Below are 96,677 nucleotides of genomic sequence, written 5' to 3'. Positions count from 1 at the left end.
CCGCACTGGCCGCCTGATCCCCCACCTGTCCAACTTCAGGGGGTCACTTCATGGAGGGGTTAACGGCGTCCCCGCAATCCGACACCGCCCCGCCCAAACACGGAATGCCCGCTTTTGACGTTGCTTCAGTCGAGCATGGCTCGACTCTACGGGGATGCAGGGCGCAGCCCTGCAGAAATACCTACCTCCCCGGCAACTGCGCGAACGCGCGCTGCATGCAGTCCTCCCGCGGGCACACCCGGCACCCCGGCCCGATCGACACCGAGTTCCCCGGGCTCTGCACATCCAGCCCCAGCGAATACACCAACCGTTCCGCATGCTGCAGATCACAGCCCAGCGCCACCGCAAACGTCTTGCGCGGCTGCCCATGCCCCACCGGCCCGCTGCTCACCTGCCGCGCCAGCCAGAAGTGGCGCCGCCCATCGGGCATGCGCGCGGTCTGCGTCAGTATCCGCCCTGGCTGGTTGAACGCCTCGTAGACGATCCACAGCGGGCACGACCCACCCACCTGCGAGAAATGGAAGTCGGTCGCCGAATGGCGCTTGGACACATTGCCCGCACGGTCCACGCGGATGAAGAAGAACGGCAGCCCCGGCGCACTGCGCCGCGCCAGCGTGCTCAATCGATGGCAGACCGCCTCGAAGCCTACGCCGAACTGGTGCGCCAGCAGTTCGATGTCGTAGCTGCTGGCTTCGGCCGCACGCAGGAAGCGCATGTACGGCATCACCAGCGCACCGGCGAAATAATTCGACAGACCAATGCGTGCCTGCGCGATGCGCGCGTCATCGTGGAAGCCGGCGCGTGCCACCACCGCATCGATCTGCGGCAGGTAGCCGCGCAGGGCCAGCTCGGCCGCCATCTGGAACGCCTGCTGGCCCGGCTCCAGATAATCCGGCAGCCACAGCGTGCGGCTGCCGGCGTCGTACTGGCGCTTCTCGCGCCCGGCCTGCAGCGCGGCCACTTCCACCAGCACACCGTGGCGGTCGGCCAGCAGCTGGCGCAGGCGCGGCGCCACGTGGCCCGGTGCCAGCCCCCATTCGGCGAACAGGCGCTCGGCCAGTTCGTCCAGTTCGGGAATGTGGTTGTGCATGCGGTTGAAGAACTCGCGCACCTGGTCACCGGCCGGCAGGGTGCTGCCGGCCCCCGGCTCGCCCAGCTGGAACTCGAGCGCGGCGGCATGCTCGCGCAGGGCCAGGTGGCGGCGGTGCAGGTCCAGCAGCGCGCGGCTGACCTGCGGCAGGTTGCCGGCCAGGGCCCGCAGTTCGGTGGCGCTCACGTCGGCCAGGCCCAGGTCGCGCAGGGTCTCGCCCAGCGACTCCTGCAGTGCAGCGGGCTCATCGTCGTCGAACAGGGCTGAAACATCGCCCAACACCTCGCCCAGTTTCTTCTGCACGGCCGGCGTCAGCGGGCGCTTGTTGCGCTCGATCTGGTTCAGGTAGCTGGCCGACAGGCCGAGGGCGCGGGCCAGGTCCACCTGGCTGTAGCCGCGCTGCTCGCGCAGTCGCAGCAGGCGCAGGCCCAGTTGGCGTTGTGAAGGCTGGAAATTCACAGAATTAACAGGAATCGTCTGGCGTGTTGGCCAGATTAAGCGGATTCAGGCCGGAAATCGAGGCGCCTGCTGTGAATAATGCCAAGCATCTTTCGAGCCCGTGGGATTGTCGTCATGACCGTTGCAGCGCCCCGTATCCGCATGCTGATCGATGGCCAGTTCATCGAATCGGCCACCTCCCACTGGCAGGACGTGGTCAACCCGGCCACCCAGGACGTGCTGGCGCAGGTGCCGTTCGCCACCACCAGCGAAGTGGATGCCGCCGTGGCCGCCGCCAAGGAAGCCTTCAAGACCTGGCGCAAGACCCCGATCGGCACCCGCGCGCGCATCTTCCTGAAGTACCAGCAGCTGATCCGCGAGAACATGAGCGAGCTGGCCCACATCCTCACCGCCGAACAGGGCAAGACCCTGCCCGACGCCGAAGGCGATGTGTTCCGCGGCCTGGAAGTGGTCGAGCACGCTGCCGCCATCGGCAACCTGCAGCTGGGCGAGCTGGCCAACAACGTGGCCAACGGCGTGGACACCTACAGCATTATGCAGCCGCTGGGCGTGTGCGCCGGCATCACCCCGTTCAATTTCCCCGCAATGATCCCGCTGTGGATGTTCCCGATGGCCATCGCCACGGGCAACACCTTCGTCCTCAAGCCGTCCGAGCAGGACCCGATGGTGACCATGCGCCTGGTCGAACTGGCGCTGGAAGCCGGCATTCCGAAGGGCGTGCTGAACGTCGTCCATGGTGGCGAGGAAGTGGTCAACGCGATCTGCGACCACCCGGACATCAAGGCCGTGTCGTTCGTCGGTTCCACCCGCGTCGGCACCCACGTCTACAACCGCGCCTCGCTGGCCGGCAAGCGCGTGCAGTGCATGATGGGCGCCAAGAACCACGCCGTGGTGCTGCCGGACGCGAACAAGGAACAGACCCTCAACGCGATGGTCGGCGCCGCCTTTGGTGCGGCCGGCCAGCGCTGCATGGCCGCCTCCACCCTGGTGCTGGTCGGCGAAGCGCGCGGTTGGGTGCAGGACCTGGTGGCCAAGGCCAAGACCCTCAAGGTCAGCGGCGGCACCGTCTCCGGCACCGACGTCGGCCCGGTCATTTCCTGCAGCGCCCGCGAGCGTGTGGAAGGCCTGATCGCCTCGGGCGTGGAGCAGGGCGCCAAGCTGGTGCTCGATGGCCGCAAGCCTCAGGTCGATGGCTTCGAGAAGGGCAACTTCGTCGGCCCGACCATCTTTGCCGGTGTCACCACCGACATGCGCATCTACCAGGAAGAAATCTTCGGGCCGGTGCTGGTCATCCTTGAAGCGGAAACGCTGGACGAGGCCATCGCCATGGTCAACAGCAACCCGAACGGCAACGGCACCGCGCTGTTCACCCAGTCCGGCGCTGCCGCCCGCAAGTTCCAGGAAGACATCGACGTCGGCCAGGTCGGCATCAACGTGCCGATTCCGGTGCCGGTGCCGCTGTTCTCGTTCACCGGTTCGCGCGCATCCAAGCTGGGCGACCTGGGCCCGTACGGCAAGCAGGTGGTGCTGTTCTACACCCAGACCAAGACCGTCACCGCACGCTGGTTCGATGACGAGACGCTGAGCCACGGCGTCAACACCACCATCAGCCTGAAGTAAGGGCGGGAGCAGCCATGAGCCACTCGATGACGACGGACCAGGAAGAAGCGCAGCAGGCGTACCGCGAAGCCGCGCGTGACTTCGCACAGGCCGAACTGGCACCGCACGCCGCGCGATGGGATGCGGAGGGCATCTTTCCGCGCGAGGCGATCGCCAAGGCCGGCGAACTGGGCTTCTGCGGTCTGTACATGGACCCGGAAGTCGGCGGCAGCGGCCTCAGCCGCCTGGACGCCGCCGTCGTCATCGAGGAGCTCGCCAACGTCGATCCGTCGACTGCGGCGTACATCAGCATCCACAACATGGCTTCGTGGATGGTGTCCAAGTGGGGCCAGGCCGAACTGCGTGATGCGTGGGGCACCGATCTGTCCTCGGGCAGCAAGCTGGCCTCGTACTGCCTGACCGAGCCTGGCGCCGGTTCCGATGCGGCCTCGCTGAAGACGACCGCCGCGCGCGATGGCGACTTCTATGTGCTGAACGGCTCCAAGGCCTTCATTTCCGGCGCTGGTGCCACCGAACTGCTGGTGGTGATGGCGCGTACCGGCGGTGCCGGTGCCGGCGGTGTCAGCGCCATCGCGGTGCCGGCCGACCTGCCAGGCATCAGCTATGGCCGCAAGGAAGAGAAGATGGGCTGGAACAGCCAGCCCACCCGCGGCATCACCTTCGAAAACGTGCGCGTGCCGGCCAGCCACCTTCTGGGAGAGGAAGGCGGCGGCTTCAAGCTGGCGATGAAGGGGCTGGACGGCGGCCGCATCAACATCGCTGCCTGCTCGCTGGGTGCCGCGCAGGGCGCGCTGGATGCCGCACGCCGCTACATGGGCGAGCGCCGCCAGTTCGGCAAGGCGCTGGCCGATTTCCAGGCGCTGCAGTTCAAGCTGGCCGACATGGCCATCGAATTGGTCGCCGCGCGGCAGATGGTGCACTCGGCCGCGCGCAAGCTCGACGCCGGTGCCAGCGATGCCAACGTGTGGTGCGCGATGGCCAAGCGCTTCGCCACCGATGCCGGTTTCAGGATCTGCAACGAAGCGCTGCAGATTCACGGCGGCTACGGCTATATCCGCGAATACCCGATCGAGCGCCTGCTGCGCGACAGCCGCGTGCACCAGATCCTGGAAGGCACCAACGAGATCATGCGGGTGATCGTGGCCCGCCACCTGCTCAACACCGAAGAGGAACTGCGATGAAGGATTGGCGTACCCAGGAGCACGTGGGCCTGAAGGTCGAGGCCGATGGCCACACCGCCGTGGTCACCCTGCACAACCCGCCGGCGCATACCTGGACCGTGCACAGCCTGTCCGCGCTGCGCGACCTGGTGGGCGCGCTCAACGCAGACCGCGACATCTACGCGCTGGTGATCACCGGTGACGGCGAGAAGTTCTTCTCCGCCGGTGCCGACCTCAACCAGTTCGCCTCGGGCGACAAGGCCGCCGCACGCGAGGCCGCACGCCGTTTCGGTGAAGCCTTCGAAGCGCTGTCCGGTTTCCGTGGCGTGTCCATCGCCGCCATCAACGGCTACGCCATGGGCGGTGGCCTGGAATGCGCGCTGGCCTGCGACCTGCGCATCATCGAAGACCACGCCCAGGTCGCGCTGCCGGAGGCCACCGTCGGCCTGCTGCCGTGCGCCGGTGGCACCCAGAACCTGCCGCGCCTGGTCGGCGAGGGCTGGGCCAAGCGCATGATCCTGCTGGGCGAGCGCATCAACGCTGAAACCGCCGTGCGCATTGGCCTGGCCGAAGAAAAGGTCGGCAAGGGCGAAGCCATGTCGCTGGCGCTGGAGTGGGCGAAGAAGGCCGGCAAGCAGAGCCCGACCAGCATCGCCGCCTGCAAGACCTTGGTGCAGTCCACCCGCACCAGCACCCACGCCTCGGCGCTGGTGGCCGAGCGCGAAGCCTTCGTCGATCTGTTCGACACGGCCGACCAGGTCGAGGGCGTGAGCGCCTTCCTGGAAAAGCGCGCCGCGCAGTGGAAGAACGCATGAGCACCGACACCGTTGCCGATGAAGCACCGGTGCTGTTCGAAGAGCGCGTGGCCGGCAACGGCACGCGCATCGGCATCGCCACGCTCAACGCGCCGCGCACGCTCAATGGGTTCTCGCTGCCGATGGCGCACCTGCTGCTGAAGCAGCTCACCATCTGGGCCGACGATGACGGCATCGCGCTGGTGGTGCTGCAGGGGGCCGGTGAAAAGGCGTTCTGCGCTGGCGGTGACCTGCACAGCCTGTACAAGAGCATGGTCGCCTTCCGCGAGGCCGGCCACAGCGACATCCGCGAAAACGACTACGCCGCCGAGTTCTTCGACGTCGAGTACCGCGTCGATTACCTCATCCACACCTACGCCAAGCCGATCCTGTGCTGGGGCCACGGCATCGTGATGGGCGGCGGCATCGGGCTGATGTCCGGCGCCAGCCACCGCGTGGTCAGCGAGCGTTCCAAGCTGGCCTTCCCGGAAATCACCGTCGGCCTGTTCCCCGATGTCGGCGGGAGCTGGCTGCTGCCGCGCGTGCCGGGCAAGGGCGGCCTGTTCCTGGCCCTGACCGGCGCGCTGCTGAACCCCGGTGATGCCATCTACGCCGGCCTGGCCGACGTGCACGTTGCCGAAGAACGCCGCAGCGCGGTGTTCGATGCGCTGCTGCAGGTGGCCTGGTCGGGCGATGCCGCGCACAACCACGAACGCCTGGATCATCTGCTGCAGTCGCATGCCAGCGACGCGGCCACCGGCCCGCTGCTGGCCAACGCCGCGCAGGTCGATGCGCTGTGCGAAGGTGATGACCTGGTGGCGATCATCGACCGCATCGCGCACCTGCAGAGTGACGATGCCTGGTTGCAGGCCGCACAGAAGACGCTCGCCGCCGGCGCTCCCGGTTCGGCGCGGCTCGCCTTCGAACTGCAGCGCCGCAGTGCCGGCCAGGATCTGGCCAGCGTGTACCGTCTGGAATACATCACCGCGCTGCATTGCGCCGCCCGTGGCGACTTCGCCGAAGGCATCCGCGCGCTGCTGATCGACAAGGACCGCACCCCGCAGTGGAACCCGGCCACCCTGGCCGAGGCCACCGCCGCGTGGGCCGACACCTTCTTTGTTTCCCCCTGGGCCGAGGCCGCGCACCCGCTGGCCGACCTGGGCACTCCGCTTGCTGAAAGGAGCCTTGCATGAGCCGCATTGCATTCATCGGGTTGGGCAACATGGGTGGCCCGATGGCCGCCAATCTGGTCAAGAACGGCCACACCGTGCGTGTGTTCGATCTGGTGCCGGCCGCGGTCCAGGCCGCCGTCGATGCCGGTGCCAGCGCCGCGCCGTCGGCGCGCGACACCCTGGCCGACGTCGAAGTGGTGATCTCGATGCTGCCGGCCAGCCGCCACGTCGAAGGCGTGTACCTGGGCGATGACGGCATCCTGGCCGCCATTCCGGCCGGTGCACTGGTCATCGACTGCAGCACCATTGCACCGGCCAGTGCGCGCAAGGTCTCTGAAGCCGCCGCTGCGCGCGGCCTGCAGATGTTGGACGCACCGGTGTCCGGCGGTACCGCCGGCGCACAGGCCGGCACGCTCACCTTCATCGTCGGTGGCGAAGAGGACGCGCTGGAACGTGCGCGCCCGGTGCTGCAGGCGATGGGCAGGAACATCTTCCACGTCGGTGCCAGCGGCGCCGGCCAGGTGGCCAAGCTGTGCAACAACATGGCGCTGGGCGTGATCATGGCCGTCACCGGCGAAGCCATCGCCCTGGGCGTGGCGCACGGTCTGGACCCGAAGGTGCTGTCGCAGATGATGGCGGTCAGCACCGGCCGCAGCTGGGCCACCGAAGTGTGCAACCCGTGGCCGGGCGTGCTGGAAAACGCCCCGGCCTCGCGCGGCTACAGCGGCGGCTTCGGCAGCGATCTGATGCTGAAGGACATGGGCCTGGCCGTGGAAGCGGCGATGAGCGTTGGCGCCTCGATCCCGCTGGGCGAAGTGGCCCGTAACCTGTATTCGATGAACCACCAGGCCGGCCGCGGCAAGCTGGATTTCTCCAGCGTGGTGCAGTTGATCACCAGCGACAAATAAGCGAATGCGTCCCCGGCCCTGTGCCGGGGCCCACCCGAGGTGGGATGGGCGGATGCCCGGTTTCGACCGGCATCCGCCCATTTTTTTGGGGTCAGGCAACGATCAGGGTCACGTCGATGTTGCCGCGGGTGGCATTGGAGTACGGGCAGACGATGTGCGCCTTCTGCACCAGTTCTTCCACCTGCTCGCGCGGCACGCCCGGCACGTTGATGGTCAGCTCGGCTTCAATGCCGAAACCGGTCGGGATCTGGCCGATGCCGACCTTGCCGGTCACGGTGGTGTCGGCGGGCAGGGCGACCTTGGCCTGGCCGGCCACGAACTTCAGTGCGCCCAGGAAGCAGGCCGAATAACCGGCGGCGAACAACTGTTCCGGGTTGGTGCCCGGGCCGCCGGCGCCGCCCAGCTCGCGCGGGGTCGAAAGCTGGATGTCCAGCACGTTGTCGGAGGAGACCGAACGGCCTTCACGGCCGCCGGTGGAGGTGGCCTGGGCGGTGTACAGAACCTTTTCGATGGACATGGGATGCTCCTGGTGAGTGGGTGGGTGTTGCGATGAAGCTACTTTGCCCGTTCCGCGTGGACGATGGGTGACAGTGAGTCCGCAAATATTGATAGATCGTCCGGCGGTGCTAGATCGTCCATTCGCGGTCGGTGGTGAACATGATGGTCAGCCAGCGGTCCGGCGAGGCCTCGCCCAGCGCATCGCCGATCTCGTCACGCAGCCGGTCCCATTCCAGCAGCGGCCGCGGCGGGTCGTCCTCGCGCACCACGAAGAACAGCTCGATCTGCTCGCCGCGCCCCACCTGGGCCACGTAGCTGCGGTGTTCGACGAAGCCATGCCGGGCCACCACATCGCGTGCCACCGTATCCACGTGTGCCTGCAGTTCCGGCGGGGTGACCAGCAGGATGCCGGCCAGCGCCCGCCGTACCGTGCCCAGCGGGGCAATCATCACCAGCACGCAGACGAAGGCCAGGATGGCCGGATCGATGTACGGCCCGACCCACGCCAACGACGTGCCGCGCACCAGCACGCCGCCCAGGAACGCGACCAGGTAGCAGGCCGACATGCTGGCCGCGATCACCCAGTTCTTCGCGTCCAGCGCGATGAACTCCGAGCCGATGCGGCGGTTGGCGCGCACGATGAACCACGCCAGGGCGCCTTCGGCCACGATGGACAGGCCGGCGAAGATGATGGCCGGGCCCAGTGCGATTTGCCGGCCGCCGGACATCAGCGCATCCACCGCGTTGACCAGCGCGTACAGCGCCGCGCCGATCATCAGCGTGCCACTGACCCCCAGCACGATCGGCTCCAGGTGCCAGAAGCCCATGGTGAAGCGCTGGTTCAACCGTGACTGCAGCGCATCGGTATTGGTGGACAGGGCGATCAGCCGGGTTACCAGCAGCGACAGCCAGGTCATCACCACGTCGATCAGGCCGTAGATGCCATCGAAGATGATCAGCGAGGAATTGGCCAGCAGCCCGAACACCACGGCCGCAGCGGCCAGCAGCAGCGAGGCGGCGATGGACAGGCGCAGCACGCCCTGTTCGCTGCTGGGATCGAAGAAATGCGGGCGGATGGTGGCCATGGTTCGATTGTAGGGCCGGGCCATGCTCGGCTGCGTTTCCGCCACGCCCGCGCTATCCCCGCCGCGCCGGTTCCCGTAGACTGCGCCCCTTCCCACGTACCGACCCCGCCTGCAGTGATCACGCCACCCTGACCCTTGCCGCACCTCGGCAGCCGGCCCGCCCGGCTCAGGAACCCGTGTCTTTCCACTGCAGCGCCACGTGGCCAAGCCCCCGTGCGCGCGGAGTTTTCCCATGCAAACGTCCTATCCCCTGCGCCAGCAATGGCTCGGCAACATCCGTGGTGACCTGCTGTCCGGCATGGTCGTCGCCCTGGCCCTGATTCCCGAGGCCATCGCTTTCTCGCTCATCGCCGGCGTCGACCCCAAGGTAGGCCTGTACGCGGCCTTCTCGATCGCCGTGGTCACCGCCATTGCCGGTGGCCGCCCGGGCATGATCTCCGCCGCCACCGGCGCCATGGCCCTGGTCATGGTCGATCTGGTGAAGGACCACGGTCTGCAGTACCTGTTCGCGGCCAGCATCCTGGCCGGGCTGCTGCAGGTGCTGGCCGGCGTGTTCAAGCTGGGCTCGCTGATGCGTTTCGTCTCGCGCTCGGTCATCACCGGCTTCGTCAACGCGCTGGCAATCCTGATCTTCCTGGCACAGATGCCGGAACTGATCGGCCGCGGCCCCACTGTGTACGTGCTGTGCGCGGCGGCGCTGGCGATCATCTACCTGCTGCCGCGCATCACCCGCGCGGTGCCGTCGCCGCTGGTGGCGATCGTGGTGCTTACCGCCGCGGTCATCGGCTTCGGCATCGACGTACGCAGCGTGGGCGACATGGGCCAGCTGCCCGACAGCCTGCCGCACTTCCTCATCCCCGATGTGCCCTTCAGTTGGGAGACCCTGCGCATCCTGCTGCCCGTGTCGGCCACGCTGGCCGTGGTGGGGCTGCTGGAATCGATGATGACCCTGCAGATCGTCGAAGACATCACCGAAACGCCCAGTGAGCGCAACCGCGAGTGCGTCGGCCAGGGCGTGGCCAATACGATCACCGGTTTCCTCGGCGGCATGGCCGGCTGCGCGATGATCGGCCAGTCGGTCATCAACGTGACCTCCGGTGGCCGCGGCCGCCTGTCCTGCCTGGTGGCCGGCGTGCTGCTGCTGGTACTGGTGGTGTACGGCAGCGATCTGGTGCGGCAGATTCCCATGGCCGCGCTGGTGGCGGTGATGATCATGGTCAGCATCGGCACCTTCAGCTGGCGCTCGCTGCGCGACCTGCGCACGCACCCGCGCAGTTCCTCGGCGGTGATGCTGCTGACCGTGGTGGTTACCGTGGCCACGCATGACCTGGCCAAGGGCGTGCTCAGTGGCGTGCTGCTGTCGGCGCTGTTCTTCGCCCGCAAGGTCGGCCGCATGCTGGACGTGCAGCGTGAAACCGTGGGCGACGAACAGGTCTACCGCGTGCGTGGCCAGGTGTTCTTCGCCTCGGCCGGCCAGCTGGGAGCCGCCTTTGACTACCAGCACGTGGCGCCGAAGGTGCAGATCGACCTGCGTGAGGCCCACCTGTGGGACCTGACCGCCGTGGCCGCGCTGGAGCGCGCGCAGGAAAAGCTGGCTGCGCACGGAGCACAGGTGACCGTGGTGGGTCTCAACGCCGCCAGCCATACCTTGATCGAACAGGTGGGCGGCCGCGGCGGCGGCCACTGACATGTGGCCGGCGTGGGCGATGCGCTGGCACCGGCGGCGCGTCGACGCCGGGCATCGCGCGGGACGCCCAGCCCTGCGCCGGCTCAGTCCAGCAGTTGCAGATACTTCTGCAGCTGGTCGGCGCGTGCGCTCAGGCGCATCACATCATCCAGTCCACTCTGCAGGTTGCCCACCTGCGAGTTGTCATACAGGGCGGTATCCAGCTCGCTGTCGCGGCTGCGCGACTGCAGCCATGCGCGCTGTGCATTCACCAGCTTGGTACGGCTGTCGCCGCTCAGGCGGGCGTGCAGCTGCGTGTAGACCCGGTTCAAGCGCTGGTCCTGAAGGGTGGTTTCCGCCGACAGGCAGGCCGCCTGTTCGATGGCGCCCTGCGCGTTGTCGCGGCAGGCGCTGAAGGTGGAACTCAGGCCGCTGGTGGCCGGCGCCGCGCTGGCGGTGCCAATGGCCAGCACCGCCATCGTCAGGGCGGTCAGGGTCATGCTCATCCGCGTGTGCTGTTTCATCGCTTTCACATATCCATTCCATGGCGAACGCAGGACTATACCCCGCAGCCCGGGGGCTGGGCCGTCAACGAGGGGAGACCGCCATGGCGGGAGGCCTTCGAAACAGGGTTCTGCGACCGCGTTCACGCAACATGAATCCAGTCAGGCACGTGCTGCGGGAGCTGCCTTAGCATGGCCGGGGTGATGGGGCCGATGGACGGCCCCGCCTGGAACGGCAGCTGCCGTCCACTCGCAGGGAGACGCAGGTGATGCAGGCAACAACACTCCGCATGGGCCACGAACGTGGGCTGCCGGGCCGACGCTGTGCAGTGCTGCTGCTATGCGCGACGCTGGTCGGCTGTCAGGCGTCTTCGTCCACCGCGTCGACCGACGCCACGCCCGCCGCGACGCACGAAGCGACCGCGCACGATGCGCCCCGGTATCCCGACGCCTCCTACAGCGAAGGGCGCGTGCGCCCGGCCTACGGCTACTGCGTGGATGGTGTAGACGACGCGGCCACCCTGCAGGCGTGCGGCCGGGAAGAACTGGCCTATCAGCAGCAGCGACTGCAGGACGCGACCCGCACGGTGGTGGCAGGCCTCGATGACGCGGCCAAGGCGGCGTTCCTGGCGACCGAGGCAGACTGGCGCCGCGATACCGACCGTTACTGCACCGCCGCGGCCCAAGCGGATGTCGGTGTCATGCAGCGGGCGCAGGAGTGCCGACTGATGCGCGTGGCCAACCGCGCCGACGCCCTGCTGGCGCAGAGTCGCCCGGCGGATACGTCCTTCACCCAGGCACCGCTGCGCGCGCAGTTCATCCGCTGCGTGCAGGATGCGCGGGGCATGAATGACAAGCTTATGGCGTGCGATGCCACCGAGTTCGCCTACCAGGAGAAACAGCTGGCCGCACAGGTGTCGCGGTTGATGGCCGGCCCGGACGGTCCGGCCAAGGACCGCTGGATGGATGAGCAGGCCTACTGGGGTGAAGACACCGAAAAACACTGCGCGCCCGCCAGTGACCATATCGGACCGACGCTGGATGCGATGTCGTGCCGCCTCAACCGTTATGCCAACCGTGCGGTCGAGCTGCAGGCGCTGACGCTGACGCCGGTTGCGGCAGCGGCCGGGGGCGATGCCGAGGATGACATGCCGGCCCGGCGTCCGGATGATTCGTACAACAAGGCCACGCTGCGCCCGCGCTACACCGCCTGCGTGGAAGCATCCGACGCCGTGACCCCCGCGCTGCAGGCCTGTGGCGATGAAGAACTGCGTTACCAGGAAGACCGGCTGGCGGCGATCGTCGCAACGCAGGTGGCCCGCCCGGACAGCAAGGCCAAGGATGACTGGATGGACGCGCAGGCCGCGTGGTGGGCCGACACTGACCGCTACTGCACCTGGGATCCGCGCACCGAAGGCCAGGGTCAGATGCTGGACGCGCAGTCCTGCCGCATCAACCGCGTGGCCAACCGTGTGGACCAGTTGAACGCTGCGACCGGTCAACGCTGAGCCGGACCCCTCCAGGTGCCTGCCGCCCGGGTCCGGGTTGCGCCGGCAGGGGGCGGCCGCGCCGTGCGCCCGACGCCATTCAGCCGTGCGGTGTAAACTATTGATCTCACTGGCAATGCCAGCCCCACGATCAATGCCCCGATGACGTCCGCTACTGCCCGTTACGCCGATTCCCTGCGCCTGTCCGTTGCCCCCATGATGGATTGGACTGACCGTCATTGCCGCGTGTTCCACCGCGCGCTGGCGCCCGGCGCCCGGCTGTACACGGAAATGGTGCACGCCAACGCGGTCATCCACGGTGACCGCGAGCGCCTGCTCGGCTTCGACGGCAGCGAGCACCCGCTCGCGCTCCAGCTGGGCGGCAGCGATCCGGCCCTGCTGGCGCAGGCCGCGCGCATTGCCGCCGACTGGGGCTACGACGAAGTGAACCTCAACTGCGGCTGCCCGTCCGACCGCGTACAGGCCGGCCGCTTTGGCGCGTGCCTGATGCGCGAACCGGCGCTGGTGGCCGAGTGCGTGGCGGCCATGGTCGCGGCGGTGGACATTCCGGTGACGGTGAAGTGCCGGCTGGGTGTGGACGACGACAGCGACTACGACGTCTTCGCTTCGTTCGTCGATCGCCAGGTGCAGGCCGGCGCGGACATGGTCGTGGTGCACGCGCGCAACGCCTGGTTGAAGGGCCTTTCGCCGAAGGAAAACCGCGAAGTGCCGCCGCTGAAGTACGACTGGGCGTACCGCCTCAAGCAGGAGCGCCCGGCGCTGCCGGTGGTCATCAACGGCGGCCTTGCGACGGTGGAGGCGGTGCAGGCCCAGGCCGCGCACGTCGATGGCGTGATGCTGGGCCGGGCGGCCTACCACGACCCCTACCTGCTGCATCAGCTGGAGGCGCTGCACACCGGCGCCCCGCTGCGCCCGCGTGGCGAACTGCTGCGCGCGCTGCGCCCCTACGTGCAGGCGCGCCTGGACGAAGGCCTGGCGCTGAAGCACATCACCCGCCACCTGCTGGGCCTGTTCCATGGGCAGCCCGGTGGCCGCGCGTTCCGCCAGGTGCTGAGCGAGGGCGCCCATCGCCCCGGCGCCGACTGGACGCTGATCGAGCAGGCGCTGGCGGTGACCGAACGCGAGGCCGACCGCGCCGCGGCGTGATATCAGTCACATTCCTGACTTGACAAGCGCAGTCGATTCGTCCCGAATGTTCACTTAGATGAATGAAGCCGAGGCGGGGCCGGAAAAGTTCAGACCGGATTCACTGCGCAAAACCAAGAATTTGCAAAAGATTTGTAAAGGTCAGGCTTGGCGCCCGATCCCCGGATTTACGACTTTTGAACAAATTGCCGCGCTCGGCTAGGATCGCTTCGATGTCTTCCGCTTCCCTCCATCGCCGTCTTGCCCTCGCCACCTGCGTGGCGCTGGCCGTTGCGCCGCTGTCGTCAGCGCTGGCACAGCAGCCGCCGCGCGGCGACCAGGGGCGCGCGGAGATGATGGAACGCAGTGATCGCGGCGGCCGCGGTGACGAACGTTCGCTGTCCGACGCGGTGCGTCGGGTGCAGCGCACCACCGGCGGCCACATCCTGGGCGCCGAGCGGGTCCCGTTCGATGGTCGTGACATCAACCGGGTGAAATACATGGACGACCGGGGACGGGTCCGCTACATGGACGACCCCGCCCCGGCACGTTCACAGCCGCGCACGCCGCGGTCGGATATGTCATCACTACGCGGCGATAACCCCTGAACAGGGATAGTTGCCGCATCACCCCGTACCCACAGGCCTGCGGGCCACACCCAGCACACTAGGGAGAGTTCATGCGTATCCTTCTGGTCGAAGACGAAGCCCCGCTGCGTGAGACCCTGGCAGCCCGGCTCAAGCGCGAAGGTTTTGCCGTCGATGCAGCACAGGACGGCGAAGAAGGCCTCTACATGGGCCGCGAAGTGCCGTTCGACGTCGGCATCATCGACCTGGGCCTGCCCAAGATGTCGGGCATGGAGCTGATCAAGGCCCTGCGCGATGAAGGCAAGAAGTTTCCGGTCCTGATCCTGACCGCCCGTTCCAGCTGGCAGGACAAGGTCGAAGGCCTGAAGCAGGGCGCCGACGATTACCTGGTCAAGCCGTTCCATGTGGAAGAGCTGCTGGCCCGCGTCAACGCGCTGCTGCGCCGCGCCGCTGGCTGGAGCAAGCCCACCCTGGAATGCGGCCCGGTGGCCCTGGATCTGGCCGCACAGACGGTCAGCGTGAGCGGCAGCAACGTGGACCTGACCAGCTACGAGTACAAGGTGCTGGAATACCTGATGATGCATGCCGGTGAACTGGTCTCCAAGGCCGACCTCACCGAGCACATCTACCAGCAGGATTTCGACCGCGACTCCAACGTGCTGGAAGTTTTCATCGGCCGCCTGCGCAAGAAGCTGGACCCGGACGGCGAACTGAAGCCGATCGAGACCGTGCGTGGCCGCGGCTACCGTTTCGCGATTCCGCGCAACGAGGGCTGAGCCGGCTTACCCTGGCGATTGAATGATGTCCGGCCGTCTGTGGTTCTTCCGACGCTGGCGGCCGCGCTCACTGCAGGCGCGCCAGACGTTTGCCGCGTCCGTGGGCCTGGTCGCGTTCCTGGCCCTGGCCGGTTACGCGCTCGACGCCGCCTTCGCCGATACGGCGAAGGCGAACCTGCGTGAGCGCCTGAAGAACTACGCCACCGCCTATGCGGCCGGCATCGACTTCACCCGCGACCGTTCGCTGTATATCCGCGAACAGCCGCCGGATCCGCGTTTCGACGTGCCCGGCAGCGGCCTCTACCTGCAGGTGGTGATGCCCGACGGCAAGGGTAATTCCATGTCCGCCGAAGGCCCCATGCTGCCCACCGTGGGCGGTGGCCTGCTGGCGCCGCGCCAGGAAGTGTTCGAAGGCCCGCTGCCGATGATCCAGATCGACGGCAGCCAGGGCTCGGTGTACCGCTATGGCCTGGGCCTGGTGTGGGACGCCGACGCCGACCCGGCCACCGAATTCCCGTACACCATCTACGTGATGGAAGACTCGCGCGCGCTGGGTGCGCAGCTGCGCGTGTTCCGCAGCCGCGTCTGGTTTTACCTGGGCGGCATCGGCCTGATCCTGCTGCTGCTGCAGACGGTCATCCTGCAGTGGAGCCTGCGCCCGTTGCGGCGGGTGATCACCGAGCTGACCAAGGTGCAGCGCGGCGAAACCGAGCGCATGAGCGAGCGCCACCCGCGCGAGCTTGAGCCGCTGACCGACAGCATCAACGCCTTCATTGAAAGCGAACGCGAGAACCTGGAGCGCCAGCGCAACACCCTGGCCGACCTGGCGCACAGCCTGAAGACGCCCATTGCCGTGCTGCGCACGCAGATGGACAGCGGTGCCGGTGACGGCGCGCTGCGCGAGGAGCTGGACGTACAGCTGCAGCGCATGAACAACCTGGTGTCGTACCAGCTGGCGCGTGCCGCCTCGTCAGGCCACAAGCTGTTCTCCGCGCCACTGCCGATCGAACCCAACGCCGAGGAAATCGTGCGTGGCCTGGAAAAGGTCTACGCGTCGAAGGGCGTGCTGTGCGAATTCGACATCGACCCGGCCGCGCGCTTCCACGGCGAGCCGGGCGACCTGCAGGAACTGTTGGGCAATCTGCTGGAAAACGCCTTCAAGTGGGCCAAGCGCCGCGTGCTGCTGACTGCCCAGCCGTTGCCGGCGCCGAACGCGCGCCGCGCCGGCCTGGTGCTGGCGGTGGACGATGATGGCCCGGGCATCGCCCCGGATGACATCGGCAAGGTGCTGCAGCGTGGCGTGCGCGGCGACGAGCGTGTGCAGGGCCATGGCATCGGCCTGTCGATCGTGCAGGACCTGATCAAGGACTACCGCGGCGAACTGCTGGTGGTCCGCTCCAGCGAACTGGGCGGCGCCCGCTTCGAAGTACGCCTGCCGCCGGGCCCGTAACGATCCGGCAATCCGATCTGCCGGGCACGGCCCGGCGCTACCGCTCGACGTGTCCCCCAGGTAGCGCCAGGCCATGCCCGGCGTACGGATGAATCAACCGACCATTGCCGGCGGCGGGCCATACAACCGCCGCAGATGCGCAGCGACCTCGGGCAATGCCTCGGCCAACAGATCCGGCGCGGAGAAATGGTACTCACTGGCCACCGCGAAGAACTCTTCCGGGGCCTCGGCCGCATACGGGTCGATCAACGTTTCCACACCCGCATCCACCTGCGCGCAGAAGGCGTCATAGGACTGCTGGAACGTGGCCGCCCATTCGCGCTGCCATGCACGCGGCAGCGGCGGGGTGCCATCCATCGCGCCATCCAATGCATCCAGCTTGTGCACCATCTCGTGCACGGCCACGCAGAAGCCATCGTGCGGCGCGGCCAGATCGGCCTGCACATCGGCCCACGACAGGATCAGCGGACCGCTGTCCCATGCTTCCCCAATCAGCTCGTCATCCCACTCGTGCAGCACGCCGGCCGCATCCATGTGGCTGCGGTGCACGCGGAACGCGTCGGGATAGATGATCAGCTGCGACCAGCCCTGCAGCCCCACTTCGCCGAATTCCAGCAGCGGCAGGCAGCACAGCGCCGCAAGCAGCACGCCGTCGGCCACCTGCAGCTGCAGGTCGCCCACCGGGGTCAGGGTCTTTTCGTGCAGGAAGCGCGTGGCCAGTACGCGCAGGCGCGCGCGGCGCCCCTCATCCAGGCCGCGCAGCCACGCCGCATGCTGGCAGGCATCATCCCAATGGATGTCTTCGATCGGCCGCGGCGTGGGCCGCAGCCACTGCAACAACGACCTGATCAGCGGAACATGCCCGGCAGGTAGCTGTGCCACTTCGGTGCGCGGATGCGCGGCAGCACATCGTCATCGCCGCCACCGCCGCTGGTGGTGCTGGCCGCAGGGCGTACCGGCGCCGGCTTGGCCGCTGCACTGGTGGGCGCGGCGCTGGGCGCGCGCTGCGAAGCGGCATCCCCGGCCGAATACACACAGGCGCCGCGGCTGTCATCGAGCGCTGCCGTGGCCGACGCCGCAAAGGGCATCGTCAGCAGGATCAGGCAATGGGCATAACGGCGCATTGACGACATCCACGTTAAGGGGAGGTGAGTTCCCGATCATAGCCCGAACCCGGCCCCGCCGTGGAAGCCCCCCGGCGGGCGCCTGCCCGGCCTTTCCCGCATAATTCCTGCCTGACCTGACGGAAACTGCCGTGGACGATCGCCAACTGCTGGCCAAACTCGCTGCCGGTCGCCTGTCCGGCGATGCCCTGGCCCGTGAGCTGGGCCAGACCCGGGCCGCCATTTGGAAGCGGATTCAAGGACTTAGGGCCGCTGGTGTGGATATCCAGGGCCGTGCGGGCGAGGGCTACGGCCTGACCCGGGCACTGGAGCTGCTTGACCCGCAGGCGATCCGCGGCAACCTGCCGGCCGATGCCCAGGCCCTGCTGCACGACCTGCAGGTGGCCTGGACCGTGGACTCCACCAATGCCGAATTGCTGCGGTGCAGCGCGCCGCAGCGCGGCGTTTGCGTTTTTCTGGCCGAGCGCCAGACCGGTGGCAGGGGTCGTCGCGGCCGCAGCTGGGCCTCGCCGTTGGCCGCCCATGTCTACCTGTCGGTGCTGCGCCTGTTCGAAGGTGGCCTGGGCCGTCTTGCCGGGCTGAGCCTGGTGGCCGGCGTGGCCGTGGCCGAGGCGCTGCACGATCTGGGCTTCACCCAGGCGCGGCTGAAATGGCCCAACGACGTGCTGGTGGACGGCCGCAAGCTGGTGGGCCTGCTGGCCGAGGGCGGCGGCGAGTATGCGGGCCCGGCGCGCGCGGTCATCGGCATCGGCATCAACGTGCATATGCCGCCCGCGTTCGGTGATCAGATCACCCAGCCGTGGGTGGACCTGGACACGCTGGCCGGCACGGCGGTGGACCGCAACCAGGTGGTGGCCGCCGTGCTGGCGCGCCTGCTGCCGGCGCTGGAAACCTTCGACCGCGACGGCCTGGCCCCGTTCCTGCCGCGTTACGCCGCGCTGGACATGCTGGCCGGCCAGGACGTGCGCGTGGAACTGGACGGCCAATGGCAGCACGGTACAGCGCTGGGCCTGGCCGATGACGGCGCGCTGCGCGTGCGCATCGATGGCCGCGAGCGCCTGCTGCACGCCGGCGAAGTAAGCGTGAGGGCGGCATGAGCGATTGGTTGTTCGATCTGGGAAATTCGCGTTTCAAATTCGCACCACTGCAGGGCAACCGTGCCGGCGATGTGCAGGCGTGGGCGCATGGTGCCGAAGGCATGGCCGCGCAGCCCGAGCACAGCCTGCCCAGCGGCCGCGTCGCCTTCGTTGCCAGCGTGGCCGCACCGTCGCTTACCGCCGCGATGCTGGACCAGTTGCAGCGCCGTTTCGAACAGGTGCGCGTGGTGCGTACCACGGGCGAATGTGCGGGCGTGCGCATTGCCTATGCGAAGCCGGAAAAGTTCGGCGTGGACCGCTTCCTGGCCCTGCTGGCAGCGGCCACCGCGCAGCGCCCGGTACTGGTGGTCGGCGTAGGCACCGCACTTACCCTGGATCTGCTGGATGGCAACGGCCAGCACCACGGTGGGCGTATTTCCGCATCGCCCACCACCATGCGCGAAGCCCTGCACACGCGTGCCGTGCAGTTGCCGGCCAGTGGTGGCGAGTACAGCGAATTCGCCAATGACACCGCCGATGCGCTGGCCTCGGGCTGCGATGGTGCGGCCGTGGCGCTGATAGAGCGAAGCGTGCAGCAGGCGCAGACGCTGCTGGGCGCGCCGCCAGCGCTGCTGGTGCATGGCGGCGGCGCACCAGCGTTGATGCCGTTGCTGCCGGGCGCCGACTACCACCCGTCGCTGGTGCTCGATGGCCTGGCCCGCTGGGCGGTGCACCCGGCTGCACGCTAGTATCGGCGCATGCTGACCCGTGCCCTGATTGTCGTACTGGCCATCCTCAACCTGGGGGTCGCCAGCTGGTGGCTGCTGCGAACCGAACCCACGCGCGCACCTGCGCCAACGCCGCCCAGCGGCGTGGCCGAACTGCGCTGGCTGCCCGGCGGTACGGATGCGTCCGCCCTGGCGCAGACCGCTGCCGCGCCGACCGAAGCGCTGGTAGCGCGCGAAACCGCGCCGGGCGCCGCGCTGGCGCCTGCCGACGCACCGGCTGCTGCGCCCACGCCCACCGCCGCGCCGCAGCCAACCGCTGCCGCGCCGCTGACCGCCGTGGCCAAGCCCGCCGCACCGACCCCGCCGGTCGCCGAAACCCCCGCGCCGGAAAAGCCTGCGCCTGAAAAGCCGGCCACGCCGCCGCGCTGCATCGCGCTGGGCCCGTTTGCCGACCGCGCCGCCGCCGTGGCCGCGCAGGGCCGCGCTGGTTCCCTGCTGGCATCCGCCCGCCTGCGTGAGCAGCCGGCCGCCAGCGGCAGTGCCCGTTACCGCGTGCTGCTGCCAGCCGCGGCAAGCCGCGATGACGCGCAGGCCACCGTCAAGCGCATTGTCGCGGCCGGATTGAGCGACTACTACATCATCAGCCAGGGCGAAGAGGCCAATGCGATTGCCCTGGGCCAGTACCGCAACCGTGAAGGCGCCGAACGCCGCATGGCCGCCGTGCAGGCCGCCGGCTTCCAGCCGCGCCTGGTGGCCAGTGGCGAAGCCGGGCAGTGGTGGCTGGAAGGGCAGTTGGCCAGCGGCAGCGAGCCGGGCCAGGTGCAGCAGCGCAGCGCCGCCGCACAGCAACGCTCGCTGGACTGCACGCGACTGCGCTAATCGGCCTGGCGCTGCTGGGCGAGGCGGTAGGACAGGAGCGCCTTCACCAGGAATGTCACCTGCGTGGCTGAGCGTGCATCCACGCGCAGTACCGGCAGGTGCATGCCCGCCGCGAACAGTGCATCGCGGAATTCCGGCAGCAGGAAGCCGGGATGATCATCGGTGCGGGTGACGCCCACGGCCAGGCTGGCCTGCGGTGCGATGCGCGCGAAATCCTGCAGCAGGCCAAGCGTGGTCTGCACCGCGTCGGGCGTTCCTGCACTGACCAGCACCACTACGCCCAGCGCGCCATCGGCCACCAGCGGCCACATGAAATCCAGGTAGCGCTGACCGGGCACGCCATAGACATGCAGCAGTTCGCCATCATCCAGTGCGATGGAACTGTAATCCATGGCAACGGTGGTTTCGGTCTTGTCGGCGCTGCTGTGTTCACTCAGCGGCATTTCCGTGCTGACCGGTTCCACATCGGAAATGGCGCGCACCGCGGTGGTCTTGCCTGCCCCCATCACGCCCACGAACACCAGCTTGTTGGCGGGCAGGTTCATGCGGCGTGTCCTCGCGACAGACCCAGCCCGAAACGACGCGCCAGGCGCAGCAGGAAGGGCGTTTCGCCAGCGGTGGCGCGGCCTGCGCCGGGGGCGCGCGAGCTGACAGAAGGCAAGGCAGACTCCGGGGACAACGCCAGTCCGCAGGCGGACGCGGCCGAGAAAAGGGAGACCATCGTGGCACGCGGCAGCCGACAATGCGGTGCCAGCGTATCCACTGTGTACGCCCCGGCATGCAGGCGGGCGATGGCCGGCAACCAGGCATTGGGCACCTCTGCGGCCGTCAGATCGGGCCAGTGGCGCAGCTGCAGCGAGGCCGGTGCTGACGGCAGCAGCGCCGGGCGGTGCTGGGCCAGGGCGAAGTACAGCGCTTCCAGCGATTGCCGCTGCGGCAGCCGGTAGGCGTACTGGTGCTGGAAATCGGCCGGATCCATCACCTGCGCCGACCACGAGGTGGCATCCAGTTGTGCGCAGACATCGGCCAGGGTGATGTGTGCTGGCAGCGCAATGCTGCGGGTGTGGGTATCCAGCAGCAGCCACATGGCACCGCGTTGCAGCAGGTGCAGCTGCGCCGGGCCGGAGGCGTCGGCCAGCTGCAGCAGCAGCGGCGTGGCCGCGGTGCCGGCGTCGCTGCGGGCTTCATGCATGGGCGTGGCAGCTGCCGCACCCAGAAGGTGGCGCACCTGCCGGTTGAAATCGCGCACGGTGGCGCCGTGCGGCAGCAGGCCATCCAGTGCCTGCTGCGCGCGCCGCGACACGCGCAGCGTGGCCATGCCGGCCGCGTTCGCATCGGCCAGCACGCTGCGGCTGTCGGCGTGGTCCACATGTACGACCACCACGTCGGCCGGGGTACCGTCCCACGCACGCACGGCAACGTCCATGCGCTCGGAGAGCAGCAATGAACAGGCCAGCTTCAGACGGGTGTGGTGCAGCAGATCCAGGCCTGCAACAGCCACCTGGAACGAGCGGATAGGAGTGTTCATGGGGAAGGGGCGCAGGGTGGGGCACTGCCGCGCAGCGCCCCACGGAGGGCAGCAATCAGCTGAAATCGAGGGTCTTTTCGACCGATTTCAGTTCGTGGCGGGCCATGGCCAGGTTGGACTTGCTGCGATCCAGAACCACGTACAGGAACAGCAGCGGGTTGCTTTCCAGCGGGCGGATCAGGTGGTACTGGCTGGTCAGGGTGATCAGCACGTCCTCGATGCTGTCGGACAGGCCCAACGACTCGGCCACGCGGCGCTTGGCACGCACCACTTCGGTGTTGCCGGCAGCGGCCAGCTCAAGATTGATGTTGCCGCCGCCAAGCATGGCCAGGGCCATGCCGCTGTCGCTGTCGACCAGTGCGGCGCCGACGAAACCGGCGATGCCGTTGAGTTTTTCCAGGGTGAAGCTGGGCATGAAAATCCTTTTGAGTTCCAGGGAAAGCACACGGAAACAGCGCAGGCTGGCCTGCGCAGACGAGGTCATACAGGGGCAGTCAGGCCGTGCGGGCGTCCAGCACCGGCAGCAGCCGCTGCGCACATTCGCGCGCGTGGAACAGCAGCACGGCCAGATTCAGTTCGGGGCGGCCAACGGCGGTCAGCGTCATCGGCCGGGCCGCACAGATGCGGATGAGCACCACATTGCCCATGCGGGTGCAGATGGTGGCGTAGTCGGCGTCGCTGAGCTTGAGCTCCCGCGAGACGGTCTCGCCGAGCGTCAGGAATGAATTGGCCATGGCCGCGATGCGGCGACCATCGGCATCCAGACTTGACGCCTCGGCAATGGCACGGCCATCGGCGGTGGACAACATCAGCAGGCTCAGGCTGCTTTCGCGCTCACGCGCCTGCGCGAATACCGCCTCGATGGCGGTCACGTCATACATCGAGCTGGCAGCAGGCGCTTCGCCCTGCGGGCGGACCAGCTGGTGGATCGTACTGCGCTGCACGGTCATCTCCCCTGCGGACCACCTGTGCGATCCATGCGAAACAACGAAGTCAAGCGGTTACGTCGTAAAGTGTGAAATCTAGCACGTAAACGCTTTCATCCGGCCAAACAGTGGCTTAATGGTTTCGCCTGTTACTACCGTCAAGTGTTTGACGGTGTTGAGGGTTTTTGCCGACTGAGACGCGTGGGCAAGATGGTCGCTGGCCGTCTTGAACCCCAATTCGCAGGCAAGGGCGCGACTGCGTTAGAATCCACCGCGCCCCACGGCACGCAGCACCCATGCCGCTTTAGCTCAGTTGGTAGAGCAACTGTCTTGTAAACAGTAGGTCATCCGTTCGATTCGGATAAGCGGCACCACTCCCGGCCTCATCAACGCTGCTGATCCCTCAGGAACAGCCAGGTAATCAGCGTCGCGTCCGGTCCCTGCGGGTCGGTGAACGGCAGGCCCGAGGTGCTGCCGCTCCACGCATGCCCCATGCCCTGCACCACGTAGTGCTGCACCAGGGTGCGGCCGCCGTACTGGTAGCTGTAGACCGTATAGGCATGCCCGCCCGGCACCTGCCCATTGAGGATGCTGGTCGGCGCGGTGCCCACCGAATCGTTGTCCAGGCCGTCGTCGGCCAGATCGTTGGTCTGCAGGAACTGGCGTACCGCCTGTTGGCCGTTCACCGGGTTCACCGTGGTATCGGCGCTGCCATGGAACACCAGCACCGGCAGCGGTCGTGGCGACGGCGATCCCGAACACTGCCACGCCAGTCGCCCGTTGCTGTCCGGGGAGTAGATGCTGCCGGCCAGCAGCGCATAGGCACTGCCCGATACCGTAGTCGCGCCCTTGTACATGCCACCGGCACGTACCGCACCGGCGGCGAACACATCCGAATAGCAGGCCAGCATGATCGAGGTCATCGCCCCGCCAGCGGAGATGCCGGTCACGTAGACCCGTCGCAGATCGACGCTGTAAGCGGATTTCACCGCGTCCACAATGCCGGCCAGGATCGACGCCTCGCCGCTGCCGCGTGCCTGGTGCACCGGCAACTGCCAGTTCCAGCAGCGCCCGCCGTTGGCGGTGATGTTCTGCCGCGGGTACACCACGATGAAGCCTTCGCTGTCAGCCACCTCGTTGAAACCCGACGCCTCGCCCATCAGGTTGGGCCCGGTCACGCAGCCGTGCAGCACCAGCAGCAGGGGCAGCGACTGGCCGGCCTGGTAGCCGGCAGGCACCCACACCTGGTACGCGCAGGCGCGCATCGGTCAACTGGCCGGCCTGCTGACGTCGCTGGGCGTGAAGCCGGGCGATACCGTGGCAGTGATGGACTGGGACAGCAACCGCTACCTGGAAAGTTACTTCGCCGTGCCGATGCTGGGCGCAGTGCTGATGATGGTGAACATCCGCCTGGCACCGGAACAGATTGCCTACACGCTGAACCACAGCGGGGCGCGGGTGATCCTGGCCAACCGCGATTTCCTGCCGTTGCTGGACGCGCTGCACGAACAACTGCCGGACCTGCACACGCGCATCCTGCTGGATGACGAGGACGGCGCGCTGCCGGCCGGGTTCGCCACCGAATATAAAGCCGGTCTACGCGCGGCCACGCCGGTCACCTGCTTCCCCGATTTCGACGAGAACACGCGCGCCACCGTGTTCTACACCACCGGCACCACCGGCCTTCCCAAGGGGTGTGCTTCAGCCACCGGCAACTGGTGCTGCATTCACTGGCGGCCATCGCCGCGCTGGGCAGTGCCGCCGGCCAGGGGCGCCTGCATCGTGACGATGTCTACATGCCGATCACGCCCATGTTCCATGTGCACGCCTGGGGCGTGCCCTATGTGGCCACCCTGATGGGCATCAAGCAGGTCTACCCGGGGCGCTACCTGTCGGCACGGCTGCTGCAGCTGATCGCCCGCGAACAGGTGACCTTCTCGCATTGCGTGCCGACCATCCTGCACATGCTGCTGGAGCACGCGGATGCAGCGCAGGCTGACCTGCGCGGCTGGAAGGTGATAATCGGCGGTGCGGCGCTGCCGCGTGCGCTGGCCCAGCAGGCGCTGGCGCGCGGCATCGATGTGTTCGGCGGCTACGGCATGTCCGAAACGTGTCCGCTGCTGACCCTGGCGCAGATCGACCCCGACGCAGTGGCCGATGCGGATCAGGAGCTGTCACTGCGCACCAAGGCGGGCATTCCCGTGCCGCTGGTCGAGCTGAGGATCGTGGATTCAAAGATGCAGGACGTTGTCCACGACGGCAACGCCACCGGCGAGGTGGTGGTGCGCGCGCCGTGGCTGACCCAGGGCTACCTGCACAACCCCGAGGCATCGGCGGCGCTGTGGGCGGGCGGCTACCTGCATACCGGTGACATCGGCAACATCGACAACGGTGGCTACCTGCGGGTGACCGACCGCATCAAGGATGTGATCAAGACCGGCGGTGAGTGGATCTCGTCGCTGGCGCTGGAAGACATCATCGCGCTGCGCCCGGCGGTGATCGAGGTGGCGGTGATCGGCATTGCCGATGCGAAGTGGGGTGAGCGGCCGCTGCCGTTGGTGGTGCGGCAGGCCGGCGGCGAGGTCAGCGAAGCGGAGATCATCGAACTGGTGGCCGCGCGCAGCCGCAGCGGCGACATTTCCCGCTATGCGATTCCCGAACGGGTGCGCTTCGTGGCAGCCCTGGAGCGCACCAGTGTGGGCAAGATCAACAAGAAGAAGCTGCGCAGCCTGCACGACCCGGATTCGGTGACGCCCCCGCAGTGAGTGCCGCATCCGGGCGGCGCTACGCCACTGCACGTTGCCGCCGGGCCGAAGAACAGCGTTCACGCACGCATCACGCCTGTGCCCCCGACCGAATTGCATACTCGCGCCATCTGCCCGCTCCGGGCCAACCCGGGAATCGACCATGCCTCGTAGGACGTTGCCTCTCGTTGTCGCTGTGCTGGGTACTGCGCTCACGACTCCTGCGCTGGCCGCCGTGCCGTTCCTCAATGCGCGCTGTCCGGGCGGCATCGACGTGCACGCCGACGCAGGCGGGCCGGTCTACGTGCAGGGGCGGCAGACCACCCTGAAGCACGTGAATGACCGCTACGCCGAAGCGCGTGATGCGCAGAGCGGGCTGACGGTGTCCATCAGCACCGGCGACGATGGCACGCCGCAGGTCAGCTACACCGGCCGCAATGGGGTCAACGGCATCTGCCAGGTCAGCGACAGCGCGGCAGCACCGCCGCCGTCGCCCGCGCACCGGCACGACACCGACGGCGATGCCGCATTGCCCAACGAGGTCACCTGCGAATCCACCGACCAGCGCCAGGTGTCGTGCGACATGAACACCCGTGGCGCCGTGGAAGTGAGCCGTCAGCTCAGCCGCACCCGCTGCGAGCAGGGCGTGAACTGGGGCCTGTCGCGGCAGTCGGTATGGGTAAGTGGCGGCTGCCGCGCCGTGTTCCGCAACACCTCCAGCGCGCCCCGCGCCGCACCCGCTGGCGATACTGCGCTGGAATCGTGCAATGCGCGCAAGGGCGACCAGGGCACGCTGGTCACCCAGGTGCCGGTGGGCAGCGATTACCAGGAACTGATCATCGATTATTCCGATGGCCGCTTCCTGTGCATGCTGCGCAACAACGGGCAGGTGCAGAGCCTGACGCCGGTGCGCCGTCGCTGATCAGCGAGCTCTGACCGAGAGCTGGAACCGTAACGTAGTGTGCTGTATGAAATTCGAGAGGCGGTGACAGTTATCTCCATTGATGAATACTGCCCTGACGAGCGGTGATTCTTGCCTATGGATCACCGCAAAAGTGCTGAGGGTCAATTCTCCCGGGTGGGGTTCTTGGTCTTCGGCGGATTGAGAGGGCCAACGGTGACGTTGCCACTGCCTCCGCCGCAGCTTCCATGGCAGCCGCCGCCGACGGGTGAGCCGCCCCTCCCGCCACCGCCTTGACCTGCTCCTGACCCACCTCCTGATCCTGTACCACCAGCTGCCGGGGACGTGTTCGCGATCGGCTCACGCGAGGTTCCATTCCAGTCGATGCTGTCCGTCATCTGGTACGTAACGCAGTACGAATTGCTGCATACAATGATCTTGGAGCCAGGTTGGACTGATTCTCTGAAGGTCCCCCGGTTGTTCCGGTTTGTTACTTGTGTGTACCTGATCAGAAACGCCTTCGTGGCGCCATCCGGGATGGGGGTTTGTCCGCCGCAGTCCGCGCAGGAAACGGGGCCGAACACACTTGATGACCCGCCGATTGGCCAAGTGGCATAGGCGAGCGGTAGCGCCGCCCCCACCACCACGACGGCTGCAAGCGTCAGGAGCGTCTTGCTCTTCACTCTGTTCATTCTGGAATCTCAACTGAAAGTTTGTGAGCTCAGCCGGTCAGTCACAGCACGAGCGGTAGATGGCTCTGGATAGCTCCTGTGAGCGACCAAACTGATCCACGTCCATACCCATGGACAATCTCTTTACCGACTCCCTGGAATAGTCATTGGGGTTCGCGCGATGCAAGGCCATCCAGTAGGCAAGGCTCTTCTCCCTGGATCTTGTGGCGACAATTCCCCTCTCGTAGATAGTGGCGAGGGCTTCAATGGAATCCACGTTGCCCTGCGACGCGGAATCCTTCAGGTAGTCCACTACGTTGCGGCGATACTCGACCAGCTTTTCCGGGTCTGAAAGGACGTCACGCAACGTGCCAATGGCGGCCTGTGGGTTCTGCGCGTACACGAGCCGAGCTTCAATCGACCCCTGTGCGGCGGCCAACGCGAGCCAGTTCACCGCAAGGATGTCCTGCCTCGCAGCGAGGGTCTGGCAGTTCTCGATTTCCTGTTCAATTCGCTTCGAGAAGTTCGCGCCGAGGCCAATTGACGCATATGCCCTGTACTCGCTGTCATCGCCCGGGTCGAGCGCCTGCTTGCAGCTGGAAACCCGCGAATGTATCAGGTAGCTCGCCTGCGCATCCCCTGCTTTCGAATTTTCCAACTGATCCTCGATGAACTGCACGGCATCGCCGTGGAAATCGGATTGCGTCATTTCAATTCGGAATGCCCTGCGGCCCAGCGCGATCTGAGACGCTGCTGCATTGTGCTTCGGGATCTCGCTGCCCTGCTGCTGGAGTTGGGGGGCGGGTGCCGGGGCGTTGTGCTGCACGTTGCCCGCCGATGTGCTCTTGTGGAACGGCTTTTAGACGATTGCCAACGTAACGACTGCGATGGACGCGGCGGCGACTACTGCGAGGTATGAGTAGGTGTTTGACAATAGAGACCTCCACGCCCTGAGCAGATTGAATGTTCCGGCGGGCGAGTGTTCCGCCGGTTGTATGGATGCATGTCCCACACAGGGCACACTGTGCGGGGACGGCGGGTGTACCGGCCTGGTGCCTGGTGAACCGGTAAATGGCGATAGCGAGGGGATTGTTCGCAGCGATTGCTGGGCGGGTATAGAGTCATATGCGTCATCGCCCCGTCACGCCTAAGGTCCCTGCAAACGCGTCAGGCCGAGAAAGTGATGCACGGCAGCAGTCGGTGGCACGTGCTCCTGCTGCACCGCCGCGAGTGGTGTCACACGCCTCTGGCTAGACTGGGCTTCTTTTTCGCTCGCAGGAGGCACCCATGGCCCATCCCATTTCCGTCACCCTCATCGGCGTACCCACCGACGTGGGCGCGGGTCATCGCGGGGCGCGGCTGGGGCCGGAAGCCCTGCGCGTGGCGGGCCTGCCGGAGGCGCTGGCCGCGCGTGGCGTGGACGTGCGCGACCTGGGCAACCTGGACGGTCCGCGCAATCCGTGGACCGCACCGGTGGCCGGCTACCGCCACCTGGATGAAGTGGTGGCCTGGAACCGCGCGCTGATGGACGCCAGCTACGCCGAACTGCAGGCCGGGCGCATGCCGATCATGCTGGGCGGCGACCACTGCCTGGGCATCGGTTCGATCACCGCCGTGGCGCGCTGGTGCCGCGAGCAGGGCAAGACCCTGCGCGTGCTGTGGCTGGATGCGCATTCGGATTTCAACACCAGCGATGTCACCCCGTCGGGCAACATCCACGGCATGCCGGTGGCCTGTCTTTGCGGTCTGGGCCCGGACGAACTGACCCGGCTGGGCGGCAGCGCCCCGGCCATCGCCCCCACCCAGGTGCACCAGATCGGCATCCGCTCGGTGGACCCGGACGAAAAGCGCCTGATCAAGACCCACCGCGTCGATGTGTACGACATGCGTTACATCGATGAGAACGGCATGAAGCGCACGGTGGAAGCGGCGCTGGCGGGTGTCGATGAAAACACCCATCTGCATGTCAGCTTCGACGTGGATTTCCTGGACCCCAGCATTGCCCCCGGCGTGGGTACCACCGTGCCGGGTGGGGTGAACTACCGCGAGGCGCAGCTGGTGATGGAAATGATTGCCGACAGCGGCCGTATGGGCTCGCTGGACATCGTGGAACTGAACCCGCTGCTGGACAACCACAACACCACCGCCGAGCTGGCCGTGGACCTGGTGGAGAGCTTGTTCGGCAAATCCACCCTGATGCGGGACTGAGCCTGCCTGCCGCAGTCTGAATGGCCCGTTGCGCCGTTCACACCCGCTCCACGCCGTTGCCGCCAGATTGCACGTCAAGCGACGGCGGTGCCTTCGGGTACCGCCGCCAACCGACAGAATCCGACCCGCGATGTGCGCGGTGTAGCGGCCAACCCAAGGAGAAGCTCATGAAGCGTGTAGTTGCCCTGATGCTGTTGTCGATGTTCTCGGTGGCCATGCTGTCCGGCTGCAATACCGTTGCCGGCGCCGGCAAGGATGTGCAGAAGGCTGGCGAAAAGGTCGAGGATGCCGCCAAGGGCAACTGAGCCCGCGGTGGTGCGACACACGGAAAGGCCGGGCATGTCCCGGCCTTTTTCGTGCGCGCGTGCAGGCATCATGCACGGCGCTGGGTAGTGAACCATTCAAGCAGGTGAGCATGCTTTTCATGGCGGGTTGACCGCTGTTCAACGGGCAGTGCGCGAAGCTGGAGCCACGGTAAGAACGCCGTTGCAACCAAGGATTCCAGCAATGAACAAAGACATCATTTCCGGCAAGTGGTCGCAGCTGAAGGGCAAGGCCCAGGCCAAGTGGGGCGATCTGACCAACGATGATTTCGATGTGGCAGAGGGCAACGCTGAGTATCTGGCCGGCCGTCTGCAGGAACGCTATGGCTGGGCGAAGGACCGTGCCGAGAAGGAAGTCAGCGAGTTCTCGGACAGCGTGCGCAAGGATTATCCGGACTTCAGGTAAGTCCCGCGCTCATAGCCCTGAGCGTCCCCCGCAGCCCGACGCCCGTACCGCTATGGTGCGGGCGTCGTGCTGTGTGCGCTCAGCGCGTCGGCGGATCGGGCACGTAGCGGTTGGGAAAGGCCTGCGGTTCCTGTGGCAGGCGCGACGGTGCATCCAGGCGGATGCCGCGTGCGCGCAGGTTGCGGGCACTGTCGTAGCGCAGCTGCACCACCTGGGCGGGCGTGCGGCTGGCACGCTCGAACTGGGTGTCGCGGGCCTGCGAATACTCGCGCTCGCCATGGCCTGTGCCCAGTGCCGGTGCTTGGCTGCGCGCCTTGCTGGACGTGCTGCGTTCCATGCGGCTGGCGGTGGCATCGGCCGCTGCCGATTCGGCTGCAGCGGCGGGTGCGGCGGGTGCGGCGGGGGCCGGCAGCGGCACATGGCGCAACGGCGGCCGCGGGCTGGGGCGCCAGCGGTAGGCCTCTTCGAACACCGCCATGCCGACCACCCCGATGTTGTCCGGCCGACCGGTGCGGCTGGCGTAGCTGCCGCCGGGGCTGCTGAAGACGAACTGGGCCACCTCATCCTGGCTCTTGCGCCAGCCGGTGATGTCGGCACTCTGGCCCGGATTGAGCACATAGCCGGTCTGCGACGGGTCGGCATCCTCGCCGGAGATGGCATTGATGCCATCCACCGACAGCACCACCAGCACCCGCCGTGGGCTGTCGTTGTACAGGCGAACGGCATAGCGGTGGCCGCGTTCCCCCGCCACCCAGCGCTGGCCATCGGCGGCGTAGCTGCGCAGTTCGGTATCGCGGTCGCGGTCCACCAGCACCATGCGCACTGGCTGTTGCGGGTAGGGGGCCGACGGTGGCGGGGCGGGCCGGAAGCCGGCCAGGGGCAGGATCAGCAGCAGGGGCAGCAGGCGCTTCATGGCAGGTCTCCGGTGGGCTCGAGTGAACAAACGCGTGGCCAGCCACGACGGGGTTGGCCCGGCACGCGGTAAACTGGCCCCGTTCATCGAAGGTTTCCGCACGCAGTCATGACGACCCGAGTCCTTACCGGCATCACCCCCTCCGGCACGCCCCACCTGGGCAATTACGTTGGCGCCATCCGCCCGGCGATCGCCGCCAGCCGCGCGCCGGATATCGAAAGCTTCTTCTTCCTGGCCGACCTGCACAGCCTGATCAAGGCCCAGGACCCGCAGCGCACCCAGCGCGCGACCCTGGAAATCGCCGCCAGCTGGCTGGCCTGCGGCCTGGACCCGGAACACGTGTGGTTCTACCGGCAGAGCGATATCCGCGAAACCACCGAACTGATGTGGTTCCTGACCGCCATCGCCAGCAAGGGCATCCTCAACCGTGCCCATGCCTACAAGGCCGCAGTGGACAAGAACCGCGAGGAAGGCGTGGATGAAGATGCTGGCGTCAGCGCTGGTCTGTTCATGTACCCGGTGCTGATGGCCGCGGACATCCTGATCTTCAAGGCCCACCAGGTGCCGGTCGGCCGCGACCAGATCCAGCACATCGAAATGGCGCGCGATTTCGCCCAGCGCTTCAATCACGTGTACGGCAAGGAGTACTTCCCGCTGCCCGAGGTGGTGATCGACGAACAGGTGGCCACCCTGGCCGGTCTGGACGGCCGCAAGATGAGCAAGAGCTACCACAACACCATTCCGCTGTTCGCCCCGCGCGAAGAGCTGAAGAAGCTGGTGTTCTCGATCCTGACCGATTCGCGCGCACCGGGCGAACCGAAGGACACCGAAGGTTCGGCGCTGTTCCAGATGTACCAGGCCTTCGCCACCGCCGAGCAGACTGCCGCGTTTGCCCAGGCCTTTGCCGAGGGTATCAGCTGGGGCGATGCCAAGCAGCAGTTGTTCGAGCGCATCGACAGCGAACTGTCGCCGCTGCGTGAGCGTTACAACGCGCTGATGGCCGAGCCGGAAAAGATCGAAGCGCTGCTGAAGCGCCGCGGCCAGCAGCTGCGCGAACAACTGGCCATCCCGCTGTTGGACGAACTTCGCCACGCTGTCGGCCTGCGCGATCTGTCCAGCGCCGGCGACATCGCCAGCGAAGATGCCGGCGTGTCCCGCGTGGCACCGCCGCTGTTCAAGCAGTACCGTGAAAAGGACGGCCGTTTCTACTTCAAGCTGACCGCCGGTGACGGCACGCTGCTGATCCAGAGCGAAGGCTTCGACTCGCCGCGCGATGCCGGCCAGCTGATTGCCGTGCTTAAGCAGGCTGAGCAGGGCGACGCGCTGCAGAGCGAGCTGTTCAAGCTGGAAGCCGACGTAGAGGCCGTGCTGGCCGCACTGGCGGCGCTGCGCGCCGAATAAAGTGGCCCTTGTAGAGTCGAGCTTGCTCGACTGCTGTTGATCCGCCAGTCGAGCATGGCTCGACTCTACAAAAGGGCCGTCGAGCACGCTCGACGCTACGTACCACGTGCAAAGATAGGGGGAGTCTGCAATGGCCTGGTTGTCGCTGCTGCTGTTCCTGCCATGGTTCCTGCTGCTGGGCAGCCTGTTCTGGCTGTTCCCGCGCCAGCCGCGCAGCCTGCGGCGGCGCGTGTTCGACAGCGCCAGCCTGGTGCTGGCCTTCCTGCTGAGCATTCTGGCCATGCTGTGGGGCCACCATATCGGCCTGGTGCAGGCCGGTGCCGGCCCCATCTGGGCGCAGGTGCTGGCCGTGCTGTACGCCTACGGCGCCTTCCTTGCGGTACTGGTGCTGGCACTGCTGCTGCGGCCCAGGTGCCTGGAAAGGTAGCGTCGACCGTGGGTCGACTGCCGTTGCCGTTCGTAGAGTCGAGCTCGCTCGACTGCTGTTGCCGTTGCCGTTTGTAGAGTCGAGCTCGCTCGACTGCCGTTGCCCGGTCAGAAGAGCAGTCGAGCAAGCTCGACTCTACCGGTGCAGTCTCCGACCAAAGCCGCATCGAACCGGTCCCCTGCGGCGGCCTACCATGGGCGTCTGTTCCGCCATCTGCCAGGTGCGTGCCGATGACCGCCGACCCCAGCATCCACACCATCGATACCGGATTCCAGCGGGCGCAGTTCGATGCCGCCTACCTGATCGTGGAAAACGGTCGTGCCGCCTTCGTCGATTGCGGTACCGGCCTGTCGGTACCTGCGATGCTGCAGGCACTGGCCGATGCCGGCCTGGGCCCGGAAGCGGTGGACTGGCTGCTGCTGACCCACGTGCACCTGGACCACGCCGGTGGCGCCGGTCTGCTGATGCAGCAGCTGCCCAACGCCCGTGCCGTGCTGCACCCGCGCGGTGCACCGCACATGATCGATCCCACCCGGCTGATTGCCGGCGCCACCGCGGTGTACGGTGCCGAGGAAATTGCACGCAGCTATGGCTGCATCGAGCCCATCGCCGAACACCGCGTGGTGGTGGCCGACGATGGCCACCGCATCGATCTGGCCGGCCGCGAACTGCTGCTGCTGCACACTCCCGGCCATGCCCTGCACCACTACTGCGTGTGGGATGCGCGCAGCCGCAGCTGGTTCACCGGCGATACCTTCGGCATTTCCTACCGCGAACTGGACAGCGCGAAAGGCGCCTTCATCTTCCCCACGTCCTCGCCTGTGCAGTTCGACCCCGAGGCGATGAAGGCGTCGATCCAGCGCATGCTGGGCTACCACCCGCAGGCGATGTACCTGACCCACTACGGGCGGGTGCAGCAGGTGCCGACGCTGGCCGCAGACCTGATCGAGCAGATCGATGCCATGGCCACCATCGGCCGCCAATGCGACGGCCGGCCCGATCGCCATCGCTGCCTGCTGGCGGCATTGCAGGCGTTGTACCTGGAACGCGCGCAGGCGCATGGCTGCGCGCTGGACCAGGCTGCGGTGGCCGAGGTGCTGGCCATGGATATCGAATTGAACGCGCAGGGCCTGGCCTGCTGGCTGGACCGCGTGCGTCGCTGAACGCAACGCACGCCGTCATCGCACTGTCACGCTACACTGGGGGGCATCCCCCTTCCTGCCGTGGTATTGCCGTGAATCCGATGCGCGTGTTGCTGCTGTCGTCCTGCCTGTTCGTCGGGGGCCTGGCCCATGCAGCCAACGACCTGCCCGGTGGCGGCATCGATCCGCAGGCGCTGTCGCGCCACGTGCGTGTGCTGGCCTCGGACGAGTTCGAAGGCCGCGCCCCGGCCACGCCCGGCGAAGAGCGCACCGTGCAGTACCTGATCGAACAGTTCCGCAGCTATGGCCTGCAACCCGGTGGCGCCGATGGCAGCTGGGTGCAGCCGGTGCCGCTGGTGCGTGCGCAGCTGGAAGGCGCGGCCAAGGCCAGCCTGGCGCTGAAGGGCGGTACGCGTGCGCTGGTGAACGGTGAGGACGTAACCCTGCAGAGCCTGCAGCCGCGCAAGCGCGTGCAGATCAAGAATGCGCCTCTGGTGTTCGTCGGCTATGGCATTGATGCCCCGGAACGCCACTGGAACGACTACAAGGACGTGGACCTGCACGGCAAGATCGCCGTGGTGCTGATCAACGATGCCGACTTCGAGGCCGATGCGCCGGGCGCGTTCGACGGCAAGGCGGTGACCTACTACGGCCGCTGGACCTACAAGTTCGAGGAAGCCGCGCGCCGTGGCGCCGAAGGCGTGCTGATCGTGCACGAGACCGCGCCGGCCGCCTACGGCTGGGCCACGGTGAAGAGTTCGGGCACCTCGCCGCTGTTCGACATCGAGCGCAGCAACGCCGAGGCGATGGCCCAGCACACGCCGCTGCGCGGCTGGATGCAGCGTTCGCTGGCCGAGGCGATCTTCGCCGATGCCGGCCTGGATTTCGACGCCGAGAAGCGCAAGGCCATGCAGGCCGATTTCCGCCCGGTGCTGCTGGACAACGCGCGGCTGAGCACGGAGTTCGCACTGAAGCGCGAGCAGGTGGTCACCCGCAACGTCGTGGCCAAGCTGCCCGGTGGCGAGCATGGCGATGAAGCGGTGATCTTCTCGGCGCACTGGGATGCCTTCGGCATCGGCCAGCCTGACGCCACGGGCGACCGCATCCGCCGTGGTGCGATCGACAACGCCACCGGCGTGGCCACCGTGCTGGAACTGGGCCGGGTGTTCGCGGCCGGCCCGCAGCCGCAGCGCACGCTGTTCTTCGTGGCCCTGACCGCTGAAGAAAAGGGCCTGCTGGGCGCCAGCTACTACGCGGCCCACCCACTGGCACCGCTGGAAAAGACCGCCGCCGTGCTGAACATCGAAATGTTTAGCCCCGACGGTGCCACTCGCGACATTGCCTCGTGGGGCAAGGGCCGCGTGTCGCTGGAAGGAGATCTGGAGCGCGTCGCCAAGGCCCGTGGCCGCAGCTACAGCCCGGACCCCAATCTTGAAGCCGGCTTCTTCTACCGCGCTGACCACTTCGCCTTCGCCCGCCTGGGCGTGCCGGCCATCACCATCGGCCCGGGCCTGGACAAGCTGGAAGGCGGCGTGGAAGCCGGCCGCGCGCTGCGCGAGAAGTACTTTGCCGATTGCTACCACCAGGCCTGTGATGCCTGGACCCCCAGCTGGGACCCGGCCGGCCATGCCGCCGACACCTTGCTGGTGTACGACCTGGGCGCCGAGCTGGCCAACAGCCGCCGCTGGCCGACCTGGGAAGAAGCCTCGGAGTTCCGAGGCGCCCGCGACAAGAGCGAAGCGGCCCGCCGTTGAGGGTAGTGCCGGCCGCTGGCCGGCAATCCGGTACGACGACGGAGGTAGAGTCGACTGTCAGTCGACTCTACCCAGCCGTGCTCATCGGCGCCGGCGCAGCAGCTTCCATGCGCCCCAGCCGCTGGCGGCAAGCGCGGCCAGATAGCACACCACCATCGTGCGCAGGCCCACCGGGTGCAGCACCTGGCCGCGCGGGTTGCTGCTGATCGCCAGGGAGCTGTGGCCACTGCCCAGGTCGACCGCCAGTTGCAGCACCAGCGCGGCAGCGAACACCAGTAGCGCTACCCCGAAGCCGATGCGCGGCCATGAAGCCTGCGCGCTGGGGCGGCGCAGCAGCCAGGCCAGTGCCGTGGCTGCGGCAAGCGCCGCCGCGATCCACATCAGCGGCGACGCCGGAGACGCAGCAGCCACCGGCATTGCGCCGGTGGCTGCCATCAGAACCGCACCGTTACTTGCGGGTGCCGTCGAGCCAGTTCGGGCCCTTGTTGGTGAGGAAGAAGACATAGACCACCAACGATACCGCGATCGTGGCGGTTACGTAGATGGCGAACCAATCCACGTGGCCGGTCTTCAGCGCGCCCTGGTACAGCAGCGGCGCGGTGCCACCGAACAGCGAATTGGCCAGCGCGTAGCCCAGGCCCACGCCAAGTGCACGCACATGGGCGGGGAACAGTTCGGCCTTCACCACGGCGTTGATGGAGGTGTAGCCGGTGAGGATGACGAAGCCCAGCGCCAGGGTCAGGAAGGCGAGGGTGGCATCGTGCTGATGCGGCAGCTGGGTGATCAGGTACCAGCTGTACAGCACGCCGCCCACCCCGAAGAACACCAGCAGGCTCTTGCGGCCGATGATGTCCGACAGCCAGCCGCCGACCGGCTGCAGCACCATCAGGAACGTCAGCACGCCCAGATTGACCAGGGTGGCGGTCATCGGGTCGTCGGCGGCGAACGCGCTCTGGATCATCTTCGGGCCGTTCACCGAGTAGGTGTAGAAGGCAATGGTGCCGCCGGCGGTGATCAGGAAGCACAGCAGCAGCGGGCGCCACTGGTGCACGAACAGTTCGTACATGGAACCGGACTTCTTCGCCTTGCCTTCGCGCGCGGCCTCGATCGACGATTCTTCCATCGTCTCGTCCATGCCACGGCGCAGCCAGAAGACCACCACGGCAGCGATACCGCCGATGCCGAAGGCGATGCGCCAGCCGAACTCGGAGATTTCCGGCTTGCCCCAGACGCTCAGCATCAGGAACAGGGTGAGCTGGGCCAGCACATGGCCACCGACCAGGGTGACGTAGTGGAACGAGGACAGGAAGCCGCGGCGGCCGGGAATGGCGGCCTCGGACATGTAGGTGGCGCTGGCGCCGTACTCACCACCGGTGGCGAAGCCCTGCAGCAGGCGCGCGAACAGCAGGATGATCGCCGCCCAGATGCCGATGCTGGCCGCGGTGGGGGTGATGGCGATCAGGAACGAGCAGACGGCCATCAGGGTGACCGACACGGTGAGCGCCAGGCGACGGCCATGGCGATCGGCGAAGCGGCCGAAGAACCAGGCACCGATGGGGCGCATCAGGAACGTGGCGGCGAAGATCGCCCACACGTACAGGGTGGAGTTCTTGTCTTCGGGCGAGAAGAACTGCGATTCGAAGTACACGGCGAACACCGAGTACACGTAGACGTCATACCACTCCACCAGGTTGCCGGCGGAGCCTTTGAGGGTATTGGAGATCGACCGGCGCAGCGCGGCGCCGTCGGTGCTGGGGACAGCGGAATGGGACGTGGTGCTCATCCGGTTGGGGATCCTCGATGCGGCGCTTCCGTGCGGGAAAGATCGGTGCCAGCCGCGCGCGGGGCGCTGGCGGTCAGCCTCCTGGGTACTGCATCCCATGTCAACGCCAGGTGCCGGAAGGGGCGGGCAGGGCATGGGGACCGCACAGGGTGACAGCAGGAGGAGGAAGGGGCCATAGCTAGATCGTCGTACGTAACGCAGCCGAACCCTCTAGAATCCGGCTTCCCCCGGCTTTCTGGTGCGTCATGTCGGCTCCCCCTGTTTCTTCTGCGGCTGCCCCCCGGGGTGGCCTTGTTGCGTTGGCGTTGCTGCTGGTCTACGTGGTCTGGGGGTCCACTTACCTGGGCATTGCCAAGGCCCTGCACGGCGGCGCGCTGCCGCTCACCATGGTCTCCGGCAGCCGCTTCATCATTGCCGGTGGGTTGATGTACCTGGCCCTGCGGGTGTTCTGGAAGCTGCCCCGGCCGACCCTGCGGCAGTGGCGCAATCTGGTCATCATGGGCGTGACCATGCTGGTGCTGGGCAACGGCATGGTGGTGCTGGCCGAGCGTGAGGTGTCGTCGGGCCTGGCCGCCACTGCGGTGGCCTCGGTGCCGCTGTGGATGGCGCTGTTTTCCGCGCTGCGTGGCCAGCACGCCAGCCGCGGCGAGTGGCTGGGCATCGCGGTGGGCTTCGTTGGCGTGGTGTGGCTGAACGCGGGCAGCAGCCTGACGGCTTCACCGACGGGGCTGGTGCTGCTGCTGATCGCGCCCATCGGCTGGGCGTTCGGTTCGGTCTGGGCGCGCGGGCTGGATCTGCCCGGCCCGTTCATGACCGCCGCCGGACAGATGGTGTGCGGCGGCGTGCTGCTGGTGCTGATCGGCCTGGCCGTGGGCGAGCGCCCGAACACGCTGCCCGATACCGGTGGCCTGCTGGCGATGGCCTACCTGTGCGTGTTCGGCTCCATCGTGGCCTTCACCGCCTATGTGTGGCTGCTGCACAACGTGCGCCCGGCGCTGGCCGGCAGCTACGCCTACGTGAACCCGGTGATCGCGGTGCTGCTGGGCGCGGCATTGAATGGCGAGCGCTTCGGCTGGCGTGATTTCCTGGCCATGGCGGTCATCCTGCTGGGCGTAGTGGTGCTGACCATGGCCCGGACCCGAAAGAAATGAGCATGAACACGTGAGCATGGACGAGAAAGAACAACGCCGCGGCCTATTGGTTACCGCCTCCACCTTCGTGCTGTGGGGGCTGGTGCCGGTGTATTGGCACCTGCTCAACGAGGTGCCGTCGTTCCAGATCATCGCCCACCGCATCATCTGGTCCACCGTGCTGGTGGTGGCCTGGCTGCTGCTGAGCGCACGGCTGGGCTGGTGGCGGAAGATCGCCGCGCAGCCACGCGCGCTGCCGATCCTGGCCGTGTCCAGCCTGACCATTGCCTTCAACTGGGGCCTGTACATCTGGGCGGTGAACGCCGGGCATGTGATCGAAACCAGCCTGGGCTACTTCATCAACCCGCTGGTGAACGTGCTGCTGGGCGTGCTGGTGCTGAAGGAACGGCTGCGCCGCCTGCAGTGGGTGGCGGTGGGCATGGCTGCGGTAGGCGTGGCCTGGCTGACCATCGATGCGGGCACGCCGCCGTGGATCGCGCTGGGCCTGGCCTGTTCGTTCGGGCTGTACGGGCTGTTGCGCAAGCTGGTGTCGGTCGATCCGGTGGCCGGGCTGGGGGTGGAAAGCCTGTATCTGTTCCTGCCGGCGCTGGGCTTTGCGATCTGGGCCGAGAACGGCCACGGCGGTGCGTTCTTCCACGGCTGGGGCTGGCGCAACGACCTGCTGCTGATCTTTGGCGGGGTGGTCACGGCGGTGCCGTTGATCGGCTTCGCCTACGGGGTGAAGCGTATTCCGCTGTCACTGGTCGGCATCCTGCAGTACATCGCGCCGAGCCTGCAGCTGCTGCTGGGCGTGTTCTTCTTCCACGAAGCGTTCGATACCGGCAAGGTGATCGGCTTTGCGGTGATCTGGGCCGGGCTGGTGTTGTTCGTCGGCGAGAACGTGCGGGCGATGCGGGCGGCGAGACGCTGAAAAAGCCGGGGTCAGAGCCCTTCGCGTTGCGAAGGGATCCGACCCCGGTTCCGGCAAAAAAGAACGGCGCCCCGAGGGGCGCCGTTCTGCTTCCATCTCCGGCCAGGAGAGAGTTGGCCGGAACGGGAACGCGGGTGCAGTGCTTAGAAGCGCTGCTGGTACTTCATGTACATGAAACGACCGATGTCGAAGCCGCCGTAGTAGACGAAGCTGCTGTTCGGCTGGCTGTACATGATCGGACCCTGGTGGTCGAACACGTTGTTCAGGCCCAGCGAAACGGTGCCATCCCACGGCAGTGCGTAACGCACCTGCAGGTCGTGGAAGGTGTTCGAACCCACCTTGTTGGTCGGCGAGGCATCGGTGTAGGCCGAGCTGAAGCCCGGAATGTTGCACTCGTCCATGTAGGAGCACTTCTCCTTCATGCTGGAGTAGTAGCGCGCGGTCCAACCGATGCCCAGGTTGCCGTACTGCCAGTCCAGGTTGAAGGTCGAACGCACGCGGAAGTTGCCGCCCCAGCTGGTCAGCTGTTCCACCGGGGTGGTCGCGGCGTTGTCGTTACGCTGCTCCAGGTAGTCGGTGTAGGTGGTGTTCCAGGTGACAGCGAACTTGCCGAACGCGGTTTCCGGCAGGCGGTAGCGCGCGCTGATGTCATAGCCAGCGGTTTCGCGGTAGCCGGCGTTGACCAGCGAACGATCCAGCGCATTGACCTGGCCGTTGCTGCCGCGGGTGAAGCGGCCGCACGCAGCGTCCGAACCCTGCACGTAGCACTGTTCCAGGATGTTGGTGGCCGACTCGCCAACGATGGCGTTGTCGATGCGGATCTTCCACCAGTCCAGGCTCAGGTCCAGGCCCTGCACGAAGTCGGGGCTGTAGACCAGGCCGACGGTCCAGGTCTTGGCGGTTTCCGGCTTCAGGTCCGGGTTGGAACCCGAATTGAAGTCGGTGGTGGCCTGCTGGCCCGGCTTGCTGGCCACGCTGCCATCGCTGTTGAGCTGGCGGAAGTTGGCCGGCACGTTCAGCGCCTTGCAGCGGGCCGCCACGGTGGCGCTGGTGGCGGCGGTGCCGAAGGAGGTATCGCACGGATCGGTGAACGAATCGCGGCTGCTGACGGTGCCGCCGTACAGGTCGTCCACGGTCGGCGCACGGAAGCCGGTGCCGTAGGTGGCGCGCACCAGCAGGCTGTCGATCGGCTTCCACTTCAGGCCGAACTTGCTGTTGGTGGTGGAACCGAAGTTGTTGTAGTCCGAATAGCGACCGGCCACGTCCAGCGACAGTTCACGGGCGAAGGCCATGTCGGCCAGCAGCGGCACCTGCAGTTCCAGATAGACCTCGTTGAGCGAGTAGTCGCCCTGGGTCGGCTGGCCGCTGGTGCCGGCGATCTGGCCGTTCTGCACCATCAGGTCCGGGGTGTAGCGCGCTTCTTCGGTGCGGTGCTCGAAGCCCATGGCGGCCATGATGTCACCGGCCGGCAGCGAGAACAGGGAGCCGGAGATGTTGGCGCTGGCCACCTTGGTGGTGGTCTGGCTCTTGTCCACGAAGCGGGTGAACAGGTAGTCCTGCACGTCCTGGTTGCTGAGCGAGCCCGGGCCGGTGTAGCCCATCGGCGCGGCCGGGTTCCACGGCACGCAGCCGGCGATCACCGCATCGCGGGTACCGCAGTACGCCACGCCGTTTTCGATGAACGACGGGCCCACGGCCAGGTTCACGTTCGGCTGGTACATGCTGCCGGTGCCGACGCGCTCGCCTTCATTGCGGTTGTAGGTGTAGCTGACGTTCCAGTCCCAGTAACGCGAACCGGTTTCGAAGCTGCCTTCCAGGCCCAGGCTGCCACGCTTGGTTTCCAGGTTGTTCTCGGTACCGCGCAGCATTTCTTCGGTGCGGTGCGAGAACAGCACGTCCTGCTGCCACAGGTTGAATGCGCTGTCCTTGGACAGCGCGGCACGGGTGCCGTTGCGCGCCTGTGCCGCGGTGACCGAGTACGGGTAGCCGGCCAGGTGCTTGGTCGATTCGCGCTTGCTGTACATCGCATCGGCAACCAGGCGCAGGTTGTCGGTGAACGAGAAGCCACCGTTGGCGAACACCGAAGTGCGCTCCAGGCCGGTCAGCAGGCTCATGTTGGTCTTGGTGTTGGCACCATCGGCCGGGTTCGGTGCGTGGAAGTTTGCTGCATTGGCCGGGTCACCGCCCGGGCCGACGGTCAGCGCCTTGCCACCCACGGTGACGCTGCCCCAGGGCGTGGTGCCGTTCAGGCCATCGTTGGGGTGGCGCGGGCCATTGACGTAGCGGCTGAACTCGCGCGCGCCGCCCATCACTTCGTCTTCCTTGGTGCGCTCGGCACCCACGCTGAACCAGCCGCGGTCGAAGGTCTTGCCGAAGGTCGCGCTGTAGGAGCGCTTCTGGCCGTCGCCTTCACCGTACTGGCCGACGTAGACGCTGGCTTCGCCACCGTCGAAGTTCTTGCGGGTGATGATGTTGACCACACCGGCGATGGCGTCCGAGCCGTACAGCGCCGAAGCGCCGTCGGTCAGCACTTCCACGCGCTCGACGATGGCCGAAGGGATGGAGGCCAGGTCCGAGTAACCGCCGGCGCTGACGCCCATGCGGCGGCCGTCGATCAGCACCAGGCTGCGTTCCGGGCCCAGGTTGCGCAGGCTGACATACATGCCGCCGAAATCGCGCGAGGAGGTCAGCGAGGACGCGCGGCTCATGCTCGGCGAACCGGCAGCAGTCACGTCCTGCAGGATGTCGGCAACGTTGACGTAGCCCTTCTTCTCGATCTCGGCGCGGTTCAGCGCAACCACCGGCTGGGCGGTTTCGACACTGGCCTGGCGGATGCGCGAGCCGGTGATTTCGATGCGGTCGAGGTTGGTGGTGGTGTCGCCCGCATCCTGTGCGAAGGCGGGGGTGGTGCAGCTGGCAGCAAGCGCGATGACGATGGCGTTGCGCAGCGGGGTGGTCTTCAGGGACATCCGTGAAATCTCGTGTTTCAGAAAAAACATGCGCCCGTTCTGTGGGCGCGGAGGGTGCTGCAAACCAACGTGGGGGGCGCGATTCTAGAGTGTTTTCATTCGTAACTGTTTGTCCCGGCGTGTTACATCGCGCCGAACATGAATGGCAACCAACAATCCACAGGTTGTGTGTGCGCGGCATCACCCGGGGCGTGTTTTGCGTGCGCAGAGGCATCGATAGCGGCACGAAACCGGCAGGCTTGAGTGGCTGCGACAACACGCCGCAGTGCGTATTTGTACGCAGGTGTTCACCCGTTGCGATGCGTCTACCCGCATGAAATGCTCTTCGCGCTGTCATCGAAAACAGGAAACGAAGGAATGATCCAGCTCGAAGAAGCACGCCGTCGCGTGGAGGCTGCACTTGCCAATGGCGATGAGCCGGTTGCCATCACGCATGAGCATGAGGTGGTCGAAGGCTGGCTGTTCTGCTTCCAGTCGTTGCGCTACCTGCAATCCGGCGAGCTCTCCGATGCGCTGGCCGGCAATGGCCCGATCTTCGTCGACCGGCAGACGGGTGAGCAGCACCCGCTGGGCACGGCGTACGCGCCGGAGGAGGTTCTTCGCCAGCATCTGGCCCTGCGGAGCCCGCCATCCGATGTTGCAACGGTGGATTCCTGAGTCCAGGAACGAAAAAGGGACGGAGCCCTCGCTCCGTCCCCCTGCGTGATGCGCAGTCCACCGCTGCGTGATGCTCAGGTTTCGCGCAGCGCCGTGGTGATCGGCAACCGCGCCGCACGCAGGGCCGGGAACAACCCGCCGACCAGGCCGATGCCCAGTGCCCACTTCAATCCGGTCCACAGCAGTTCCGGCGACACATGGAACTTGAACACCACCGCGCTGAAGTTGCTGCCGATCGTGGACACGCTGTAGCCGTTGAACACCAGCCACGCCACGGCGCAGCCCAGCAGCCCGCCCAGCAGCGCCAGCAGCATGGTTTCCAGCATCACCGCGGTCACCACCGGCAGGCTGCGGAAGCCGATCGCGCGCATGGTGGCGATCTCGCGCGCACGCGTGGCCACTGCCGCATACATGGTGTTGAGCGCGCCGAACACCGCGCCCACTGCCATGATCGTGCCGATCACCTTGCCAAGGATGTCGATCAGCTTGGTCAGGCCACCGCCCTGTTTGCTGTAGTACGCACGGGTGGTTTCCACATCCAGCTTCAGGCGCGGATCGGCCGCAACGGCGGCCTTGAACTGCTCGAAGCTGGCCTTGCCTTCGGTGCGCACGCTGATCGACTGCCAGGCACTGCGCTGGTAAGTGGTGGCCAGCGTATCGGCGTCGGTCCACAGCTCCGAATCGTGCGCATCGCCGGTGGCGAACACGCCCACCACGGTCCAGCTCTGGTTGCCCAGGGTCAGGGTCTTGCCCACTTCCATATCGCGGAACTGGCCCTGCGCACCCTGGCCGACCACGATCTCGCGCAGGCCGGCGTTGAACCTGCGGCCCTGCACGATCTTCACCTTGTCATGCACGGCCCAGGCCTGCGGGCCCACGCCGCGGAACTGCGCGTTGACGTCGGTGCCGTCGGCGCGCGAGACCAGGTTCACCACCTGCGACAGTTCCGGTGACAGCAGCGGGCGGCCTTCGCCATCGCGCGCCACGCCGGGCAGGGTGGACAGGGTGGGCACCTGTTCGCGGGTGATGACCGAGTTGGTTTCCGCCTGCGAACCGCCGCGCAGCACGATGGCGGTGGTGTCATCGCCGGTGTTGCTGAGCGTGGCCTGGAAGCCTTCGCCCATGGCCAGCATGGCCACCAGCACGCCGACCACGCCGGCAATGCCGACCACGATCACCGAGGACGCGCCCCAGCGCTGCGGCAGGCTGGCCACGCCGATGCGGGTGGCGGCCAGCGCCAGCCGTCCGCCACGGGTGAGCAGCAGCCACAACGCCAACAGCACCGCCACGGCGAGCACGCCGAACCAGGGCAGGCCGATCCACAGCACCAGGCCCACCGCCAGCAGCAACACGGTGAAGGCGTTGCCGAACCACTTCTTGAGCTTGTTCATGGGGTGTCCTCCTCAGCGACCGGCCAGTGCGTCGACGATCTTCAGGCGCTTGGCGCGCAACGCCGGCAGCAGGCCGACGATGATGCCGATCACCACGATCAGGCCCAGCCCCACCAGCCAGGTGGGCGTGGGGACGTGGGGCGGCAGCATGCCCATGCTCTTCGGCCCGATCGCCGGCAGGATCAGCGCGGCCAGGCCCATGCCGATCAGGCCGCCCAGGCCGATCAGCAGCACCGATTCCACCATCACCAGCGCCAGCACGGTGCTGTCCTTGAAGCCCAGCGTCTTCAGCGTGGCCAGCTCCGGCACGCGTTCGCGCACGGCCTGGGCCATGGTGTTGCCGGTCAGCAGCAGCAGGGTGAAGAACACCGCGCCCATGATCGAGGTCACGATCATGCCGATGTCAGCAAACTGCTTGACGAAGGCCTGCTGGAAGGCCGATTCGGTCTGGGTCTTGGTCTCGTGGTCGGAGTTGGCCGAAATCGCATCGATGGCCTGGGCCACGCGCGAGGCATGGTCCGGGTTGTCCAGGGTGACCGTATACCAGCTCACCTGGTTCTTGATGTAATCGTTGGATTCGTCGAAGTACTTCCAGTTCATCATCAACTGGCGTTCTTCGTTGCCGGCCTGGGCGCGGTCCTTGGAACGGTAGATGCCCTTCAGTTCCAGCGGCCAGTCGTTGCTGCCGCCACGCGGGAAGATGGTGGCCTGCAGCGGAATGGTGTCACCGATCTTCCAGCCGAACTGCTTGGCCAGCGTTTCGCCGACGATGGCGCCGGTGCGGGTCTGCTTCCACTCTTCCAGCTGCGCCGGGTCGATCTGCAGTTCGCGGTAGACATCGAAGTAGTTGGGCGACACCGAGAAGTTGGGGAAGAAGTTCTTCGGGTCCTGGTAGATGCCACCGAACCACATGCCATAGGCCACGTCGCGCACGCCGGCCACCTGGCGCACCTGGGGTTCCAGGCGGATCGGCAGCGACTGGGTGATGGACAGGCGCGAGGCGACGATCAGGCGGTTGGCACCTTCCACGCTGCCGCCGGAATTGAAGGCCACGCGCACCGAATCGAGCATGCCGAACAGCAGGAACGCGGCCACCACCGACAGCAGGGTCAGCAGGGTACGGGTGCGGCTGCGGAACAGCTGCGCCCACACCAACGAGAAGTATTTCATCGCCGTGGCCTCCGTCAGTGGGCCAGCGGCGCGTCGGCCAGCTCGCCCTTGTCCAGGTGCACCGTGTGCGTGGCGTACTCGGCGGCCTTCGGGTCATGGGTAACCATGATGATGGTCTTGCCGTGTTCGCGGTTGAGCTGCTGCAGCAGGCCCAGGATCTCCTCGGCCGACTGCCGGTCCAGATCGCCGGTGGGTTCGTCGCAGATCAGGAAGGTGGGGTCGGAAACGATGGCGCGGGCGATCGCCACGCGCTGCTGCTGGCCGCCGGACAGTTCGTTGGGGCGGTGGCTGCGGCGGTCGGCCAGGCCCACCAGGGTCAGCGCGATTTCGGCATTGCGCCTGCGCTGGGCCGCGCTGAGGTGGGTCAGCAGCAGCGGCAGTTCCACGTTCTTCTGCGCGGTCAGCATTGGCATCAGGTTGTAGAACTGGAACACGAAGCCGACGTGGTGGCTGCGCCAGGTGGACAGCTGGCCGCCGCTCATCTGGTCGATGCGTTCGCCTTCGATGCTGATCTCGCCGCCGCTGGGGTTGTCCAGGCCGCCGATCAGGTTCAGCAGGGTGGTCTTGCCCGAACCGGAAGGGCCCATAAGGGCGACGAAGTCACCGCGGGCGATGTCCAGGTCGATGCCGTGCAGTACCTGCACCTTTTCCGGGCCGCGTTGGTAAGTCTTGGTGATGTTGCGCAGTGAAACCAGGGTCGACATGGGTGGTTCTCCACGGAAGGCGGGAAACGGGTGGGCGCGCCGGCCGCTGGCCGGGGCATGCGTCGAGCGGTGTTGCCGGCGGCGCCACATGGGCGCCAGGCCGTTACTGCGCTTGCTTCACTGTCACCTTGGCGCCATCGCGCAGGGTGTCGGGCGGGCTGACCACCACGCTCTCACCGGCGCTCACGCCCTTCAGCAGCTGGCGGTCCTTGCCCATCGCCTGGCCGGCCTGCACGCTGCGCTGCTGCACGCGGTCGGCGTCGCCCAGCACGAACGCTACCGCCGCGCCGTCGCGCTGCACCACGGCGCCATCCGGCACGCGTACGCCCTGCGGCTTGCTGGCCGAGGCCTGCGGCGCCTGTTCCAGGAAGCTGACCCGCACGCCCATCTCCGGCACGATGCGCGGGTCTTTCACCTTCAGCGCCACGCGGACCTTCACCGTGGCCTTGCCGCGGTCGGCGGTGGGAATGATGGCGATCACCTCGCCCGGAATCTTCCACTCCGGGTAGGCATTGAGCGTGGCTTCCACCGGCATCTTCGGCTGCACGCGGCCGATGAAGGCCTCGCCGACCTCGACTTCGATTTCCAGCGAATCCATGTCGACAATGGTGCCGATGCCGGTGCGGGTGAAGCCGCCGCCCGCAGACAGCGGGGAGACGATCTCGCCCGGCTGCGCGGCCTTGGCGGTGACCACGCCGGAGAACGGCGCGCGCACGATGTTGTTGTCCACGCCCAGGTCGGCAATGGCCAGCTGGTCGCTGGCGACCTTGACGTTGCGCTGGGCCGTTTCCAGCTGGGCGCGCAGGCTGTCGCGCTGGGCGACGGCCTGGTCGTACTGCGAACGCGAGACCAGCTGCTGGCCCACCAGCGCCTGCAGGCGGCGGGCTTCGGCGGCGGCCTGGCGCTGCTGGGCTGCGAGGCCGGCCACCTGCGCACGCGCGGCCTGCACCTGCGACGCCGACAGGCTGCGCTGCGCATCGGCATCGATCGGGTCCAGGGTGGCCATGATCTGGCCTGCCTCCACCCGCATGCCTTCTTCAATCATGACTTCGCGCACCTTGCCGGTGATCTTGGCCGACACCGTGGCCATGCGCCGGGCCACCACGTAGCCACTGGCGTCGAGCACCGAACTGCTGGCGCTGCCCTGCTGGATGGCCACCGCCGGGGCGGTGCTCACTTCCACCGCCGGTTCGCGGCCGAACAGCAGGAAGGCCGCGCCGCCGAGCAGCAGCACCAGCAGCGCCAGCGCGATCCACAGCCAGCGGCGCGAACCGCCGCTACCGCGCGGGGGTGGCGGCGCGCCGCGGTCGATACGGAGTTCTTTCAACAATTCGGCAGAAGCGTTCATTGCGTTCCATCACAGGCGTTCGGGCGGGTGTGACCGGAAGCGCGGACAGCGGCGGTTCCGGCGGTGGAGCGTGCGGCACAGCATGACGGCAGGCACGGCAGCAGGGGCAGTGACAGCTGTCATTGGATGTTCCTGACGGCGGCAACTGCCGGATGTGACCACGGCGGCACAGGATGGCAACGTCCCCGCTACCGGCACCGCCCATGGATCCGATTCCCCCGTCGCTGGCCCATCTGCAGCAGGTGCAGGTGCACTACGGCGACCACACCGCGCTGCACGGCATCGACCTGCAGGTGCGCGCTGGCCAGGTGCTGGCGCTGCTGGGCCGCAACGGTGCCGGCAAGAGTACCGCGATCAGCGTGCTGTTGGGCCTGCGCCGCGCCGATGCCGGGCAGGTGCAGCTGCTGGGCGGTGACCCGCAGCAGCGCGCCAGCCGCCTTGGCCTGGGGCTGATGTTGCAGAGCACCAACCTGCCGCCGATGCTGCAGGTCGATGAACTGGTCGCGCAGGCCAGCGCCTGCTATCCCGATCCGATGCCGCTGGCCGAGGTGCTGCAGCGCACCGGCCTGCAGGATCTGGCCCGCCGCCGCTATGGTCAGCTGTCGGGTGGCCAGCAGCGCACGGTGCAGTTCGCCATTGCCCTGTGTGGACGACCGCGCGTGCTGTTCCTGGACGAACCCACCACTGGCCTGGATATCCAGGCCCGGCAGGTGATGTGGCAGGCAATCCGGCAGCAGGTGGCCGAAGGCTGCGGCGTGCTGCTTACCACGCATTACCTGGAGGAGGCCGAGGCCCTGGCGCAGCGCGTGGTAGTGCTGGAAGGCGGCCGGGTACTGGCCGACGCTCCCCTGGTCGAGCTGCGCCTGGCCGACCGGCCCCGCCGCATCCGCTGCCGCAGCGCGCTGGCTGTCGAAGTGGTGCAGCACTGGGCGGGCGTGCAGCAGGCGCAGCGCGACGGCGCGCATCTGCAGGTGCTGGCCAGCCCGGCCGAACCGGTGGTGGCACGGCTGCTGGCCGCCGATGCACAGCTGCAGGAACTGGAAGTGCAGGGCGCCGCCTTGGCCGACGCATTCCTTGATATGACCCGGGAGGCAGCATGAACACCCTCGTCCACCCTGACGCCACCCGCGCAGGCGGTTGGCGTACCGCGCTGCGCCCCTATGCCGCCGAACTGCGGGCCGAGCTTCGCCGCGCCTGGCGGACGCCGGCCTTCGTGCTGCCCTCGCTGCTGTTTCCGGTGCTGTTCTACCTGTTGTTCGGCGTGCTGCTGGGGCGTGGCCAGGCGCCGCTGTACCTGCTGGCGACCTACTGCGTGTTCGGTGCGATGGCGCCTGCCCTGTTCGGCTTTGGCGTGCAGCTGGCGCTGGACCGCGAAGGCGGGCTGCTGACCCTCAAGCGCGCGCTACCGATGCCGGCGGCGGCGCCGTTGCTGGCGCGGCTGGCGATGGCGATGCTGTTCGCCACGTTGATCGCCGCGCTGCTGGTTTCGGTGGCCCATGCGTTCGGCGGCGTGCGCTTGCTGCCATTGCAGATCCTGCAGCTGCTGGCGGTGGCGGCGTTGGCCGCCGTACCGCTGGGTTCCATCGGTCTGCTGATCGGCAGTCACGTGGGTGCCAGCGCGGCGCCGGCGGTGGTGAACCTGGTGTACCTGCCGCTGGCCCTGCTGTCCGGCCTGTGGCTGCCGTTGGCGGCGTTGCCAAAGGTGTTTTCCACCGTGGCGCCGCTGTGGCCGACCTGGCACCTGGCGCAGCTGGCGTTGCCGGTAGTGGGGCAGCCCGCCGCCGGCAGCACGCTGGGCCATCTGCTGGCGCTGCTGGCGGTGGCCACGGCCGCCCTGCTGCTGGCGCGCCGCCGCCTGCGTCGGATCGGCTGAACTGGCATGATCGACAGCGATCATTCCCGCCTGGATTCCCCCGTGCCATCGAACTGGCTTGCGTCGCTGCTGCGCCCTGCGCCGGATTCATCGGTGGCCGACCTGCTGCGGCGGGGCAAGTCGCCGTGGAGCGGCGCCATCCACCTGCTGTGGTCGGTGTGGATCTTCCTGACCCCGGTGCTGGGCAATGGCTTCACCCTGCGCTGGCTGTTCATCACCCTGGTCAGCTATCCGCTGTTCCTGCTGCTGTACGCGCGGGTGATGCTGGCACCGCGCCACCATGCCTGGCGCTACGCGTTGGCGATGGTCGCCATGGCGCTGGTGCTGCTGCCCTGGTACCCATCGGGCCTGAGCTACTTCGTGTTCGGCTGCGTGCTGCTGCGCATGAGCGGGCGCGGCGGCTGGTGGGTGTATCTGCTTCAGCTGACCGGTCTGAACCTGCTGTTCGGCACTGCCGCGCTGTACTTCGGCTACCCCTGGCAGGCGCTGGTGTGGATGCCGGCGGTTTCGTTCATCGTTGGCCTGGTGGTGAACGTGGAATCGCTCAGCCACCAGCGCGACGTGGCGCTGCAGCTTTCCCAGGACGAAGTGCGGCGGTTGGCCACCACCGCCGAGCGCGAGCGCATCGGCCGCGACCTGCACGACCTGCTGGGCCATACCCTGTCGCTGATCACGCTGAAGCTGGAACTGGCGCGCAAGCTGTACGACCGCCAGGACGAACGTGCACGGCAGGAGATCGGCGAAGCCGAAGCGATTGCCCGCGAAGCGCTGGCGCAGGTACGCAGCGCGGTGACCGGCATCCGTGCCAGCGATCTGGCCGGTGAGCTGGCCTCGGCGCGGTTGCTGCTGGAGTGCCAGCAGGTGCATCTGCAGTACAGCGTGCCGCCGCCGATGCCGGTGGAGGTGGAGCGCGGCCTGGCGCTGGTGCTGCGCGAGGCGGCCACCAACATCGTGCGCCATGCACAGGCCACGCAGGCGCAGGTCGAGTTCATGCAGGAAGGGCGGCAACTGGTGATGCAGATACGCGATGACGGACGTGGTGGGGTACAGGCTGAAGGCAACGGGCTGTGCGGCATGCGCGAGCGGGTGGCCGCGCTGGCCGGTGCGCTGGCCGTGCAGTCGCCGCGTGGCGAGGGCACCGTGCTGACCGTGCGCGTTCCACTGGCCGCTGCCACGGTGCCGGTGGCCACGGCAGCATTGCCGCAGGAGGGCGCCGCATGATCCGTATCCTGCTGGCCGAAGACCAGGCCATGGTGCGGGGTGCGTTGTCGGCACTGCTGGGCCTGGAACCGGACATCGAGGTGCTGGGCAGTGCGGCCGATGGTGAAACGGCGTGGCGGATGCTGCAGCAGTTGCAGCCGGACATCCTGGTGACCGACATCGAGATGCCGGGCCTGACCGGTCTGGAGCTGGCCCAGCGCATCGCGCGGCAGGAACTGCCGATCAAGGTGGTGATCGTGACCACCTTCGCCCGTGCCGGTTTCCTGCGCCGCGCGCTGGAAGCGGGCGTGCTGGGCTATCTGCTGAAGGACGCGCCGGCGGAGAATCTGGCCGAGGCGCTGCGCAAGGTGCAGCAGGGCGTCCGGGCAATCGACCCGCAGCTGGCGCTGGATGCCTGGTCGCAGGCCGACCCGCTGACCGACCGCGAGCGCCGCGTGCTGCGCCTGGCCGGCGAAGGCCGCAGCGCCAGCGAGATTGCCGAACAGCTGGGGTTGTCGCACGGCACGGTGCGCAACTACCTGTCCGAATGCATCGGCAAGCTGGGCGTGGCCAACCGCATCGAAGCGTACCGGCTGGCGCGGCAGAAAGGCTGGCTGTAGGCACCGGTAGCGCCGGGCCATGCCCGGCGGGCGGTTTCTACGGGGGGGGGGGGGGGGGGAAGCAGCCGAGCATGGCTCGGCTCTACAGAAAGCGAAGTGCTTTGCGCGGCTTCCGCTACATGCCGGCACTCGCGGCTGTGGCTGTTGATGTTTCCGCCTTGTAGCGAGCCGAGCACCGCAGAGTACCGGCGCGCAGCGCCGGCTCGCGGATGGCGGAGCGTTTCTTTGGTTAATTTCTTGATGGCGCACATCCATGTGCGCCACCCTGCGGGCCGGCTACGCCGTTCCGCGCTGCTTCTGCAGCGCGGTGCGCGCTTTCTGTAGAGCCGAGCCATGCTCGGCTGCTGTTCGCCCGCAGGAGCGGAAACGATCCGCCGGGCATGGCCCGGCGCTACTCCTTCAGTCCTTGCCGCGGGCCATGGCCTGGAACACGCCGTCGCGGCGCACCCACAGGTGGAACAGCGCCGCGCCCACGTGCATCAGCACCGTGGCGAACAGCACGTAGGCCAGCAGACTGTGCGCATTGCGCAGGGCGGCATACAGCGCTGGGCTGTGCGGCACCAGCGCCGGCAGGTGCACGCCACCCCACAGGGTGATCGGGTATCCGCCCGCCGACAGCATCGCCCAGCCGATCAGCGGCATCGCCAGCATCAGCCCGTACAGCATCCAGTGCGATGCCTTCGCCGCCAGCACTTGCCAGGCCGGCAGATCGGCCGGCAACGGTGGCGGCCGGTGGCGCAGGCGGTTGTACAGGCGCAGCAGCACCAGCACGAAGATCGCCACGCCCAGTGGCCGGTGCAGGTCGATCAGCATCGGCCGCAGGTGCAACGAGGCGACCATGGTCACGCCGATGAACAGCATGGCCACGATCATCACCGCCATGGTCCAGTGCAGCAGCCGCGCCAGCAGGTTGAAGTGGCCGTTGCCGGTGCTCATCGTGCGGCCTCCTTCGGTTGTTCGACGTTGCCGGCGGCACGTTCGCGTTCGCGGCGGTTGAAGGACTGCGAGTACACCGCCGAGCGCGCGGCAAGGATCGGGTCGTCGCTGCCACGCACGCCGCTGGGCAGGATCAGCGGATCGAAGTTGATCTGTCCGCAGGCGCCTTCTTCCTGCGATTGCATGCGGTCCAGGCTGAGCACGCCGGCCACCACCTGTTCGCGGGATTCGGGCCACGGCACCGACGGGTCGTCGATGGCATCGCCGGCGGCGGCGGTGCTGACCACCAGGTTCCAGCGCACCGGGCCGCTGGCCAGGCGCTGGCGCAGTTCCTGGCTGAGGAAATCGACGCTGGCCTGCTTGCGGGCCTCGGCATCCATGTCCACCACCGGCGCCTGCGGCTGCCAGCGCCAGCGCACGGCGCGCTTCTGTCCCTGGGCGTTGGTGAACCAGAAGCTGTTCACGCTGTTGTAGGTGGTGTCGGCCCAGCTGCTGGTCCACGGCGCGGTCCTGGCCCACTGCTGGAACGCCTGCGCGCTGGGGTATTTCGCCAGCACGGCGGCCATCTTCGCCGGGTCGGGCTTGCCGGTGGCCGGGTCCGGAATGCCGGCGCGGGTCTGTTCGAAGAAGGCTTCGGCGGTGGGCACGGCGAAGAACGGGAAGCTGTTCATGGCCATCCGCCATTCCTGGCCGTCATCGCTCACCATCTGCACGGCCAGACTGCGCACGCGCGCGGTGTTGTCGGCACCGTAGGGATCGCCACCGCCGATCGACAGGCGGCCCATCACCGGCACGCGCGGCTGCGAGAACACGCGCGCGCTGGACAGGGTACGTGCCTGCGCGCTGGGTTCGAACCAGCCGCTTACGCAGATGCCTTTGCTGTGCGCACGGCGGAAGCCGGGATGGGCCGGGCCGGTGGCTTCAATGGTGTCGGTGAAGCGCTGCGCGGTGAGCCGGTCACCGATCCAGCCGGCCAGCCAGGCGAAGAGGAGCGCAACACCGCCCAGTATCAGCGCGATCAGCGCGATCCACGGCAGCGGCGTGTGCGGGCGGGGCGAGCGCGGCCCCTGGCCGGCGCGGGTAAAGCGGAACAAGGGCATGGTCGGGTTCCTGCCTTCACGGATCGTGTGGGTGGTCGACCCGCACATCCTCGCAGAACCCTTCCAGGCCCGGTATTCAATTTTTTGTCAGATTTGCCGGCCCGTCAGGGCCGGCAGCGCCGGGCCATGCCCGGCGGCGTCATCAGGCGTAACGCGCCTTCAGCATGGCCCAGGCCGAACGCAGCGCCAGCGCTTCGCCACCGGCCGGACGGCCCGGGCGTTCGCCGTCGTTCCAGGCGTACACGTCCAGGTGCGCCCAACGCTGGCCTTCGGCCAGGAAGCGTTCCAGGTACAGCGCGGCGGTGACCGAACCGGCCATGCGCGAACCGGCGTTGGCCAGGTCGGCCACGCCGCTGGACAGATAGCGCAGGTACGGGCGCCACAGCGGCATGCGCCACACCGGGTCACGGGTGGCATCGCCGGCCTGCAGCCACTGCTGGGCCACGCTGTCGTCGTTGCTGAACAGCGCCGGCAGGTCCGGGCCCAGCGCGATGCGCGCCGCACCGGTCAGGGTGGCGAAATCCAGCACCAGGTCCGGCTGCTGTTCGCTGGCGAAGGTCAGTGCATCGCACAGGATCACCCGTCCTTCGGCGTCGGTGTTGTCGATCTCCACGCTCAGGCCCTTGCGGGTGGCGATGACTTCGCCGGGGCGGAACGCATCGGGGCCGATCGCGTTTTCCACCGCCGGTACCAGCAGGGTCAGCCGCACCGGCAGCTGCTGCGCCATCACCAGCCCGGCCAGGGCCAGGGCGTGGGCGGCGCCGCCCATGTCCTTCTTCATGTTGCGCATGCCATCGGCGGGCTTGATGTCCAGGCCGCCGGTGTCGAAGCACACGCCCTTGCCGACCACCACCAGCGCCGGATCGCTTTCCTTGCCCCAGCGCAGCACCACCAGGCGCGGCGCACGGTGCGAAGCACGGCCGACGGCGTGGATGGCCGGGAAGTTCTGCTGCAGCAGGGCATCGCCGGTGATCGCTTCGACCTGCGCACCGTGGGCGTCGGCCAAGGCGCGCGCTGCATCTTCCAGCTGCTGCGGGCCCATGTCTTCGGTGGGGGTGTTCACCCAGTCGCGCACGCGCAGGCTGGCGGCGATCAGGTCGGCCACTTCACCCTGCGGCGCGGCCACCAGCTGTGCCGGTGCGCGGTTGCGCTTGCGGTAGCGGTCGAAGCGGTAGCTGCCCAGGCCCCAGCCCAGTTGCAGCAGGGCCTGTTCGTCGGCGCTCAGTTCGCTGGCCAGCTGCCACACGCTGCCTTCGGGCAGGGCGTGCGGGGCATGGGCATAGCTGTAGGCATCGGCACGGTCGCCCACGCCGATCACCGCACCGGCCAGACCATCGCTGCCCGGCAGCAGGGCCACGCTGTGCGCGGCGGCGTTGAAGCCCTGTGCGCCCAGCCAAGCCTGGGTGGCCGCCGGCTGGGTCGCCTTCCACGCCTCGAACTGGCTGCGGTCGAGCACGTACAGCGGCAGGGCGGTGGCGGTGGAAGCGGTGAAACCAGTGATCTCGCTCATGCGTCAGCTACTCCGGGGTGCGGCGGCGTCGAGGTTGGCATCCAGCCAATCGGCCAGGCCGGTAAGGGTGTCGAACTGCAGGTCAGGCTGCAGCTGCGGATGATTCCAGGTGGCCGCTTCGCGGTTGATCCAGCAGCCGCGCAGGCCCGCGGCGATCGCGCCGGCCACGTCCATTTCAATGTGGTCGCCCACGTGCAGCACCTGCGCCGGGGCCACGCCCAGACGTTCGCAGGCGGCATGGAAGATGCTCGGTTCCGGCTTGGCGGCGCCGTGTTCGCGGGCACCCAGCTGGAAGGCGAAGTGATGGGCCAGGCCGATGCGTTCCAGATCGGCGTTGCCGTTGCTGAGTGCGGCCACCGGCACGCGCGCGGCAATGCGGGCCAACGCATCCAGCGCGTCCGGATAGCACTCCACCTGGTTGCGCGCGGCGTAGAACGCCTCGTACGCCGGCTCCAGCAGATCCAGGCTGGCGCCGCTGTTCTGCAGCGCTTCCTGCAGGGTCAGCCGGCGCAACGCGCTCAGGTCGAAATGCAGGTGCGGGTTGTCGCGGAACGAGCGCTCGCGCAGTTCGCGCATGGCTGCCACCGGATACATCGCGGCGGTGGCGGGGCTGTGTTCACGCATCCAGTCGTACAGAACCTGGTCGATGCGGGCGCCGATGGGAGCAAACGGCCACAGCGTGTCGTCGAGGTCGAGGGTGATGGCAAGGACAGGGAAGTTCACCCCGCCATTCTACGCCCGCGCGGCCGGGCTTTCATTCCAGCAGCCGCGCCCAGCCCTGCATGCCTTCCAGCCGCGCCAGCACCAGCTTGATGCAGACCAGCAGCGGCACCGCCAGCAGCAGGCCGATCATGCCCCAGGCCCAGCCGAACACCATCAGCGCCAGGATCAGCACCAGCGGCGACAGCTTCATGCGCCGGCCCAGCACGATGGGGGTCACCAGCTGGCCTTCCAGGGTATGCAGGGCCAGATAGGCGGCGGCCGGCAGCAGTGCCTGCAGCGGGTCGCGGAATTCGACGAAGCCCATCAGCAGCATCAGCGCCACGCCGATCAGCGGGCCGACATACGGTGCGAAATTCAGCAGCGCCGCCACCGTGCCCCACAGCAGCGCTTCCTGCAGGCCGATGCCCAGCAGCATCAGCACGCCGGCGAACAGCAGGCCGACCAGGGTGTTGATGACGGTGATGGTCAGCACGTAGCGCGATACTTCGCGTTCGATCGAACGCAGGATGTCACTGGTGAAGCGTTGCTGCTGGCGGTTGGGGAACAACGCGATGGCCGCGCGCTGCAGGCTCTGCCCGTAGATCATGAAGAACAGGGTGAGCAGCACCACCGCCAGTACCGAAGCGGCCAGGCGCGGGGCGCGGGTCAGCATGCGGTAGGGATCGTCCAGCTGGGTGCGGATGACCTGCACGCGGCGGCTGCTCTCGCCTCCAGCCACGCGGGCGAAGTTTTCCGCCGCCTGGTTGGCCTGCTGCACCGGCTTGGTCAGGTCCTGCACCTGGCGCGCCACTTTGCGCAGCTGCTGCGGTGCTTCCTGCGCCCAGTCCATGGCCGGGCCTACCAGTTGCACGGCCAGCGCGGTGGTTACCCCCAGCCCGGCGCCCAGGATCAACAGCGCGCCCAGTGCGCGCGGAATCCACAGTTTCTGCAGCAGGCGCAGGATCGGGTTGCCCACCAGGGCGAAGAACATGGCCAGCAGGATGGGCAGGAAGATGTCCTGCGCCGCCCACAGCGTGTACGCCACGGCCAGAGTGGCCAGGATCACCAGCGACATCGGCCCGCGCGGGCGAGACGGCGGCGGCAGCGGCGCGTCGGGCGCGGGCGAAGAGGGGGACAACAGGGGCTCGCTCATCGGCGCACCGACCGGGAAGGGAAGCGCATTATCGTCCCGCCGCGATCAACGCGGCGGGTTCACGGTGTCAACGTTCAGAGACGTCGGTAGCGGCCTCGGCCGGCTGCGGTACGCGCAGCTCGTCGGCCGCACGTGGCGCTGCCGCGCCAGGGGCGGCCGCAGGCGCCGGCCGTGACGTGGCCTGCCCGGCCGCCGTATCCGCCGCAGTGTCGGCGGCGGCATCCGCAGTCTCGGCGGCCTCGTCGGCGGTATCGGCGGCATGGGCCGCCATCGCCGCAGCGAACGCGGCCTGGCCGCTGGCCATCAGGTTGGATACCGAGCCGATCATCTGCAGCCAGCGCGCGCCATTCACCTTGCCCGGCACTTCCAGCTTGCCGGCCACGAAGCCGCCGGCCAGGCCGACCACCACGATGCGCAGCGGCGACCAGCCGCGTCGCCAGACCTGGCTGAGCACGCCCCAGTTGTCCTGGGTTTCGGCCATGCGTACGGCCACGACCTGTTCGCAGCGTTTCACCCGCCGCTGCAGTGCGCCGAATTTCATGGCTTGCCCTCGGGGATCTGCACATCGGCGTCCGGGTCATCTTCGCTGGGCTCATCGAACAGGCCCAGGCGTGACAACTGACGCCGGGTGGCATGCATGCCGGTGTGGTGGAAGAAGTAGGACACCCGCCAGATCGCGTAGCCGGTCACCGCCAGGCTCAGCAGCGAGGTGATCAGCAGTGCCTGCAGCCAGCTCAGGCCCCAGCTCTGCAGCAGGGCGATGAGGGTGGCCGCCATCAGCAGCCAGGCCGAGGCACCGAACACGATACCGACCCCGGCCCAGGCCAGCGCACGGCCGAACGCACTGCGGGCCAGGGCGAAGTCGGCCGAGGCCAGGCGCCGCAGCGAACGCAGCGAGTGCTTGGCCGAATCGGCGGCGGCTTTGCCGGCCGCGCCGACCTGGCGGATGCTCTCGTCCAGCGGCGGGGTCGCCGCCGGATCGGGAGCCTGCGTGGTGTCTTCGCTCACGCCGCGGCTTACTTGTTGTTGCTGCTGGCCAGCTTGGCGATCAGCCAGCCGGCGGCGAAGGCAACGCCGAACGAGGCCAGCGGACGTTCACGGATCAGCTCGGCGGCGCTGTCCACCAGATCCTTGCCCTTGTCCATCAGCGCATCGACCTGTTCCTTGGCGGCGGCACCGCCGAATTCGGCAGCGGCCAAGCCGGACAGCGCGCTGTCGGAAAGTTCGGCCTTGACGTTGGCCTTGCCGATGCGCAGTTCGTCACCGGCGGCGCCGGTTGCACCCTTGATCGCACCGCCGGCAGCGCTGGCGGCCTGCTTCAGGTGGGAACCGGCTTCACCCAGGTGTTCCTTCAGGTTCTCGGTATTGGTGGGGCTCATCGAATCACTCCTGTTGCGATGGGGGGACGAACGGATGTTCGGCCGATGGGACGGGTAGCAATAGCATTGGCCGGGTATAGGGGGTGTTACGGCGGGGCGATCAGCGCATCACCAACTGGCCCTGCTGCTGGCCATTGTTGCGCAGGATGCGCAGCACCAACGTCGGCGGGCGCTGCTGGAAATTGGCGCGCCAGCTGGCCAGGTCGGCGAATTCACCCACCGTGGCCTCGGCGATGATGTCGCCCTGCTGCAGGCCGTTGCTGGCGGCGCGGCTGCCGCGCTTGACCTCGCTGACCAGTACGCCGCCCACGCCGGACTGGCGCAGCGATTCGGGCAGATCGACGAAGGTCGCCCCGCCCAGGCGCGGGTCCAGGCTGTCGCCGGTCACCGCACGCGCCTGCTCTTTAAGCGTGGCCTTGATCTGCAGCGGCTTGCCTTCGCGGCGCACATCCAGGGTCAGCACGCTGCCCACCGCGGCCAGGCCTTCAACGTTGTGCAGCGCTTCGGCACTGTCCACGCGCTGGCCATTGGCCGACACCACCACGTCGCCCGGCTTCAGCCCGGCGCTGGCGCCGGCCGAACCGGCCAGCACGCGGGTAACCAGCGCGCCGCGCGTTTCGCCAAGACCCAGGCCCTGGGCGATCTGCGCACTCAGGTTCTGGCTTTCGATGCCCAGCGTGCCGCGCACCACCACGCCATGCTTCACCAGCTGGTCCACCACGCTGCGGGCCAGATTGGACGGAATGGCCAGGCCCAGGCCGATGTTGCCGGCCATGCTGCCCTGCGGGTTGTAGCTGGCGGTGTTGATGCCCACCAGCTGGCCCTGCAGGTTGACCAGCGCGCCACCGGAATTGCCGGGATTGATCGAGGCATCGGTCTGGATGAAATTCTGGTAGCCCAGGCCACGGATGCCGCTGCGGCCCACCGCCGAGACGATGCCCGAGGTGACCGTCTGGCTGAAGCCGAACGGATTGCCGATGGCCACCACGAAGTCACCCACGCGCAGCTGGTTGCTGTCGGCCAGCTTGATGTCGGTCAGGTTCTGCGCCGGGATGCGGATCAGCGCGATATCGGTATCGCGGTCCGAGCCGAGGAATTCGGCTTTCACCGTGCGCCCGTCGGCCAGGGTGACCTGCACGTCGTCGGCGTTGTCGATCACGTGGTGGTTGGTCAGCACCAGTCCTTCGCTGGCATCGATGATCACGCCCGAGCCCAGCGATTCGTTGATGCGCTCCTGCGGGATGTCCGGGAACAGGCGGCGGAAGAACGGGTCGTTGAAGAAGGGGTTGCGCACGCGCACCACCTGCTTGGTGTTGACGCTGACCACCGCCGGCATGGCCTTTTCCAGCATCGGCGCCAGCGAGGGCACCGCCTGCCCGGCCACCGACGCAGGCAGGGCTGCGGCGGTGGGCACTGCGGCCGGCAACGGCGCTGCATCGGCACGGTTGTCCAGGTGCGCGTTGAGGCCGGTGGCAACGAAGCCGCCGAAGGCTGCGGCAATGGCGAGCGTGAGCAGGGTGGGTAGCGGTCGCATGGCAGTCAAATTGTTGGCGTGGGTGGGGGCCGTAGGCCTATACGGTAGAACAAGCTGAATGAGTGTGTCGCGATCCGGATAAATGGCCCATGAAAAACGATAGGCACATGCAACGCCGCCCGGCCGTAGCGGGGACTCGTTTCATGGCGGAAGCGACATGCTGACACGGCGCGATACTTGCGCAGTTCCGCGCATATGAGCATGGCGGTGGCCGCTCGCGCTGGCGGCCGTGGCACGGCGCGGTCGCACGTGCATGCACGACTGCCGCGCGCAGCCGAACTTTCGCGCACCGCTGAAAAGAAGGGGTTTGATGAATGACGCGCGGCCCGATTGTGGTGTTTGCATACAGCAGCCGCGTCGCACAGGATGCGACTACAGAAGCGTGACCCGTTCCACGACGGCGATTGTCGGTATAGCATCGCCCCGTTTTGATAATCCAGGCCCCCAGGAGGGCAACATGAGCAACGGTAATGGTGTGTCGGTCGTGACCGACGCCGTCGAGAACGTCAAAGAAACCGCCACCAACGTTGGCGAGACCATCGCCCACGCCGCCGAAGACGCCGTGAAGTCGGTCAAGACGACCGTCAAGCGCGCCACCAAGGCTGCCGGTACCCGCGTTGCCAAGGCCAAGAAGGCTGTGGCCAAGGTCGAAAAGACCGTTGCCAAGAAGGCCGAGAAGGCTGCCAAGTCGGTCGGCAAGACCGTTGCCAAGGCGAAGAAGAAGCTGGAAACCGCCAAGAAGAACGCCAAGGCCGAAGCCGCTGCCCTGAAGAAGGAAGTGGCCAAGAAGAAGGCGGCTGCCGGCAAGGCCGTGACCAAGAAGGCCGCTGCGGCCAAGAAGACCACCAAGGCTGCCGGCAAGAAGGTCGCCACCGTGAAGAAGGCCGCCACCAAGAAGGCTGCCGTGGCCAAGAAGACCGTCGCCAAGAAGACTGCCGCCGCCAAGAAGGTGGCGGGCAAGAAGGTTGCGACCGCCAAGAAGGTGGCCGGCAAGAAGGCTGCCGTGACCAAGAAGGTCGCCACCAAGAAGACCGCCGCCGCCAAGAAGGTTGTCGGCAAGAAGGTTGCTGTTGCCAAGAAGGCCGTGGCCAAGAAGACCGCCGTGGCCAAGAAGGCCGTCGGCAAGAAGGTTGCCGCCACCAGGAAGGTCGCCACCAAGAAGACTGCGGCCGCCAAGAAGGTTGTCGGCAAGAAGGTCGCCGCCACCCGCAAGACCGTGGCCAAGAAGGCTGCACCGCTGAAGAAGGTCGCGGCCAAGAAGGTCGCTGCCAAGAAGGCACCGGCCAAGAAGGTTGTCGCCAAGAAGGCGCCGGCCAGGAAGGCCGCGGGCAAGGCTGCCAAGCGCAAGTAATCCGCGCTGGCGCCATCAACCCTTCCGCCCGGTCCGGGCGGAAGGGTTTTTTTTTGCCTGTCAGTGGCGTGCCAGCTGCACCGTCGGCCGCCACTGCAGCACCGCCAGCGCGGCCAGCGGCAAGGCACCGCCGAACACCGCCACGCCGGTCCAGCCGAAGTGATGCCAGGCCAGCGCGCCGGCCCACGAGCCGAACGCCCCGCCCAGGAACATGCCGGTCATGAAGACGGTATTGAGCCGGCTCTTGAACTCCGGGTGCAGGCCGTACACCTGGTGCTGGTGGCTGACCAACGCCACCTGCACGCCGAAGTCGAGCACCACCACGCCCAGTACCAGACCGCCCAGCCCCGGCCACAGCCCCAGCAGCAACCACGATGCCAGGGTGGCCAGTACGCCCAGCCGCACCACCGGTGCCGGGCCGCGGCGGTCGGCCAGGCGCCCCGCCAGCGGTGCGATCGCCACGCCCACCACGCCGATGATGCCGAACAGCCCGGCCGTGGCGGCGCCCAGCTGCAGCGGCGGCGCGGCCAGGTGCAATGACAGCGTGGTCCAGAACACCGAGAACGAGGAGAACAGCAGTGCCTGCGCCCAGGTGGCCCGGCGCAGCAGCGGATGGTCGCGCCACAGGGTGCGCAACGATCCCAGCAGCGCGCCGTAGCCCGGCGGGTGGCCCGGCGGTGCATGCCGTGGCAGCGAACGCGCCATCAGCAGCGCCGCGCCCAGCGCCAGCGGCACGCCCAGCCAGAACATGGCGCGCCAACTGCTGGCGCTCGACACCAGCCCGGCCAGCGTACGGCTGAGCAGGATGCCGGCCAGCAGGCCGCTCATCACCGTGCCGATGGCCGCACCGCGTCGTTCCGGCTCGACCAGCAGGGCGGTGAACGGCACGATCTGCTGGGCCACGGTGGCGGCCGCACCCAGCACGATCGCGCCGATCGCCAGCGTGGCCAGCCCTGGCGCCAGCGCAGACACGACCAAGGCCACCGCCACCGCCAGGAACTGCAGCACGATCAGCCGCCGCCGTTCGTGGCGGTCGCCCAGCGGCAGCAGCAGGAGCAGGCCGGCGGCATAGCCCAGCTGGGTCAACGCAGGTATCCAGCTGCTCACGCGCACGTCGCCCAGGTCATGGGCCATGGCCGCCAGCATCGGCTGGTTGTAGTAGATGTTGGCCACGCCCAGGCCGGCGGCCACGGCCATGGCGAACAACGGTGCGGCGCGCGTGGCGCCGACCGCAGTGGGGGAGGAAGACATGACGCGGCTCCTGGCGGAAAGATGCGCGGGCCTGCTGCATTGCCCGCGCGGATGGACCTCAGCCCTGCACGAAGGCCAGCAGGTCCGGATTGATCACGTCGGCGTGGGTGGTCAGCATGCCGTGCGGATAGCCCGGGTAGACTTTCAGCGTGCCGTTGGCCAGCAGCTTGATCGACTCACGCGCGGCTGCATCGATCGGCACGATCTGGTCGTCGTCACCATGCAGCACCAGGGTCGGCACGGTGATCGCCTTCAGGTCGTCGGTGAAGTCGGTTTCGGAGAAGGCCTTGATGCCCTCGTAGTGCGCCTTGGCGCTGCCGGCCATGCCCTGCCGCCACCAGTTCTGGATGGCACCGGGCACCACCTGTGCGCCTTCGCGGTTGAAGCCGTAGAACGGGCCGCCGGGCAGGTCCAGGAAGAACTGCGAGCGGTTGGCTGCCAGCGCAGCGCGCAGGCCATCGAACACATCGATCGGCAGGCCCTTGGGGTAGGCCATGGTGCGCAGCATGATCGGCGGCACCGCGCTGACCAGCACCGCCTTGGCCACGCGGCCCTGCGGCTGGCCGTAGCGGGCCACGTAGCGCGCCACTTCGCCACCGCCGGTGGAATGGCCGATGTGCACGGCATTGCGCAGGTCCAGGTGCTGCATGACCACCGCGGCGTCGGCGGCGTAGTGATCCACGTCGTGGCCTTCGCTCACTTGGGCCGAACGGCCGTGGCCGCGACGGTCATGGGCCACCACGCGGAAACCCTTGGCCAGGAAGAACAGCATCTGCGTGTCCCAGTCATCGCTGGACAGCGGCCAGCCATGGTGGAAGACGATCGGCTGGGCCTCCTTCGGGCCCCAGTCCTTGTAGAAGATCTCGACGCCATCGGGGGTGGTGACAGTGCTCATCCGGGTAACTCCTCAGGGGTGGGTGGGAACGAGCTCCACGCTACGCCTGGGGGGCTTCGCGCAACATCACACGCTCGGTTCGCCGGGGCATACCTTGGTGTGATCGCCGGCGTCGAGCAGCCGCTGCAGGCAATCGGCCAGAGCATCGGCGTCTACCGGCTTGCGCAGGAACGCGACCGCGCCGGACGCACGCACGCGCTGTTCCACCGCGGGCGTGGGGAAGGCGGTCAGGAAGATCATCGGCGGCACCGCACCGCGCGCGTGCAGCTGCGCCTGCAGTTGTTCACCATCGAGTACGGGCATCTGCACATCGCTGATGATGGAGGCGGGGGCGGGCAGCGTGCTGTCGTCCAGCAGTGCCTGGCCGTGGGCGTAGGCACGCACGGCGTAGCCCAGCGCACGCATCAGGCTGGACAGCGACGCGCGGACGCCGGCATCGTCGTCCACGATCGCGATGAGGGGGGGCGGAAACATGTGGGACTCCTTCGTGCCACCCCGGACGCAACGGGTCCGGGCTTGGCTGGTGTCCTTTATGCCGCAGTCGCGCGGCGGCCACCATCATACGCAGGTGTGGGTAGCGGCCCGGGCGCGGCCTGTGCTCAGTGGCCAATGCCCAGGGCTTCGGCCTGGCGCACCAGCTCGGCCAGCGAGCGCACGCCCATCTTGCGCATCACGTTGCCGCGGTGGATCTTCACCGTGATCTCGCTCAACTGCAGTTCGGCGGCCACCTGTTTGTTCATCAGGCCCGACACCACCAGTGCCATCACCTCGCGTTCGCGGCTGGTCAGGGTGGCGTAGTGCGCGCGCACGCCATCCAGCGCGCCATCGCTCTGGCGGCGCTGGCGGTCGCGCTCGATGGCTGCGGTCACCGCGTCCAGCATGTCCTGGTCGCGGAAGGGCTTGGCCAGGAAATCCACCGCGCCGGCCTTCATCGCCTTCACCGTCATCGGAATGTCGCCGTGGCCGGTCATGAATACCACCGGCAGGGCCACGCCCTGGGCAGCCAGCTGGGCCTGCACATCCAGCCCGCTCACGCCCTGCAGGCGCACGTCAAGTACGATGCAGCCGGGTACATCGGGCAGTGGTTGTGCACCCAGCTCGCCAGGGGCCGCATGCAACCGCGTCTGCAGCCCAACCGAGCGCAGCAGGCTGTCCAGCGACGCGCGCACCGACGGGTCGTCATCCACGATCACCACCAGGGGCGGCGCGGCGGGTGGGGGCGGGGAGCGATGCATGTCAGGCGGTCTCCGGTGCAGTGGCCAGCAGCAGGGTAAAGCAGGTGCCGGTGCCCGGTGTGCTGTGCACCTGCAACTGGCCACCATGGGCTTCCACAGTGGTGCGGCAGATCGGCAGGCCCATGCCCATGCCCTGTGGCTTGGTGGTGAAGAAGGGCTCGAACAGGCGCGCCACGTGCTCGGCGGCGATGCCCGGTCCGGTGTCGCTCACGTCGATGCGCACATGGCCTTCGACAGCCTGCAGTTCGATGCGCAGGGCGCGCACGCCGGACTGGCCGCTCATGGCCTGGCAGGCGTTCAGCAGCAGGTTCACCAGCACCTGCTGCAGCTGGATGCGCTGGCCCGGTACGTCCGGCAGCGCCGTCGCCTGGTCCACCTGTACCTGCACCTGCTCGCGCTGCAGTTCGTGCTGCAGCAGGCGCAGCGCGTCGTCCACCAGCACCGCCGGCGCCAGCACCTCGTGCGCGGCTGGCGTCTTGCCCAGAAAGTCGCGCACGTTCTTCACGATGCCACTGGCGCGGCGCCCTTCGGCAATGGTGCGCTCGATCGCCTGTTCCACCTCGTGCAGTTCCGGCTGCGGTCGGCGCAGCCAGCGCAGCCCGGCTTCGCCATTGGTCACCACCGCCATCAGCGGCTGGTTCACTTCATGCGCCAGCGATGCGGTCAGCTCACCCAGGGTGGCCACCCGGCTGGCATGGGCCAGTTCGGCCTGCGCGGCCAAGGCGCGCGCCTCGGCCTGCTTGCGCTCGTGGATATCGACCACGAACACCAGCACCGTGCCATCGCCTTCGCGGCGGTCGGGGAAGGTGATGGTGAACAGCACCGGCACCGTGCTGCCGTCGGCGCGCACGATGGATGTTTCGCCTTCGCAGTGCGGCGCGCCGGAAACGAATGCCGCCAGCGATGCGGCGAAGGTGCGGTCGTCGTCGGCCAGCACCGCATCGACCGTCGCCGGGGGGGCACCTTCGCCGATCAGGCGGCGGAAGGCCGGGTTCAGGCCCACCAGTCGCGCCCGCTGCCGGAAGCGGGTCAGTGCCTGCGGCGAGGCCTGCAGGTAGGCCTGCAGCTGCGCGCGGTCGCCCACCCCGTGCCGCGACAGTTCCGCCTGCACTTCGCTCCAGTCCTGTTCCACCACGCCGATGCGGCTGCCGTCGAACATGCGCCGGTAGCGCTGTTCGCTGCGCACCAGTGCCGCGTGTGCAGCCTGCCGCTCGCTCACGTCGGTGTGCGTTTCCAGCACCCGCAGCGGCCGCCCCTGGCGGTCGCGCTGCAGCACCCAGCGGCTCTCCAGCCACAGCGTGCGGCCATCGCGGGTGCGCTGCGCCAGCAGGCCTTCCCAGCGGTCATGCCGCAGCAGGTCTGCTTCAATCTGCGACCGCGGCGCCGGGTAGCGGGTCTGCAGCAGACGGTCGGCGGGCTGGCCGGCGGCTTCTTCGCGGCTCCAGCCGTACACCTGTTCGGCGGTCAGGTTCCAGAAGCCGATCACCCCGGCCGGGTCGCGCACGAAGATCATGTCGTGCGACAGGTCCAGCAGCACGGCCTGGTCGGCCAGGGTGCGCATGGAACGCTGGTTCTGCAGGGCCAGTACCGCGGCGATCGCGATCGCCACCAGGCTGACCAGGGCGCGAACGGTCTGCGGCCCCACGTGGTCGATGCCGTGGGTATCCAGGTAGGCGCACAGGGTCAGCCCGGCGCCAGCCACGGCCACGGCGATGATGTCGCCGCGGCGACCGGTACGCGCCACCAGCAGCACCGGCAGCACGTACAGCACCGCCACCGCGCCTTCCAGTGTGGACAGCGTATCGAACAGGGCAATGGCCAGCACCACCACGCAGGCCACCGCGCGCAGCGCCATCGCCGGAATGATCCGGTGCGGGAACACCACGTCGCCGCCGCCACTGGGGTGCGGTGCCGGGGTCCAGGGGGATGGGGTGCGCGGTGTTGGCATCGGGCCTCCTGTGCCAGGGTGGGGCGCCGCCTGTCGGCCACGCCGAAAGACCGCTGCTACGGTCCCCTGCCCGCCCATGCTGGGCAAGGAACCGGCGCGGCGTCTTGCACGGATGTGCGCAGCCGGCCGGGCAAACCAAGGTATGCCCCGCACGATACCCAGGTGCAATGGGCGCAGGCCAGCGCGCTGCCTACGCTGGATCCGTCCCCTACTGGAACCGCCGCCATGACTGCTCCCACCTTTTCCAGCGCCCTGCGCGTACGCAACGACCTGGGCGCGCAGGCCGCCGCCGATCTGGCCCCGGCGCTGACCGCGCTGCTGGCCGACATGTTCGCCCTGTACCTGAAGACGAAGAACTTCCATTGGCACATGAGCGGTCCGCACTTCCGCGATTACCACCTGATGCTGGACGAGCAGTCGGCACAGGTGCTGGCCACCACCGATGCCATTGCCGAGCGCGCGCGCAAGGTCGGCGGCACCACCCTGCGTTCGATCGGCCACATCCAGCGCATCCAGCGCCTGCTGGACAACGATGCCGACTATGTCACCGCGCAGGACATGCTGGCCGAACTGGCCGACGACAACCGCCGCCTGGCCGGCTTCCTGCGCGCCACCCATGGCGTGTGCAGCGAGTACGGCGACGTGGCCAGTACCAGCCTGATCGAAACCTGGATCGACGAGGCCGAACGCCGCAGCTGGTTCCTGGGCGCCTGCCGCGAAACCCGCTGATCACCCGACCCGTCCGCATTGCAAGGAGAGCGGTAATGCACACCCCATTGGCAGTGGCCCCCGCAGAGCTGTCCCCCGCCAGCCGCCTGGCCATGCTGGGCCATGATCTGAACAACGTGCTGCAGGCGGCCGCCGCCGCGATCGGGCTGGCGCTGCAGGGCGGCCGCCTCGGTCCCGCCGACAGCGCGCTGCTGGACGTGGCCGGCCAGGCCCTGCAGCAGGGCGCCGGCATGGCCCGGCTGTTCCTGGGCCAGGACATTCCGCGCCCGTGCAGCAGTGACGGCGTGGAACTGGCCGAGCTGGTGCAGGAAATGGCGCCGCTGCTCCAGCACGCCATCGCCCCGGCCATGCAGCTGGAACTGGATGCGTGCGCGCTGTCCGGACGCGTGCAGGTGGACCGCAGTGCCCTGCAGCGTGCGCTGGTGAACCTGGCCCTGAACGCGCGCGAAGCCTGTGCGCCAGGCGCGCGCCTGTGCATCAGCACCGACACCTGCACCCTGGTGGTCGCCGGGCCCGGCCGAACACCGGGCCGCTACGGCATCGTACGGGTGGCTGACAACGGGCCGGGCATCGACCCGGCGGTGGCCGCGCGTGTGTTCGAGCCCGGCGCCAGCAGCCGTGGCCCGGGGCGCGGTCTGGGCCTGGCCCAGGTGCGCGCCGCGGTGGAAGCCAGCGGTGGCTTCGTGGATGTGCAGTCCTCGCCGCGCCGCGGTACCTGCTTCCTGCTGGCCCTGCCCAGCACGATCGCCTGATCCCTACGGAGAACGTCATGTCTGTTTCTGCCATGCCCCTGTCCCGTCACGTCCGTTCGCTCGCCCACGCCGAACTGGCCCATGCCAGTGCGCTGGGCGAAGTCCGCCGCCTGGACGGCACCGCGTTCCCGCTGCTGCAGGGGCTGTCGATCAAGCGTCTGCGGCTGGAAGCCGATGCCATGCGCGAAGCGCACTGGCATGCCAATGCCGATGAACTGGCCTACGTCTGCCAGGGCCAGGTGCGCGTGCAGGTGATCGACAACGGTGACCAGGTGAGTGCGTTTGTCGTGTCAGAAGGGCAGATGTTCCATATTCCCAGCGGTGCCCTGCACCTGATTGAAAACCTGGGCCCCGCCCGCGCCGAACTGATCATCGCCTTCAGCCATGCGCACCCGCAGGATTTCTCGCTGCAGGCGGCCTTCGGTGCGATGAGCGACGCGGTGCTGGGCAATACCTTCGATCTGCCCGCCAGCGCCTTTGCGGCGCTGCCACGCGATGCCGGCACCCGCTACCTGGTACCGCGCCCGCGGGGTCTGCCGCCTGCGTCGCCCCATCATGCGCAGCCGCTGCGCTTCGATGTGGAAGCGCAGTCGGCGCCGGTGACGTTCCCGTATGGCCACGCACGGGTCGCCCGCAGCCAGTTCTGGCCCGCACTGCGCCATCTGGCCATGTACTCGCTGCAGATTGGCGAAGACGGCATGCGCGAACCGCACTGGCACCCCGATACCGCCGAAATGGGCTACGTGCACCGCGGCCATGCGCGCATGACCGTGCTCGACCCCGACGGCAGCACCGACACCTACCTGTTGTCACCGGGCGATGTGTACTTCATTCCCCCGGCCTACCCGCACCAGATCGAGGCACTGGGGCAGGACATCCATTTCCTGGTGTTCTTCGACCGGCCGATGCCCGCCGATATCGGCTACCGCCTGTGTGGCGCGGCGCTGCCACCGGCCACCCTGGCCGCGACCTTCGGCGTGCCGGTGGAGCGCATGCCGGTGCTGCCGGCCACCGCCCGCGACCCGCTGATCGTGGCCCGCGGCAATCCTCTCGATCCCTGCACCTGAAGTAGGCCACCATGCAGGTCTTCCCGGGGAGGCCTGCGCATGCGCGGTATCGACTTCAGTTCCTGGCAGGGGGTGCTGTCCACGCTGGCCGGGCTGGTACTGATCACCCTGCTGGGTGTGGGCATCCGCCTGCTGGTGATGCAGACCCTGCAGCAGCGCCGCGAGCGCGAGAACCGGCAGATCAACGAGCGCCTGCGCACGCTGATGGCTGCCTACAAGACGCTGGGCGGCTCGTTCACCGGCGATCTGGACGTGGACCCCACCCATCTGCGCGAACTGCGCCAGCGCGCCCATGAAAGCGGCAGCGCCGAGCCCGGCTCGGAGCGTGCACGGCGCATCCGCGATGCGGTGGAGGCGGCGTTGTCGGACATCCTGCTGCTGGGCACCGACGAACAAGTGCGGCTGGCCGCGCGTGCCGCCACCGAACTGGCGCAGGGCCGGCCGGTGCATACCCACGACCTGGTGGTGTCGCTGCGTGACTTCGTTCGCCAGGCGTTGGACCTGGCACCGGTGCCGGCCGACCTGCAGATTCCACCGCAGGGCCCAACCCGTCCGGCCAGTGGCGGTGGCGGCGGTAACAAGGTGCGTGGCGGCGAGGGCGAGACCAAGGGCGGTCGTGGTGGTGGTGGCGCCGGCGCCGGCATGGGCGGTCTCAGCCTGGGGGCCGGCGCCGCGCTGGGCGCCGGCCACGCCAGCGAAGACGACCCCACCGCGCGCTGAGCCGCCTCGCGCCTGTCAGGGCAACAGATCCAGGATCGGCACGAAGCCGCCATAGATCATCCGCGCGCCATCAAAGGGCATCGGGTTCTTCGACGGATCCATGCGCGGGTCTTCCATCATCTTCTGCATGCCCGCATCGCGGGTGGCCTTGTCGGGCCATTCGATCCAGGAAAACACCACCGTTTCATCCGGCGTGGCCTTCACCGCGCCGAAGAAGTCGGTGGTCTTGCCCGGCGGCACATCGTCGCCCCAACACTCGACCACGCGCAGTGCGCCGTATTCGATGAACACGACATCGCCCATGCGGGCGTGGGCCAGGAATTCTTCCTTGTTGGCGGTGGGCACCGCCAGGACGAAACCATCGATATAGCTCATCACTTGCCTCCGTGGTGGACCGTGGCGGATGCACGGCCTTGCTGGTTCGACGAATGGGTGCGCGTGCAATCGACACGCGTGTGGCCATTGGAATGCAATGCATGTGCACGCAGCGCGCGCGTATGCCAGAAACTGCCTGAATCAAGCCAGAAAATTCAGTAATGCGAACACAGCGGTTTTCAGGGAGCGTTGTGTCGAATAACGGAGAATTTACATTCCCGATGCGATGGCGCCCTGGCGCTGCTGCACACCATAAGAAAGTAAAGGTGTACCCCCATGAAGAATTCGCTGATTGCCCTGGCTCTGGCCGCCGCCCTGCCGTTCACCGCTTCGGCCGCTGAAAATCTGTCCTACAACTACGCCGAGGCTGACTACGCCAAGACCGACGTTGATGGCGTGAAGGCTGAGGGTTACGGCGTCAAGGGCTCCTACGGCTTCCTGCCGAACTTCCACGCCTTCGGTGAATACAGCCGTCAGGAAGTGGACCACACCAACATCAAGGTCGACCAGTGGAAGGTCGGTGCCGGCTACAACGTCGAAATCGCACCGTCCAGCGACTTCGTCGCCCGCGTGGCCTACCAGAAGTTCGACCAGAAGCACGGTCTGGATTTCAACGGCTACAGCGCTGAAGCCGGTATCCGCACCGCCTTCGGCGCCCACGCCGAAGTCTACGGCCTGGTCGGCTACGAAGATTATTCGAAGAAGCACGGCGTTGATATCGACGGCCAGTGGTACGGCCGCCTGGGTGGCCAGGTGAAGCTGAACCAGAACTGGGGCGTGAACGGCGAGCTGAAGATGAACCGCCACGGCGACAAGGAATACACCGTCGGCCCGCGCTTCAGCTGGTAAGTGCGACGCCACGCGCCCCGCGCGCTGGGATTGCCTCGACAGGCCCGGTCATACCGGGCCTGTTCTGTTTTCATCTACCGGAACCGCGCATGACCACATCCGGGTGCATGTGCTGCATTGCAACGAATTGGATTCCGCGCAGCCCGGCCGCAGCCTACGGTGGCATTCCCGAAAATGCCGGATGCGCATCGATGCTGCCTGTCCTTTCGTCCCTGCTTCCCGACCGGCCGCGCCGGCTGGCCCTGTTGGATCCGCACCCATTGCTGCGGCTGGGCGTGGAAGTGCTGCTGCGGCAGCACAGCGGCCTGCAGGTGTGCGGCAGCTTTTCCGACGAGATGGAACTGCTGCAGTTTCTGCGGCGCAAACCCCCTGGCATCGATCTGCTGTTGATCGACGCACTGCCCCTGGGGGATCTGGGCGATGGCATGGCACTGCTGCGGCAGCTGACCCGCCGCTGGCCGCATCTGCCGGTGCTGGTGCTGTCGGCGCAGTGCAATGCCAGTACCGTCAGCACCGCCATGCAGGCCGGCGCGCGCGGATTTCTTTCCAAGGCCACGGCACCGGAGGTCCTGCTGCGCGCGGTGGATGTGGTGTCACGCGGCGGGCGCTTCGTACCGCCAGACCTGCGCAGCCAACTCAGTCGCTCGCGCACACGGCGTGCGGTAACACCCAGCCTGGCGCCACTCAGCCGCCGCGAACGCGAGGTGCTGCATCTGGTGCTGCAGGGCTGCAGCACCGGCGAAATGGCCCAGCGCTTCCAGCGTGCCGCCAGCACCATCAGCACCCAGAAGAAAACCGCCTACCAGAAGCTGGGCATCCGCAGCGATGGCGAACTGTTCCGCATCCGCCACCTGCTGGAATGCAGTTAAGGGTGCTTACTGCCCCTGGTACTGCTTTTCTTCCACCAGCGCCGAACCCGCTACGCGGTTGATCTCGTTCTTGACCACGATGCGCTCGCCATTGGTGCCATACACCCCGCGTGCCAGCTGCACGAAGGCATCGTCGAACACCTGCGCCGCTTCCTTGTCACGCAGCTGGTCCTGGATGTCCCACATGCGCTCGTTGATCTCCTTCAGCTGCACCTTCAGCGCCTGCAGCGCCGGTTGTGCCTGCAGCTGCTGCTGCAGCAGCGGCAGCAGACCGTCCAGTTCAGTACGCACATTGGCGACCTTGGCGGCATCGGTGATGCGCTCGGCCTTGATCTCGAGAATGGTGATCTTGTCGATCAGCTCGCCGATCGATACCGGGGTGAGAATGGCGTCCACGCAATGACTTCCTGGAAACAGGCGGCCATGATAGCGCGCCTGTTGCCTGCTACCGCCGCAGATATCCCGCCGGGGCTACGTGCGTGCGCGCAGCGCGCCGGGCAGCCACACCAGCAGGGCCAGCACGGCCACGCTGGCGCCCGCCACGCAGACGCCGGTCCAGCCGAAGTGCTGGTACACCTGCGCCGACAGCAGCGAGCCCAGCGAACCGCCGATGAAGTAGCCGGTCATGTAGCCGGCGTTGAGGCGGTTGCGCGCCTCCGGCTGCAGGGCGTAGATCAGGTTCTGGTTGCTGACATGCAGCAGCTGTGCGGCCAGGTCCAGCACCACCACGCCCACCAGCAGCGCCAGCAGCGAGTGGGCCGACAGCCCCAGCGGCAGCCAGGACAGCAGCAGCATCACCAGCGCGATGGCGGTCGCCCGGCCGGCCTGGCCACGATCGGCCATGCGCCCGGCCAAGCCTGCGGCCAGCGTGCCGGCGGCGCCGACCAGGCCGAACAGCCCGATCGTGGCGTCGCTGTACGCATACGGCGGCTGGGCCAGCAGGAAGGCCAGCGGCGTCCAGAAGATGGCGAACATGGCGAAGCTGCAGGCGCCCAGCAGGGTGCGCTGGCGCAGCACCGGTTCCTGCACGAACAGCGTGCCGATCGAACGCAGCAGCGCGAAGTACCCCAGGCCGGCGGTGTGGTGGAAGCGTGGCAGCCCGCGCTGCAGGGCGGCGGCGGTCAGCACCAGCACGGCGGCGGCAATGGCGTACACCAGGCGCCAGTCGCCCAGGCTGGACAGCAGGCCGGCCACGGTGCGCGCCAGCAGGATGCCCAGCAGCAGCCCGCTCATCAGCGTGCCGACCACGCGGCCGCGGTGCTCCGGCGCCGCCAGGGTGGCGGCGAACGGCACCAGCACCTGCGCCACCACCGAGAACAGGCCGGTGATGGCCGTGCCCACCAGCAGCCAGGTCAGCGACGGCGCGCACGCGCTGATCACCAAGCCGCTGGCCGACAGCAGGCTCATCACCACGATCAGGCGGCGTCGCTCGAACAGGTCACCCAGCGGCACCAGCAGGATCAGGCCCGCCGCGTAACTCAGCTGTGCGGCGGTCACCACCATGCCCACCCGCCCGAACGGCACGTCGAAGGCATCGGCGATGGTGTGCAGCAACGGCTGCGCATAGTAGTTGCTGGCCACCGCGACACCGGTGGCGACCGACATCAGCAGGACCTGCCAGCGGTGCAGGGGGGGAAGGGCAGAGTTCACGCGATGTTCCAGACGGCAGGGGTGCTCAGTGTCCGCCTGCTGCGTCCATGATGGAAATGAATCATCATCATCCCTGTCATCTGGAAATGAGATACCTTGGTGAATCTGAAGCAGATGGAGTTTGCCGTGGCCCTGGCCGAAGAAGGCAACTTCACCCGCGCTGCGGCGCGCTGCCACGTGGTGCAGTCGGCCCTGAGCCACCAGATCGCGCGTCTGGAACAGGAACTGGGCACGCCGCTGTTCGAGCGCCTGCCGCGCCAGGTGCGCACCACGGAGGCTGGCGAAGCACTGCTGGTGCATGCAAGGCAGGTGCTGGCCAGCCTGCGCCGGCTGCGTGCCGACGTGGCCGCGGTCAGCGGCGAGGTGCGCGGTTTACTGGCGATCGGCCAGATTTCCTCGCTGAGCGATATCGACGTGGTCGCCTTGCTCGCTGCCTTCCAGCACGCACACCCACAGGTGGAGTTCCAGCTGCGGGTGGACAAGAGCGAGACGCTGATCGAGCAGGTACAGGCGCGCGTGCTGGATGTGGCGCTGGTTGGCTTGGCGCCGTCGGCGCAACTGGATGGGGTGTGCCAGCAGGTGCTGCTGGAAGAGGATCTGGTGGCGGTGCTGGCGCCCGGCCATCGGCTGGCGCGCCGGCGGCGCCTGGCGTTGGCCGACCTGCAGGACGAACCGCTGGTGGACTTTCCCCACGGCACTGGCGCGCGACGGCAGACCGACGATGCGTTCGCCGCGGCGGGGCTGCCGCATGCCGTGCGTTTCGAGGTCAACCTGATGGAACTGGTGGAACGTTTCGTCCGCCAGGGCCTGGCCATCGGCATCGTGCCGGTGTCGATCGCCGCCGGTTTCCAGCAGGTGGTGCAGGTGCCGCTGCAGCCCACGCCCTCGCGCCGCGTGCACCTGGTCTGGCAGCGCCTGCCGACGCCGGCCGCGCGTGCCTTTGTGCAGGCCGTGCTCAGCCGCGCAGGCGCAGACTCAGGCCCTTGAGGAAGTTGCGCAGCATCTGGTCCAGGCAGCGCCGGTAATTGTTGTGCCCAGGCTGGCGGAACAGCGCGCCCACTTCCGATTTGGACACGCGGAAACCGACGCTGGCGAAGATCTCCATCAGATCCACGTCGCGCAGCTGGAAGGCCACGCGCAGCTTCTTCAGCACCAGGTTGTTGTCGATGCGGGTTTCCACCGGGCGCAGCGGCTGGCTCTCGTCGCGGCCGCGCAGGTGCACGATCAGGCCATCCAGGAAATGCGCCAGTGCACCGTCGTTCATCGGCGCGAAACCGGCTTCGTCATCGCGCCGCAGCCAGGCCTTCACCTGTTCGGCATCGACTACGAACGCCGGGTCGGCCAGCTGGCACAGAGCCACCACGTGGTGGTCACCCAGGTCCAGCGAATAGCGCACGCTGCGCAGTACATCGTTGTTGATCATGGCCTATTGTACCGGGGCGGCGCCTGTCACCGGACTGTCACTGGATTGCAGCATCGTGGGCGCTCCCCTGCACAGGTCCTCGCGATGCGCCGGTTCGCCCTCTCCGTCCTGCTGGTGGCCAGCAGCTTCAGCGCCGCCGCCCAGGCACCCTATGTACCGCTGGAACAACGGCTGAGTGCGGCCCAGTTGGCCGAGGTGGGGCTGAGTCCGGCACAGCTGCAGGCGCTGAACCGCGTGCTGCGCCAGGCCCAGGACGGTGGGCCAGTCGTTGCCCGCGCCGCCGCCGCGCAGGTGCCGGCGGGCGTGCCCGCGCCAGCGGCCATGCACCTGGGGCTGGAAGAAGGCCCGGTCAGCGCGCGGCTGGTGGGCGAGGTGGCCGGCTGGGCCCCCGGCACCGTGTTCACCCTGGACAACGGCCAGCAGTGGCAGGTCATGAAGGGTCAGATGACGTTGCGCGCGCCGCTGCAGGCGCCGCAGATCGAAGTGATACCCGGCATTGCCGGGCGCTGGTTCCTGCAGGTGGATGAAGACCTGCCCAAGGCACGCGTGTTCCGCCTGCGCTGAACCGGCGGAGTCCGTGCCGGGGTCGGATCCCTTTGCCGAGGGCAAAGGGCTCTGACCCCGGCACGGCCCCAAGCCTGACCAACCCGGCCTGATCGGGCAACGCAGGCACCGGCCGAGGGTGCAAGAATGGGGGTCTGGTTCCCCACGGAGTTGTCTGCATGACCCGCACCGTCCTCATTACCGGCGCCACGTCCGGCTTCGGCGCCGCCGCCGTCCATCGCTTCGCCCAGGCCGGGTGGAAAGTGATCGCCACCGGCCGCCGCGGCGAACGCCTGCAGCCACTGGTCGACCGCTACGGCCAGGACGTGGTGCACGCGGCAGTGTTCGACGTGCGCGATCCGGTGGCCATGGAAGCCGCGCTGCTGGCCCTGCCGCCGGCCTTCGGTGACATCGACCTGCTGGTGAACAACGCCGGCCTGGCGCAGGGGACCGCGCCGGCGCAGAGCGCCAGCCTGCAGGATTGGACCACCATGATCGACACCAACATCACCGCGCTGGTCACGCTCACCCACCGTCTGCTGCCACTGCTGGTACAGCGCAAGGGCGCGATCATCAACATCTCGTCGGTAGCCGGCGTCTATCCGTACCCGGGTGGCAACGCCTATGGCGGCACCAAGGCCTTTGTCAGCCAGTTCTCGCTGGGGCTGCGCTCTGATCTGCACGGCACCGGCGTGCGCGTGACCACCATCGAGCCGGGCATGGCCGAGACCGAATTCACCGTCGTGCGCACCCATGGCGACCAGGCCGCCTCGGACAAGCTGTACAGCGGCGCAAACCCGATGACCGCCGAAGACATCGCCGAACAGATCTTCTGGGTGGCCACCCTGCCGCCGCACCTGAACATCAATCGCCTGGAACTGATGCCGGTCAGCCAGTCGTTCGCCGGCTTCCAGGTCGCCCGCGGGTAATCTGTAGAGTCGAGCCATGCTCGACTGTCCCATTGCCTTCGTAGAGTCGAGCTTGCTCGACTGATTTCAACAGCAGTCGAGCACGGCTCGACTCTACAAAAGCAGAAAAGCCGGGCATTGCCCGGCTTTTCATTTACTGCGCCTTGATCGCCATCGCCTGCAAGCCGGTGCCATCCAGCTTCTGCTTGGCCTCGGCCAGTTCGCCGGCACTGCCATATGGCCCCATGCGCACGCGGTACACGGTCTTGCCGTTGATCTGCGCCGACTCCACGCGGGCCGCCAGGCCCATCATCGCCAGCTTGGCCTTGGTGGCTTCGGCATCGCCGGAAGCACCGAAGGCGCCCGCCTGCAGGATGTAACGCGTGTTGTCAGCCGCGGCGGCGGCGGCCGGTGCGGCAGCCGACTGCGAGGCCACCGTTTCGGTACGTGCCGGCGCTGCCGCCGGCGGGGTGGCCGGTGCCGCTGCGGGACGCTCGCTCAACGGGGCCGGCAACGGACGTTCGGTGGCGGTCACCGCGGCGGTGCTGGCCACGCTGGCCGTTGCCACCGGTGCCACCGGTGCGGCCGCAGGGGCCGCCGCCGGGGCCGCCGGCACCGGCTTGCCTTCCAGCGCTGCCTGCGCGCGCTGCGCCTCGGCCTTCGCCCGGCGCTGCTCTTCCGCACGCGCACTGGCGGCCAGCTCAGCGTCGGACATCTCCACTTCCTTGCCCGGCAGCAGGGTGTAGAAGTCGTACTGGGTGGCCGTCGGCTTTTCAGGTTCCGTCGGCTTGGCAGCCGCCGCCGGCGTGGCCGGCTGGCTGCCCACATCGGCGTCGGCATCGGCCACCGGCGCCGGCTGCGCGTTCGGGTTCGGCTGCGGGCCGGCGCGCAGGAAGCCGTCGCCTTCACCCTTGAACAGGTTCGGCGCCGCCAGGAACACGACGGCGGCGATCGCCACACCGGCCACCAGCCACACCCATCCGGGCGTGCCCTGGCTGCTGCTGTTGCGTCGGGCCTGTGTCTTGCCGCGTCGTGCTGCCATGTCTACTGCTTCTCCGGAGCGATTACATTTTTTCCGGGGCGCTGACGCCCAGGAGGTCGAGACCGTTGGCCAGCACCTGCCGCGCCGCGTTGGCCAGGGCCAGGCGTGCGTCCAGCTCGGACGGGTCCAGTTCAAGGATCTTCTTGCTCTGATACCACGTGTGGAACGCGTGTGCCAGTTCGCGCAGATACTGCGCCACCAGATGCGGTTCCATCAGGGTGCCCGCCGATTCCACCACTTCCGGGTAGCGCGACATCTCCACCATCAGCCACAGCGAGGCTTCATCGTCCAGGCGGGTCAGACCAGCCACGCCGGCGCTGGGCGAGTGGGTGATGCCCTTCTCCTGCGCCTGGCGCAGCAGGCTGCAGACGCGGGCATGCGCGTACTGCACGTAGAACACCGGGTTGTCGTTGCTCTGCTGGCGGGCCAGGTCGATGTCGAAGGTCAGCTGCGAATCGGGCTTGCGCGCGATCAGGAACCAACGGGTGGCATCACGGCCGGCTTCGTCGATCAGGTCGCGCAGGGTGAAGTAGCTGCCGGCACGCTTGGACAGCTTCACTTCCTCGCCGCCGCGCATCACCGTCACCATCTGGTGCAGCACGTACTCGGGCCAGCCCTGCGGAATGCCCACTTCCATGGCCTGCAGGCCGGCGCGCACGCGTGCCAGCGAACCGTGGTGGTCGGCACCCAGTTCGGTGATGGCGCGTTCGTAGCCGCGCTGCCACTTGGACAGGTGGTAGGCCACGTCGGGCACGAAGTAGGTGAAGGTGCCGTCGGACTTGCGCATCACGCGGTCCTTGTCGTCACCGAAGTCGGTGCTGCGCAGCCACAGTGCGCCGCCTTCCTCGTAGGTGTGGCCCGAGGCCTGCAGCTTGGCCACCGCTTCGGCCACCTTGCCGTCGGCGTACAGCGAGCTTTCCAGGAAGTAGATGTCGAAATCCACGCCGAACGCGGCCAGGTCCAGGTTCTGCTCGTTGCGCAGGTAGGCCACGGCGAAGCGACGGATGGCCTGCAGGTCGTCCGGGTCCTTGGCGCCGACCACGGTGGTGCCTTCCAGGTCGACGCTGGCGCCGGCCATGTAGGCGCGGCCCACATCGGCGATGTACTCACCGCGGTAGCCACCTTCCGGCCAGCCGTCCTGGTCGGGGGCGATGCCCTTCACGCGGGCCTGGGTAGACAGCGCCAGATTCTCGATCTGCACGCCGGCGTCGTTGTAGTAGAACTCGCGCTTGGCATTCCAGCCATTGGCATCAAGCACGCGGGCAATGCAGTCGCCGATGGCCGCCGCGCGGCCGTGGCCGACATGCAGCGGGCCGGTCGGGTTGGCCGAAACATACTCCACGCCCACGGTGCGGCCGTTGCCGGACAGATTGCGGCCGTAGTCCTGGGCTTCCTTCAGCACCAGCGCGGCTTCGCGCTGGTAGGCGGCCGGGGCCAGGTGGAAATTGATGAAGCCAGGGCCGGCGATCTCGACCTTGCTGACATCCTCGCTGCGCGGCAATGCCTCGACCAGCGCCTGCGCCACCGCGCGCGGATTGCTGCGCGCGGCTTTGGCCAGCAGCATGGCGGCGTTGGTGGCGAAGTCGCCGTGTTCCCGGGTCTTCGGGCGCTCGACCACGAAGTCCGGCGTCAGGGTGTCGGCGGGCAGGGTGCCATTGGCGCGCAAGGCTTCGATGCCTTGGTTGATCAGGGCGCGGAGGAGATTTTTCACGAGGCCTGCTGTGAGAATGAGCGGCGGAATCGTCCATTTTAGCGCAGATGCCGCTCTGGTCGCTGGCTGGGGCCCCGTTGTGAGGAACGGCTGGCCTGTGCGTTCAGCCATGCGGGCGCGCGCTCGGCTTCGGCAGGAGGCCTCGTTCAGCAAATGAAACGGGCCGCCCTTCGCCCACAACGAAGTGGTCCAGCAGTCTGACGTCCACCATGGCCAGGGCCTGCTGCAGTTCACGGGTGATGCGGGTGTCGGCGGCCGACGGCTCCGGGTCCCCGGAAGGGTGGTTGTGGCTGAGGATGACCGCTGCGGCGTTGTGCAGCAGGGCCCGGCGCACCACCTCGCGGGGGTAGACCGGCGCCGCATTGATCGTGCCCTGGAACAGTTCCTCGCAGGCCAGCAGGCGATGGCGGTTGTCCAGGAACAGCGCCATGAAGACTTCCCGGGCCTGCCCGCGCAGCCGGTGCTGCAGGTAGCGGCCCACCGCCGAAGGGTTCTCGCCCACGCAGTCGCCCTGTTGCAGTTCGGCGGCCAGATAGCGGTGGGCCAGCTCCAGCCCGGCGGCCAGGGCGCAGCTGCGCGCCGGCCCCAGCCCCGGCAGGCGGGTCAACTCGCTGGCCGGGCGGTCCAGCAGCACGCGCAGGGGGCCATGGGCCTGCAGCAGGTCACGGGCGGTCTGTACTGCGTCACGGCCGCCGAAGCCCGAACCCAGGAACAGGGCCAGCAGTTCGGCGTCGGACAGTGCCGCCGGGCCGCGGGCCAGCAGTTTCTCGCGGGGGCGTTCGTCAATGGGCCAGTCGTGGATGGTCATGGCCCATTCTGGCCGTGCACGTTTTTTGCCCCCATCGGCGCTTCCCGCGCCCTGGTGTGGGGCCAGCCCTCAATTGCGCCTGCGCTGCAGGTAGTCGTACAGCTCCTGGTTGCTGTGCAGGCCCAGTTTCCGCTTGGCCTCGGCCTTCTGCCGGCTGATGGTCTTGGCGCTGCGGCCACTGTAGTCGGCGATGGCGTTCACACTCAGTCCGTCCGCCAGCAGCTGCAGGACCTCCTCTTCCCGCGCCGACAGCGGCGAGGGCTCACGCTGGAACAGCAGGTCGCGCGACTGCAGGTGCCGCCGCAGCTGCTGCGAAACGAACACCTGGCCGGCCATCGCGGCGTGCAGCGCCTGCGGTAGTTCGGCAAAGTCGGCGGTCTTGTCGACCAGGCCATGCACGCCGTCACGCAGCAATCCATCCAGCAGCCCGGGATGGCGCGCGCCGGTCAGCACCACCACCGGCAGCGCGGGGTGGCGTTCGCGCAGCGCTGCCACCAGTTCCGGACCGTCAGGCCCGGGGCCGGGCATGGCCAGATCGGTCAGCACGGCGTGGCAGCGGTGCTGGTTGACCAGCTGCAGCAGGCCTGCGCCATCACATGCGGCGCCGGCCACATCCAGGCTGTGGCCTTCCAGCACGATGCGGATGCCGTGCAGGACGACCGGGTGGTCGTCGGCAATGATGATGCGCGGGTGCACGGGGGGCTCCTGGGGAATACAAACGGCGCACGCGGCGTGGCCACCTGTGATTCTGCAAACACCGCAGGCGTGCAGGTATAGGAAAGTTCCGAATCGAACAATGGTCGATCCGGATGTTCATGTGGTCATAACCCTATGTGCTGATAGCGGGCCGCTATGTGCGCGATGCACCGGGAGGCCACCGCCCTTCGGGTAAGCTAGCGCCCTCGTTTGCACAGGATTTCCAGGTGGCTGATTCTCCCAACGCCTCCCCCGCGCCGGCCCGCGCGCTGGCGGGCCAGAAACTGCTGTTGTGTGTGGGTGGTGGCATCGCCGCGTACAAGGCCCTGGAACTGGTGCGGCGCCTGCGCGACGCCGGCGCCCTGGTGCAGGTGGCCATGACCGCCGGTGCACAGCAGTTCGTCACCCCGCTCAGCTTCCAGGCGCTGTCCGGGCAGCCCACGCGCACCACGCTGTGGGACAGCGCGGCAGAGCAGGCCATGGGCCACATCGAACTGGCGCGCTGGGCCGACCGCATCGTGGTCGCCCCCGGCACCGCTGATCTGCTGGCCCGCCTGGCCCACGGCCACGCCGACGACCTGGTCAGCACGCTGTGCCTGGCCAGTACCGCACCGCTTACCGTGTGCCCGGCCATGAACCATCGCATGTGGCTGCACCCGGCCACCCAGGCCAACATCGCGCTGCTGCGCCAGCGCGGCGCGCAGGTGATCGGCCCGGTGGATGGCCCGCTGGCCGAAGGCGAATCGGGCCCCGGCCGGCTGGCCGAACCGGGCGACATCGTGGCCGCGCTGGCCGCCGTGGGTGCTCCGCCGGTGGCCGAGGCCGCGCCGGAAACCCGCGCGCTGCAGGGCCTGCGCCTGCTGATCAGTGCCGGCCCGACCTATGAAGACATCGACCCGGTGCGCTACGTCGGCAACCGCAGCAGCGGCAAGATGGGCTTCGCCCTGGCCGCAGCGGCCGCCACGATGGGCGCCCAGGTAGTGCTGGTCAGTGGCCCGGTGCAGCTGCCCACGCCGCCCGGCGTGCAGCGCGTGGATGTGCGCTCAGCCGCGCAGATGCGCCAGGCCGTGCTGGACGCGTTGCCGGCGGACATCTACATCGGTGCCGCCGCCGTGTCCGACTACACCCCGCGCCAGGTGGCTGCGCAGAAGCTGAAGAAGACCGCCGACAGCCAGTCGCTGGTGATCGAGCTGGTGCGCACCCCGGACATCCTGGCCGAAGTGGCCGCGCAGACCCAGGCCCTGAAGCTGGTGGTCGGTTTCGCCGCTGAGACCCACGATGTGGAGAAGTACGCGCGCGGCAAGCTGGTCGACAAGCGCCTGGACCTGGTCATCGCCAACCAGGTGGGCATCAGCGGCGGCGGCTTTGAAAGTGACAACAATGCGGCCACTGCCTTCTGGCAGGACGGCGAACAGGTATTCCCGGCCACCAGCAAGCGCGAACTGGCCGAACAACTGCTGGCGCTGATCGCGCGGAGGCTTACGGCATGACCCAGACGTTTTCCCCGCAGCCGCTGCAGGTGAAGCTGCTTGACCCGCGTTTCGGTGACAGCTGGCCGTTGCCCGCCTACGCCACTGAAGCCAGCGCGGGCCTGGACCTGCGCGCGGCGCTGGAAACGGCGCTGACCCTGCAGCCCGGCGACACCGCGCTGGTCCCCAGCGGCCTGGCCATCCACATCGCCGATCCCGGCCTGTGCGCGGTGATCCTGCCTCGCTCGGGCCTGGGCCACCGCCACGGCATCGTGCTGGGCAACGGCACCGGCCTGATCGACGCCGATTACCAGGGCCCGCTGCTGATCAGCGTCTGGAACCGCGGCCGCGAAGCCTTCACTATCGAACCGGGCGACCGCATCGCCCAGCTGGTCGTCGTTCCGATTGCCCGCGTCAGCCTGCAGGTGGTGGATACTTTCACCGACAGCGTGCGGGGAACGGGTGGATTCGGCCATACCGGGGTGCGTTGACGGGGGAGATCAATGAGCGGCAATGGGGAAGCGAAGCAGGCGAAGTCATTGAGTCGGGGGGCACCGCTGCTGGGCGTGCTGCTGGTGCTGCTGGCCGGCTGGTTCGGCTGGAGTGCCGTGCAGCAGTGGCGGCAGGCGGCCAATGGCGAGGCCGTGGAAGCTGCCCGCGACCAGGCCCTGCAGGGGCTGCAACAGGCCGCCGCCGGCCAGTTGCAGCAATTGCAGAAGCACCTGCAGAGCGACCGCGTGCAGCAGGCGCTGCAGGCCGGTGACGCCGCCGCGGCCGCGCTGGCGCTGCGCGAAAGCTGGACCGGCGTGGAGCAGGTGGATGTGCTCGGCGCGGACCTGACCACCGCTTACGCCGACATGCCGGCGTTCGGCTATTCGCGGCTGGCGCTGCTGGAATCGGCGCTGGCCGACGGCAAACCGGCCCTTCGCGTGGTACGCGATGCGGGCGGTAACCGCCTGGGCCTGGCCGCCGCTGTCGAGCTGGGCAGCGCCGGTCCGGCCGTGGCCTATGTGCGCCAGCCGCTGCTGCGCCTGACCGCGCCGCTGGACCAGGTGCGCACCCCCGCCGATGGCTTCCTCGCCCTGCGCCAGGGCGGCCATGACATCGTGGCCCAAGGCGATACCGCACTACGCGAAAGCGCTGAAGCGCTGGCGCGTCCGGTGGCCGGCACCCCGCTGCGGCTGGCGGCGGCGGTTCCCAACATCGAGGCCGGCCCACTGGGGCTGGGCGCGCTGGGCTGCGCGATCGTCGCGCTGCTGCTGCTGTTCATTGCCGTGCTGCTGGTGGTGGGTCGCAACCGCCTGCCGAAATCCCTGCCGCTGCGCCGCAGCGCCGTCAGCGAAAGCGAACAGGGCCCGACCCTGCGCGAGAGCCTGCAGATGTCTGCCCCGCCGCCGTTGCAGGCCACTGCCGGGGAGGACGACCCCGCCGCACCGGCGCCGGTTCCGCCGGTGGCGCTGGCGCCAGGAATCTTCCGCGCGTACGACATCCGCGGCGTGGTTGGCAGCGAACTGAACCCGAAGACCGCGGCCCTGATCGGCCAGGCCATCGGTACGGTGGCGCTTGAACAAGGCCTGCGCGAAGTGGTGATCGGCCGCGACGGCCGCCTGTCCGGCCCGGAACTGGCCGCCGCCCTGGCCGAAGGCCTGCGCCGCGCCGGCTGTTCGGTCATCGATATCGGCCTGGCCGCAACGCCGTTGGTCTATTTCGCCGCCTTCCATCTGCGCACCGGCACCTGCGTGGCCGTGACCGGCAGCCACAACCCGCCCGAGTACAACGGCTTCAAGATCGTCATCGGCGGTGAAACCCTGTCCGGTGATGCGATCACCGATCTCTACCAGCGCATCAGCGAAGGCCGCCTGCAGCAGGCCGCCACGCCAGGCGACTACCAGCAGCGCGAGGTTGCCGCCGACTACATCCAGCGCATCGCCGACGACGTGCAGCTGGACCGCCCGCTGAAGGTGGTGGCCGACGCCGGCAACGGCGTGGCCGGTGCGTTCGCGCCGCAGCTGCTGGAAGCCATTGGCGCGGAGGTCATTCCGCTGTACTGCGATGTCGATGGCAGCTTCCCCAACCACCATCCTGACCCGAGCGAGCCGGCCAACCTGGAAGACCTGGTGCAGACGGTCAAGCGCTTCGGCGCCGATCTGGGCGTGGCCTTCGACGGCGACGGCGATCGTCTGGGCGTGGTTACCGGCGAAGGGCGCATCATCTACGCCGATCGCCTGCTGATGCTGTTCGCCGCCGACGTGCTGATGCGCAACCCGGGTGCGATGGTCATCTACGACGTGAAGTGCACCGGCAAGCTGTCCGATCACGTGCTGCGCCATGGTGGCAGCCCGTTGATGTGGAAGACCGGCCATTCACTGATGAAGGCCAAGATGCGCGAGACCGATGCCGAGCTGGCGGGCGAGATGAGCGGTCACTTCTTCTTCAAGGAACGCTGGTTCGGCTTCGATGACGGCCTGTACGCCGCCGCCCGCCTGTTGGAAATCCTGGCCCAGCGCGAAGAAGCCCCCGATCAGGTGCTGGCTGAACTGCCCGAGACCGTGGCCACGCCGGAACTGAAGGTACCCGTGGCCGATGGCACGCCGCACGCGCTGGTGGCGATGCTGGTCGATGCCGCGCAGTCGCCGGAGTCGCCGTACACCGGCGGGCGCCTGTCCACCATTGATGGCCTGCGGGTCGACTTCGCCGACGGCTGGGGCCTGGTGCGGGCATCGAACACCACCCCGGTGCTGGTGCTGCGTTTCGAAGGCAACGACGAAGCCGCGCTGGCGCGCATCCAGGCGCTGTTCCGCAGCCAGCTGCAGACGGTACTGGGCGACACCCCGCTGGGGTTCTGATCGCTCTGGGCAGGTGCCGACCCTGTTGTGGTGGGTGCCGACCGTTGGTCGGCACACCTGCGCCGGTGGCCCATCCACGCATGGCGTGGATCTACCTGGTAGGTGCCGACCTTGGTCGGCACGCTTCACCCCTTGAACCTCAACCCCACGCCCGGCTCGGTGAACAGGTAACGCGACTCCAGCGCCGAATCACCCAGCTTGTGCCGCAGCTTGCCCACCAGAATGCGCAGGTAATGGGTGTCCTGCTGGTGCGTCGGCCCCCAGATTTCCTGCAGGATCTGTGGCTGGGTCACCACCCGCCCGGCATTGCGCAGCAGCAGCGACAGCAGGGCATATTCCTTGCGGGTCAGCGCCACGGGCTCGCCGTCCAGGGCCACTTCGCGGCGCACCAGGTCCACATGCAGATGACCGTCGTCGAACACCGGCGGCGTGCCATCGCTGGGCACGCTGCGGGCGCGCAGCAGCGCCCGGACCCGCGCCATCAGTTCCTGGGTGCCGAACGGTTTGGTCACGTAGTCGTTGGCACCGCTGTCCAGCGCACGCACCTTCTCGGCCTCGCCGGCGCGCACGGTCAGCATGATCACCGGTACCTGGCTCCACTGACGCAGCTGCTGCAGCACGTCGTGGCCTTCCATGTCGGGCAGGCCGATATCCAGGATCACCAGGTCCATGTCCTCGCTGGCCGCCAGCTGCAGGCCCTCCTGGCCGCTGGCCGCCTGCCGCACCTGGTAGCCCTGTGCACGCAGGCTGATGTCCAGGAAACGGCGGATCTGGGTCTCGTCATCGATCACCAGCACGCGCGCGGCCGGCACGCTGGCGTCAGGGGGCATCGGGCTCATCGGGGTCGGCAGGCGTCAGCAGGGGCAGGGTGATGCGGATCAGGGTACCGCGACCGTCGCGCCCCGGCAGCGCCTGCACGCTGCCGCCATGTGCACCGATCATGCCCTGGCAGATGGTCAGCCCCAGGCCGGTGCCATGGCGGCCGCGGTCGCCACGTTCCACGCTGTAGAACATGTCGAAGATGCGTGCGCGTTCGTCGCTGGGAATGCCAGGGCCGGCATCGATCACGTCGATCCGCAGCTGGCCGTCGGCCACGCGCGCCTGCACCTGCACGGCGGCGCCGGGCGGCGAGAACTTCGCTGCATTCTCCATCACGTTGAACACGGCCTGCTCGACCAGCGCCGGGTGCACCCAGATCGGCGCCAGCGTGGCCGGAATGTCCAGTTCCAGGCGCACCTGCGGCTGGTAGCGCTGCAGGCGCCGCGCGGCGGAGCCGATCAGCTCGTCCACGCCGATCCAGTCGCGCTGGATCTGCAGCCCCTCGTGGCCCAGCCGGGTCATGTCCAGCAGGTTCTGGATGTAGCGGTCCAGCCGTTCGCCTTCCACCTGGATGGTGTCCAGCAGTGCGCGCCGGTCGGCGCCGTCCATTGCGTCGCCGTAACTGGCCAGGCTGTCGGCCGAGCCGATCATCGCCGCCAGCGGCGAGCGCAGGTCATGCGATACCGAAGAGAGCAGGGCAGAGCGCAGGCGTTCGGTCTCGTTGTTCACGTGGGCCTGTTCCAGCTCGGCCACCAAACGCGTGCGCAGCACGGCCTGGGCGATGTCATCCACCATGGCTTCGGCCAGCTGGCGCTGCTCCGGCAGCAGCCGGGCATCGGCCAGGTACAGGCCGGCCACGCCCAGGGCCTGGGCGTCGCCATCCAGCAGCGGCAGGAACCACCACTGCGCGCCGGCCAGGGTGTCGGTGAAGCGGCCACTGGGCTGGCCGTGGCGCAGGGCCCAGTCGGCCGCCGCCAGGTCGGTAGCGCCTGGCAGTGGGCGGCCGCCGGTGGCGGTCCCGGTGCCAATGCGCAGCCACGCCGGCGCATCCATCGCCTGCTGCAGGGCCTGCCGACCGGCCTGCGCAACCTCGCCTGGCCCAGCGGCGCTGGCCAGCTGCCGCCCGAGCTGTTGGCGCGCACGCGCGTGGCGGTTGGCCGCACGCAGGGCAATCACCTGCATGCGCAGCCGTGATGCCAGGCGTCCGGCCACCAGGGCGGCGGCCAGGAACAGGAAGACGGTGATCACCCCTTGCCGGGCACTGATGGCAAAGGTGAAGCGCGGGGCGATGAACAGGAAGTTGTAGGCCAGGAAGCACAGGATCGCGGCCATCGCCGCAACGCTGGCGCGCGTGCGCGCGGCCACCAGCACCACTGCCACGATGAACACCATCGACAGGTCGGCCATGCCCACCCAGCGTTCGCCCAGCCACGCCACCGCGCATGCCAGCGCGGTGGCGATCAGCGCCTGCACGGGCTCGTAGCTGATGCCGCGCATCGGCGGCAGCAGGCCTTCGCGGCGCGAACGGGCGCGGGCCTGCGGCGTGCTGATGATGGTGATCTCGTAGTGTGCCCCGCGCTGGATCAGCTGCTGGGTCAGGGTGCGGTTGAACATGCGCGCCAGCGGCCGTTCGCGGGTACGGCCCAGCACCAGGGTCGATATGCCGTTGTGCGCGGCATGGTCCAGCAGGGCATCGGCAATGCTGGCGCCGTGCAGCAGCTCGGCCTCGCCCCCCAGCCGCCGTGCAAGTGCGAATGCGGCGTCGATCTCGCGGCGCGTGGCCTCGTCCTGGCGCCGGCCCTGCACGGTCACCACCGTCCACGGTGCATCGCGGCGTTCGGCGATGCGCCGCGCCACCCGCACCAGATACTCGCTCTGGCCGCCACCATCAATGGCCACCAGCACGCCGCGGCGCAACGGCAGGTTCGCTTCGCCGCGGGCGGCACGCGTTTCGCGCAGGCTGCTGTCCACGCGGTCGGCCGCTTCCTGCATCGCCAGTTCGCGCAGCGCGGTCAGGTTGGCCGGGGAAAAGAATGCCTGCAGTGCCTGCGCGGCCTGTTCGGGCACATGGACCTTGCCCTGCTGCAGGCGCGCAATCAGTTCGCGTGGTGGCAGGTCGACCAGCACGATGTCGTGCAGCCCATCCAGCACGCTGTCGGGCACGGTTTCGCTCACCCGCACCCCGGTGATGCGCATCACCAGGTCATTCAGGCTTTCCAGATGCTGGATGTTCACCGTCGTCCAGACATCGATGCCGGCCTCCAGCAGCTCCATCACATCCTGCCAGCGGCGCTCGTGGCGGCTGCCGGGCACATTGCGATGCGCCAGTTCATCCACCAGTGCCAGTGCGGGCCGGCGCGCCAGCAGCGCATCCAGGTCCATCTCGTGCAAAGTGTGGCCGCGGTAGGCCACGTCCTTCAGCGGCAGCTGCGGCAGGCCGTCCAGCAGGGCCTGGGTTTCGGCGCGGTCGTGGGTTTCCACCAGCCCCACCAGCAGGTCCACGCCACGGCGCTGCTGCTCCTGCGCGCGGGCCAGCATGGCGAAGGTCTTACCCACGCCCGGCGCAGCGCCCAGGAAGACGGTCAGCTTTCCACCGGCCTCGCGTTGCAGGCGGTTCACCAGCGCATCGGCCTGGCGGGTACGCGCATCAGGGGTTTGAGCCGCTGTCATGGTCACGGGTATGCGCGCGGCCTTTCCCGGCGCGGCGCACGTCAGCCTGCGGGCGTCAGCCCTTTCAGCTCACGGTAGCGCTGCAGAGTGGTCTCGATCTCGGCCTTCAGCGCCACCTGCTGCTGTTCGAAGCTGGCCTGCAGCCGCTGCTGCGAACGCAGCTGTGCGTGACGCTGGCGGATCAGGCCGGCCTGCTTGCTGGCCACAGCGGCGCCGGCCAGCTCGCGATCACCGGCCGCGCCCAACAGCGCCACCAGCGAATCGCGCAGGCTGGCCACGTTGTAGCGGGCGGTCTTCAGGTTGTTCTCCAGCACTTCCTGGCGCTCGCTGAACACGCGCCGCAGGGTGTCCTCATTGGAATAGGTCACCAGCATCGCCTGCTCGGTGCGCTGGCGGGTCAGCTCGGCCATCCTGTCCAGCTGGGTCTGTGCCGCCGCCGTGGACGCGGCGGCACGTTCCTCGTCGTTCAACGCACGCTCGACCTGGGCGTTACGCAGGCCGCTGTTCACATTGAACTCTTCGCGGGCGTTGTTGACCGCATCGGCCGGCAGCGCATCGCTGCAGATCCGTTCCTTGCCCTGGTTCCAGCAATACAGCTTCCTTTCCGCCTTGGCGCTGGCTTGCGCCAGGGCGGTGGCCGGAACCGCCAGCAGCAGGCCGGCGGCAACAATGGCAGGAACTCGGAACATGCGACCTTCCCCTGGGTCAGCGTGCGGAGCGGACGCCGTACTGGGCCCGATAGGCTTCCAGCGGCTGCCGGTAGCCCACAAGTTCCGGGTTTCCGGAGGCGAAATCAAGCAGATCGGCCAAGGTGGCCACGGCGATCACCGGAATGCCGGCTTCTTCGGCCACGGCCTGTGCGGCCGAACGGTGGTCGCTTTCCGAGGCGATCTCCTGGCGGTCCAGGGCCACCACGATGCCGGCCGGGGTGCCACCGGCGGCGCGGATGATGGCCATGGCTTCGCGGATCGCGGTGCCCGCGGTAATCACATCGTCCACGATCAGCACGCGCTTGCCGGTCAGGTCGGCGCCGATCAGCTGGCCGCCTTCACCGTGGTCCTTCACTTCCTTGCGGTTGAACGACAGCGGCAGGTCGCGGCCGCGCTGGGCCAGCTCGCAGGCCATGGCGGTGGCCAGCGGAATGCCCTTGTAGGCCGGGCCGAAGACCACGTCGTACTTGATTCCACTGGCGTCGATGGCATCGGCGTAGCATGCGCCCAGCTGGGCCAGCAGCGAGCCGGAGTCGAAACGGCCGGCATTGAAGAAATAGGGGCTCAGGCGGCCGGACTTCAGGGTGAACTGGCCGAAGCGCAGGGCATCGGCGGTCAGGGCCAGCTGCAGGAAACGGTGGCGATGGTCGCTCATCAAAACTCTGTTCATCATCATTTGGAGCACAAATCCTAATCCAGCTGGGCGTTTCGCGCTCGTCCGGCCGGCCGTGAAGGCCCGCCAGGGCGCTGTCGGCGGACTGCGCAGCCCCACGGCCAACCGGTATGCTTGCCCGGTTTCCCGCCGTAGGTTCTTCTGCATGCGCATCATCAGCTTCAACGCCAATGGCATCCGCTCGGCCGCCACCAAGGGCTTCCTCGACTGGTTCCGCGCCCAGGACGCCGATGTTCTGTGCATCCAGGAAACCAAGGCGCAGGAGGACCAGCTGACCGATCCGATGTTCCGCCCCGACGGCCACCACTGCTTCTACCGCGATGCCATCACCAAGAAGGGCTACAGCGGCGTGGCCATCTACAGCAAGCGCGAACCCGACCAGGTCATCACCTCGCTGGGCTGGGCCCCGTTCGACGATGAGGGCCGCTACATCGAGGCGCGCTTCGGCAATCTCAGCGTGGTCTCCTTCTATATTCCCTCCGGCAGTTCGGGCGACCTGCGCCAGGGCTTCAAGTTCGAAGTGATGGAGTGGCTGCGGCCGATCCTGGAAGAGTGGGCCCGCAGCGGCCGCGATTACGTCCTGTGTGGCGACTGGAACATCGTCCGTTCGGCGCTGGACATCAAGAACTGGAAATCCAACCAGAAGAATTCCGGCTGCCTGCCCGAGGAGCGCGACTGGCTGAATGCCCTGTGCGCCGACCATGGCCAGGTCACCGATGTCGCTTCCGGCCGCGGCTGGGCCGATGCCTACCGCCTGCTCAACCCCACCGGCGAGGACTACACCTGGTGGAGCAACCGCGGCGCCGCCCGCGCCAACAACGTCGGTTGGCGCATCGACTACCAGTTCATCACCCCTGGTCTGCGTGACCGCCTGCGCAGCTGCTCGATCTACCGCGACCAGCGCTTCTCCGACCACGCCCCGTTCACCGTGGACTACGACCTGTGAGTGAGGCTGCTGCGGCGCCCAGCTACAAGGGTTGGGCCGGCATCAAGCGCGCCTTCGGCACGCCGTCGGCACTGACCATGGCCCTGCTGGGCTTCGGCAGTGGCCTGCCGTTCCTGCTGATCGCCTCGCAGACCCTGTCCACCCGCCTGCGTGATGTCGGCCTGGACCTGGGCAGCATCGGCCTGATCAGCCTGGCCAGCTTCTTCTACCTGCTGAAGTTCGTCTGGGCACCGCTGCTGGACCGGTACGCCTTCCCGCTGCTGGGCCGGCTCGGTCGTCGCCGCTCCTGGTTGCTGGTGTCGCAGGTGGCGGTGCTGGTCGGCCTGGTGGCATTGGCGTTCGTGCGCCCCGAACAGGGGGTGTGGCCGCTGGTGGGCTGGGTGCTGGCCGCGTCCTTCGCCGGCGCCACCCAGGATTCGGTGGTCGATGCCTACCGCATCGAGATCGCCCCGCAGACCGCACAGGCTGCCCTGGCGGCCACCTATACTCTGGGCTACCGAATCGGCCTGATCCTGGCCGGCGCTGGCGCACTGTATCTGGCCCAGTTCGAAGGCTGGATCGTGGCCTATCTGGCCATGGCCGCGCTGATGCTGCTGCCGATCCTGGCCACGCTGTTCTGCCGCGAGCCTGACCGCCCGGCCAACGCGGTGCAGCGCCGCATCGACGTGGCGGAAGCTTTCGTACAGCCGATCACCAGCTTCTTCAGCCGCAACGGTATCGCCCTGGCACTGGGGCTGCTGGCCTTCGTCGGCCTGTTCAAGTTCCCCGACCAGGTGATCGGCGTCATGGCCGGCCCGTTCTATCTGGATTCGGGCTTCGACAAGGCCGACATCGCCACCGTGTCCAAGCTGTTCGGCGTGTGGATGGGCATTGGCGGCGCTTTCCTCGGCGGTATCGCGGTGGCTGCCTTCGGTTTCCGGCGCATGCTGCTGGTCGCCGCGCTGGGTGTGGCCCTGTCCAACCTGGCCTTCCTGCTGATGGCGCACAACCCCGGCCAGCTGTGGGCGTTCTATGCCGCACTCAGCGCCGACAACCTGTTCCAGGGCTTCGCCGGCACCGTGCTGGTGGCCTTCATGTCCTCGCTCACCGACCGCAATTTCACCGCCACCCAGTACGCGCTGCTGGTGTCGCTGGCCAACCTGCCGGGCAAGTTCGTCGGTGGCGTGTCCGGTTACATCGTCGAAGCCAGCTCATACAGCACCTTCTTCATGCTCAGCGCGGTCACCGTGCTGCCGACGCTGCTGCTGCTGGCCTGGTTATGGCCACGCATCCTGGACCGCGGGCCGCCGGCTGCACCCTGATTGCCTGCACGCCCCGGCTGCGGGATGATCGCCTCGTGCGCCGGGGGGGCGGTGCCTTGCGAACGGGGAGTGAGCATGGCTGACATAGTGCTGCGCGACGTCGATCCGCTGCTGCTGGAACGTATCCGGCGGGTAGCGGTCGCGCGTGGCTGGACCCACGAACAGACCTGCCAGGCGGTGCTGGAGCAGGGGCTGTTGAGCAGTGAACTGGAAGTGCGCTCAGGCTTCGGCGATCCCGAGGTGGATGCGTTGTCGGCGGCCATCGCCGCGCTGCAGGCCATGCCCGCCGGCCAAGGCTTCGATTAGGCCCTTTGTAGAGTCGAGCCATGCTCGACTGCCGTCCCTCACGCCAGGTGGATCGCCCCCAGGATCCGCGGCCCCTGCGCCCCGGTCACCGCCGGCAGGTTGCCCGGCAGTCCTTCCATCGTGCGCTGGGCCAGCCAGGCAAAGCCCATCGCTTCCACGTACTCCGGGTCCAGCCCATGCCGCGCGCTGGATTCAACCCGCACCCCCGGCAGCCGCGCGCCCAGCCGCCGCATCAACTGCGCGTTGTGCACGCCACCGCCGCAGACCAGCACCCGCCGCGTGCCCGGCTGCTGCGCCAGCAGCGCATCGGCCACGGTCATCGCGGTCAGCTCCAGCAGGGTGGCCTGCACATCGGCGGCACTGAACTGGCCTTCGCCCATGTGCGCTTCGGCCCAGGCCAGGTGGAACTGCTCGCGCCCGGTGCTCCTGGGCGGCGGCAGATCGAACCACGGGTCAGCCCGCCAGGCAGCCAGCAGGCTGTCATCCACCGCACCGCTGGCGGCAAACGCGCCATCGGCATCGAAGCTGCGGCCGGTGTGGCGCTGGCACCACGCATCCATCAGTGCATTGGCCGGGCCGGTGTCGAAGCCGCGCACCGCCCCCTGCCGGGGAATCAGGGTCAGGTTGCCGATGCCACCCAGGTTCAGCACCGCGCGGTCTTCATCGGCAGCGCCCAGCATGGCCAGGTGGAAGGCGGGCATCAACGGCGCACCATGGCCGCCGGCCGCCACGTCGCGGCGGCGGAAGTCGCACACGGTGGTGATGCCGGTCAGCTCGGCAATGCGATTGCCATCGCCCAGCTGCACGGTGAAGGCCGGTTCGGCCAGTGGCCGGTGGCGCACGGTCTGCCCGTGCGAGCCGATCGCCCGCACCTGCGCGCGATCCACGCTGGCCTCGTCCAACAGCTGGTTGGCCGCGCCGGCGAAGGCGATCGCGATGCGCGCATCCAGCTCGCCCAGTTCCTCCAGCGACTGCAGCGGGCCACCTTCGCCCAGCGCGACCAGGCGTGCACGCAGCACCGGCTCCCATCGGGCGGTCAGCCCGTGTACGAAGTGGCAGCCGCCGGCAACGGGGAACTGCACCAGTGCGGCATCGATGCCATCGGCGCTGGTGCCCGACATCAGGCCAAGGTACAGGGGGGCGTTCGGGTTGGCGGCGGCGTTCATGGCGGGCATAAAAAAAGGACGTGGCAAGCTTGTGCTGCCACGTCCTTGTTCGTCAACGCAGGGGGCTCAGCCGCGCTTGCGGGCCGGCGCCTTGGCGTCCTTGGCGCTGGCCACCTCGGTGGCGTCGGCCTCGCGGCTGGCCGGGGCCGGGCTGGCATCGGCGTAGATCAGCTTTTCCATGCCCTGGATACGCGCCATGGCCGGTGCGGTCTGCGCGCGGAAGGCCACCAGCTCGGCGCCCTTCAGCGGTTCCGGCGGCGGCATGGTCACCGTCAGCGGGTTGCGGTGCTGGCCATTCACGCGGAATTCGTAGTGCAGGTGCGGGCCGGTGGCCATGCCGGTGGAGCCCACGTAGCCGATCACCGTGCCCTGGGCCACGCGCTGGCCATTCTTGATGCCGGCAAAGCGCGACATGTGCCCGTACAGGGTGGTGTGGCCGCGGCCATGGTCCAGGATCACCACGTTGCCGTAGCCACGCTGCACGCCCACGAACTGCACGCGTGCATCACCGGCGGCCATGATCGGCGTACCGGTACGGGCGGCGTAGTCCACGCCCTTGTGCATGCGCATCTTGCCCAGCACCGGGTGCTTGCGGGCACCGAAGGTCGAGCTCAGGCGTGCGAAGGGAATCGGCATGCGGATGAAGCTCTTCTTCAGCGAACGGCCGTTGATGTCGTAGTACTCGGATTTGCCGTTGCGCTCGAAGCGGAAGCCCGAATAGGTCTTGCCGCCGGTGGTGAAGGTGGCCGCCAGGATCTTGCTGGTATCGACCTTCTCGCCTTCGCGCCAGGTTTCGTCCATCACCACGCTGAAGCGATCGCCCGGCTGCAGGTCCTTCGAGAAATCGATGTCGTACTTGAAGATGTCGTCGGTCATCGTCGCGATCGCCGACGGCGACAGCCCGGCACGGCGTGCCGCGGCATACAGCGAACTGGTGATCTCGCCACTGGTGACCACCGTGCGCGTGGACGTTTCGCGCTGGGTCACCTTCTCCTTGATGTCATTGCCGGCCAGGCTCAGCTCCACCCGGTGGTCGCCGTCGCGGTCGAAGCGGATGCTGCGCAGGTCGCCCGACAGCGGCATGTCGAAGGCGATCTCCGCGCCCGGCCGCAGCTTGGTCAGCGAATCGCGCGCGCCCGGGTGGTCCAGTACCCGGTGCAGGGTGCTGGCCGGAATGCCGGCCTGGTCGAACAGTTCGCTCAGGGTCTGGCCGCGCTGCACCCGCAGCACCTGCCAGCTGTCGCCGGGGGTCTGCTGCTGGCGCGCCTGCGCAAGCGGCGGCAGCGGCAGGGCCAGGCTGGTGTGGCTGTCGGCGTAGGGCGCATCGATGGTGTGCGAGAAGCCGGGAACGATGGTCGCCACCAGCGCGCCGATGGTCGCGAACAGGCTCGCGTGCATCCAGTGGCGGCGGGTCCAGCGCTCGTTGAAAGCGGCGGGAAGGTGTTGCCTGAGCTTCCGGTGCAGGGCGTTGTCGTGCAGGACGTGGAGTCGTTCCTGGAAGCGCTGCTTGCGTGCGCGCCCTTGGTCGGAATTGTGCATCAGCGGTGTTTTCCTGGCGGGCCCGGGAGCGCGGGCCTGTTCGGCGGTTACCATAGACACCTGAGAAAACCGCGTCAAACCCTTGTGCCTATTGGCTTTTGTGAAGCCAATCAGGTTAACTTGGCGTTAACACCCCACATAAGAAACGGCACTGCCGGGAGTAGTCACGTGTCCTCGATTGAAGAAGCCCTTGCCCTGATCGGCCGCGGAGCCGACGAGATCCTGAAGCTCGAGGATCTGCGTGCGCGCCTGCAGGAAGGCCGCCCGCTGCGCGTGAAGGCAGGCTTCGACCCCACCGCCCCCGACCTGCACCTGGGTCATACCGTGCTGCTGAACAAGCTGCGCCAGTTCCAGGACCTCGGCCATCAGGTCATCTTCCTGATCGGTGACTTCACCGGCATGATCGGCGACCCGTCCGGCAAGAGCCTGACCCGCAAGCCGCTCAGCCGCGAGGACGTGCTGGCCAACGCCCGTACCTATGAAGAGCAGGTGTTCAAGGTGCTGGACCGGGAAAAGACCGAAGTCCGCTTCAATTCGGAGTGGTTCGGCAAGATGGGCGCGGCCGACATGATCCGCCTGGCCGGCCAGCACACCGTGGCCCGCATGCTGGAACGCGACGACTTCGCCAAGCGCTACGCCGCCCAGCAGTCCATCGCCATCCACGAATTCCTGTACCCGCTGGTGCAGGGCTACGACTCGGTGGCGCTGGAAGCGGACGTCGAACTGGGCGGTACCGACCAGAAGTTCAACCTGCTGATGGGCCGTGGCCTGCAGGAACACCACGGCCAGAAGCCGCAGGTGGTGTTGACCATGCCGTTGCTGGAAGGCCTGGACGGGGTCAACAAGATGTCCAAGTCGCTGGGTAACTATATTGGTATCAGCGAGCCGGCCATCGACATCGTCACCAAGGCCATGAAGGTCGACGACGCCCTGATGTGGCGCTGGATCGAGCTGCTGTCCTTCGACATCAGCCAGGCCGAGGCAGTGTCGCTGCGCGAACAGGTCGCCGCCGGCACCCTGAACCCGCGTGTGGTGAAGCTGCGCCTGGCCCGTGAACTGGCCACCCGCTTCCACGACGCCGCAGCGGCCGAGCAGGCCATTGCCGGCTGGGAAGCCGCGGTGACCGGGCAGGGCGACATCACCCAGCTGCCGTTGCAGGACGTGGCCATTCCGGCCGAGGGCCTGCGTATTGCTGCACTGCTGACCGCCGCCGGCCTGACCCCCAGCAACTCCGAAGCCAACCGCAAGCTCAAGGAGCGCGCGGTGAAGGTGGACGGCGAGGTGGTGGAAGATGGCCAGCAGGTGCTGCAGCCGGGCTTCGAAGGCCTGCTGCAGGTCGGCAAGCGCACCTTTGCCCGGGTCCGTCTGATCGTTGCCTGACGGCCCTTGCTTTGCATATGCAGAGTCGAGCCATGCTCGACCGCTTTTGCTCTTCGCGGTATGCCCCCACGGGCGCGATGGATGAACGGATGCAACATCCGTTGAAAAAAATCGCCACACCCTCTTCACAAATCCTGTGGATGGGGGCATACTTCTCCTCCCCCGTCGCAGGGGTCGCCACCAAGGGGCTTCAGCGACAACAGGGCGCCCGCCACCAACGAACGAGATGATCGAACGAAGGTGTTGACAGACTGAAAAAGTCTGACATAATGGGCGGCTCGCTTCGAAGAAAACTTCGCAGCACACGGGAGCGGCGCTGAGGCCACTTCCCCTGATCTTTGAAAGTATGCGCAGGTATCTTGTGAAGGCGCCTGCAGGAAGGATGATT

The 96,677-nt window shown here is 67.8% G+C and carries 95 protein-coding genes, 1 tRNA gene and 1 pseudogene; 49 read left to right on the top strand and 48 right to left on the bottom strand.

The window, feature by feature from the left end; genetic code table 11:
* Positions 1-181: 181 nt before the first annotated feature.
* The gene (locus RTY46_RS11690; RefSeq protein WP_312708528.1) at positions 182-1,549 is read right to left on the bottom strand and encodes a short-chain fatty acyl-CoA regulator family protein; all 1,368 of its coding nucleotides are present in this window, start codon (positions 1,547-1,549) and stop codon (positions 182-184) included.
* 114 nt (positions 1,550-1,663) lie between these two features.
* Here RTY46_RS11690 and RTY46_RS11685 point away from each other — a divergent pair, with 114 nt between their 5' ends.
* From RTY46_RS11685 to mmsB, 5 genes are read left to right on the top strand one after another with little or no spacing between them, the layout of a single operon-like run.
* Positions 1,664-3,169: a CoA-acylating methylmalonate-semialdehyde dehydrogenase gene (locus RTY46_RS11685; protein WP_312708526.1), complete on the top strand. Its 1,506-nt coding sequence runs from the start codon at positions 1,664-1,666 to the stop codon at positions 3,167-3,169.
* Positions 3,170-3,183: 14 nt separating this feature from the next.
* Positions 3,184-4,350 (top strand): acyl-CoA dehydrogenase family protein, encoded by a 1,167-nt coding sequence (locus RTY46_RS11680; RefSeq protein WP_312708524.1) that lies wholly within the window; start codon positions 3,184-3,186, stop codon positions 4,348-4,350.
* Positions 4,347-5,144, top strand: coding sequence for an enoyl-CoA hydratase (locus tag RTY46_RS11675; RefSeq protein ID WP_312708523.1), 798 nt, complete (start codon positions 4,347-4,349; stop codon positions 5,142-5,144). The genes RTY46_RS11680 and RTY46_RS11675 overlap by 4 nt, the downstream gene beginning before the upstream one ends.
* Positions 5,141-6,316: an enoyl-CoA hydratase/isomerase family protein gene (locus tag RTY46_RS11670; protein WP_312708522.1), complete on the top strand. Its 1,176-nt coding sequence runs from the start codon at positions 5,141-5,143 to the stop codon at positions 6,314-6,316. The genes RTY46_RS11675 and RTY46_RS11670 overlap by 4 nt, the downstream gene beginning before the upstream one ends.
* Positions 6,313-7,203, top strand: a complete 891-nt coding sequence (gene mmsB, locus RTY46_RS11665; protein ID WP_312708521.1) for a 3-hydroxyisobutyrate dehydrogenase — start codon at positions 6,313-6,315, stop codon at positions 7,201-7,203. The genes RTY46_RS11670 and mmsB overlap by 4 nt, the downstream gene beginning before the upstream one ends.
* A gap of 91 nt (positions 7,204-7,294) precedes the next feature.
* Here the strand turns inward: mmsB and RTY46_RS11660 are convergent, their stop codons facing one another.
* Together RTY46_RS11660 and RTY46_RS11655 are read right to left on the bottom strand one after the other, a co-directional pair.
* Entirely contained in the window at positions 7,295-7,720 is a 426-nt protein-coding gene (locus RTY46_RS11660; protein WP_004153735.1) for an organic hydroperoxide resistance protein, read from the bottom strand.
* 109 nt (positions 7,721-7,829) lie between these two features.
* On the bottom strand, positions 7,830-8,810 hold the full coding sequence (locus tag RTY46_RS11655) for a cation transporter (RefSeq protein WP_312708520.1): 981 nt from the start codon (positions 8,808-8,810) through the stop codon (positions 7,830-7,832).
* 208 nt (positions 8,811-9,018) lie between these two features.
* Here RTY46_RS11655 and RTY46_RS11650 point away from each other — a divergent pair, with 208 nt between their 5' ends.
* A complete protein-coding gene (locus RTY46_RS11650; RefSeq protein WP_312708519.1) occupies positions 9,019-10,473 on the top strand; it encodes a SulP family inorganic anion transporter in 1,455 nt (484 codons plus the stop codon).
* Between the two features lie 83 nt (positions 10,474-10,556).
* Here RTY46_RS11650 and RTY46_RS11645 read toward each other — a convergent pair whose 3' ends face one another.
* Entirely contained in the window at positions 10,557-10,952 is a 396-nt protein-coding gene (locus RTY46_RS11645; protein ID WP_312708517.1) for a lysozyme inhibitor LprI family protein, read from the bottom strand.
* A gap of 293 nt (positions 10,953-11,245) precedes the next feature.
* Between RTY46_RS11645 and RTY46_RS11640 the strand changes: the two genes are divergently transcribed.
* The 6 genes from RTY46_RS11640 to RTY46_RS11615 all read left to right on the top strand — a co-directional run bounded on the left by RTY46_RS11640 (position 11,246) and on the right by RTY46_RS11615 (position 16,401).
* Positions 11,246-12,463, top strand: coding sequence for a lysozyme inhibitor LprI family protein (locus RTY46_RS11640; protein WP_312708516.1), 1,218 nt, complete (start codon positions 11,246-11,248; stop codon positions 12,461-12,463).
* 141 nt (positions 12,464-12,604) lie between these two features.
* Complete coding sequence (dusA, locus tag RTY46_RS11635; protein ID WP_312708515.1) at positions 12,605-13,609, top strand: tRNA dihydrouridine(20/20a) synthase DusA; 1,005 nt, start codon at positions 12,605-12,607, stop codon at positions 13,607-13,609.
* A 58-nt stretch (positions 13,610-13,667) separates the two neighbouring features.
* Complete coding sequence (locus RTY46_RS11630) at positions 13,668-13,811, top strand: hypothetical protein (protein WP_312708513.1); 144 nt, start codon at positions 13,668-13,670, stop codon at positions 13,809-13,811.
* A 10-nt stretch (positions 13,812-13,821) separates the two neighbouring features.
* Complete coding sequence (locus RTY46_RS11625; protein WP_312708511.1) at positions 13,822-14,196, top strand: hypothetical protein; 375 nt, start codon at positions 13,822-13,824, stop codon at positions 14,194-14,196.
* A gap of 71 nt (positions 14,197-14,267) precedes the next feature.
* Positions 14,268-14,951, top strand: a complete 684-nt coding sequence (locus RTY46_RS11620; RefSeq protein WP_053520384.1) for a response regulator transcription factor — start codon at positions 14,268-14,270, stop codon at positions 14,949-14,951.
* A 25-nt stretch (positions 14,952-14,976) separates the two neighbouring features.
* A complete protein-coding gene (locus RTY46_RS11615) occupies positions 14,977-16,401 on the top strand; it encodes a sensor histidine kinase (RefSeq protein WP_312708510.1) in 1,425 nt (474 codons plus the stop codon).
* A gap of 93 nt (positions 16,402-16,494) precedes the next feature.
* On the opposite strand, the gene RTY46_RS11610 is transcribed toward RTY46_RS11615, so the two are convergent.
* Together RTY46_RS11610 and RTY46_RS11605 are read right to left on the bottom strand one after the other, a co-directional pair.
* Entirely contained in the window at positions 16,495-17,241 is a 747-nt protein-coding gene (locus RTY46_RS11610; protein ID WP_312708509.1) for a zinc-dependent peptidase, read from the bottom strand.
* Positions 17,242-17,249: 8 nt separating this feature from the next.
* A complete protein-coding gene (locus RTY46_RS11605) occupies positions 17,250-17,525 on the bottom strand; it encodes a hypothetical protein (RefSeq protein WP_312708508.1) in 276 nt (91 codons plus the stop codon).
* A gap of 131 nt (positions 17,526-17,656) precedes the next feature.
* On the opposite strand from RTY46_RS11605, the gene birA reads away from it, so the two are divergent.
* From birA to RTY46_RS11590, 3 genes are read left to right on the top strand one after another with little or no spacing between them, the layout of a single operon-like run.
* On the top strand, positions 17,657-18,622 hold the full coding sequence (gene birA / locus RTY46_RS11600) for a bifunctional biotin--[acetyl-CoA-carboxylase] ligase/biotin operon repressor BirA (RefSeq protein ID WP_312708507.1): 966 nt from the start codon (positions 17,657-17,659) through the stop codon (positions 18,620-18,622).
* Positions 18,619-19,350, top strand: a complete 732-nt coding sequence (locus RTY46_RS11595) for a type III pantothenate kinase (protein ID WP_312708506.1) — start codon at positions 18,619-18,621, stop codon at positions 19,348-19,350. The genes birA and RTY46_RS11595 overlap by 4 nt, the downstream gene beginning before the upstream one ends.
* Positions 19,351-19,359: 9 nt before the next feature.
* Positions 19,360-20,208 (top strand): SPOR domain-containing protein, encoded by an 849-nt coding sequence (locus tag RTY46_RS11590; protein ID WP_312708505.1) that lies wholly within the window; start codon positions 19,360-19,362, stop codon positions 20,206-20,208.
* On the opposite strand, the gene RTY46_RS11585 is transcribed toward RTY46_RS11590, so the two are convergent.
* From RTY46_RS11585 to RTY46_RS11570, 4 genes are all read right to left on the bottom strand, one after another.
* Positions 20,205-20,753 carry a GTPase gene (locus RTY46_RS11585; protein WP_312708504.1) on the bottom strand — a complete coding sequence of 183 codons (549 nt, stop codon included), beginning with the start codon at positions 20,751-20,753 and terminating at the stop codon, positions 20,205-20,207. The genes RTY46_RS11590 and RTY46_RS11585 overlap by 4 nt on opposite strands.
* Positions 20,750-21,736 (bottom strand): hypothetical protein, encoded by a 987-nt coding sequence (locus RTY46_RS11580; RefSeq protein ID WP_312708502.1) that lies wholly within the window; start codon positions 21,734-21,736, stop codon positions 20,750-20,752. The genes RTY46_RS11585 and RTY46_RS11580 overlap by 4 nt, the downstream gene beginning before the upstream one ends.
* A 55-nt stretch (positions 21,737-21,791) precedes the next feature.
* Positions 21,792-22,151 (bottom strand): roadblock/LC7 domain-containing protein, encoded by a 360-nt coding sequence (locus RTY46_RS11575; RefSeq protein WP_312708501.1) that lies wholly within the window; start codon positions 22,149-22,151, stop codon positions 21,792-21,794.
* Between the two features lie 79 nt (positions 22,152-22,230).
* Complete coding sequence (locus tag RTY46_RS11570; RefSeq protein WP_312708499.1) at positions 22,231-22,680, bottom strand: roadblock/LC7 domain-containing protein; 450 nt, start codon at positions 22,678-22,680, stop codon at positions 22,231-22,233.
* A gap of 280 nt (positions 22,681-22,960) precedes the next feature.
* Between RTY46_RS11570 and RTY46_RS11565 the strand changes: the two genes are divergently transcribed.
* Positions 22,961-23,036, top strand: a tRNA-Thr gene (locus RTY46_RS11565).
* A gap of 12 nt (positions 23,037-23,048) precedes the next feature.
* Here RTY46_RS11565 and RTY46_RS11560 read toward each other — a convergent pair.
* Complete coding sequence (locus tag RTY46_RS11560) at positions 23,049-23,927, bottom strand: PHB depolymerase family esterase (protein WP_312708498.1); 879 nt, start codon at positions 23,925-23,927, stop codon at positions 23,049-23,051.
* On the opposite strand from RTY46_RS11560, the pseudogene RTY46_RS11555 reads away from it, so the two are divergent.
* A pseudogene (locus RTY46_RS11555) lies at positions 23,917-25,427 on the top strand (fatty acid--CoA ligase); the annotation flags it as partial. The gene RTY46_RS11560 and the pseudogene RTY46_RS11555 sit on opposite strands and share 11 nt — an antisense overlap.
* A 142-nt stretch (positions 25,428-25,569) precedes the next feature.
* Entirely contained in the window at positions 25,570-26,328 is a 759-nt protein-coding gene (locus RTY46_RS11550) for a DUF3011 domain-containing protein (RefSeq protein WP_312708497.1), read from the top strand.
* Between the two features lie 708 nt (positions 26,329-27,036).
* Here RTY46_RS11550 and RTY46_RS11545 read toward each other — a convergent pair.
* Positions 27,037-27,804: a hypothetical protein gene (locus tag RTY46_RS11545; RefSeq protein WP_312708495.1), complete on the bottom strand. Its 768-nt coding sequence runs from the start codon at positions 27,802-27,804 to the stop codon at positions 27,037-27,039.
* A gap of 461 nt (positions 27,805-28,265) precedes the next feature.
* On the opposite strand from RTY46_RS11545, the gene rocF reads away from it, so the two are divergent.
* The 3 genes from rocF to RTY46_RS11530 all read left to right on the top strand — a co-directional run bounded on the left by rocF (position 28,266) and on the right by RTY46_RS11530 (position 29,915).
* Complete coding sequence (gene rocF / locus RTY46_RS11540) at positions 28,266-29,186, top strand: arginase (RefSeq protein WP_312708494.1); 921 nt, start codon at positions 28,266-28,268, stop codon at positions 29,184-29,186.
* A gap of 167 nt (positions 29,187-29,353) precedes the next feature.
* Positions 29,354-29,491, top strand: a complete 138-nt coding sequence (locus RTY46_RS11535; protein WP_108748165.1) for an entericidin A/B family lipoprotein — start codon at positions 29,354-29,356, stop codon at positions 29,489-29,491.
* 202 nt (positions 29,492-29,693) lie between these two features.
* Positions 29,694-29,915, top strand: a complete 222-nt coding sequence (locus tag RTY46_RS11530) for a CsbD family protein (protein WP_108748166.1) — start codon at positions 29,694-29,696, stop codon at positions 29,913-29,915.
* A 79-nt stretch (positions 29,916-29,994) separates the two neighbouring features.
* On the opposite strand, the gene RTY46_RS11525 is transcribed toward RTY46_RS11530, so the two are convergent.
* A complete protein-coding gene (locus RTY46_RS11525; RefSeq protein WP_312708493.1) occupies positions 29,995-30,828 on the bottom strand; it encodes a hypothetical protein in 834 nt (277 codons plus the stop codon).
* Positions 30,829-30,936: 108 nt separating this feature from the next.
* On the opposite strand from RTY46_RS11525, the gene RTY46_RS11520 reads away from it, so the two are divergent.
* The 4 genes from RTY46_RS11520 to RTY46_RS11505 all read left to right on the top strand — a co-directional run bounded on the left by RTY46_RS11520 (position 30,937) and on the right by RTY46_RS11505 (position 35,552).
* A complete protein-coding gene (locus RTY46_RS11520; protein WP_312708491.1) occupies positions 30,937-32,229 on the top strand; it encodes a tryptophan--tRNA ligase in 1,293 nt (430 codons plus the stop codon).
* Between the two features lie 130 nt (positions 32,230-32,359).
* Positions 32,360-32,656: a hypothetical protein gene (locus tag RTY46_RS11515; protein WP_312708490.1), complete on the top strand. Its 297-nt coding sequence runs from the start codon at positions 32,360-32,362 to the stop codon at positions 32,654-32,656.
* Between the two features lie 230 nt (positions 32,657-32,886).
* Positions 32,887-33,819 carry an MBL fold metallo-hydrolase gene (locus RTY46_RS11510; RefSeq protein ID WP_312708488.1) on the top strand — a complete coding sequence of 311 codons (933 nt, stop codon included), beginning with the start codon at positions 32,887-32,889 and terminating at the stop codon, positions 33,817-33,819.
* Positions 33,820-33,899: 80 nt separating this feature from the next.
* Positions 33,900-35,552 carry a M28 family metallopeptidase gene (locus RTY46_RS11505; RefSeq protein ID WP_312708530.1) on the top strand — a complete coding sequence of 551 codons (1,653 nt, stop codon included), beginning with the start codon at positions 33,900-33,902 and terminating at the stop codon, positions 35,550-35,552.
* An 81-nt stretch (positions 35,553-35,633) separates the two neighbouring features.
* On the opposite strand, the gene RTY46_RS11500 is transcribed toward RTY46_RS11505, so the two are convergent.
* Both RTY46_RS11500 and RTY46_RS11495 read right to left on the bottom strand, forming a co-directional pair.
* Positions 35,634-35,933: a hypothetical protein gene (locus RTY46_RS11500; RefSeq protein ID WP_312708529.1), complete on the bottom strand. Its 300-nt coding sequence runs from the start codon at positions 35,931-35,933 to the stop codon at positions 35,634-35,636.
* 67 nt (positions 35,934-36,000) lie between these two features.
* On the bottom strand, positions 36,001-37,335 hold the full coding sequence (locus RTY46_RS11495) for an MFS transporter (RefSeq protein WP_312708487.1): 1,335 nt from the start codon (positions 37,333-37,335) through the stop codon (positions 36,001-36,003).
* 245 nt (positions 37,336-37,580) lie between these two features.
* Here RTY46_RS11495 and yedA point away from each other — a divergent pair, with 245 nt between their 5' ends.
* Positions 37,581-38,486 carry a drug/metabolite exporter YedA gene (yedA, locus tag RTY46_RS11490; RefSeq protein ID WP_312708486.1) on the top strand — a complete coding sequence of 302 codons (906 nt, stop codon included), beginning with the start codon at positions 37,581-37,583 and terminating at the stop codon, positions 38,484-38,486.
* A gap of 10 nt (positions 38,487-38,496) precedes the next feature.
* Complete coding sequence (gene rarD, locus RTY46_RS11485; protein WP_312708485.1) at positions 38,497-39,396, top strand: EamA family transporter RarD; 900 nt, start codon at positions 38,497-38,499, stop codon at positions 39,394-39,396.
* A 143-nt stretch (positions 39,397-39,539) separates the two neighbouring features.
* Here the strand turns inward: rarD and RTY46_RS11480 are convergent, their stop codons facing one another.
* On the bottom strand, positions 39,540-42,365 hold the full coding sequence (locus tag RTY46_RS11480) for a TonB-dependent receptor (protein ID WP_312708483.1): 2,826 nt from the start codon (positions 42,363-42,365) through the stop codon (positions 39,540-39,542).
* A gap of 357 nt (positions 42,366-42,722) precedes the next feature.
* Here RTY46_RS11480 and RTY46_RS11475 point away from each other — a divergent pair, with 357 nt between their 5' ends.
* Positions 42,723-43,022 (top strand): YrhB domain-containing protein, encoded by a 300-nt coding sequence (locus RTY46_RS11475; RefSeq protein ID WP_312708481.1) that lies wholly within the window; start codon positions 42,723-42,725, stop codon positions 43,020-43,022.
* A 74-nt stretch (positions 43,023-43,096) separates the two neighbouring features.
* On the opposite strand, the gene RTY46_RS11470 is transcribed toward RTY46_RS11475, so the two are convergent.
* The 4 genes from RTY46_RS11470 to RTY46_RS11455 all read right to left on the bottom strand — a co-directional run bounded on the left by RTY46_RS11470 (position 43,097) and on the right by RTY46_RS11455 (position 47,635).
* Positions 43,097-44,413 (bottom strand): ABC transporter permease, encoded by a 1,317-nt coding sequence (locus RTY46_RS11470; RefSeq protein WP_312708479.1) that lies wholly within the window; start codon positions 44,411-44,413, stop codon positions 43,097-43,099.
* A 12-nt stretch (positions 44,414-44,425) separates the two neighbouring features.
* Entirely contained in the window at positions 44,426-45,583 is a 1,158-nt protein-coding gene (locus RTY46_RS11465) for an ABC transporter permease (RefSeq protein WP_312708478.1), read from the bottom strand.
* 14 nt (positions 45,584-45,597) lie between these two features.
* A complete protein-coding gene (locus tag RTY46_RS11460) occupies positions 45,598-46,287 on the bottom strand; it encodes an ABC transporter ATP-binding protein (protein ID WP_099551499.1) in 690 nt (229 codons plus the stop codon).
* Between the two features lie 103 nt (positions 46,288-46,390).
* Positions 46,391-47,635, bottom strand: coding sequence for an efflux RND transporter periplasmic adaptor subunit (locus tag RTY46_RS11455; protein WP_312708477.1), 1,245 nt, complete (start codon positions 47,633-47,635; stop codon positions 46,391-46,393).
* Positions 47,636-47,838: 203 nt separating this feature from the next.
* Between RTY46_RS11455 and RTY46_RS11450 the strand changes: the two genes are divergently transcribed.
* The 4 genes from RTY46_RS11450 to RTY46_RS11435 are packed head-to-tail and all read left to right on the top strand — an operon-like array spanning position 47,839 to position 51,328.
* Positions 47,839-48,735, top strand: coding sequence for an ABC transporter ATP-binding protein (locus RTY46_RS11450; RefSeq protein WP_312708476.1), 897 nt, complete (start codon positions 47,839-47,841; stop codon positions 48,733-48,735).
* Entirely contained in the window at positions 48,732-49,508 is a 777-nt protein-coding gene (locus RTY46_RS11445) for an ABC transporter permease (protein ID WP_312708475.1), read from the top strand. Before RTY46_RS11450 ends, RTY46_RS11445 begins: the two co-directional genes overlap by 4 nt.
* Positions 49,509-49,514: 6 nt before the next feature.
* Positions 49,515-50,729, top strand: coding sequence for a sensor histidine kinase (locus RTY46_RS11440; protein WP_312708474.1), 1,215 nt, complete (start codon positions 49,515-49,517; stop codon positions 50,727-50,729).
* Positions 50,726-51,328: a response regulator transcription factor gene (locus RTY46_RS11435; RefSeq protein WP_108748182.1), complete on the top strand. Its 603-nt coding sequence runs from the start codon at positions 50,726-50,728 to the stop codon at positions 51,326-51,328. The genes RTY46_RS11440 and RTY46_RS11435 overlap by 4 nt, the downstream gene beginning before the upstream one ends.
* Before the next feature lie 399 nt (positions 51,329-51,727).
* Here RTY46_RS11435 and RTY46_RS11430 read toward each other — a convergent pair whose 3' ends face one another.
* The 9 genes from RTY46_RS11430 to RTY46_RS11390 all read right to left on the bottom strand — a co-directional run bounded on the left by RTY46_RS11430 (position 51,728) and on the right by RTY46_RS11390 (position 59,642).
* Positions 51,728-52,264: a cytochrome b gene (locus RTY46_RS11430; RefSeq protein WP_312708473.1), complete on the bottom strand. Its 537-nt coding sequence runs from the start codon at positions 52,262-52,264 to the stop codon at positions 51,728-51,730.
* On the bottom strand, positions 52,261-53,364 hold the full coding sequence (locus RTY46_RS11425) for a catalase family peroxidase (protein WP_312708472.1): 1,104 nt from the start codon (positions 53,362-53,364) through the stop codon (positions 52,261-52,263). The genes RTY46_RS11430 and RTY46_RS11425 overlap by 4 nt, the downstream gene beginning before the upstream one ends.
* Before the next feature lie 142 nt (positions 53,365-53,506).
* On the bottom strand, positions 53,507-54,874 hold the full coding sequence (locus RTY46_RS11420; RefSeq protein WP_108755164.1) for a M17 family metallopeptidase: 1,368 nt from the start codon (positions 54,872-54,874) through the stop codon (positions 53,507-53,509).
* Positions 54,875-54,877: 3 nt separating this feature from the next.
* Entirely contained in the window at positions 54,878-55,597 is a 720-nt protein-coding gene (locus RTY46_RS11415) for an HAD family hydrolase (protein WP_312708471.1), read from the bottom strand.
* A gap of 31 nt (positions 55,598-55,628) precedes the next feature.
* Positions 55,629-56,729, bottom strand: coding sequence for an AI-2E family transporter (locus RTY46_RS11410; RefSeq protein WP_108751900.1), 1,101 nt, complete (start codon positions 56,727-56,729; stop codon positions 55,629-55,631).
* Between the two features lie 67 nt (positions 56,730-56,796).
* Positions 56,797-57,270, bottom strand: coding sequence for a protein sip-5 (locus tag RTY46_RS11405; protein WP_312708470.1), 474 nt, complete (start codon positions 57,268-57,270; stop codon positions 56,797-56,799).
* A complete protein-coding gene (locus RTY46_RS11400; protein ID WP_108751902.1) occupies positions 57,267-57,737 on the bottom strand; it encodes a phage holin family protein in 471 nt (156 codons plus the stop codon). The genes RTY46_RS11405 and RTY46_RS11400 overlap by 4 nt, the downstream gene beginning before the upstream one ends.
* A gap of 8 nt (positions 57,738-57,745) precedes the next feature.
* The gene (locus tag RTY46_RS11395; protein WP_108748190.1) at positions 57,746-58,108 is read right to left on the bottom strand and encodes a hypothetical protein; all 363 of its coding nucleotides are present in this window, start codon (positions 58,106-58,108) and stop codon (positions 57,746-57,748) included.
* 100 nt (positions 58,109-58,208) lie between these two features.
* Entirely contained in the window at positions 58,209-59,642 is a 1,434-nt protein-coding gene (locus RTY46_RS11390) for a Do family serine endopeptidase (RefSeq protein WP_312708469.1), read from the bottom strand.
* Positions 59,643-60,099: 457 nt separating this feature from the next.
* Here RTY46_RS11390 and RTY46_RS11385 point away from each other — a divergent pair, with 457 nt between their 5' ends.
* Complete coding sequence (locus RTY46_RS11385; RefSeq protein WP_312708468.1) at positions 60,100-60,993, top strand: histone; 894 nt, start codon at positions 60,100-60,102, stop codon at positions 60,991-60,993.
* A 60-nt stretch (positions 60,994-61,053) separates the two neighbouring features.
* Here RTY46_RS11385 and RTY46_RS11380 read toward each other — a convergent pair whose 3' ends face one another.
* The 5 genes from RTY46_RS11380 to RTY46_RS11360 all read right to left on the bottom strand — a co-directional run bounded on the left by RTY46_RS11380 (position 61,054) and on the right by RTY46_RS11360 (position 66,322).
* The gene (locus tag RTY46_RS11380) at positions 61,054-62,244 is read right to left on the bottom strand and encodes an MFS transporter (RefSeq protein WP_312708467.1); all 1,191 of its coding nucleotides are present in this window, start codon (positions 62,242-62,244) and stop codon (positions 61,054-61,056) included.
* A 58-nt stretch (positions 62,245-62,302) separates the two neighbouring features.
* The gene (locus RTY46_RS11375; RefSeq protein ID WP_312708465.1) at positions 62,303-63,139 is read right to left on the bottom strand and encodes an alpha/beta hydrolase; all 837 of its coding nucleotides are present in this window, start codon (positions 63,137-63,139) and stop codon (positions 62,303-62,305) included.
* A 66-nt stretch (positions 63,140-63,205) separates the two neighbouring features.
* Positions 63,206-63,613, bottom strand: a complete 408-nt coding sequence (locus tag RTY46_RS11370; RefSeq protein WP_312708464.1) for a response regulator — start codon at positions 63,611-63,613, stop codon at positions 63,206-63,208.
* A gap of 125 nt (positions 63,614-63,738) precedes the next feature.
* Positions 63,739-64,374: a response regulator transcription factor gene (locus tag RTY46_RS11365; protein WP_312708463.1), complete on the bottom strand. Its 636-nt coding sequence runs from the start codon at positions 64,372-64,374 to the stop codon at positions 63,739-63,741.
* A gap of 1 nt (position 64,375) precedes the next feature.
* Positions 64,376-66,322 carry an ATP-binding protein gene (locus tag RTY46_RS11360; RefSeq protein ID WP_312708462.1) on the bottom strand — a complete coding sequence of 649 codons (1,947 nt, stop codon included), beginning with the start codon at positions 66,320-66,322 and terminating at the stop codon, positions 64,376-64,378.
* 225 nt (positions 66,323-66,547) lie between these two features.
* Here RTY46_RS11360 and RTY46_RS11355 point away from each other — a divergent pair, with 225 nt between their 5' ends.
* The 4 genes from RTY46_RS11355 to RTY46_RS11340 are packed head-to-tail and all read left to right on the top strand — an operon-like array spanning position 66,548 to position 69,590.
* A complete protein-coding gene (locus RTY46_RS11355; RefSeq protein ID WP_108760997.1) occupies positions 66,548-67,051 on the top strand; it encodes a DNA starvation/stationary phase protection protein in 504 nt (167 codons plus the stop codon).
* Positions 67,052-67,086: 35 nt separating this feature from the next.
* A complete protein-coding gene (locus tag RTY46_RS11350; RefSeq protein WP_312708461.1) occupies positions 67,087-67,803 on the top strand; it encodes an ATP-binding protein in 717 nt (238 codons plus the stop codon).
* A gap of 17 nt (positions 67,804-67,820) precedes the next feature.
* Complete coding sequence (locus RTY46_RS11345; protein WP_312708460.1) at positions 67,821-68,870, top strand: cupin domain-containing protein; 1,050 nt, start codon at positions 67,821-67,823, stop codon at positions 68,868-68,870.
* A 39-nt stretch (positions 68,871-68,909) separates the two neighbouring features.
* On the top strand, positions 68,910-69,590 hold the full coding sequence (locus tag RTY46_RS11340; RefSeq protein ID WP_312708458.1) for a hypothetical protein: 681 nt from the start codon (positions 68,910-68,912) through the stop codon (positions 69,588-69,590).
* A gap of 15 nt (positions 69,591-69,605) precedes the next feature.
* Here the strand turns inward: RTY46_RS11340 and RTY46_RS11335 are convergent, their stop codons facing one another.
* Positions 69,606-69,965 carry a DUF1428 domain-containing protein gene (locus RTY46_RS11335; RefSeq protein WP_312708457.1) on the bottom strand — a complete coding sequence of 120 codons (360 nt, stop codon included), beginning with the start codon at positions 69,963-69,965 and terminating at the stop codon, positions 69,606-69,608.
* A gap of 276 nt (positions 69,966-70,241) precedes the next feature.
* On the opposite strand from RTY46_RS11335, the gene RTY46_RS11330 reads away from it, so the two are divergent.
* Together RTY46_RS11330 and RTY46_RS11325 are read left to right on the top strand one after the other, a co-directional pair.
* Positions 70,242-70,814: an Ax21 family protein gene (locus RTY46_RS11330; protein ID WP_312708456.1), complete on the top strand. Its 573-nt coding sequence runs from the start codon at positions 70,242-70,244 to the stop codon at positions 70,812-70,814.
* A gap of 191 nt (positions 70,815-71,005) precedes the next feature.
* Complete coding sequence (locus RTY46_RS11325) at positions 71,006-71,683, top strand: response regulator transcription factor (protein WP_312708455.1); 678 nt, start codon at positions 71,006-71,008, stop codon at positions 71,681-71,683.
* A gap of 6 nt (positions 71,684-71,689) precedes the next feature.
* Here the strand turns inward: RTY46_RS11325 and RTY46_RS11320 are convergent, their stop codons facing one another.
* On the bottom strand, positions 71,690-72,079 hold the full coding sequence (locus RTY46_RS11320; RefSeq protein ID WP_108748204.1) for a DUF6165 family protein: 390 nt from the start codon (positions 72,077-72,079) through the stop codon (positions 71,690-71,692).
* A gap of 75 nt (positions 72,080-72,154) precedes the next feature.
* Entirely contained in the window at positions 72,155-73,288 is a 1,134-nt protein-coding gene (locus tag RTY46_RS11315; protein ID WP_345785125.1) for an MFS transporter, read from the bottom strand.
* 144 nt (positions 73,289-73,432) lie between these two features.
* Here RTY46_RS11315 and RTY46_RS11310 point away from each other — a divergent pair, with 144 nt between their 5' ends.
* Complete coding sequence (locus RTY46_RS11310) at positions 73,433-74,320, top strand: LysR family transcriptional regulator (RefSeq protein ID WP_312708453.1); 888 nt, start codon at positions 73,433-73,435, stop codon at positions 74,318-74,320.
* On the opposite strand, the gene RTY46_RS11305 is transcribed toward RTY46_RS11310, so the two are convergent.
* Positions 74,289-74,756, bottom strand: coding sequence for a DUF1456 family protein (locus tag RTY46_RS11305; protein ID WP_312708452.1), 468 nt, complete (start codon positions 74,754-74,756; stop codon positions 74,289-74,291). The two genes, RTY46_RS11310 and RTY46_RS11305, sit on opposite strands and share 32 nt — an antisense overlap.
* Before the next feature lie 84 nt (positions 74,757-74,840).
* Between RTY46_RS11305 and RTY46_RS11300 the strand changes: the two genes are divergently transcribed.
* Together RTY46_RS11300 and RTY46_RS11295 are read left to right on the top strand one after the other, a co-directional pair.
* Positions 74,841-75,320, top strand: a complete 480-nt coding sequence (locus tag RTY46_RS11300; protein ID WP_312708451.1) for a hypothetical protein — start codon at positions 74,841-74,843, stop codon at positions 75,318-75,320.
* A 158-nt stretch (positions 75,321-75,478) separates the two neighbouring features.
* On the top strand, positions 75,479-76,228 hold the full coding sequence (locus RTY46_RS11295) for an SDR family NAD(P)-dependent oxidoreductase (protein ID WP_312708450.1): 750 nt from the start codon (positions 75,479-75,481) through the stop codon (positions 76,226-76,228).
* Positions 76,229-76,361: 133 nt separating this feature from the next.
* On the opposite strand, the gene RTY46_RS11290 is transcribed toward RTY46_RS11295, so the two are convergent.
* The 4 genes from RTY46_RS11290 to RTY46_RS11275 form a co-directional block, all read right to left on the bottom strand.
* Entirely contained in the window at positions 76,362-77,249 is an 888-nt protein-coding gene (locus tag RTY46_RS11290) for an SPOR domain-containing protein (protein ID WP_312708449.1), read from the bottom strand.
* A gap of 22 nt (positions 77,250-77,271) precedes the next feature.
* A complete protein-coding gene (gene argS / locus RTY46_RS11285; RefSeq protein WP_312708448.1) occupies positions 77,272-78,960 on the bottom strand; it encodes an arginine--tRNA ligase in 1,689 nt (562 codons plus the stop codon).
* A gap of 103 nt (positions 78,961-79,063) precedes the next feature.
* Positions 79,064-79,768, bottom strand: a complete 705-nt coding sequence (gene radC, locus RTY46_RS11280) for a DNA repair protein RadC (protein WP_312708447.1) — start codon at positions 79,766-79,768, stop codon at positions 79,064-79,066.
* 69 nt (positions 79,769-79,837) lie between these two features.
* On the bottom strand, positions 79,838-80,464 hold the full coding sequence (locus RTY46_RS11275) for a response regulator transcription factor (RefSeq protein ID WP_312708446.1): 627 nt from the start codon (positions 80,462-80,464) through the stop codon (positions 79,838-79,840).
* Between the two features lie 227 nt (positions 80,465-80,691).
* Here RTY46_RS11275 and coaBC point away from each other — a divergent pair, with 227 nt between their 5' ends.
* The 3 genes from coaBC to RTY46_RS11260 are packed head-to-tail and all read left to right on the top strand — an operon-like array spanning position 80,692 to position 84,779.
* On the top strand, positions 80,692-81,954 hold the full coding sequence (gene coaBC / locus RTY46_RS11270) for a bifunctional phosphopantothenoylcysteine decarboxylase/phosphopantothenate--cysteine ligase CoaBC (RefSeq protein WP_108751921.1): 1,263 nt from the start codon (positions 80,692-80,694) through the stop codon (positions 81,952-81,954).
* Entirely contained in the window at positions 81,951-82,424 is a 474-nt protein-coding gene (gene dut, locus RTY46_RS11265; protein ID WP_312708444.1) for a dUTP diphosphatase, read from the top strand. Before coaBC ends, dut begins: the two co-directional genes overlap by 4 nt.
* A gap of 12 nt (positions 82,425-82,436) precedes the next feature.
* Positions 82,437-84,779 carry a phosphomannomutase/phosphoglucomutase gene (locus RTY46_RS11260; RefSeq protein WP_312708442.1) on the top strand — a complete coding sequence of 781 codons (2,343 nt, stop codon included), beginning with the start codon at positions 82,437-82,439 and terminating at the stop codon, positions 84,777-84,779.
* 125 nt (positions 84,780-84,904) lie between these two features.
* Here RTY46_RS11260 and RTY46_RS11255 read toward each other — a convergent pair whose 3' ends face one another.
* The 4 genes from RTY46_RS11255 to pyrE are packed head-to-tail and all read right to left on the bottom strand — an operon-like array spanning position 84,905 to position 89,633.
* Positions 84,905-85,609 (bottom strand): response regulator transcription factor, encoded by a 705-nt coding sequence (locus RTY46_RS11255; RefSeq protein WP_312708441.1) that lies wholly within the window; start codon positions 85,607-85,609, stop codon positions 84,905-84,907.
* Positions 85,599-88,268: a sensor histidine kinase KdpD gene (locus tag RTY46_RS11250; protein WP_312708439.1), complete on the bottom strand. Its 2,670-nt coding sequence runs from the start codon at positions 88,266-88,268 to the stop codon at positions 85,599-85,601. Before RTY46_RS11250 ends, RTY46_RS11255 begins: the two co-directional genes overlap by 11 nt.
* 41 nt (positions 88,269-88,309) lie before the next feature.
* A complete protein-coding gene (locus RTY46_RS11245) occupies positions 88,310-88,957 on the bottom strand; it encodes a hypothetical protein (protein WP_312708437.1) in 648 nt (215 codons plus the stop codon).
* A 16-nt stretch (positions 88,958-88,973) separates the two neighbouring features.
* On the bottom strand, positions 88,974-89,633 hold the full coding sequence (gene pyrE / locus RTY46_RS11240; RefSeq protein ID WP_108755187.1) for an orotate phosphoribosyltransferase: 660 nt from the start codon (positions 89,631-89,633) through the stop codon (positions 88,974-88,976).
* A gap of 163 nt (positions 89,634-89,796) precedes the next feature.
* On the opposite strand from pyrE, the gene RTY46_RS11235 reads away from it, so the two are divergent.
* The 3 genes from RTY46_RS11235 to RTY46_RS11225 all read left to right on the top strand — a co-directional run bounded on the left by RTY46_RS11235 (position 89,797) and on the right by RTY46_RS11225 (position 92,204).
* Positions 89,797-90,597 carry an exodeoxyribonuclease III gene (locus tag RTY46_RS11235; RefSeq protein ID WP_312708436.1) on the top strand — a complete coding sequence of 267 codons (801 nt, stop codon included), beginning with the start codon at positions 89,797-89,799 and terminating at the stop codon, positions 90,595-90,597.
* A complete protein-coding gene (locus RTY46_RS11230) occupies positions 90,594-91,898 on the top strand; it encodes an MFS transporter (RefSeq protein WP_312708434.1) in 1,305 nt (434 codons plus the stop codon). The genes RTY46_RS11235 and RTY46_RS11230 overlap by 4 nt, the downstream gene beginning before the upstream one ends.
* A gap of 75 nt (positions 91,899-91,973) precedes the next feature.
* The gene (locus RTY46_RS11225) at positions 91,974-92,204 is read left to right on the top strand and encodes a hypothetical protein (protein ID WP_108751450.1); all 231 of its coding nucleotides are present in this window, start codon (positions 91,974-91,976) and stop codon (positions 92,202-92,204) included.
* 38 nt (positions 92,205-92,242) lie between these two features.
* Here RTY46_RS11225 and RTY46_RS11220 read toward each other — a convergent pair whose 3' ends face one another.
* On the bottom strand, positions 92,243-93,370 hold the full coding sequence (locus tag RTY46_RS11220) for an anhydro-N-acetylmuramic acid kinase (RefSeq protein WP_312708432.1): 1,128 nt from the start codon (positions 93,368-93,370) through the stop codon (positions 92,243-92,245).
* 66 nt (positions 93,371-93,436) lie between these two features.
* Complete coding sequence (locus RTY46_RS11215) at positions 93,437-94,909, bottom strand: peptidoglycan DD-metalloendopeptidase family protein (RefSeq protein WP_312708431.1); 1,473 nt, start codon at positions 94,907-94,909, stop codon at positions 93,437-93,439.
* 168 nt (positions 94,910-95,077) lie between these two features.
* Here RTY46_RS11215 and tyrS point away from each other — a divergent pair, with 168 nt between their 5' ends.
* The gene (gene tyrS / locus RTY46_RS11210; RefSeq protein ID WP_108761015.1) at positions 95,078-96,289 is read left to right on the top strand and encodes a tyrosine--tRNA ligase; all 1,212 of its coding nucleotides are present in this window, start codon (positions 95,078-95,080) and stop codon (positions 96,287-96,289) included.
* The last annotated feature ends 388 nt before the right edge of the window (positions 96,290-96,677 follow it).

Source organism: Stenotrophomonas sp. (assembly GCF_032056425.1).
GTDB lineage: Bacteria > Pseudomonadota > Gammaproteobacteria > Xanthomonadales > Xanthomonadaceae > Stenotrophomonas.
The sequence above is the reverse complement of the archived record's forward strand: the minus strand, read 5'-3'. Positions and strand labels throughout refer to the sequence as shown.

Bases quoted from the DNA above. Each gene is read 5' to 3' on its own strand.
- RTY46_RS11375 (WP_312708465.1), bottom strand. From the start codon at position 63,139: ATGAGCACTGTCACCACCCCCGATGGCGTCGAGATCTTCTACAAGGAC.
- RTY46_RS11355 (WP_108760997.1), top strand. From the start codon at position 66,548: ATGACTGCTCCCACCTTTTCCAGCGCCCTGCGCGTACGCAACGACCTG.
- RTY46_RS11640 (WP_312708516.1), top strand. From the start codon at position 11,246: ATGGGCCACGAACGTGGGCTGCCGGGCCGACGCTGTGCAGTGCTGCTG.
- RTY46_RS11220 (WP_312708432.1), bottom strand. From the start codon at position 93,370: ATGAACGCCGCCGCCAACCCGAACGCCCCCCTGTACCTTGGCCTGATG.
- dut (WP_312708444.1), top strand. From the start codon at position 81,951: ATGACCCAGACGTTTTCCCCGCAGCCGCTGCAGGTGAAGCTGCTTGAC.
- RTY46_RS11465 (WP_312708478.1), bottom strand. From the start codon at position 45,583: ATGAAATACTTCTCGTTGGTGTGGGCGCAGCTGTTCCGCAGCCGCACC.
- RTY46_RS11440 (WP_312708474.1), top strand. From the start codon at position 49,515: ATGATCGACAGCGATCATTCCCGCCTGGATTCCCCCGTGCCATCGAAC.
- RTY46_RS11420 (WP_108755164.1), bottom strand. From the start codon at position 54,874: ATGAGCGAGATCACTGGTTTCACCGCTTCCACCGCCACCGCCCTGCCG.
- RTY46_RS11475 (WP_312708481.1), top strand. From the start codon at position 42,723: ATGATCCAGCTCGAAGAAGCACGCCGTCGCGTGGAGGCTGCACTTGCC.
- RTY46_RS11670 (WP_312708522.1), top strand. From the start codon at position 5,141: ATGAGCACCGACACCGTTGCCGATGAAGCACCGGTGCTGTTCGAAGAG.
- RTY46_RS11300 (WP_312708451.1), top strand. From the start codon at position 74,841: ATGCGCCGGTTCGCCCTCTCCGTCCTGCTGGTGGCCAGCAGCTTCAGC.
- RTY46_RS11255 (WP_312708441.1), bottom strand. From the start codon at position 85,609: ATGCCCCCTGACGCCAGCGTGCCGGCCGCGCGCGTGCTGGTGATCGAT.
- RTY46_RS11385 (WP_312708468.1), top strand. From the start codon at position 60,100: ATGAGCAACGGTAATGGTGTGTCGGTCGTGACCGACGCCGTCGAGAAC.
- RTY46_RS11520 (WP_312708491.1), top strand. From the start codon at position 30,937: ATGACGACCCGAGTCCTTACCGGCATCACCCCCTCCGGCACGCCCCAC.
- mmsB (WP_312708521.1), top strand. From the start codon at position 6,313: ATGAGCCGCATTGCATTCATCGGGTTGGGCAACATGGGTGGCCCGATG.
- RTY46_RS11330 (WP_312708456.1), top strand. From the start codon at position 70,242: ATGAAGAATTCGCTGATTGCCCTGGCTCTGGCCGCCGCCCTGCCGTTC.
- RTY46_RS11550 (WP_312708497.1), top strand. From the start codon at position 25,570: ATGCCTCGTAGGACGTTGCCTCTCGTTGTCGCTGTGCTGGGTACTGCG.
- RTY46_RS11370 (WP_312708464.1), bottom strand. From the start codon at position 63,613: ATGTTTCCGCCCCCCCTCATCGCGATCGTGGACGACGATGCCGGCGTC.
- radC (WP_312708447.1), bottom strand. From the start codon at position 79,768: ATGACCATCCACGACTGGCCCATTGACGAACGCCCCCGCGAGAAACTG.
- RTY46_RS11295 (WP_312708450.1), top strand. From the start codon at position 75,479: ATGACCCGCACCGTCCTCATTACCGGCGCCACGTCCGGCTTCGGCGCC.
- RTY46_RS11245 (WP_312708437.1), bottom strand. From the start codon at position 88,957: ATGTTCCGAGTTCCTGCCATTGTTGCCGCCGGCCTGCTGCTGGCGGTT.
- RTY46_RS11515 (WP_312708490.1), top strand. From the start codon at position 32,360: ATGGCCTGGTTGTCGCTGCTGCTGTTCCTGCCATGGTTCCTGCTGCTG.
- RTY46_RS11625 (WP_312708511.1), top strand. From the start codon at position 13,822: ATGTCTTCCGCTTCCCTCCATCGCCGTCTTGCCCTCGCCACCTGCGTG.
- RTY46_RS11615 (WP_312708510.1), top strand. From the start codon at position 14,977: ATGTCCGGCCGTCTGTGGTTCTTCCGACGCTGGCGGCCGCGCTCACTG.
- RTY46_RS11445 (WP_312708475.1), top strand. From the start codon at position 48,732: ATGAACACCCTCGTCCACCCTGACGCCACCCGCGCAGGCGGTTGGCGT.
- RTY46_RS11660 (WP_004153735.1), bottom strand. From the start codon at position 7,720: ATGTCCATCGAAAAGGTTCTGTACACCGCCCAGGCCACCTCCACCGGC.
- RTY46_RS11655 (WP_312708520.1), bottom strand. From the start codon at position 8,810: ATGGCCCGGCCCTACAATCGAACCATGGCCACCATCCGCCCGCATTTC.
- RTY46_RS11560 (WP_312708498.1), bottom strand. From the start codon at position 23,927: ATGCGCGCCTGCGCGTACCAGGTGTGGGTGCCTGCCGGCTACCAGGCC.
- RTY46_RS11470 (WP_312708479.1), bottom strand. From the start codon at position 44,413: ATGAACAAGCTCAAGAAGTGGTTCGGCAACGCCTTCACCGTGTTGCTG.
- RTY46_RS11605 (WP_312708508.1), bottom strand. From the start codon at position 17,525: ATGCGCCGTTATGCCCATTGCCTGATCCTGCTGACGATGCCCTTTGCG.
- RTY46_RS11315 (WP_345785125.1), bottom strand. From the start codon at position 73,288: ATGTCGGTCGCCACCGGTGTCGCGGTGGCCAGCAACTACTATGCGCAG.
- RTY46_RS11510 (WP_312708488.1), top strand. From the start codon at position 32,887: ATGACCGCCGACCCCAGCATCCACACCATCGATACCGGATTCCAGCGG.
- RTY46_RS11650 (WP_312708519.1), top strand. From the start codon at position 9,019: ATGCAAACGTCCTATCCCCTGCGCCAGCAATGGCTCGGCAACATCCGT.
- RTY46_RS11595 (WP_312708506.1), top strand. From the start codon at position 18,619: ATGAGCGATTGGTTGTTCGATCTGGGAAATTCGCGTTTCAAATTCGCA.
- dusA (WP_312708515.1), top strand. From the start codon at position 12,605: ATGACGTCCGCTACTGCCCGTTACGCCGATTCCCTGCGCCTGTCCGTT.
- yedA (WP_312708486.1), top strand. From the start codon at position 37,581: ATGTCGGCTCCCCCTGTTTCTTCTGCGGCTGCCCCCCGGGGTGGCCTT.
- RTY46_RS11590 (WP_312708505.1), top strand. From the start codon at position 19,360: ATGCTGACCCGTGCCCTGATTGTCGTACTGGCCATCCTCAACCTGGGG.
- RTY46_RS11260 (WP_312708442.1), top strand. From the start codon at position 82,437: ATGAGCGGCAATGGGGAAGCGAAGCAGGCGAAGTCATTGAGTCGGGGG.
- RTY46_RS11435 (WP_108748182.1), top strand. From the start codon at position 50,726: ATGATCCGTATCCTGCTGGCCGAAGACCAGGCCATGGTGCGGGGTGCG.
- RTY46_RS11680 (WP_312708524.1), top strand. From the start codon at position 3,184: ATGAGCCACTCGATGACGACGGACCAGGAAGAAGCGCAGCAGGCGTAC.
- RTY46_RS11575 (WP_312708501.1), bottom strand. From the start codon at position 22,151: ATGCCCAGCTTCACCCTGGAAAAACTCAACGGCATCGCCGGTTTCGTC.
- RTY46_RS11645 (WP_312708517.1), bottom strand. From the start codon at position 10,952: ATGACCCTGACCGCCCTGACGATGGCGGTGCTGGCCATTGGCACCGCC.
- RTY46_RS11335 (WP_312708457.1), bottom strand. From the start codon at position 69,965: ATGAGCTATATCGATGGTTTCGTCCTGGCGGTGCCCACCGCCAACAAG.
- RTY46_RS11495 (WP_312708487.1), bottom strand. From the start codon at position 37,335: ATGAGCACCACGTCCCATTCCGCTGTCCCCAGCACCGACGGCGCCGCG.
- RTY46_RS11390 (WP_312708469.1), bottom strand. From the start codon at position 59,642: ATGCGACCGCTACCCACCCTGCTCACGCTCGCCATTGCCGCAGCCTTC.
- RTY46_RS11500 (WP_312708529.1), bottom strand. From the start codon at position 35,933: ATGTGGATCGCGGCGGCGCTTGCCGCAGCCACGGCACTGGCCTGGCTG.
- RTY46_RS11425 (WP_312708472.1), bottom strand. From the start codon at position 53,364: ATGCCCTTGTTCCGCTTTACCCGCGCCGGCCAGGGGCCGCGCTCGCCC.
- RTY46_RS11505 (WP_312708530.1), top strand. From the start codon at position 33,900: ATGCGCGTGTTGCTGCTGTCGTCCTGCCTGTTCGTCGGGGGCCTGGCC.
- RTY46_RS11620 (WP_053520384.1), top strand. From the start codon at position 14,268: ATGCGTATCCTTCTGGTCGAAGACGAAGCCCCGCTGCGTGAGACCCTG.
- RTY46_RS11410 (WP_108751900.1), bottom strand. From the start codon at position 56,729: ATGAGCGAGCCCCTGTTGTCCCCCTCTTCGCCCGCGCCCGACGCGCCG.
- RTY46_RS11365 (WP_312708463.1), bottom strand. From the start codon at position 64,374: ATGCATCGCTCCCCGCCCCCACCCGCCGCGCCGCCCCTGGTGGTGATC.
- RTY46_RS11430 (WP_312708473.1), bottom strand. From the start codon at position 52,264: ATGAGCACCGGCAACGGCCACTTCAACCTGCTGGCGCGGCTGCTGCAC.
- RTY46_RS11345 (WP_312708460.1), top strand. From the start codon at position 67,821: ATGTCTGTTTCTGCCATGCCCCTGTCCCGTCACGTCCGTTCGCTCGCC.
- RTY46_RS11250 (WP_312708439.1), bottom strand. From the start codon at position 88,268: ATGACAGCGGCTCAAACCCCTGATGCGCGTACCCGCCAGGCCGATGCG.
- RTY46_RS11325 (WP_312708455.1), top strand. From the start codon at position 71,006: ATGCTGCCTGTCCTTTCGTCCCTGCTTCCCGACCGGCCGCGCCGGCTG.
- pyrE (WP_108755187.1), bottom strand. From the start codon at position 89,633: ATGAGCGACCATCGCCACCGTTTCCTGCAGCTGGCCCTGACCGCCGAT.
- RTY46_RS11225 (WP_108751450.1), top strand. From the start codon at position 91,974: ATGGCTGACATAGTGCTGCGCGACGTCGATCCGCTGCTGCTGGAACGT.
- RTY46_RS11585 (WP_312708504.1), bottom strand. From the start codon at position 20,753: ATGAACCTGCCCGCCAACAAGCTGGTGTTCGTGGGCGTGATGGGGGCA.
- RTY46_RS11405 (WP_312708470.1), bottom strand. From the start codon at position 57,270: ATGAAATTCGGCGCACTGCAGCGGCGGGTGAAACGCTGCGAACAGGTC.
- RTY46_RS11395 (WP_108748190.1), bottom strand. From the start codon at position 58,108: ATGAGCCCCACCAATACCGAGAACCTGAAGGAACACCTGGGTGAAGCC.
- RTY46_RS11675 (WP_312708523.1), top strand. From the start codon at position 4,347: ATGAAGGATTGGCGTACCCAGGAGCACGTGGGCCTGAAGGTCGAGGCC.
- RTY46_RS11340 (WP_312708458.1), top strand. From the start codon at position 68,910: ATGCGCGGTATCGACTTCAGTTCCTGGCAGGGGGTGCTGTCCACGCTG.
- rocF (WP_312708494.1), top strand. From the start codon at position 28,266: ATGGCCCATCCCATTTCCGTCACCCTCATCGGCGTACCCACCGACGTG.
- RTY46_RS11530 (WP_108748166.1), top strand. From the start codon at position 29,694: ATGAACAAAGACATCATTTCCGGCAAGTGGTCGCAGCTGAAGGGCAAG.
- RTY46_RS11305 (WP_312708452.1), bottom strand. From the start codon at position 74,756: ATGATCAACAACGATGTACTGCGCAGCGTGCGCTATTCGCTGGACCTG.
- RTY46_RS11290 (WP_312708449.1), bottom strand. From the start codon at position 77,249: ATGGCAGCACGACGCGGCAAGACACAGGCCCGACGCAACAGCAGCAGC.
- RTY46_RS11535 (WP_108748165.1), top strand. From the start codon at position 29,354: ATGAAGCGTGTAGTTGCCCTGATGCTGTTGTCGATGTTCTCGGTGGCC.
- RTY46_RS11450 (WP_312708476.1), top strand. From the start codon at position 47,839: ATGGATCCGATTCCCCCGTCGCTGGCCCATCTGCAGCAGGTGCAGGTG.
- RTY46_RS11480 (WP_312708483.1), bottom strand. From the start codon at position 42,365: ATGTCCCTGAAGACCACCCCGCTGCGCAACGCCATCGTCATCGCGCTT.
- RTY46_RS11685 (WP_312708526.1), top strand. From the start codon at position 1,664: ATGACCGTTGCAGCGCCCCGTATCCGCATGCTGATCGATGGCCAGTTC.
- RTY46_RS11580 (WP_312708502.1), bottom strand. From the start codon at position 21,736: ATGAACACTCCTATCCGCTCGTTCCAGGTGGCTGTTGCAGGCCTGGAT.
- RTY46_RS11630 (WP_312708513.1), top strand. From the start codon at position 13,668: ATGAATGAAGCCGAGGCGGGGCCGGAAAAGTTCAGACCGGATTCACTG.
- RTY46_RS11455 (WP_312708477.1), bottom strand. From the start codon at position 47,635: ATGAACGCTTCTGCCGAATTGTTGAAAGAACTCCGTATCGACCGCGGC.
- RTY46_RS11460 (WP_099551499.1), bottom strand. From the start codon at position 46,287: ATGTCGACCCTGGTTTCACTGCGCAACATCACCAAGACTTACCAACGC.
- RTY46_RS11235 (WP_312708436.1), top strand. From the start codon at position 89,797: ATGCGCATCATCAGCTTCAACGCCAATGGCATCCGCTCGGCCGCCACC.
- RTY46_RS11525 (WP_312708493.1), bottom strand. From the start codon at position 30,828: ATGAAGCGCCTGCTGCCCCTGCTGCTGATCCTGCCCCTGGCCGGCTTC.
- RTY46_RS11380 (WP_312708467.1), bottom strand. From the start codon at position 62,244: ATGTCTTCCTCCCCCACTGCGGTCGGCGCCACGCGCGCCGCACCGTTG.
- RTY46_RS11360 (WP_312708462.1), bottom strand. From the start codon at position 66,322: ATGCCAACACCGCGCACCCCATCCCCCTGGACCCCGGCACCGCACCCC.
- RTY46_RS11350 (WP_312708461.1), top strand. From the start codon at position 67,087: ATGCACACCCCATTGGCAGTGGCCCCCGCAGAGCTGTCCCCCGCCAGC.
- RTY46_RS11215 (WP_312708431.1), bottom strand. From the start codon at position 94,909: ATGCACAATTCCGACCAAGGGCGCGCACGCAAGCAGCGCTTCCAGGAA.